At 69.6% G+C, this 104,534-nt stretch carries 96 protein-coding genes and 1 riboswitch; of the genes, 60 read left to right on the plus strand and 36 right to left on the minus strand.

The features are described 5' to 3' along the window. Positions 1-47 precede the first annotated feature (47 nt). Positions 48-1,493, plus strand: a complete 1,446-nt coding sequence (locus tag CQ045_RS16595; protein ID WP_105725899.1) for a Na+/H+ antiporter NhaC family protein — start codon at positions 48-50, stop codon at positions 1,491-1,493. Between the two features lie 29 nt (positions 1,494-1,522). On the opposite strand, the gene CQ045_RS16600 is transcribed toward CQ045_RS16595, so the two are convergent. Together CQ045_RS16600 and CQ045_RS16605 are read right to left on the minus strand one after the other, a co-directional pair. Continuing rightward, positions 1,523-1,819, minus strand: a complete 297-nt coding sequence (locus tag CQ045_RS16600) for a hypothetical protein (protein ID WP_105725741.1) — start codon at positions 1,817-1,819, stop codon at positions 1,523-1,525. A gap of 20 nt (positions 1,820-1,839) precedes the next feature. Next, positions 1,840-3,132 carry an Nramp family divalent metal transporter gene (locus CQ045_RS16605; protein WP_374955033.1) on the minus strand — a complete coding sequence of 431 codons (1,293 nt, stop codon included), beginning with the start codon at positions 3,130-3,132 and terminating at the stop codon, positions 1,840-1,842. A gap of 71 nt (positions 3,133-3,203) precedes the next feature. Between CQ045_RS16605 and CQ045_RS16610 the strand changes: the two genes are divergently transcribed. Both CQ045_RS16610 and CQ045_RS16615 read left to right on the plus strand, forming a co-directional pair. After that, positions 3,204-3,884, plus strand: coding sequence for a TrmH family RNA methyltransferase (locus tag CQ045_RS16610; RefSeq protein ID WP_258131120.1), 681 nt, complete (start codon positions 3,204-3,206; stop codon positions 3,882-3,884). 69 nt (positions 3,885-3,953) lie between these two features. Then, positions 3,954-4,421, plus strand: a complete 468-nt coding sequence (locus CQ045_RS16615; protein ID WP_105725905.1) for a VOC family protein — start codon at positions 3,954-3,956, stop codon at positions 4,419-4,421. Between the two features lie 165 nt (positions 4,422-4,586). Here CQ045_RS16615 and CQ045_RS16620 read toward each other — a convergent pair whose 3' ends face one another. Further along, on the minus strand, positions 4,587-5,909 hold the full coding sequence (locus tag CQ045_RS16620; protein WP_181156618.1) for an MATE family efflux transporter: 1,323 nt from the start codon (positions 5,907-5,909) through the stop codon (positions 4,587-4,589). Between the two features lie 128 nt (positions 5,910-6,037). On the opposite strand from CQ045_RS16620, the gene CQ045_RS16625 reads away from it, so the two are divergent. The 4 genes from CQ045_RS16625 (at position 6,038) to CQ045_RS16640 (ending at position 10,122) form a co-directional block, all read left to right on the plus strand. Next, on the plus strand, positions 6,038-6,586 hold the full coding sequence (locus tag CQ045_RS16625) for a DUF1992 domain-containing protein (RefSeq protein WP_181156619.1): 549 nt from the start codon (positions 6,038-6,040) through the stop codon (positions 6,584-6,586). 67 nt (positions 6,587-6,653) lie between these two features. Further along, positions 6,654-8,618 (plus strand): M13 family metallopeptidase, encoded by a 1,965-nt coding sequence (locus CQ045_RS16630; protein WP_105725745.1) that lies wholly within the window; start codon positions 6,654-6,656, stop codon positions 8,616-8,618. A gap of 110 nt (positions 8,619-8,728) precedes the next feature. Then, on the plus strand, positions 8,729-9,691 hold the full coding sequence (locus CQ045_RS16635) for a serine hydrolase (RefSeq protein WP_105725747.1): 963 nt from the start codon (positions 8,729-8,731) through the stop codon (positions 9,689-9,691). A gap of 29 nt (positions 9,692-9,720) precedes the next feature. Next, entirely contained in the window at positions 9,721-10,122 is a 402-nt protein-coding gene (locus CQ045_RS16640; protein ID WP_105725749.1) for a hypothetical protein, read from the plus strand. A gap of 13 nt (positions 10,123-10,135) precedes the next feature. Here the strand turns inward: CQ045_RS16640 and CQ045_RS16645 are convergent, their stop codons facing one another. Beyond that, positions 10,136-11,578 (minus strand): MFS transporter, encoded by a 1,443-nt coding sequence (locus tag CQ045_RS16645; RefSeq protein ID WP_105725751.1) that lies wholly within the window; start codon positions 11,576-11,578, stop codon positions 10,136-10,138. Positions 11,579-11,639: 61 nt separating this feature from the next. On the opposite strand from CQ045_RS16645, the gene CQ045_RS16650 reads away from it, so the two are divergent. Continuing rightward, positions 11,640-12,965, plus strand: coding sequence for an alpha-hydroxy-acid oxidizing protein (locus CQ045_RS16650; RefSeq protein WP_105725753.1), 1,326 nt, complete (start codon positions 11,640-11,642; stop codon positions 12,963-12,965). A 49-nt stretch (positions 12,966-13,014) separates the two neighbouring features. Then, positions 13,015-13,704 (plus strand): GNAT family N-acetyltransferase, encoded by a 690-nt coding sequence (locus CQ045_RS16655; RefSeq protein WP_105725755.1) that lies wholly within the window; start codon positions 13,015-13,017, stop codon positions 13,702-13,704. Between the two features lie 19 nt (positions 13,705-13,723). On the opposite strand, the gene CQ045_RS16660 is transcribed toward CQ045_RS16655, so the two are convergent. Continuing rightward, positions 13,724-15,193: a peptide MFS transporter gene (locus tag CQ045_RS16660; RefSeq protein WP_105725757.1), complete on the minus strand. Its 1,470-nt coding sequence runs from the start codon at positions 15,191-15,193 to the stop codon at positions 13,724-13,726. Between the two features lie 112 nt (positions 15,194-15,305). Here CQ045_RS16660 and CQ045_RS16665 point away from each other — a divergent pair, with 112 nt between their 5' ends. Further along, positions 15,306-16,691 (plus strand): glycine--tRNA ligase, encoded by a 1,386-nt coding sequence (locus tag CQ045_RS16665; protein ID WP_105725759.1) that lies wholly within the window; start codon positions 15,306-15,308, stop codon positions 16,689-16,691. Positions 16,692-16,997: 306 nt separating this feature from the next. Beyond that, on the plus strand, positions 16,998-19,526 hold the full coding sequence (locus tag CQ045_RS16670) for an NACHT domain-containing NTPase (protein ID WP_105725761.1): 2,529 nt from the start codon (positions 16,998-17,000) through the stop codon (positions 19,524-19,526). A gap of 133 nt (positions 19,527-19,659) precedes the next feature. On the opposite strand, the gene CQ045_RS16675 is transcribed toward CQ045_RS16670, so the two are convergent. Next, positions 19,660-20,619: a YafY family protein gene (locus CQ045_RS16675; protein WP_105725763.1), complete on the minus strand. Its 960-nt coding sequence runs from the start codon at positions 20,617-20,619 to the stop codon at positions 19,660-19,662. A gap of 68 nt (positions 20,620-20,687) precedes the next feature. Between CQ045_RS16675 and CQ045_RS16680 the strand changes: the two genes are divergently transcribed. Further along, the gene (locus tag CQ045_RS16680) at positions 20,688-21,827 is read left to right on the plus strand and encodes an epoxide hydrolase family protein (protein WP_105725765.1); all 1,140 of its coding nucleotides are present in this window, start codon (positions 20,688-20,690) and stop codon (positions 21,825-21,827) included. A gap of 73 nt (positions 21,828-21,900) precedes the next feature. Continuing rightward, entirely contained in the window at positions 21,901-22,383 is a 483-nt protein-coding gene (locus CQ045_RS16685; protein WP_105725767.1) for a hypothetical protein, read from the plus strand. Between the two features lie 28 nt (positions 22,384-22,411). Here the strand turns inward: CQ045_RS16685 and CQ045_RS16690 are convergent, their stop codons facing one another. Genes CQ045_RS16690 through CQ045_RS16705 form a run of 4 tightly spaced genes read right to left on the minus strand, consistent with a single transcriptional unit; the run spans position 22,412 to position 25,425 of the window. Next, positions 22,412-22,837: a DUF1801 domain-containing protein gene (locus tag CQ045_RS16690; RefSeq protein ID WP_105725769.1), complete on the minus strand. Its 426-nt coding sequence runs from the start codon at positions 22,835-22,837 to the stop codon at positions 22,412-22,414. Then, entirely contained in the window at positions 22,834-23,406 is a 573-nt protein-coding gene (locus CQ045_RS16695; RefSeq protein ID WP_105725771.1) for an HhH-GPD-type base excision DNA repair protein, read from the minus strand. Before CQ045_RS16695 ends, CQ045_RS16690 begins: the two co-directional genes overlap by 4 nt. A 41-nt stretch (positions 23,407-23,447) precedes the next feature. Next, positions 23,448-24,098, minus strand: coding sequence for a hypothetical protein (locus CQ045_RS16700; RefSeq protein ID WP_105725773.1), 651 nt, complete (start codon positions 24,096-24,098; stop codon positions 23,448-23,450). Positions 24,099-24,123: 25 nt separating this feature from the next. After that, positions 24,124-25,425: a glutamyl-tRNA reductase gene (locus tag CQ045_RS16705; RefSeq protein ID WP_105725775.1), complete on the minus strand. Its 1,302-nt coding sequence runs from the start codon at positions 25,423-25,425 to the stop codon at positions 24,124-24,126. Positions 25,426-25,512: 87 nt separating this feature from the next. Here CQ045_RS16705 and hemE point away from each other — a divergent pair, with 87 nt between their 5' ends. From hemE to CQ045_RS16760, 11 genes are all read left to right on the plus strand, one after another. Beyond that, the gene (gene hemE, locus CQ045_RS16710) at positions 25,513-26,535 is read left to right on the plus strand and encodes a uroporphyrinogen decarboxylase (protein ID WP_105725777.1); all 1,023 of its coding nucleotides are present in this window, start codon (positions 25,513-25,515) and stop codon (positions 26,533-26,535) included. A gap of 50 nt (positions 26,536-26,585) precedes the next feature. After that, positions 26,586-28,160, plus strand: a complete 1,575-nt coding sequence (locus tag CQ045_RS16715) for an NAD(P)/FAD-dependent oxidoreductase (RefSeq protein ID WP_105725779.1) — start codon at positions 26,586-26,588, stop codon at positions 28,158-28,160. 150 nt (positions 28,161-28,310) lie between these two features. Then, positions 28,311-28,745, plus strand: a complete 435-nt coding sequence (locus tag CQ045_RS16720) for a hypothetical protein (protein WP_105725781.1) — start codon at positions 28,311-28,313, stop codon at positions 28,743-28,745. A 1-nt stretch (position 28,746) separates the two neighbouring features. Further along, positions 28,747-29,154 (plus strand): phage holin family protein, encoded by a 408-nt coding sequence (locus tag CQ045_RS16725; RefSeq protein WP_105725783.1) that lies wholly within the window; start codon positions 28,747-28,749, stop codon positions 29,152-29,154. Next, positions 29,141-29,413 carry a hypothetical protein gene (locus CQ045_RS16730; protein ID WP_105725785.1) on the plus strand — a complete coding sequence of 91 codons (273 nt, stop codon included), beginning with the start codon at positions 29,141-29,143 and terminating at the stop codon, positions 29,411-29,413. Before CQ045_RS16725 ends, CQ045_RS16730 begins: the two co-directional genes overlap by 14 nt. Before the next feature lie 78 nt (positions 29,414-29,491). Further along, positions 29,492-30,172: a hydrogen peroxide-dependent heme synthase gene (gene hemQ, locus CQ045_RS16735; protein ID WP_105725787.1), complete on the plus strand. Its 681-nt coding sequence runs from the start codon at positions 29,492-29,494 to the stop codon at positions 30,170-30,172. A gap of 5 nt (positions 30,173-30,177) precedes the next feature. Continuing rightward, positions 30,178-31,167 carry a hydroxymethylbilane synthase gene (gene hemC, locus CQ045_RS16740; protein ID WP_105725789.1) on the plus strand — a complete coding sequence of 330 codons (990 nt, stop codon included), beginning with the start codon at positions 30,178-30,180 and terminating at the stop codon, positions 31,165-31,167. A 6-nt stretch (positions 31,168-31,173) separates the two neighbouring features. Further along, positions 31,174-31,971 carry a uroporphyrinogen-III synthase gene (locus tag CQ045_RS16745; protein ID WP_105725791.1) on the plus strand — a complete coding sequence of 266 codons (798 nt, stop codon included), beginning with the start codon at positions 31,174-31,176 and terminating at the stop codon, positions 31,969-31,971. Beyond that, entirely contained in the window at positions 31,968-32,954 is a 987-nt protein-coding gene (gene hemB / locus CQ045_RS16750; protein ID WP_105725793.1) for a porphobilinogen synthase, read from the plus strand. The genes CQ045_RS16745 and hemB overlap by 4 nt, the downstream gene beginning before the upstream one ends. 11 nt (positions 32,955-32,965) lie before the next feature. Beyond that, a complete protein-coding gene (locus CQ045_RS16755) occupies positions 32,966-34,288 on the plus strand; it encodes a glutamate-1-semialdehyde 2,1-aminomutase (RefSeq protein WP_105725795.1) in 1,323 nt (440 codons plus the stop codon). 196 nt (positions 34,289-34,484) lie between these two features. Next, on the plus strand, positions 34,485-34,934 hold the full coding sequence (locus CQ045_RS16760) for a hypothetical protein (RefSeq protein ID WP_105725797.1): 450 nt from the start codon (positions 34,485-34,487) through the stop codon (positions 34,932-34,934). Between the two features lie 87 nt (positions 34,935-35,021). Here CQ045_RS16760 and CQ045_RS18960 read toward each other — a convergent pair whose 3' ends face one another. After that, positions 35,022-37,058, minus strand: coding sequence for an ATP-binding cassette domain-containing protein (locus CQ045_RS18960; RefSeq protein WP_219844448.1), 2,037 nt, complete (start codon positions 37,056-37,058; stop codon positions 35,022-35,024). Positions 37,059-37,170: 112 nt separating this feature from the next. Between CQ045_RS18960 and CQ045_RS16770 the strand changes: the two genes are divergently transcribed. After that, on the plus strand, positions 37,171-38,232 hold the full coding sequence (locus tag CQ045_RS16770) for an enoyl-CoA hydratase/isomerase family protein (RefSeq protein ID WP_105725799.1): 1,062 nt from the start codon (positions 37,171-37,173) through the stop codon (positions 38,230-38,232). A 22-nt stretch (positions 38,233-38,254) separates the two neighbouring features. On the opposite strand, the gene CQ045_RS16775 is transcribed toward CQ045_RS16770, so the two are convergent. Then, the gene (locus CQ045_RS16775) at positions 38,255-38,653 is read right to left on the minus strand and encodes a GntR family transcriptional regulator (RefSeq protein ID WP_091031614.1); all 399 of its coding nucleotides are present in this window, start codon (positions 38,651-38,653) and stop codon (positions 38,255-38,257) included. Beyond that, positions 38,650-39,699 (minus strand): hypothetical protein, encoded by a 1,050-nt coding sequence (locus CQ045_RS16780; protein WP_105725801.1) that lies wholly within the window; start codon positions 39,697-39,699, stop codon positions 38,650-38,652. Before CQ045_RS16780 ends, CQ045_RS16775 begins: the two co-directional genes overlap by 4 nt. Positions 39,700-39,966: 267 nt before the next feature. On the opposite strand from CQ045_RS16780, the gene CQ045_RS16785 reads away from it, so the two are divergent. Both CQ045_RS16785 and CQ045_RS16790 read left to right on the plus strand, forming a co-directional pair. Beyond that, positions 39,967-41,694 carry an ABC transporter ATP-binding protein gene (locus tag CQ045_RS16785; protein ID WP_105725803.1) on the plus strand — a complete coding sequence of 576 codons (1,728 nt, stop codon included), beginning with the start codon at positions 39,967-39,969 and terminating at the stop codon, positions 41,692-41,694. Continuing rightward, on the plus strand, positions 41,691-43,952 hold the full coding sequence (locus tag CQ045_RS16790) for an ABC transporter ATP-binding protein (protein WP_105725805.1): 2,262 nt from the start codon (positions 41,691-41,693) through the stop codon (positions 43,950-43,952). Before CQ045_RS16785 ends, CQ045_RS16790 begins: the two co-directional genes overlap by 4 nt. A 145-nt stretch (positions 43,953-44,097) precedes the next feature. Here the strand turns inward: CQ045_RS16790 and CQ045_RS16795 are convergent, their stop codons facing one another. Beyond that, on the minus strand, positions 44,098-45,771 hold the full coding sequence (locus tag CQ045_RS16795) for a D-alanyl-D-alanine carboxypeptidase family protein (protein ID WP_105725807.1): 1,674 nt from the start codon (positions 45,769-45,771) through the stop codon (positions 44,098-44,100). 82 nt (positions 45,772-45,853) lie between these two features. Then, positions 45,854-45,965, plus strand: a riboswitch (TPP riboswitch). Between CQ045_RS16795 and CQ045_RS16800 the strand changes: the two genes are divergently transcribed. From CQ045_RS16800 to CQ045_RS16815, 4 genes are all read left to right on the plus strand, one after another. Continuing rightward, entirely contained in the window at positions 45,956-46,600 is a 645-nt protein-coding gene (locus tag CQ045_RS16800; RefSeq protein WP_105725909.1) for an ECF transporter S component, read from the plus strand. It overlaps the preceding riboswitch by 10 nt. Further along, positions 46,600-48,057, plus strand: a complete 1,458-nt coding sequence (locus tag CQ045_RS16805) for an ABC transporter ATP-binding protein (protein ID WP_181156620.1) — start codon at positions 46,600-46,602, stop codon at positions 48,055-48,057. The genes CQ045_RS16800 and CQ045_RS16805 overlap by 1 nt, the downstream gene beginning before the upstream one ends. Continuing rightward, positions 48,054-48,845, plus strand: coding sequence for an energy-coupling factor transporter transmembrane protein EcfT (locus CQ045_RS16810; RefSeq protein WP_105725809.1), 792 nt, complete (start codon positions 48,054-48,056; stop codon positions 48,843-48,845). Before CQ045_RS16805 ends, CQ045_RS16810 begins: the two co-directional genes overlap by 4 nt. 118 nt (positions 48,846-48,963) lie before the next feature. Beyond that, positions 48,964-50,334, plus strand: coding sequence for a glutamate decarboxylase (locus CQ045_RS16815; RefSeq protein ID WP_105725811.1), 1,371 nt, complete (start codon positions 48,964-48,966; stop codon positions 50,332-50,334). A 39-nt stretch (positions 50,335-50,373) separates the two neighbouring features. Here CQ045_RS16815 and CQ045_RS16820 read toward each other — a convergent pair whose 3' ends face one another. After that, positions 50,374-51,099 carry an aminoglycoside 3'-phosphotransferase gene (locus CQ045_RS16820; protein WP_181156621.1) on the minus strand — a complete coding sequence of 242 codons (726 nt, stop codon included), beginning with the start codon at positions 51,097-51,099 and terminating at the stop codon, positions 50,374-50,376. A 142-nt stretch (positions 51,100-51,241) separates the two neighbouring features. On the opposite strand from CQ045_RS16820, the gene CQ045_RS16825 reads away from it, so the two are divergent. Next, complete coding sequence (locus CQ045_RS16825) at positions 51,242-52,000, plus strand: SDR family NAD(P)-dependent oxidoreductase (RefSeq protein WP_105725815.1); 759 nt, start codon at positions 51,242-51,244, stop codon at positions 51,998-52,000. A gap of 55 nt (positions 52,001-52,055) precedes the next feature. Further along, positions 52,056-52,886 (plus strand): NAD(P)-dependent oxidoreductase, encoded by an 831-nt coding sequence (locus CQ045_RS16830; protein WP_105725817.1) that lies wholly within the window; start codon positions 52,056-52,058, stop codon positions 52,884-52,886. Positions 52,887-53,050: 164 nt separating this feature from the next. Here the strand turns inward: CQ045_RS16830 and CQ045_RS16835 are convergent, their stop codons facing one another. The 5 genes from CQ045_RS16835 to CQ045_RS16855 form a co-directional block, all read right to left on the minus strand. Then, positions 53,051-53,800, minus strand: a complete 750-nt coding sequence (locus tag CQ045_RS16835) for a sulfite exporter TauE/SafE family protein (RefSeq protein ID WP_105725819.1) — start codon at positions 53,798-53,800, stop codon at positions 53,051-53,053. Next, positions 53,797-54,384: an ankyrin repeat domain-containing protein gene (locus CQ045_RS16840; protein WP_258131131.1), complete on the minus strand. Its 588-nt coding sequence runs from the start codon at positions 54,382-54,384 to the stop codon at positions 53,797-53,799. The genes CQ045_RS16835 and CQ045_RS16840 overlap by 4 nt, the downstream gene beginning before the upstream one ends. A gap of 191 nt (positions 54,385-54,575) precedes the next feature. Continuing rightward, the gene (locus CQ045_RS16845) at positions 54,576-55,214 is read right to left on the minus strand and encodes a bifunctional 4-hydroxy-2-oxoglutarate aldolase/2-dehydro-3-deoxy-phosphogluconate aldolase (RefSeq protein ID WP_105725823.1); all 639 of its coding nucleotides are present in this window, start codon (positions 55,212-55,214) and stop codon (positions 54,576-54,578) included. 89 nt (positions 55,215-55,303) lie between these two features. Beyond that, a complete protein-coding gene (locus CQ045_RS19085) occupies positions 55,304-55,861 on the minus strand; it encodes a ribosomal protein L7/L12 (protein ID WP_258131132.1) in 558 nt (185 codons plus the stop codon). Between the two features lie 47 nt (positions 55,862-55,908). Further along, positions 55,909-56,670, minus strand: a complete 762-nt coding sequence (locus CQ045_RS16855) for a GntR family transcriptional regulator (RefSeq protein ID WP_105725825.1) — start codon at positions 56,668-56,670, stop codon at positions 55,909-55,911. Positions 56,671-56,841: 171 nt separating this feature from the next. On the opposite strand from CQ045_RS16855, the gene CQ045_RS16860 reads away from it, so the two are divergent. From CQ045_RS16860 to rlmN, 15 genes are all read left to right on the plus strand, one after another. Continuing rightward, positions 56,842-57,543 (plus strand): MgtC/SapB family protein, encoded by a 702-nt coding sequence (locus CQ045_RS16860; protein ID WP_105725827.1) that lies wholly within the window; start codon positions 56,842-56,844, stop codon positions 57,541-57,543. Positions 57,544-57,614: 71 nt separating this feature from the next. Next, on the plus strand, positions 57,615-58,523 hold the full coding sequence (locus CQ045_RS16865) for a sugar phosphate isomerase/epimerase (protein ID WP_219844449.1): 909 nt from the start codon (positions 57,615-57,617) through the stop codon (positions 58,521-58,523). After that, entirely contained in the window at positions 58,520-59,683 is a 1,164-nt protein-coding gene (locus CQ045_RS16870) for a Gfo/Idh/MocA family protein (RefSeq protein WP_105725829.1), read from the plus strand. The genes CQ045_RS16865 and CQ045_RS16870 overlap by 4 nt, the downstream gene beginning before the upstream one ends. Before the next feature lie 62 nt (positions 59,684-59,745). Beyond that, positions 59,746-61,155, plus strand: a complete 1,410-nt coding sequence (locus CQ045_RS16875; protein ID WP_105725831.1) for an extracellular solute-binding protein — start codon at positions 59,746-59,748, stop codon at positions 61,153-61,155. A gap of 2 nt (positions 61,156-61,157) precedes the next feature. Further along, on the plus strand, positions 61,158-62,108 hold the full coding sequence (locus tag CQ045_RS16880) for a carbohydrate ABC transporter permease (protein WP_258131133.1): 951 nt from the start codon (positions 61,158-61,160) through the stop codon (positions 62,106-62,108). Further along, positions 62,105-62,959 (plus strand): carbohydrate ABC transporter permease, encoded by an 855-nt coding sequence (locus CQ045_RS16885; RefSeq protein WP_219844450.1) that lies wholly within the window; start codon positions 62,105-62,107, stop codon positions 62,957-62,959. Before CQ045_RS16880 ends, CQ045_RS16885 begins: the two co-directional genes overlap by 4 nt. Then, positions 62,959-64,032 carry an ABC transporter ATP-binding protein gene (locus CQ045_RS16890; RefSeq protein WP_105725836.1) on the plus strand — a complete coding sequence of 358 codons (1,074 nt, stop codon included), beginning with the start codon at positions 62,959-62,961 and terminating at the stop codon, positions 64,030-64,032. Before CQ045_RS16885 ends, CQ045_RS16890 begins: the two co-directional genes overlap by 1 nt. Then, positions 64,032-65,288, plus strand: a complete 1,257-nt coding sequence (locus CQ045_RS16895; protein WP_105725838.1) for a CehA/McbA family metallohydrolase — start codon at positions 64,032-64,034, stop codon at positions 65,286-65,288. The genes CQ045_RS16890 and CQ045_RS16895 overlap by 1 nt, the downstream gene beginning before the upstream one ends. A 46-nt stretch (positions 65,289-65,334) precedes the next feature. Next, positions 65,335-68,022, plus strand: coding sequence for an alpha-mannosidase (locus CQ045_RS16900; RefSeq protein WP_105725840.1), 2,688 nt, complete (start codon positions 65,335-65,337; stop codon positions 68,020-68,022). Between the two features lie 62 nt (positions 68,023-68,084). After that, positions 68,085-69,041 (plus strand): 5-dehydro-2-deoxygluconokinase, encoded by a 957-nt coding sequence (gene iolC, locus CQ045_RS16905; RefSeq protein WP_105725842.1) that lies wholly within the window; start codon positions 68,085-68,087, stop codon positions 69,039-69,041. Between the two features lies 1 nt (position 69,042). After that, positions 69,043-69,942, plus strand: coding sequence for a hypothetical protein (locus CQ045_RS16910; protein ID WP_091031531.1), 900 nt, complete (start codon positions 69,043-69,045; stop codon positions 69,940-69,942). Between the two features lie 25 nt (positions 69,943-69,967). Beyond that, on the plus strand, positions 69,968-71,491 hold the full coding sequence (locus CQ045_RS16915; protein WP_105725844.1) for a CoA-acylating methylmalonate-semialdehyde dehydrogenase: 1,524 nt from the start codon (positions 69,968-69,970) through the stop codon (positions 71,489-71,491). A 22-nt stretch (positions 71,492-71,513) separates the two neighbouring features. Continuing rightward, complete coding sequence (iolB, locus tag CQ045_RS16920; protein WP_105725846.1) at positions 71,514-72,428, plus strand: 5-deoxy-glucuronate isomerase; 915 nt, start codon at positions 71,514-71,516, stop codon at positions 72,426-72,428. Then, the gene (gene iolD, locus CQ045_RS16925) at positions 72,425-74,335 is read left to right on the plus strand and encodes a 3D-(3,5/4)-trihydroxycyclohexane-1,2-dione acylhydrolase (decyclizing) (RefSeq protein ID WP_105725848.1); all 1,911 of its coding nucleotides are present in this window, start codon (positions 72,425-72,427) and stop codon (positions 74,333-74,335) included. The genes iolB and iolD overlap by 4 nt, the downstream gene beginning before the upstream one ends. Before the next feature lie 59 nt (positions 74,336-74,394). Next, positions 74,395-75,684, plus strand: coding sequence for a 23S rRNA (adenine(2503)-C(2))-methyltransferase RlmN (gene rlmN, locus CQ045_RS16930; protein ID WP_181156622.1), 1,290 nt, complete (start codon positions 74,395-74,397; stop codon positions 75,682-75,684). Here rlmN and CQ045_RS16935 read toward each other — a convergent pair. Next, on the minus strand, positions 75,633-76,256 hold the full coding sequence (locus CQ045_RS16935; protein ID WP_105725852.1) for an NAD(P)H-dependent oxidoreductase: 624 nt from the start codon (positions 76,254-76,256) through the stop codon (positions 75,633-75,635). The two genes, rlmN and CQ045_RS16935, sit on opposite strands and share 52 nt — an antisense overlap. A gap of 66 nt (positions 76,257-76,322) precedes the next feature. Here CQ045_RS16935 and CQ045_RS16940 point away from each other — a divergent pair, with 66 nt between their 5' ends. Further along, positions 76,323-76,895 carry a TetR/AcrR family transcriptional regulator gene (locus CQ045_RS16940; protein WP_105725919.1) on the plus strand — a complete coding sequence of 191 codons (573 nt, stop codon included), beginning with the start codon at positions 76,323-76,325 and terminating at the stop codon, positions 76,893-76,895. An 82-nt stretch (positions 76,896-76,977) separates the two neighbouring features. Next, positions 76,978-78,474 carry a DUF4407 domain-containing protein gene (locus tag CQ045_RS16945; RefSeq protein ID WP_105725854.1) on the plus strand — a complete coding sequence of 499 codons (1,497 nt, stop codon included), beginning with the start codon at positions 76,978-76,980 and terminating at the stop codon, positions 78,472-78,474. Between the two features lie 40 nt (positions 78,475-78,514). On the opposite strand, the gene CQ045_RS16950 is transcribed toward CQ045_RS16945, so the two are convergent. Beyond that, positions 78,515-78,799, minus strand: a complete 285-nt coding sequence (locus CQ045_RS16950; RefSeq protein ID WP_105725856.1) for a hypothetical protein — start codon at positions 78,797-78,799, stop codon at positions 78,515-78,517. Positions 78,800-78,890: 91 nt separating this feature from the next. Here CQ045_RS16950 and CQ045_RS16955 point away from each other — a divergent pair, with 91 nt between their 5' ends. From CQ045_RS16955 to CQ045_RS16965, 3 genes are read left to right on the plus strand one after another with little or no spacing between them, the layout of a single operon-like run. Next, positions 78,891-80,318, plus strand: coding sequence for a PLP-dependent aminotransferase family protein (locus CQ045_RS16955; protein ID WP_105725858.1), 1,428 nt, complete (start codon positions 78,891-78,893; stop codon positions 80,316-80,318). Between the two features lie 10 nt (positions 80,319-80,328). Next, positions 80,329-80,835, plus strand: coding sequence for a hypothetical protein (locus CQ045_RS16960; protein ID WP_146115264.1), 507 nt, complete (start codon positions 80,329-80,331; stop codon positions 80,833-80,835). 9 nt (positions 80,836-80,844) lie between these two features. Then, positions 80,845-81,858 (plus strand): aldo/keto reductase family protein, encoded by a 1,014-nt coding sequence (locus tag CQ045_RS16965; protein WP_105725863.1) that lies wholly within the window; start codon positions 80,845-80,847, stop codon positions 81,856-81,858. A gap of 28 nt (positions 81,859-81,886) precedes the next feature. Here the strand turns inward: CQ045_RS16965 and CQ045_RS16970 are convergent, their stop codons facing one another. The 4 genes from CQ045_RS16970 to CQ045_RS16985 form a co-directional block, all read right to left on the minus strand. Then, entirely contained in the window at positions 81,887-82,402 is a 516-nt protein-coding gene (locus CQ045_RS16970) for a glycine cleavage system protein R (protein WP_105725865.1), read from the minus strand. Positions 82,403-82,426: 24 nt separating this feature from the next. Beyond that, positions 82,427-83,485 carry a PLP-dependent cysteine synthase family protein gene (locus CQ045_RS16975; protein WP_105725867.1) on the minus strand — a complete coding sequence of 353 codons (1,059 nt, stop codon included), beginning with the start codon at positions 83,483-83,485 and terminating at the stop codon, positions 82,427-82,429. A 43-nt stretch (positions 83,486-83,528) separates the two neighbouring features. Then, positions 83,529-83,885, minus strand: a complete 357-nt coding sequence (locus CQ045_RS16980) for a cupin domain-containing protein (RefSeq protein ID WP_105725921.1) — start codon at positions 83,883-83,885, stop codon at positions 83,529-83,531. A gap of 64 nt (positions 83,886-83,949) precedes the next feature. Further along, positions 83,950-84,627 (minus strand): FadR/GntR family transcriptional regulator, encoded by a 678-nt coding sequence (locus CQ045_RS16985; protein ID WP_105725869.1) that lies wholly within the window; start codon positions 84,625-84,627, stop codon positions 83,950-83,952. A gap of 46 nt (positions 84,628-84,673) precedes the next feature. Here CQ045_RS16985 and CQ045_RS16990 point away from each other — a divergent pair, with 46 nt between their 5' ends. Next, positions 84,674-85,645 carry an amidohydrolase gene (locus CQ045_RS16990; protein WP_105725871.1) on the plus strand — a complete coding sequence of 324 codons (972 nt, stop codon included), beginning with the start codon at positions 84,674-84,676 and terminating at the stop codon, positions 85,643-85,645. Positions 85,646-85,688: 43 nt separating this feature from the next. On the opposite strand, the gene CQ045_RS16995 is transcribed toward CQ045_RS16990, so the two are convergent. Together CQ045_RS16995 and CQ045_RS17000 are read right to left on the minus strand one after the other, a co-directional pair. Continuing rightward, the gene (locus tag CQ045_RS16995) at positions 85,689-86,453 is read right to left on the minus strand and encodes an SDR family NAD(P)-dependent oxidoreductase (protein WP_181156623.1); all 765 of its coding nucleotides are present in this window, start codon (positions 86,451-86,453) and stop codon (positions 85,689-85,691) included. Continuing rightward, entirely contained in the window at positions 86,435-87,295 is an 861-nt protein-coding gene (locus CQ045_RS17000; RefSeq protein WP_105725875.1) for a fumarylacetoacetate hydrolase family protein, read from the minus strand. The genes CQ045_RS16995 and CQ045_RS17000 overlap by 19 nt, the downstream gene beginning before the upstream one ends. A 124-nt stretch (positions 87,296-87,419) precedes the next feature. On the opposite strand from CQ045_RS17000, the gene CQ045_RS17005 reads away from it, so the two are divergent. From CQ045_RS17005 to CQ045_RS17025, 5 genes are all read left to right on the plus strand, one after another. Beyond that, entirely contained in the window at positions 87,420-88,715 is a 1,296-nt protein-coding gene (locus CQ045_RS17005) for an L-fuconate dehydratase (RefSeq protein WP_105725877.1), read from the plus strand. Beyond that, positions 88,702-89,670 carry an aldo/keto reductase gene (locus CQ045_RS17010; RefSeq protein WP_105725923.1) on the plus strand — a complete coding sequence of 323 codons (969 nt, stop codon included), beginning with the start codon at positions 88,702-88,704 and terminating at the stop codon, positions 89,668-89,670. The genes CQ045_RS17005 and CQ045_RS17010 overlap by 14 nt, the downstream gene beginning before the upstream one ends. A gap of 136 nt (positions 89,671-89,806) precedes the next feature. Continuing rightward, positions 89,807-93,880 carry an Ig-like domain-containing protein gene (locus tag CQ045_RS17015; RefSeq protein WP_105725879.1) on the plus strand — a complete coding sequence of 1,358 codons (4,074 nt, stop codon included), beginning with the start codon at positions 89,807-89,809 and terminating at the stop codon, positions 93,878-93,880. Further along, entirely contained in the window at positions 93,871-94,476 is a 606-nt protein-coding gene (locus CQ045_RS17020; RefSeq protein WP_105725881.1) for an SGNH/GDSL hydrolase family protein, read from the plus strand. Before CQ045_RS17015 ends, CQ045_RS17020 begins: the two co-directional genes overlap by 10 nt. A 19-nt stretch (positions 94,477-94,495) precedes the next feature. Beyond that, positions 94,496-95,155 carry a GntR family transcriptional regulator gene (locus CQ045_RS17025; RefSeq protein WP_105725925.1) on the plus strand — a complete coding sequence of 220 codons (660 nt, stop codon included), beginning with the start codon at positions 94,496-94,498 and terminating at the stop codon, positions 95,153-95,155. A gap of 116 nt (positions 95,156-95,271) precedes the next feature. Here CQ045_RS17025 and CQ045_RS17030 read toward each other — a convergent pair whose 3' ends face one another. The 8 genes from CQ045_RS17030 to CQ045_RS17065 all read right to left on the minus strand — a co-directional run bounded on the left by CQ045_RS17030 (position 95,272) and on the right by CQ045_RS17065 (position 103,526). After that, positions 95,272-96,078, minus strand: a complete 807-nt coding sequence (locus tag CQ045_RS17030) for an amidohydrolase (RefSeq protein ID WP_105725883.1) — start codon at positions 96,076-96,078, stop codon at positions 95,272-95,274. 1 nt (position 96,079) lies between these two features. Then, the gene (locus CQ045_RS17035) at positions 96,080-97,024 is read right to left on the minus strand and encodes an aldo/keto reductase (protein ID WP_105725885.1); all 945 of its coding nucleotides are present in this window, start codon (positions 97,022-97,024) and stop codon (positions 96,080-96,082) included. Then, positions 96,994-97,776: a ribonuclease activity regulator RraA gene (locus tag CQ045_RS17040; RefSeq protein WP_105725887.1), complete on the minus strand. Its 783-nt coding sequence runs from the start codon at positions 97,774-97,776 to the stop codon at positions 96,994-96,996. The genes CQ045_RS17035 and CQ045_RS17040 overlap by 31 nt, the downstream gene beginning before the upstream one ends. Further along, positions 97,773-99,689: a hypothetical protein gene (locus CQ045_RS17045; RefSeq protein ID WP_105725889.1), complete on the minus strand. Its 1,917-nt coding sequence runs from the start codon at positions 99,687-99,689 to the stop codon at positions 97,773-97,775. Before CQ045_RS17045 ends, CQ045_RS17040 begins: the two co-directional genes overlap by 4 nt. Further along, on the minus strand, positions 99,686-100,540 hold the full coding sequence (locus CQ045_RS17050; protein WP_105725891.1) for a carbohydrate ABC transporter permease: 855 nt from the start codon (positions 100,538-100,540) through the stop codon (positions 99,686-99,688). Before CQ045_RS17050 ends, CQ045_RS17045 begins: the two co-directional genes overlap by 4 nt. After that, the gene (locus CQ045_RS17055; protein WP_105725893.1) at positions 100,540-101,454 is read right to left on the minus strand and encodes a carbohydrate ABC transporter permease; all 915 of its coding nucleotides are present in this window, start codon (positions 101,452-101,454) and stop codon (positions 100,540-100,542) included. Before CQ045_RS17055 ends, CQ045_RS17050 begins: the two co-directional genes overlap by 1 nt. A 151-nt stretch (positions 101,455-101,605) precedes the next feature. Next, a complete protein-coding gene (locus tag CQ045_RS17060) occupies positions 101,606-102,874 on the minus strand; it encodes an ABC transporter substrate-binding protein (RefSeq protein ID WP_105725895.1) in 1,269 nt (422 codons plus the stop codon). A gap of 115 nt (positions 102,875-102,989) precedes the next feature. Further along, the gene (locus tag CQ045_RS17065) at positions 102,990-103,526 is read right to left on the minus strand and encodes a CGNR zinc finger domain-containing protein (protein WP_105725897.1); all 537 of its coding nucleotides are present in this window, start codon (positions 103,524-103,526) and stop codon (positions 102,990-102,992) included. A gap of 48 nt (positions 103,527-103,574) precedes the next feature. On the opposite strand from CQ045_RS17065, the gene CQ045_RS17070 reads away from it, so the two are divergent. Then, positions 103,575-104,534, plus strand: a 960-nt coding sequence (locus tag CQ045_RS17070) for a DMT family transporter (RefSeq protein ID WP_105725927.1), incomplete at its 3' end; no start/stop codon positions are given.

Below are 104,534 nucleotides of genomic sequence, written 5' to 3' on the forward strand. Positions count from 1 at the left end.
CCTCCCTCCCCCTTCTCCTTCGCCCCCTTCACACTGAGGTGACCTCCATGCCAGATTTCGGCGCTCTCGCGCTCCTCCCCATCGTGGTGATCCTGATCGTCGCGGTCGCCACCCGACGCACGCTCTTCGCCCTGTTCTGCGGCACCGTCGCCGGTGCACTGATCCTCGGCGGCTGGGGCGGCTTCGACGTCTGGGTCGAGTACACCGGCAAGGCGCTGTCCAACGAGACGGCGCAGTGGCTGCTGCTGATCGTCGCGCTGTTCGGCATGCTGATGATGCTGTTCGAGAAGTCGGGCATCGTCACCGACTTCGCGAACTGGGCCGAGCGGTTCGTCACCTCCCGCCGCAAGTCGATGGTGCTGACCTTCCTGCTTTCGGTCGTGCTGTTCGTCGACGACTATCTGAACGTGCTCACCACCGGCACCTCGATGAAGCAGGTCACCGACCGCTACCGGGTGCCGCGTACGCAGCTCGGCGCGATCATGAAGATGACGGCCGCGCCGATCGCCGTCCTCATCCCGGTGTCGACCTGGGCGCTGTTCTTCTCCGGACTGTTCGAGGCGCAGGGCGTCACGGTCGGCGGCACCGGCTTCGGCGCCTACCTGCAGGCGATCCCGTTCATCTTCTTCGGGTGGGCGGCTCTCGCGGTCGCGCTCCTGATGAGCATCGGCTGGCTGCCGAAGCTCGGCGTGATCAAGCGCGACGCGATCCGCGCGGAGCGGGACGGCGACGTCTTCCCGCTCGGCACCACCGACGACGAGCGGCGAGCCGAGGGTGCGGCGCTGCTGGCCGAGCTCGAGGCCGACGACCCCGACGGGTCGACCGCGCAGCGGGTCGCCACCGCGCTCGCGACCCCGACGGACACCGGGCGGAAGCCGCAGCCCTGGGGCTTCCTGATCGCGATGGCCGTGCTCGTCGGCGTGACGATCGCGACGAACGCCAACGTCGTCGCCGGCACCGCGGCGTCTCTCGCTGTGACGATCGTGATCGTGCTCGTGCAGCGTCGGCTCCGCATCCGCGGGGTGCTGGATGCTGCGCTCGAAGGCATCGAGAGCATGCTGTTCGTGATGATCCTCACGGTGCTGGCGTTCATGGTGCAGGAGATGAACATCACCCTGCAGCTCGCGGAGTTCGTGATCCAGGTCACCGAGCCCGTGCTCACCCCGGCGCTGCTCCCGGCGATCGTGTTCGCGGTGTGCGGCATCTACGCGTACGCCACCGGCTCCTTCTGGGATCTGGCTGCGGTGATCACCCCGGTCGTGCTCCCGCTGGCGCTCGCGCTCGGTGCCGACCCGATCCTCGCCGGTGCCGCCGTGTTCTCGGGCGCAGCGCTCGGCAGCACGACCTGCCTCTACGGCGACGGGATCATCCTCGCGTCGCGGTCGATCGGCATCAAGCCGATCAACCTCATGCTCGCGATCCTGCCGTACGCCGGCATCGCCGCCGGACTGTCGTTCGTGCTCTACCTGGTGACCGGCTTCGTCACGGCGTAGCCGGGGCGGACCCGCGCAGACGGCGCGGGTCAGCCCAGGGTGGTCAGGATGATGAACGCGGCCTGACCCGCGAAGAACAGGACGAGGAATCCGAGGAGGGCGGCGGCCAGCGAGAGTCGGCCGTCGAACCCCTCGATCTCGGCGATCCCGATCTTCCGCGCGCGGAAGGCCAGCACGAGGGTGGCGACGCCGAGCGCGAGTTGCACCCACGGGCTGCCGACGCCGATGACCTTCGGGAACGCGATCAGCAGACCGCCGATCACGCCCGTCGCGATGCCGATCCAGGTGAGGATGCGGACGTTGCGGCGGGCGTTCTCGGCAGACATGCTGTCGAGCCTATCCGGGCTCAGGCACCGGTCAGCACCAGCCAGAGCAGCGCCCCGTTGAGCGCGATCAGCAGGACGGATGCCAGGATGCCGGCCGCCGTCGTCCACCGCCGGTTCACCCAGGCGCCGAGGGTCCGCCGCTGGGCGGTGAGCACGACCAGCGGGATCAGCGCGAAGGGGATGCCGAACGAGAGCACCACCTGGCTGAGCACCAGCGCGAGGGTCGGGTCGATGCCGATCCCGAGGATCAGGAGTGCGGGGATGAGCGTCACCAACCGGCGCGCGAGGAGCGGGATGCGCACATGCAGCAGACCGTGCATGATCTCTGCTCCGGCATAGGCGCCCACCGACGTCGATGCCAGTCCCGAGGCGAGCAGCCCGACGGCGAAGAGCGTCGCGACGACCGGGCCGAGTCCCGCGGAGAGCGCGGCGTGCGCGCCTTCCAGCGAGTCGGTGCCTTCGACGCCCGCGAGGTTCGCGGCGGCGAGCAGCAGGATGCAGAGGTTGACGGAGCCGGCGATCACCATCGCGATCGAGACGTCCCAGCGGGTGGCGGTGAGCAGGCGGCGGATGCGCGAGGTCTCGGTGCGCACGGCCTCGTCGCCGGCGTGGGCGGTCGTGGCGCCGAAGCGGTCGCGGGCGAGGGAGGAGTGCGCGTAGATCGCATGCGGCATGATCGTCGCGCCGAGGATGGATGCTGCCAGCAGCACGGAGCCGGTGCCCTCGAAGCGCGGCACCATTCCGCCGAGCACGCCCGCCGGGTCCGGCGGCGCGACGAAGACGCCCGCGACGAACCCGATCGTGATGATCGCCATCAGTCCGATGATCACGAACTCGAACGGGCGCGCACCGCCGCGGTTCTGCACCGTGAGCAGGATCATCGAGACCGCGCCGGTGATCAGTCCGCCCAGGAGCAGCGGCACGTCGAACAGCAGGTTCAGCGCGACCGCGCCGCCGATGACCTCGGCGAGGTCGGTCGCCATCGCGACGAGCTCGGCCTGCAGCCAGTACGCGCGTCGTGCCCACGGGCGGCGCAGACGCGTGCCCAGCACCTCGGGGAGGCTCTGCCCCGTGACGACGCCCAGCTTGGCCGAGAGGTACTGGATCAGCCACGCCATCACGTTTCCCGCCAGCACGACCCACACCAGCAGGTAGCCGTACTGCGCTCCGGCGGTCATGTTGCTCGCGACGTTGCCCGGGTCGAGGTACGCGACGCCCGCGACGAGGGCGGGTCCGAGCAGCCAGAGGCTGCGAGGTGCACTCGCCGGAGGGGCGGTCAGGGTCGGCAGCGGGAGCGAGGTATTTTTAGGCACACCGAAACCGTAGCGTATTTTTCGGTGGACCTAAATATCTTCGTGCCCTGCCGCGACGATAGCCTGGCGGGATGGATGACGCCGCGCCGAACAGCACGAACCCCGACGGTCCGGCGGACGCGGTGCGCACGGGGTCGATCGCTCAGCCCGGGTACGGCGTCGGTCCCTGGCCCGGCGGGGAGGAGGCGTGGCCCGACGGGGAGCAGTACGACCCCGAGCTCCTCGCGGCCGGCGACACCCGCAACGTGATCGACCGCTATCGCTACTGGCGGATGGAGGCGATCGTCGCCGACCTCGACACGCAGCGGCATCCGTTCCACGTCGCGATCGAGAACTGGCAGCACGACATGAACATCGGGTCGATCGTGCGCAGCGCCAACGCCTTCCTCGCCGACACCGTGCACATCATCGGGCGGCGCCGGTGGAACAAGCGCGGGGCCATGGTCACCGACCGGTACCAGCACGTCGTGCACCACGAAGACGTCGAGACCTTCGCCGCCTGGGCTGCTGCCGAGGGGCTCCCGATCATCGCGGTCGACAACGTCGACGGCGCTGTGCCCGTCGATCGCGCCGAGCTCCCGCAGCGGTGCGTGCTGCTCTTCGGCCAGGAAGGACCGGGGCTCTCCGCCGAAGCGCTCGCCGCGGCATCCGCCCACATCGAGATCACGCAGTACGGCTCGACCCGCTCGATCAACGCCAGCGCCGCGGCCGCGGTGATCATGTACGAGTGGTGCCGGAGATACGCCGGCTGAGGGCTCACCGGAACCCCTCGACAGGCGACATCCGCGGGCGTAGCGTGAGTGCCGATCGAGGAGGTCGACATGGCGGTCGTCACGCCCATCCGTCCCTATCTGTGGTTCGTCGACAGGGCGCAGGAGGCGATGGAGTACTACGTCTCGGTGTTTCCGAACTCGTCGATCGACCGGGTGACCCTGTACCCGGATGAGAACCTCAGCGAGCACTTCGAGGGGATGTCCGGGAAGGTCATCAACGGCGAGTTCACCCTGAACGGCACACGCTTCGGCTGCATCGACGGAGGACCTGAGTTCACCTTCAACGAGGCGATCTCCTTCGTGATCGAGTGCGCCGACCAGGACGAGATCGACCACTACTGGCAGGCTCTCTCCGCGGTTCCGGAGTCGGAGGCCTGCGGGTGGTGCAAGGACCGGTTCGGCGTCAGCTGGCAGGTGGTCCCCGCCGGCCTCGACCTGCTGCAGCAGCGGCCGGAGCAGATCCAGGCGCTGATGCACATGAAGAAGATCGTGATCGCGGAACTCGAGATCGCCTGAGCCCGCGTTCCGCGGCGGGGATGAACAGCGCGGTCAGCCGCGGTCGATGCCGAAGAGGTGGCGGTGGATCGCGTTGACATCGCTATCCAGGTGATCGATGCGCCCGTGCCCCGAGCCGATTCCGGAGGGTGGGGATAAGCCCTTCGAGCCGGTTTCCGTGCAGAGTCAGACGGTGGCGGCGAGCCATCGACCCGAGCGCACGCGCCACCCCAGGGTGGCGAGCCGGGCGAGCAGATACACGCCGAAGAACGCGACCGCGAGCCAGATGAGGCCGGCGGCGCCGTCGACTCCGGTCGCGGCGATGATCCACAGTGCCGGCAGGAACGGCACCAGGTTCAGGCCTCCGGCGATCGCGAGGTACCGGGCATCGTTCGCGCCCATGAGTACCCCGTCGAGGACGAACACGACGCCGGCGATCGGCTGCGCGACCGCGAGCACCAGCAGCGCCGGCTGCACGAGCGCGGCGATCTCGGGGTCGCCCGTGAAGACGATGCCGAGCACCCCGGACAGCGCGGCGATCAGACCGCCGACGATCACGCCGAACCACGCGCCCCAGGCGACGGTGCGGCCCAGCACGCGATGCACCTGCTGCTCGTCTCCGGCGCCGAGCTCCTTGCCGATGAGCGCCTGCGCGGCGATCGCGAGCGCATCGAGCGCGAAGGCCGCGGCCGAGAAGATTGTGAACACGATCTGCCAGCCGGCCAGCTCCTCGGTGCCGACCCCGGTCGCGACGCCCACGGTCGCGAGCAGGGCCACGCGCAGGCTGACGGTGCGCAGGAACAGCCACCCTCCCGACGTCGCCGTGCTGCGGATGCCGGCGCGCTGGGCGCGGAGCGAGGCGCTGTGGCGGGTGGCGAGGCGGCGGACGACCAGCACGTAGGCGGCGACCATGCCCCACTGCGCGGTCACGGTGCCTGCGGCAGAGCCGGCGATGCCCCAGCCGAATCCGTAGATGAACAGCCAGTTCAGCAGGGCGTTGACGCCGAAGCCGAGCCCCGCGATCCACAGCGGAGTCATGGTGTCCTGCATCCCGCGCAGCAGGCCGGTCGCGGCGAACACGATGAGCATGGCCGGCAGACCCCACATCGAGATGACGAGGTATTCGTTGGCCTGCGCCGCGACGGCCTCCCCTGCGCCGAACAGCGACACGAGCCACGGGGAGGAGACCGCGCCGACCACGGCGAGCACGGCGCCGAGGCCGAGCGCGAGCCACATGCCGTTGACGCCGACCGACACGGCCTCACCCGGCTGCCCCGCACCGAAACGACGGGCGACGGCCGGGGTGGTCGAGTAGGCGAGGAAGACCATGAGCCCGACGATGGTCTGCAGCACGGCTCCGGCGATGCCGAGCCCGGCGAGCGGCGTCGTGCCGAGGTGCCCGACCAGTGCCGCATCCACGATCAGGAATGCGGGTTCCGCGATCAGCGCGCCGAGTGCGGGGACGGCGAGGCGCAGGATCTCTCGATTGAGGGAGGCGCGCGCGATCATCCTCCGAGCCTATGACCTGACGCGGACCTCAGCCGCCCGCCTGACGGGTCCCGGAGCCGGGCGGGGTCGGCCGCGGGACGGGTCCCGGTCGTAGGGTGGAAGGGAGCTCGATGCCACGGAGGTGCATCATGACCGACCCCAGGGAAGCGGCGGCCCGGTACCGTGCCGCGCAGCAGCAGGACCGGAACGCAGACGCCGACGCCGAGTCGGGCACGCCGCCCGGGATCGCCGCGGCGGTCGATCGAGCCGCGTTCATCGAGACCGCGATCCAGGTGGCGATCCGTCGCGGCGAGTTCGACGATCTGCCCGGCGCGGGCAAGCCGCTCGAGGGACTCGGCAGCCACCACGACCCGGACTGGTGGATACGCCGCAAGATCGAGACCGAGAACCTCACCGGACTCGGCCCGCCCGCCATCCTGCTGCGCACCGAGGACCGGGAGCTGAACGACCAGCTCGACCTGCTCGGCCGGGAGTCGGACGTGCGGGATGTGGTCGATGACTTCAATCGTCGTGTGCGCGAGGCGCGACGCCAGCTCCAGGGTGGGCCTCCCGTGGTGACCGAGCCGCGCGACGTCGACGCCGAGGTCGTGGCGTGGGCGGAGCGCCGCGCGGCTCGGCCCGCGGCATCCGTTCCGGAGCAGCCGCGTCGGCGGCGCTTCGGGCGCCGCACGCGCTGAGCCCCGTGCCGTCGCCGTGTGACCTCTTCTCGACACCGTGGGGGAGGCGGGCCATAGGCTGGGGCGCATGACTGACGTTCTTCCCGTGGGCCTCGCCCTTGATGAGTTCAGCTCCGACATCCGCCCGCAGGACGACCTCTATCGGCACGTCAACGGCGCCTGGCTCGCCCGCACCGAGATCCCGGGCGACAAGGCGCGCTGGGGCTCGTTCCACCTGCTCGCCGAGCAGGCCGAGAAAGACGTCCGCACGATCATCGAGGAATCGCAGGATGCCGAGGAGGGCACGCTCGCCCGCAAGATCGGCGACCTGTTCGCGAGCTTCATGGACACCGAGCGCATCGATGCCGCCGGAGTCGCTCCGCTGGCCGAGACCCTCGCCGAGATCGACGCGATCGCCGACATCCCGACGTTCCTGCGCACCGTCGGCGCCTACGACCGTGACGGTCGCGCGGCCGTGATCGGCCTCTACGTCGACGGCGACCCCGGCAACCCCGAGCGCTACCTGCCGGTGCTCGTGCAGGCCGGTCTGTCGCTCCCGGACGAGAGCTACTTCCGCCTCGACACGTTCGCCGACACCAGGGCCGCCTACCGCGCGCACCTCGAGCGGCTGCTCGGCCTCGCCGGCGTCGCGGATGCCGCAAAGAACGCCGACCGCGCGATCACGCTCGAGACGGAGCTCGCCGGTCACCACTGGGACAACGTGCGCAGCCGCGACGCGGTGGCGACCTACAACCTCAAGACGTGGGACGAGCTGCAGGCGCTCGCCGGCGTCGACCTCACCCCGTGGCGCGAGGCAGTCTCGCCGTCGAATCCCGCTGCCTTCGACGAGGTCGTCGTCTCGCAGCCGAGCTTCTTCGAGGGCCTCGGCTCTCTGCTGACTCCCGAGCATCTGGACGACTGGAAGGCGTGGCTGCGGGCCAAGGCCGTGCACGCCGCCGCCCCGTACCTGACCGACGATCTGGTGCAGGAGAACTTCTCGTTCTACGGCACCGAGCTCACCGGTGTGCCCACTCTCCGCGAGCGCTGGAAGCGTGGCGTCTCGCTCACCGAGGGCGCCCTCGGCGAAGCCATCGGGAAGGTCTACGTCGAGCGGCACTACCCGCCGACGGCGAAGGCCGCGATGGACGAGCTGGTCGAGAACCTCATCGAGGCGTATCGGCAGAGCATCACCGATCTCGAGTGGATGACGGCCGAGACCCGTGAGCGCGCGCTCGCCAAGCTCGACTCCTTCACGCCGAAGATCGGACACCCCGAGGTGTGGCGCGACTACTCGAGTCTCGAGATCGACCGCGCCGACCTGTTCGGCAACGTGCGGCGCGCATCGATCTTCGAGCACGACCGCAACGTCGACAAGGTCGGCAAGCCCATCGACCGCCTCGAGTGGCACATGCCGCCGCAGATGGTCAACGCGTACTACAACCCGTCGATGAACGAGATCGTCTTCCCCGCGGCGATCCTGCAGTACCCGTTCTTCGACGCCGGACGAGATGCCGCCGCGAACTACGGCGGCATCGGCGCGGTCATCGGCCATGAGATCGGTCACGGCTTCGACGATCAGGGCAGCCGCTACGACGGCGACGGGCGACTCGAGGACTGGTGGACCGATGCCGACCGCTCGGCGTTCGAGGAGCGCACCAAGGCCCTCATCGCGCAGTACGACGCGCTGGTCCCCGAAGGGCTCGACGCCGAGCACCACGTCAACGGAGCCCTCACGATCGGCGAGAACATCGGCGACCTCGGCGGCCTCGGCATCGCGCTCAAGGCCTACGAGCTGTCGCTCGGCGGCGAGGAGGCTCCGGTCATCGACGGCTACACGGGCGTGCAGCGCCTGCTGCTGTCGTGGGCGCAGGTGTGGCAGCAGAAGAGCCGCGACGCCGAGACGCTGCGGCTGCTGACGATCGATCCGCACTCGCCGAACGAGTTCCGGTGCAACCAGATCGTCCGCAACATCGACGCCTTCTATCGGGCCTTCGACGTGGCCGAGTCCGACGCGCTGTGGCTCCCCGAGGCGTCCCGGGTGACCATCTGGTGACCAATCGTCCGACTCTGTGAGGCATCCCCCGGCGGTGGGGTTACGATAGCCCTGCCGCTGGGGAGCGCTTCCCCGCGGTATCCCGCAAATCCCCCTCGTAAGGATCACGTGTGGGCGCTCTCGAGCCTGGTGAAGGGTTCCGCAACTCGGCCCCCGAGTCCCTCGGCGGTGCCCAGGATCCTCCCGACGCGGGGCGCCGCTCCCAGCGCACCAGCCGCAGGCTTCCGCGCCGTGCTGCTCTCGGGCGCCGTTCCTTCACGGCCACGCTGCGTTCCCTCGAGGGGCTGGTCGATTCCGGTGCTCAGGTCTCGGTGCACGTCGTCGACCTCGACAACCACGTGCACGTGCTGGCCGGCGACGACCACGTCACGATGCCGGTCGCGGGTCTCGGCGTCGTCCCGCTGCTGATCGAGGTGGCTGCCGGTTTCCAGAGCGGGGCGCTCGATCCGTTCGAGATCATCGAACGGGACAGCGTCGAGGCCGTGGAGACCTCCGGCCTGTGGCGGCATCTGCACGCGCCGGCTCTGCCCTTGGAGGATCTCGCGGTGATGGCGGCGACCGCGGGCGATCCGATCGCGGTGAACGCCCTGCTGCAGAAGGTCGGACACGACCGGGTGCGCGAGCGCATCGAGTCGTTGGGACTTCGGCGCACGGCGCTGCTCGACCGCTTCCGCGACCGCCGCGGACCGGACGACGCTCCTCAGGTCGCCGTGGGATCCGCTCGGGAGCTCGCAGGTCTCTTCTCGGCCCTGGTGAACTCGCAGGTCGTCGACGCCGCGGTCAGCGCGCAGGTGTCGGAGTGGCTGAGCCTGAACCAGGACCTGAGCCTGGTCGCGGCATCCACCGGGCTCGACCCGTTCTCGCACGATCACGACGCGCACGGTCTGCTGTTCGTGAACAAGACCGGCCGCGATCGTGGTGTCCGTGCCGAGGCGGGAGTGCTGGCCGGACCCCGTGCCGGTGTCGCCTACTCGCTCATCGTCTGCTTCGACGACCTCTCCATCACGCACCGGCTGCGTGCGCACGACGCCTTCCGGGTGCTCGGCGTCGAGCTCATGGAGTACACGCACTGAGAGCGGTTCCGTGTCGTTAGCATCGGAGGATGCCCCGACCTGACTGGACCCCGCACCGCCGCGACGACGGCGAGCTGCTCGGGTGGATCCATCCCGAGGGAGACGACTGGGTCGCCGTGGACGTGCTCGGGCGACCGGCATCCGTCCCGACCGAGTGGCTCGATGCCGAGACCGCGCTGGAGGAGCACGGCATCGCGTGGCTCGCCGATCCGTGGATGCTCGAGGGGGAAGCGGACCGTCCGCTGCGGGTGCGCATCCTCGAGGTGACGCCGGACGAGGAGGGCGTGCCCGGTCGGATCGTCGTGAAGATCGACGACTTCGGCGATATGACCCGTCCGGCGACTGCGCAGTTCACCCTCGCGTGGCCGATCCCGGACCGGCTTCGCCCGCCGCGAGACGGTGACCCGGACCCGCGCACGATCTCCCGCTGACGGCGCGCGGACCTCAGCCGGGCAGCGACGGATGCTGCTCGGTGCTGCGCTGCTTCGGGATGAACAGCGACAGCACGACGGCGACGATCCCGGCGGCGATCGCCAGCCAGAAGCAGACGTCGAAGGCTTCCCTCGTCGGCACGGCGACCCCGTCGACGTCGACGCTCATCGCGGCGAGGATGCCGCCCATCACCGCCGAGGCGCTGGAGGTGCCGACCGAGCGGAACAGGGCGTTCAGCCCGTTGGAGGCGCCGGTCTCGTTCGCCGGGACGGAGCGCATGATGATCATCGGCATGGCGGCGAACGTGAATCCGATCCCGACGCCGATCAGGATGTTCGCGACGAAGATGTGCCACACCTCGCTCGACCAGAGCAGCACGAAGACGTAGGCGAGCACGATCGCCGTGGCGCCGACGGTGAACAGCGGACGCGGACCGACCGTGCGCTCCAGCCAGCCGGACAGCGGCGAGATGACCATCATCACCAGGCCCGCCGGCATGATCACCAGGGAGGCGCCGACCATGTCGAGACCGAAGCCGGAGCCGGAGCTCGCCGGCATCTCGAGAAGCTGCGGGAAGGTCACGTTCGAGGCGAACAGGGCGAAGCCCATGCCGATCGCGGCGATGTTCGTGAAGAGCACGGCGGGCCGGGCGGCGACTCGCAGGTCGAGGAGCGGGTCCTTCGTGCGCAGCTGGTACCAGCCCCACACCAGCAGCACCGCGACGCCGCCGATGATGCAGATGAGCGTGAGCGGAGCGGTCCAGCCCCACTCGGCACCGCGCGAGACGAAGAGCAGGATGCCGGTGAGGCCGACGGCGAGTCCGATGGCGCCGATCACGTCGAGGCGGCCGGGGGAGCGCAGCACGTCCTCGGGGATCACGGCCAGCACGAGCAGCAGCCCGACGACGCCGAGTGCGGCCGCGAGCCAGAACAGCATGTGCCAGTCGGCGTTCTCGGCGAGGAGCGCGGCGACCGGCATCCCGATCGCGCCGCCGACTCCCATGGTCGCGCTCATGAGGGCCACCGCGGTGCCGAGACGCTCGGTCGGCAGGACGTCGCGCATGATGGCGATGCCGAGCGGGACGACGCCGGTCACCGCGCCCTGCAGCGCGCGCCCGATGATGACGCCGACGATCGAGCCCGAGAGCGCGGCGATCAGCGATCCGATGACCAGGAGGATCAGCAGCACGATCACGACGCGGCGTTTGCCGTACATGTCGCCCAGTCGGCCGGAGATCGGCGTGGCGACCGCGGCGACCAGCAGCGTGATCGTGACGACCCAGGTGGTGTCCTCGCGCGACGCGTTCAGCAGCTGCGGCAGCTCGGCCTGCAGCGGCACGACGAGCGTGAACATGAACGACGAGCAGAGTCCGGCGAAGGCGAGGACCGCGACGATCGCCCACTTCGGCGGGGTACGGGAGAGACGCTTCCTCGCTCTGTCGTCGCTCGCACCCACCGGCTCAGGCTATCGGCGATCGGACGATGCGGGGCCGATCGGGCATGGCTAGCATGTGCACATGGTCACGAGCAGCGTCGCTCCGGACGATCCCGCCGCCGGTCGCGGCATCTCCCGGCGCACCCAGTCCGACATCTATCGCGCCGGCATCAGCGGCACGAAGCCCGCGGTGCCGATCGACCCCGCAGCCCTGAAGGCGGCCGCTCGCAAGGCGCTGAGCGCCGAGGCATTCGCCTACATCGCCGGCGGTGCGGGTTCCGAGCGGACCATGACGGCCAACCGCCGGGCGTTCGATCGCTGGCAGGTGTGGCCGCGGCCGCTGCGCGATGTGGCCGAGCGCGACCTCGGCGTGGACTTCCTCGGGAAGAGGCGTCCCACTCCGCTGCTGCTCGCGCCCCTCGGGGTGATGGAGATGGCGCACGGCGATGCCGACCTCGCGGTGGCCCGCGCGGCGGCATCCGTCGGCGTTCCCTACACGCTGTCGAACCAGGCGTCGTTCGCGATGGAGCAGGTGGCGGATGCCGCGCCGCACGGCTCCCGGCTGTTCCAGCTCTACTGGTCGGCGTCGGACGACCTCAACCGCTCGCTGCTCGCCCGCGCCGAGGCATCCGGATGCGAGGCGATCGTCATCACGCTCGACACGCACCTGCTCGGCTGGCGCACGCGAGACCTCGATCTCGCCTACCTGCCGTTCACCCGCGGGATGGGCATCGCGCAGTACACGAGCGACCCGGTCTTCCAGCAACTGGTGAGGGAGCGCGCGGCTGCGCCGAAAGGCGAGGCGCCCGGGGTCAAGGTCACCCCGAAGGCGGTCGCCGCCGCCCTCACGATCGCCCGGAAGGGAGCGCCGCTCACCGGCGGCGGCTCCCTGCGCGACAACCTGCGCTCGCCGTTGCCCCGTGCCGCGGTCGAGACCTTCCTCGACGTGTTCTCCACCCCGGCGCTCACCTGGGGCGACCTGGCGAAGGCGCGGGAATGGACCACCCTGCCGATCATCCTGAAGGGGATCGTGCACCCCGACGACGCGCAGGCCGCGCTGGATGCGGGGATGGACGGCATCTGGATCTCGAACCACGGCGGCCGTCAGATCGACCAGTCGGTGCCGACGCTCGACGTGCTGCCCGAGATCGCCGAGCGCGTCGCGGGGCGGGTGCCCATCGTCTTCGACTCCGGGGTGCGCGGCGGGGCGGATGCCGTGATCGCCCTCGCGCTCGGTGCGACCGTCGTCGCGCTCGGCAGGCCCTACGCCTACGGACTCGGCATCGCCGGGGAGGCAGGGGTGCGCGAGGTGGTACGGAACGTGCTCGCCGAACTCGACATCACTCTCGGCCTCGCGGGGCTGACCGCCGTCTCCGCGCTGGATCGCGACGCGCTGCGGATGGTCTGATCGCGGTTCCGAATTCCTCGAACGGGCCGAGGAGGGGCAGACTGGTCCCGTGCGAACCATCCGCGATCTCGACACCGTTGAACTCATCCTCGACGCGCAGGGCCTGCTCGACTCCATCCGGGGTCCGCAGCGCGTGGTGGATGCCGGCACCCTGCGCGCCCTGCAGCAGTCGGGCAACTACGTCGTCGGCTTCTTCGACGGCGAGGGCGACGAGGAGCGCATGGTCGGCGCCTCCATCGCCTTCTTCGGCGAACCCGCCCGGCGTGCGATGCACTCGCACATCACCGCGCTGCTGCCCGAGTACCGCGGGCGCGGCTGGGGCCGCGAGCTCAAGGAGCACCAGCGCCAGTGGGCGTTCTCGCGCGACGTCGGCCGCATCACGTGGGTGTTCGATCCGCTCGTGGCCCGTAACGCGCACTTCTTCTTCTCGGTTCTCGGTGCCAGGGCGACCGGCTACTCGGTGAACCGCTACGGCATCTTCGGCGGCGGCGACGCGGGCGACGAGAGCGACCGGCTCGACGTCGAGTGGGCGCTCGCCGACATCGCGAAGCCCCCGGCCGACGACGCGGTCGTGGAGACCCTGGAGATCCCGGCCGACATCGAGGCGCTGCGCGTCTCCGACCCGGAGGCCGCCCATGAATGGCGACTCCGGCTGCGGGCGCAGATGGAGGGCCTGCTCGGCAGCGGTCTGACCATCGCCGGCTACGACAACGCGCGCGGCTACCTCTTCACCGCGTGAGAAAACGGCGCGGGGGTGCTCAGCGCACCCCGCGCATGAGCTTCAGCACGGGCTTGACGCTCAGCAGCAGTCCGATGCCGACGACGATGGCGATCCCACCGAGGATCGAGAAGAAGGGCACCTCGTCGGTCGGGTCGTAGAACCGCACGAGCTCACCCGAGATCGCGGTGCCGAGCGCGATCGACAGGAAGAACAGCGCGACCATCTGGGTGCGGAAGACGGTCGGCGCGAGCTTGGTGGCAGCCGACAGGCCGACCGGTGAGATGAGCAGCTCCGCCACCGTGAACACGAAGAGGATCCCGACGATCGCGAGCAGCGGCGTGGAGTTCTTCCCGCCGCCGGCGAACGGGAGGAAGAGCAGGAACGCCGATCCCATGATGATCGCCGCGAGCGCGAACTTCACCGGTGTCGAGGGCTGCCGCGTTCCGAGCTTGGTCCAGATCGCGGCGAAGACACCGGACAGGATGATGATGAAGACCGGGTTGATCGACTGCACCCACGACACCGGCATCTCCCAGCCGAACAGGTTCCGGTCCAGGCGCTGGTCGGAGTAGATCGTCAGCACCGTGAACTGCTGCTGATACAGCGACCAGAACGCGACGCTGGTGATGAAGAGCGGCAGGAAGGCCCACACCCGGGAGCGTTCGGTGGCGTCGATGCGGCGGCTGCCGAGGATCACCGAGAAATAGGCGACCGCGGCGACGATCGTGACGCCGATCACCAGGGCGGCCAGGTTGTCGGGCCTGATCACGCCGGTGAGCACCAGGACGGCGATGAGCGCGATCGCGCCGCCGGCGATGAGCCCGACCAGCAGATAGCGGGACTGGGGAAGCGGGTTCGGGACCTCCCGCGCCGAGGCGGGCAGCGCTTTGCGGCCGAACGAGTACTGGATGAGTCCCAGCGTCATCCCGATGGCCGCGAGGCCGAAGCCGTAGTGGAAGCCGAGCGAGGACTGCAGGATGCCGGTGAGGATCGGCCCCAGGAACGCGCCGAGGTTGATGCCGAGGTAGAAGAGCGAGAAGCCGGCGTCCCGGCGCGGGTCGTCGGCGCTGTAGAGGCTGCCGACGACTGATGTGGCGTTCGCCTTGAGACCGCCGGACCCCAGTGCCACGAGCACGAGGCCGACGCCGACGCCGACCGCGCCGGGGAGCAGGGCGAGGGCGAGGTGTCCCGCCACGATCACCATCGCGCTGACGAACAGCACGCGCTCCGCGCCGAACAGGCGGTCGGCGAGCCAGGCCCCGAGAATCGTGGACAGGTAGACCGACCCTCCGTACGCGCCCACGATGCCGCCCGCGACGGCCTTGGGGATGCCGAGGCCGCCCTCGGTCACCTCGAAGTACAGATAGATGAGCAGGATGCCCTGCATGCCGTAGAAGCTGAAGCGCTCCCACATCTCCACGCCGAAGATGTGCACGAGAGCCCAGGGTTGTCCGAAGAAGCGGGTGTCTTCGTTGCGAGTCCGCCGGGTGCGCGCAGGAGTGCTCATGCCAGGACCGTACTCCGCGGCGGGCTCAGGGGCCAGGCCGCGCGCGGGACGACGGATAGAATGAGGTGCCCGTGTTCACGGGTTCCTCCCGCATCCGACCATTGGAGCCACCATGGCCGAACAGTCCCGCCTCGACAAGGTCATCGCCCTCGCCCGCCACCGCGGGTTCGTGTTCCAAGCGGGTGAGATCTACGGCGGTTCTCGGTCGGCCTGGGACTACGGGCCCCTCGGTACGGAGCTCAAGGAGAACATCCGCCGGCAGTGGTGGCAGACGTTCGTGCGCGGCCGTGGCGACATGGTCGGCCTCGACTCCAGCATCATCCTTCCCAAGCGCGTGTGGGAGGCCTCGGGTCACGTCGCCACCTTCACCGACCCGCTGGTCGAGTGCCTGCAGTGCCACAAGCGCTTCCGTGCCGACAACCTCATCGAGGACTTCGAGGCGCGCAAGGGCCGCAAGGCCGAGAACGGCCTCGCCGACATCCCCTGCCCCAACTGCGGCACCAAGGGCCAGTACACCGAGCCGAAGGCCTTCTCCGGTCTGGTCAAGACCTACCTCGGCGTCGTGGACGACGAGTCGGGCCTCTACTTCCTCCGCCCCGAGACGGCGCAGGGCATCTTCGTGAACTTCTCGAACGTGCTCACCGCGAGCCGCAAGAAGCCGCCGTTCGGCATCGGCCAGGTCGGCAAGGCGTTCCGCAACGAGATCACGCCCGGCAACTTCATCTTCCGCACCCGCGAGTTCGAGCAGATGGAGATCGAGTTCTTCACGCCGCCGGCGGAGGCGCAGGAGTGGTTCGAGCACTGGGTCGAGGCCTGCTGGAACTGGTTCATCGATCTCGGCATCGACCCGGAGAACATGCGTCAGTTCGACGTGCCGGAAGACGACCGCGCGCACTACTCGGCCGGCACGATCGACGTCGAGTACAAGTTCGGCTTCGCGGGCAAGGAGTGGGGCGAGCTGATGGGCGTCGCCAACCGCACCGACTACGACCTCTCCAGCCACAGCGAGGCGTCCGGCCAGAGCCTGACGTACTTCGACCAGGCCACGGGCGAGCGGTACACCCCGTACGTGATCGAGCCCTCGTTCGGTCTCACCCGTGCCATGATGGCGTTCCTCGTCGACGCCTACCGCGAGGAAGAGGTTCCGAACGCCAAGGGCGGCACCGACGTGCGCACGGTGCTCAAGCTCGACCCGCGCCTCGCCCCGGTCAAGGCCGCGGTGCTGCCGCTGAGTCGCAACGAGAAGCTGTCGCCGCTCGCGCGCGAGGTCGCAGACACGCTCCGCAGCTCCTGGGCCGTCGACTTCGACGACGCGGGTGCGATCGGTCGCCGCTACCGCCGCCAGGACGAGATCGGCACCCCCTTCTGCGTCACGGTCGACTTCGACTCGCTCGACGACCGTGCCGTCACGGTGCGCGACCGCGACACCATGGCGCAGGAGCGCGTCTCGATCGACGGCCTGCACGCCTACCTCGCGGAGCGCCTGCGCGGCGCCTGAGCACGCGGCATCCGGCCCCCGTCGGCCTCAGCTATGGCAACGGGTTCACGAGCGGAAACTGCCGGAGAACGCTGCCGAGGGTGAGTGATTCGTGTGTCGGACGCGGCCGCTGGGACGTGCGGACTGCATCGAGAGGTCGTCCCGTTAGATTGATCGCTATCCAGTCCGCGGGTGGACACCAATCAGGTTGGCGGCGACCCACGCTCAGTCGCTTGAACGGGTGGCGACACAGCGGCCCGGCCTTGCGGCTTTCACGAAAGCCGTCGTACGCTTTCGCGACCGCGACCCGCATGACAGAATCCGTGCATGGATCAATTTACGCCGACTTCGTTGCCCTCAGCTGTGGCGAAGGTGTTCGAGCTCAACCATCACTCTGTTGAGGGACCGATTAAGATCCACGGCGCGGAGATCGATCTCGTCGCAACACCAGTCGGGAATCCGTTCGCTCCGAAGGTCTACATCGAAGTCACTGTCGAGTACGTCAACACGGCGAAATATGGTAAAGATCTTACGAAGCTGGCGATGATTCATGTGAAGGATCCAGGCGCAACGTGTCTCATCGTCAGTTCGACCGGTTTTACGGCTGATGTACGTGAGCGAGCGGCTGAAGCACGCATTCAGACACTAACGTATGACGAGCTGTTCGAGAGATTTGAGAAGTTTCAGCCATATGTGGAGATGTATCTTGGTGAATCATCTCGTGCAAATGAAATTCGCGAACTTGTAGACGTATATGAACGCCCTACGTTCTCGGATTCTCATGGCGAGCACGATGCTTTAGATTGGATGAACGAATGGGTATCCGATTCAAGTGCTGAAAACTCGTGGCTACTCATCGTCGGTGAATATGGGACGGGAAAATCCGCGCTCACCAAAATGCTCCAGCATGGGTGGCTTCGTAAATATCGAGAGAATCCTGTAGCTCCCATTCCAGTCCGGATTGAGCTGGGCGACTTCACCAAGCAACTAGACGCGCAGGGCCTTCTCCACCATTTCCTGGATCATAATGGACTGGGGCACGTTCCTATTGAGTTCTTTTGGTCTTTGATACGGGCCGGACGAGTGGTGCTGATCCTAGACGGCTATGACGAGATGGCGCAATATCTTTCGCAGCGTGAACGTCGGAGCACACTGAGGGCTCTTGCCGAGCTGTCCAGTGATGGGGTGCGAGGCATCCTCACGAGTCGGCCGAACTATTTCTCCGAGTCGGAAGAGTTGTCCCTCTTTGACCATCTGTACCGGGAAATATCGATCCGATCTAAGTACGCCGCCGAGGCAAGGGATGAGATCGCCGAACGCGAGAATGAGATTGACTCATTGATACAACGGAGCATACTTGATCGCTTCGAGCGAGCACTTCAGGATCTGTCTCCGGACCAGTCAAGAGCACTAGTTGATAGCATTCTGCGGGAAAAGGTCGACGCTGCCAATATTGTCAAAAAGGTTCTCGATCGCGTCTTCCGATCGACGGGCGAAGGCGCCGAGATTGCACTTTCCGGGAAGCCTGTGATTATCAGCTACTTGATTGAGGTCGCTACGAGCCTCCACGACAGCGATGTTGTGAGGTTGACGGAGTGGGATGTTTACACTCTGATCGTCGACAAACTAGGTTTGCGGGACCTCGAGCAGACGACTCGAGTCGGGATGGATGAGCGGCGTCAATTTCTTCAGAGATTGGCAGTGCACATGGCAACCAATGGGCGAAGAGAGGTCGATGAGGAGAGTTTTCGAGATTTGGTCGAGACGGTTTTTGCGCGCCAAGTCAAGAAGTACACGGGAAACGCGCGGGTCGTTGAGGTGGACGGCCTGTTTGAAGATCTTCGACGGTCGGGAACGCTCACTAGGAGCGAAGACCGCAGCGGCCTCGGTTGGAGGTTCTCTCATAACTCGCTCAAAGAGTTCTTGGTGGCGGAATCTCTGATTGATGATCTTAAGAAGGGAAATGCACTAGTTTCGACACCTCCTGTCTCCGATGCAATGCGCGCTTTTGCAGCATCTAGCGATGTCAGTAGTGATGTTCTTCTGCGAAGTTTGTCTGCGGCATGGGCGGACATCGCGTCCAACCCCGCGGTTGGTACCTATGTAAGCCTCGTTTGGGATGTTCTGCCGACTCAATCTGGGTCGGAGTCGCGGCTGTCGAGCATCGCTGGTTCCCCTGTGCGGGTACAGGGTGTGCAGTTGGCATCGATTGCACTGTCCACGGCGGAGCGGCCAAGCTCCTTCCCGTCGGGCAACTTCCGTAACTGCGTGCTGCTTGATGTCACACTCCAGGCGGCGCACCTTGGCGGGGCCGACTTCAGTGGGTCATTGCTCGAGGCTGTTGTCTTTGATGACGCTGAACTAACGGGGGTGACGTTCGACGAAGCGGTCCTCGTTGATGTCAGCATCTCAAGAGCGATGCTCGATGGAGCGAGCTTCCTCGGCGTGAACAGTGACCTCTCGCTTCTTGTGGACACTCGTGATGGCATCCGACGAGTGGAAGGGAAGTCCGCTATCGGGCTCTTGGCGTACTTGGGGGCGCGCACCGACGAGATCGAACCGTACTTCGTATGGATGCACCATCCGAAGTTCTCAATCGTGGAAAAGATCTCGAGCAAGATCCTTGAGGGCGGCCTTCGTCAGCGACGCGGGCTTGAGCAGCGCGGAGCCGCAGCGGCCGACACTAAGTATGCCCGGGCCTTTGTCAGGCACCTGGAAACGACAGGCTTGATCGCGACTCCGTTGGGGCGCACGGATCTTGTAGAGATCACTTCTGAGGGTCGAACTCAGCTCGCTCTCATCCAAAGTGGACGGGGGCTCCCTGAGGCAGTGTTGAACTTCCTCAACGAAGCGTGAAGGGTCTTTTTGTGCTGGTGCGCTGATGCGCCGCAGGGGCCAAAGGGATGTGGCATTACTGCAGAGCGTTGCTGTCAGCAGCGATGCGTGTGATCGGATGGATGCACTGTCCTCCTGCGAGTTTGTAACCCGATCACGCGCTCCCGGCCACGGCACGCGCGTAGCGCTCCGAGAGCAGCTGCAGCCGCGGGATCAGCTCGGGCGGGCTCTCGACCGTGAAGTCCATCATCAGCATCCCGATGTAGGCGGCGACGGTGTCGAGACTGTCGGCGCCGGTGACGAGGATGCAGTGCTCGTCGTCGACCGGTTCGACCACGCCGACCGCGGCGTGGATCCGGTCGAGCACGGCCGCGGCGGGGGCGTCGATCCGCAGCCGGGCGTGCACGGCCCATCCGCTCACCGCGATCGTCCGCATCGCGAAGGCCGTGTAGTCGCCGCCCGGCAGCGGCTGCGGATCGAAGCGTCGACGCGTCGGCATCCGCAGCGCCATCCAGTCGACCCGATACGTGCTCCATTCCCCGCTCTGCGGGTCTCGCGCCACGAGATGCCACCGCCGCACCCAGGTGAGCAGTCGGTACGGCTCCACCAGCACGGGCGCGCCCTCGTAGTCGAAGCGCAGCCATTCCTCGTTGCGGATCGCGTTCGCGATGGCCTGCAGCGCGGCGGCGTCGACCTCGGGGTCGGGGGCATCGGTGTCGTTGTTCTCCGGAGCGCGGTCGACGCTCGAGCGGAGCGCATCGACCGTCGGGCGCAGATGCGACGGCAGCACCTGCTCCAGCTTCGCCAAGGCTCTCGCGCCGGACTCCGCGATTCCCGCGATACCGGCCGCGGCGCGCAGCCCGACGGTGACGGCCACGGCCTCCTCGTCGTCGAGCAGCAGCGGGGGCAGCTTTCCGCCGGCTCCGAGACGGTATCCACCGACGGATCCTCGCGTGGCGTCGACCGGGTAGCCGAGGTCGCGCAGGCGCTTGACGTCGTGCCGGACGGTGCGCGACGAGACGCCGAGCCGCGACGCGAGTTCGCTGCCCGAGCGTTCCGGGCCGGTCTGCAGCAGAGCCAGCAGCGCGAGCAGTCGTGCGGTGGGATCAGCCATCGGAACTCCTCGAAAGTCATTCATCCATTAGGAACACATCCAACCTAATGCGCTTCTACCTTCGAGATATGGAAAACACGACGCTCGCCTTCCGCCCTTTCACCGTCTCGGTCTCCGCAGCCGAGGTCGCCGATCTCCACGATCGTCTCGCCCGCACCCGCCTTCCGCAGCCGTCGCCCACGGATGACTGGGATGCCGGCACCCCCAACTCGTACCTTCGCGAGGCTGTCGCGGCCTGGCGCGACTTCGACTGGGCGGCCGCCCAGGAGCGGATCAACGCCGTTCCGCACTTCACGACCGAGGTCGACGGCCAGACCATCCACTTCCTCCATGTGCGGTCGGCGCACGAAGACGCGACGCCGCTGCTGCTCGCGCACACGTATCCCGGGTCGTCCGTCGACTACCTCGACCTGATCGACCAGCTCGTCGACCCGGTGGCGCACGGGGGGCGCGCCGAAGACGCCTTCGACGTGGTGATCCCGGATGCACCGGGCTACGGCTTCTCGCAGCCGCTCTCCTCCGCGGGGTGGACGACGGCTCGCGTGGCCGGCGCCTACGACCGCCTCATGCGCGGCCTCGGGTACGACAGCTACGGCATCCACGGCTCCGACAACGGCGCGATGGTCGCCCGTGAGTTGGGGCTGCTCGAGCCCGAAGGCTTCCTCGGACTCCACGTGCTGCAGCTGTTCTCCTTTCCCTCGGGAGACCCGGCGGAGTTCGAGAAGCTGGAGCCGGCGGACTATGCGGGTCTCGAACACATGCAGTGGTTCCAGTCGGTCGGCGGATACAACGCGATGAACTCGTCCCGTCCGCAGACCGTGTCGGTGGGGATCAGCGACTCCCCGGTCGGGCTGCTGGCGTACAGCGAGCTGTTCAACTCCTTCGGCAACGGCACCTCGCTCGTGCCGCTGGAGTCGATCCTGCTCGAGGTCAGCGTGAACTGGTTCGCCAACGCCGCCTCCGGGATGAGCCGCAGCTACCTGGAGAATGCCAGGGCGGATGCCGCGGACGGGGAGGCTGCGCCACCGGTCAATGCCGCGCGGACCGGGGTCGCCGTGTTCGCGGACGACTTCCAGACGATCCGGGTCTTCGCCGAGCGCGACAACTCGAACATCGTGCACTGGAGCCGTTTCGATGAGGGAGGCCACTTCGCCGCCCTGGAGCGCCCCGAGGTGCTCGCCGCCGACATCCGCACGTTCTTCGCCTGATCGCACGAGTCACCGACCCACCCCTCTCGGCGCGAGAGGGGCGGGTCGGCGGGTCGAGGGATAGCATGTCGGCATGGTCGAGGGGTGGAGCGAGTTCAATGTCGCGATGGCGGGCGCGACCGCTGCTCTCGCCGGACTCGTGATCGTGGCGGCGAGCGTGAACATCTCCGAGATCGTGAAGTCGCGGACGCTCACCGCGCGGCTGCTCGCCGGCATCGCCGCGCTGCTCCTCGCGCTGGCCGTGTCCGCGCTCGGACTCGTGCCCGGCATCGACGAGGCATGGTTCGGCGCGGTGACCGTCGTGGTCGCACTGCTGGCGTCGGTGTTCCAGGTGCATGCGACGCGTCTCATCGCGACCGACCCCAACCCCGAGGATCGCGCTCGTCCGCTCAAGTACCTGATCGGGTTCCTGCCGATCCTCGCGTACCTCGTCGCGGGCGCGCTGGTCTGGCTCGGCCACCCGGCCGGGTTCTACGCCGCTGCCGCCGGGTGCCTGCTCGCGATCCTCTCGGCCGTCGTGGTGTCGTGGGTCGCGCTGGTCGAGGTCCTGCGCTGAGAAGCGCCGCGGCCGGGTCGGAGGCTCCTCAGCCGGTGACGGTCAGCTGCACCTCGGGAGTGCCGCCGGCCTCGACCCAGGCGAGTGAGCGTTCCAGGATCCCGCGCAGCACATCGAGGTCGATCTGCTCGAGGTCTTTGATGTACAGGCATCCGACGCCCGTGGTGTGCGGTCCGAGCTCCGCCAGGGCCTCGGCATGTGCGCCGACCCCGTCGAACAGGTAGATCGTCGTCGCCGCCTTGCGCGGGGCGAAGCCGAGCAGCCCGCTGTCGCCCTCGGTTCCGGTCGGATAGCGGTAGTGGCAGGAGCCGAACCCGATGATCGTGCCCCACGTCTGCGGTTCGCGTCCGGTGATCTCCTGCATGAGCGCGGTCAGCGTCTCGGCATCGCGGCGGCGCACGGCGGGGGAGGAGCGGGCGATGAGTCCCGCGACGTCGTCGCCGGTCGGCTTCACTTCTTCTCCTTGGCCGCGGCCTTCATGGCCTTCTTGTGCTCGCGGACCTTCACGAGCGAGTCGGGCGAGACGATGTCGGCCACGCTGCGGTAGGAGCCCTCGTCACCGTAGGGAGCGGAAGCCTCGCGCCAGCCCTCGCCCGTGAAGCCGTACTGCTTGCCGAGGAGGGCGAGGAAGATCTTCGCCTTCTGCTCGCCGAATCCGGGAAGAGCCTTCAGTCGCTTCAGTACGTCGGCCCCGGAGGGTTCGCCCTCGGTCCACAGGGCTGCGGCGTCACCGCCCCAGTCGTCGACCAGCGTCTGGCAGAGCGTCTGCACGCGCGTCGCCATGGACCCTGGGAACCGATGGACGGCGGGCGTCTGCCGGAAAGCCTCGAGGAACTCGTCGGGAGCCATGCCGGCGATCGCGGCCGCATCCGATGCGCCGGTGCGCTGCTCGATCTTGAGCGGACCCGCGAACGCGGTCTCCATCGGAACCTGCTGATCCAGCAGCATCCCCACCAGGAGGGCAAGAGGATTGTCGGTCAGCAGCTCGTCGGCGGCGGTGTCTCCGGTGATGTGAAGGGCCATGCCTCCAGTGTCCCACCGGATGAAGGAGAGGATGTCGGCACCTAGAGGAAGTAGTAATAGCTGCTGCTCCGGAAGTCGCGGTCGAACCGCTCCTTGCTGTCGAGTTCGAACACCGGCGGCAGGCGCGGCACCAGATCGAACTCGTCGCGGGACCGGACGGCGGAGCGGAACGCGGTCGTCCATCTGTCGAACTCTGGCCCCTCCCGGAACGCGGCGGCCTCGGCATCCGTGTGGACGAAGAACACCACCCGTCCCCACGCGACCATGATGCGCCACAGCGCCGGCGAACGGAGTCCGTCTCGCAGTGTCTCCAGCTCGGCCGGCGTCAGGTCGATGGCGCGATTGCGAGCTTCCGGTTCGAAGGCCCGGAAGACGACGAAGGCCTCAGAGTCGGAACTCGATCGGGGTCCGGTCGGAATCGCCTGTGCATACCGCCGTGAGACGGCGGTCTGTTTCGTCCGGTCGTAGTTTCCGCCGTCATCGTCGTTGCGGAAGGCCCGGGCCTGGGCGGCGGAACGGAGCCAGACGTTCACGCGCGGGGTCGTGTCGTGGAGGGCGTCCACGATGATGTTGACCACCTCGGTGCCGAAGGTCTCGGAGATCCATCGACCCAGCTCCTGCAGTTCGTCGCCGAGCTCGCGGTCGCCACGCAGCACCGCAGCTGTGGCCTCGAACTGCTCGCGATCCTGCATGGCGCCACCCTAAGGCAGGGAGACGTCAGGCGGTCGCGGCGTCTTCGTCTGCGGAGGCATCGACCTCGGGCGCGATGCCGTACAGCGCGGCCAGCGCCGCGGTGAACTCGTCGGCCCGGCCCGCGGCGGCGAGCTCGTGGGCACGGACGGTCGGGGTGTGCAGGAGCACGCCCGAGAGGTGACGCAGGGCCTGCTCGACCCTGCCGTCCTCGTCGCCGCGCGCGCGGGCTCGGTCGATCTCGCGCTCGAGCAGCTCGAAGATGTGGGAGCGGAGTGCGACGACCGACGGGGTCACGCTCTGACGGGCGCCCACCACGTGGAAGGTCTCCGCGGCCTCACGGACGACGCTGCGCGCGGCATCCGTCGCCTGCAGCTCTTCGAGCGGCGCGTGCAGGCGGATGGTCTCCAGGTCGAGGAGCGCGACGCCTTCGAGGGCCGCGACCGCCGGGTCGACGTTGCGCGGCATGCCGAGGTCGACCACGAGCCGGCTGTGCGCGCCGACCGGGCAGCCCGCGGCGGCGACGCCGGTCGGGAGCTGCAGGTGCTCGGGTCCGAGCACGGGCTCGGTGGCGGTGGTGCAGGTGATGAGCAGACTCGATCGGGCGGCCGTGCGGGCGTACTCGTCGCCGGAGATCGGACGGATGCCGTGCTTCGCGGCGAAGACCTCGGCGCGGCCGGAAGGCGAGTACACGGAGATGTTCACGGCGCCGCGCTCGCGGAGCGTGGCGAGGGTGACCGCGGCGTAGGCGCCCGTGCCCACCAGCAGCACGCGTTCGGCGGACCAGTCGGCGATGCGGCTGTCGGCGAGTTCGAGGGCGAGGCGCACGAGCGAGCGACCGGCGCGGCCGAGGGCGGTGACGTTCTTGACCTTGCGCTGCGCCTGACTCGCGCGCTGGAACAGGCGCTCGAGCTCGGGCGAGGTCGTGCCGTCCTTGCGGGCGGACTTCAGTGCGCGGCGGACCTGACCGGCGATCTCACCCTCGCCGGAGACGACGGATTCGAGGCCGGAGGCGACGGAGAACAGGTGCTCGGCGACCCGGCGACCGGAGTGCACGGTGTAGGCGCCGTCGAGATCGGCGGCGGGGATGCCGGTCGCGGATTCGACGGCTTCGATGACCGCTTCGACGCCGATGGCACCGGCGGCGGTGACCGGTTCGTCCATTTCCACGTACGCCTCGAACCGGTTGCACGTCGCGAGGACCACTGCACCCTGCACGCACGGCGTCATTCCCACGATGGTGGGAGCGACGTCGTCGGGGGTGCGGCTCAGGCGTTCGAGCAGTTCGAAGGAGGCGGTCTTGTGACTCGCCGTCACACACAGCAGCACGGATCGATTGTACCGGAGTGTTCGCGTGCGGGGATTCGCACGGCTCGACACGGCGGCTCCACAAGAGCGGAATGGGAGGATGGAGGCATGGCCCTCTCCGACGCCCCGCTTCTGCGCGCCCTCGCCGGCGACCGTCCCACCCACGCCCCGGTGTGGTTCATGCGCCAGGCCGGCAGGTCGCTCCCCGAGTATCGGGACCTGCGCGTGGGGACGCGGATGCTCGACGCCTGCCTCACGCCCGATCTCGCCGCCGAGATCACCCTGCAGCCGGTGCGCCGCCACGGCGTGGATGCGGCCGTGTTCTTCAGCGACATCGTCATCCCGCTGCGCCTCGCGGGCGTCGACGTCGAGATCGAGCCCGGTCGCGGACCCGTCTTCGCGAACCCGGTGCGGACGGCATCCGACGTCGACCGCCTCACCGCGATCGACCCGGAGAGCCTGGACGGCACGGCGATCGCGGAAGCCGTCGGCATCGTCACGGGGGAGCTGGGCGACACCCCGCTGATCGGATTCGCCGGCGCCCCGTTCACCCTCGCCGCCTACCTCGTCGAGGGCGGCCCCTCCAAGGAGCACCTCCGCGCCAGGGCCATGATGCACTCCGATCCGGCTTCGTGGAACCGTCTCGCCGGCTGGCTCGCGAAGGTCTCGCGCCGTTTCCTGGAGACGCAGCGCGACGCCGGAGCATCCGTCGTGCAGCTCTTCGACAGCTGGGCCGGATCCCTCAGCACCGCCGACTACCGCGCCTTCGTCGCCCCGCACTCCCGCGCTGCGCTCGAGGGCATCGGCCTGCCCGCCATCCACTTCGGCGTCGGCACCGGCCCGTTCCTCGCCGACATGCGTCTCGACGGCGTCGCCGACGGCGTCGGGGTCGACTGGCGGCAGCCGCTCGACGACGCAGCCGCGATCCTCGGACCCGACGTCACGGTCCAGGGCAACATCGATCCGGCGCTGCTCTCCGCTCCCTGGCCGGTGCTGGAGGCGCACGTCCGCGACGTGCTGGAGCGCGGCCGTGCAGCCCGCGCGCACATCCTGAACCTCGGTCACGGCGTCCCGCCGGAGACCGATCCCGACCAGCTCACCCGCATCGTCGAGCTGGCGCACACGATCTGAGGCCGGCCTTCGCCGATGGCCGCGCCGACCCGCGATGCGAGAATTGCCGTATGACCTCTGAGCCCTCTCCCGCCGAGCCGTCCGACCTCGCCGCCCGTGCGGCGGAGAAGCACGTGGTGGTCGTCGGCGGCGGCATCGGCGGCCTGATAGCGGCGCGCGAGTGCGCGAAGGTCGGCATGCGGGTCACCGTGCTCGAAGAGGCGGATGCTCTCGGCGGCGCGATCCGTCGGGTCGAGCTCGACGGGGTCGTCGTCGATGCCGGCGCCGAGAGCTATGCGACCAGGGGCGGGACGGTGCGCGCGCTCGTCGAGGAGCTCGGCCTGGCCGACCGCATCGTGGCACCCCGCGCCGGAGGGGCCTGGCTCGCCGGCATCCCCGGTGTCGGCGCGGCTCCGCTGCCGGTCGGGGGCATCCTCGGCATCCCGGCGAATCCGTTCCAGGAAGACGTCCGTCGCATCATCGGCTGGTCGGGTGTCTGGCGGGCCTACCTCGACCGCGTCCGTCCGCCGCTGACGATCGGGCACCAGCTCAGTCTCGGTCGGCTGGTCGCTTCGCGGATGGGCGCCAAGGTGCGCGATCGCCTCGTCGCGCCCGTGACGACCGGCGTCTACTCGGCCTCGCCCGACGACGTCGACGTCGATGTCGCCGCGCCCGGACTGAATGCCGCGCTCACCCGCGTCGGCTCCCTCTCCGGCGCCGTGCAGGCGCTCCGCGAGGACGCGGCGGCGAAGGCCACCGGCGTGCAGGCGGCCGCGCACGCACCCGGCGCTGCGGTCGAAGGGCTGTCCGGCGGGATGAGCGTCCTCGTCGATGCGCTCGCCGACGACCTGACCGGTTTCGACGCCGCGGTGCGCACCGGCGTGCGGGTGCGGAGCGTGCGGAAGGCGGGCGAGATCTGGACGGTCGAGGCCGAGGTCTCCTCCGTCGCCCCGGTCGCAGAGGGCATTGCCGAGACGGATGCGCTCGTCGCGGAGCTGCAGACCGCCGAGATCGCTGAGGCGGAGCCCGTGATCGAGGAGCTCGTCGCCGATGCCGTCATCATCGCGACGCCCGAGTCCGCCGCGCGAGAACTTCTCGCGGTCGCGGTGCCGGCCCTGACGAAGACCGAGGCCGCGTCGTCCCCCGAGATCGAGATCGTGACGCTGCTGATCGACGAGCCCGGACTGGATGACGCACCGCGCGGCACCGGTGTCCTGACGGTTCCGGGGAGCCACACGGCCAAGGCGCTCACGCACTCCACCGCGAAATGGGCCTGGGTGCGCGAAGCCGCGGGCGCACGCCACCTCGTGCGCGTCTCGTTCGGGGCTCAGGGGGAGCCCGCGGCGACCACGGAGCTGAGCGACGCGGCCGCCGCAGACCTCGCGCGGTCCGAGGCCGCAGCGATGCTCGGGGTCGCGCTGGCGCCGGAGTCCGTGGTCGCGGCGCATCGCGGCAGCTTCGTGCAGTCCCAGCCTGCGTCGATCATCGGCTCGGGCGAGCGCCGCACGGCGGCGCGAGCGGCGATCCACGCGGTGCCGGGCGTGGCCGCGGTCGGCGCCTGGCTGGCCGGTACCGGTCTCGCCCAGGTGATCCCCGATGCGCGTGATGAGGCGGATCGTCTGCGACGTGCCCTGTTGTGGGAGTGAGAGAGCACTCCGTGTCAACCCTCTGACCCATAGATGCCGAAATCGGCATACGGGGTTACGCTGGGTACCTGGTCGCGGGGCGCGAAAGCCTGCGGTCGGTCCCAACCGGGCGAATCTGGCCGGGCTACCGGAACAAGGTGAGGAGACCCCATGAAGGGGAAGATCGGACTCGTCGTCGGACTCGGCGTGGGCTACGTCCTCGGCACCCGTGCCGGACGTGAGCGCTACGAGCAGATCAAGACGCAGTGGCTGAAGGTGTGGGAACTCGATCCCGTCCAGGAGCAGGTCTCCAAGGTCAAGGGCTTCGTCGGTGACAAGGCCGCGGCCGTTCCCGGAGCGCTCTGGACCGGTGTGGTGAAGGTGGCCAAGTCGGTCTCCGGCAACGGCACCCCGGGGCAGCGCCTCGACTCCGCCATCGCCACCGGCCGCGAGGCGGCGGAAGATCTCGCCGAGGCCACCGAGGAAGCGGTCGAGGCGGCGAAGGCCACGGCCAAGACGTCCACGGCCGCGAAGCCCGCCGCGAAGAAGCCGGCCGCCAAGAAGCCCGCGGCCGCGAAGCCCGCAGCGAAGAAGTCCGGCGACTGACATGCCCCGCGGTTACCGAGATCGTGCCGACGACAGCCTGCTGACTCTCCTCGGGGATCTTCCGGAGCTCGTCACGAATCTGGTCAAGGCCGAGATCGACGCCGCCAAGGCGTGGGTCTCGCGCACCTCGAAGGACGCCGGCATCGGATCCGTGTGGTTCGTCGTGGCGCTGTTCTTCCTGTTCTGGGCCGTGCCGGTGATCCTGGTCTTCGCGATCGCCGGGCTCTCGTCCTGGTGGCCGGTGTGGCTGTCGGCGATCGTCGTGTTCGGCATCCTGATCCTCGCCGTGCTGCTGTTCGCGCTGCTCGGCATCCTGAAGTTCCGCAAGGTCCTCCGCCGTCAGAACCCGGCTCAGGCCGTGGCGGAGGACATCCGACTCGTGAAGGAGGCCGGCGATGACGACTTCTGAGCCGTTGCCGCGCACCGTCGTCCCGGGTGGGATCCTCGACCCGGTCGCCTCGGCCCGCGCCGAACTCAAGGCCGCCCTCGCCGCGATCGAGGTGAAGGGCAACATCCCGCGCCGCGTCGAGAAGGCGTCGACGCGCGCCGCCGCGAAGGCCCGTGTCTTCGCCGATCGCAATCCGATCGGCGCGATCGCGGCAGCCGTCGGCATCGCCGCGGTCGTGGGGGGCGCGGTCTGGGGGATCGCGCGCGCGATCGCACGCTGAGAGGCATCATTCGGGGATGCCGTCGGTCGCCCTCCGGGTGATTAGCGGCTCCTGCGCAAACGAGGCAGACTGGGGAGCATGATGTCCGAAGAGCGCGATGAGAACCCGTCCGGCTTCACCCTCTGGGCCGTCTGGCGACGAAACCCCGAGGTCCCCGTGACGGAGACCGAGTCGACCGAGCTCGAGACGATCGTCTCCTACATCGAGGACTCGGGCGTGACCGTCCGCGGCTTCTACGACGTCTCCGGCCTCAAGGCCGACGCCGACCTCATGGTGTGGCTGCACGGCGAGACCGCCGAAGAGCTGCAGAAGGCGCTGCGCCGCCTCCGTCGCACCGAGCTGCTGCGTCCGCTCCTGCCCGTGTGGAACGTCATGGGCGTGCACCGGGACGCCGAGTTCAACCGGGCGCACGTCCCCGGCTTCCTGCGGGGCGTCGAGCCCAAGGACTGGCTGTGCCTGTACCCGTTCGTGCGCACCCCGGAGTGGTATCTCGCCCCCGAGGAGGAGCGTCGCAAGATGCTCGCCGACCACGGGCGCAAGGGTGCCGCGTTCACCGGCGTCCTCGCCAACACCGTCGCCTCCTTCGCCCTCGGCGACTACGAGTGGCTGCTGCCCCTCGAGGCGGATGAGCTCACCGACCTGGTCGATCTGATGCGCGACCTCCGCTACACGGACGCACGTCTGTACGTGAAGGAGGAGGTGCCCTTCTACACCGGGCGCAGGCTCCGGTTCGACGAGATCGCGGACGTCCTGCAGTAAGCGCCATGAGCACCCCCATCCGTCTGGGTACCCGCCGCAGCGCGCTCGCGCAGGCGCAGTCCGGTCATGTCGCCACGGCTCTCGAGAAGATCGCGGGACGCCGGGTCGAACTCGTCCCCATCACCAGCGAGGGCGACACCAATCGCGCATCCCTCTCGGAGATCGGCGGCCAGGGCATCTTCGCCACGCGGCTCCGCGAGGCGCTGTTCGCCGGGGAGTGCGACTTCCTCGTGCATTCGCTGAAGGATCTGCCGACGGCCGTCCCCGAGGGGCTCGTGATCGCCGCGACCCCCGAGCGGGAGGATCCTCGCGACGTCGTCCTCACTCGCGCCGGCATCCCGCTGCATGAGCTGCGCTCCGGCAGCACGGTCGGCACCGGCTCCCCGCGCCGGATCGCCCAGGTGCATCGACGCGCACCGGGCGCGGAGGTCGTCGACATCCGCGGCAACGTCGACTCGCGTCTCGCCCGCGTCTCATCCGGTGAGCTGGACGCCGTGATCCTCGCCGCAGCCGGTCTGTCGCGGTTGGGGGCGAACACGTCGCTGCACCGGGAAGAGCTCGGTCTCGCCGAGTGGCCCACCGCGCCGGGTCAGGGTTCGCTCGCCGTCGAGACCCGCGCGGACGCGCCGGCCGAGCTGCTCACGGCGCTCGCCGGCCTCGATGACATCGACACCCGTCTGGCCATCACGGTGGAGCGCGCGATCCTCGAGGGATTGGACGCGGGATGCCAGGCGCCGATGGCCGCGCACGCGGTGGTCGACGGCTCCTCGATCCGGGTCAGGACGGTCGTCTACGCCCCGGACGGCGGGCGCCGGATCGGGCTCGACGTCACCGAAGACCTGAACGGGGAGTATATTCATCGGAACGGCAGTGGCAATGGAGCGGATGCTGCCGATGGTGCAGACCCGATGCACGCAGCGCGCGAGCTCGGGTTCACTGTTGCCCGTCGGCTGCTCGATCAAGGGGCGGCCGGCCTCGTACCCCGAGAGCAATAAACCCTCATGACCACTTCCGAAATCAAGCAGGACCGACCGCTGGACGGCTGGCGCATCCTCGTGCCCCGTGGCGGGCCGTGGGGCGACAGCGTCGCCGCGAGTCTGCGTGCGCTGGGCGCGGTGCCCGTCGTCGCGCCACTCATCAACTTCGCGCCGACGACCGACCAGGCGACTCTCGACACTGCGCTGGCGCAGCTGGCCGCGGGGGAGTTCGACTGGCTGACCGTCACGAGCGCCACCACCGTCGATGTGCTCTTCGCCCACCGGGCCGTCATCCCTCGGTCGACGAAGATCGCCGCCGTGGGAGAGACGACCGCAACGGCTCTGCAGGCCGTCGGCTACGAGGTCACGCTGGTGCCCGAGCAGGACAACTCCGCCGAAGGCATGGCCCAGCAGCTCATCGCTCTCGAGCAGGAGCCGCGCCGCATCCTCGCTCTCCGCAGCGAGATCGCCAAGCCCGTGCTCAGTCGGCTCCTCTCGGAGGCAGGACACGATGTGCACGGCGTCGTCGCCTACCGCACGGTCGGCGTCCCGGTGACCGAGCGCATCCGTCGCGATGTCGAGAACGGCCGGATCAACGCGATCCTGATCACCAGCGGCTCCGTCGCCGAGCAGGTGCGCGAGCAGTTCCCGGAGATCCCCGACGAGACGCTGCTCGCCGCCATCGGTCCGAGGACGGCGAAGGATGCGCAGCGCGCGGGCCTGCCCGTCTCGGTCGTCGCCGACCGGCAGACCGTCGACGCCCTGATCGACGCCGTCTCGCACTTCACGCTTCCGCACGCGGCCGACGAGTTCGCACCGTGAGCTTCCCGGATGTCCGACTGAGGAGGCTGCGTCAGTCGCGAGCTGTGCGCGATCTCGTTCGCGAGACCTCCCTGCAGCCCCGGCAGCTCGTGCTGCCGCTCTTCGTCCGCGAAGGTCTCGCGGAGTCGGTCGAGATCGGATCGATGCCCGGTGTCGCCCAGCATTCGCTCGACTCGCTGCGTGCGGCAGCCGTCGCGGCGGCCGAAGCCGGTGTCGGCGGTGTGATGCTGTTCGGCGTGCCGGCGGTGCGCGACGCCCGCGGCTCCGGAGCCGACGATCCGCGCGGCATCCTGAACGTCGCGACGGAGGCGCTGGCCGCCGAGGTCGGCGATGCGCTCGTGGTGCAGACCGACCTGTGCCTGGACGAGTTCACCGACCACGGTCACTGCGGAGTGCTCGCGGCCGACGGCTCGGTCGACAACGACGCGACGCTGGAGCGGTACGCCGCGATGGCTCTCGCCCAGGCTCGTGCCGGCTCGCAGCTGCTGGGTCTGTCGGGCATGATGGACGGTCAGGTCGCGGTCATCCGCAGGGCGCTCGACGCTGAGGGGTTCACCGACACGCTGCTGCTGGCGTACGCCGCGAAGTACGCGAGCGCCTTCTACGGCCCGTTCCGTGAGGCCGTCGACTCGCAGCTGAAGGGCGACCGCCGCACGTATCAGCTCGACCCCGGCAACCGCCGCGAAGGTGTCCGCGAGGCGGTCGTCGATGAGGCCGAGGGCGCGGACATCGTCATGGTGAAGCCGGCGATGGCCTTCCTCGACGTGCTGCGCGAGGTGCGCGACACCGTGAGTATTCCGGTGTGGGCATACCAGGTGTCCGGCGAGTACGCGATGATCGAGGCCGCCGGCGCGAACGGCTGGATCGACCGCCGCGCGGCCGTGCTCGAGTCTCTGCTGTCCATCCGCCGCGCCGGTGCCGACGCGGTTCTGACCTACTGGGCGACCGAAGCCGCCGGCTGGCTGCGCGACGGAGATCGCTGAGGAGCCTCTTCATGACCGACCGCAATGACGACCTGTTCTCCGCTGCCCGCGCGGTGATCCCCGGCGGGGTCAACTCGCCGGTGCGCGCCTACGGCTCGGTCGGCGGCACGCCGCGGTTCCTCGCTTCCGCGAAGGGCGCGACGGTGACCGATGCCACCGGTCGGGAGTACGTCGACCTCGTCGCGTCCTGGGGGCCGGCTCTGCTGGGGCACGCGCATCCGGAGATCGTGGCCGCGGTGCAGGAGGCCGCGTCCCGCGGGCTGTCCTTCGGCGCTCCGACCGAGGGCGAGGTCGAGCTCGCGGCTCTGATCGCCGATCGCGTGCGGTTCGCGGAGATCCGTCCGATCGAGCGCGTGCGCCTGGTGTCCACCGGGACCGAGGCGACGATGACGGCGATCCGCCTCGCGCGCGGCGCCACCGGTCGCGACCTGCTCGTGAAGTTCGCCGGGCATTACCACGGTCACTCGGACGGTCTGCTGGCGGAGGCGGGGTCGGGTGTCGCGACGCTGGCACTTCCCGGTTCGGCGGGGGTTCCGGCCCCGATCGCCGCGCAGACCCTCGTGATCGGGTACAACGACCCGGATGCTCTCGCCGCGGTGTTCGCCGAGCACGGTGACCGCATCGCGGCCGTGATCGTCGAGGCCTCGGCGGCGAACATGGGCGTCGTCGCCCCCCTCCCCGGCTTCAACCGTCTGATCGCCGAGACCGCGCACGCTCACGGCGCGCTGATGATCCTCGACGAGGTCCTCACCGGCTTCCGGGTGCACCCCGCCGGATTCTGGGGGCTGCAGGCCGCGGCCGGCGAGGACTACCTGCCCGACATCTTCACCTTCGGCAAGGTCGTCGGCGGCGGGATGCCGCTGGCGGCGCTGGGCGGTCGCGCCGAGGTCATGGACCTCCTCGCCCCCCTCGGGCCGGTGTATCAGGCCGGCACGCTGTCGGGGAATCCGCTCTCGGTCGCGGCGGGCCTCGCGACGCTGCGGCTCGCGACGCCGGAGGTGTACGCGACGGTGGATGCCGCAGCCGCCCGGGTGTCCACCGCGCTCGATGCCGCGCTGACCGCTGCCGGCGTCACGCACGCGGTGGCGCGGGCGGGCAACCTGTTCAACGCGTCGTTCCGCGCCTCGGCGCCGAGGGACTACGCCGAGGCTCAGGCGCAGGAATCGTTCCGCTACGCGCCGTTCTTCCACTCCCTGCGCGAGCAGGGCGTGGCCCTTCCGCCGAGCGTGTTCGAGGCCTGGTTCCTCACGGCCGCGCACGGCGAGGCGGAACTGGCGCAGATCGAGGCGGCTCTTCCCGCTGCGGCCGCGGCAGCGGCATCCGCTCGCCCGTAATCCCAGGCCCACAGGTCCGTCTTCGGCCGTCACCACCGTCACGGCGCCCACTCTCACGTGCGAAATCGAGTATGGTACATATATTCGAAAGCGGAGCGGGAGAACATGACCACTGGTGCCAGCCCACAAGGGATCGTTGCGTTCCTGTGAACAACTTCCAGACAACTGGCAGGGCGGCGCTGGCAGACTGGGTGACATGGTGACGTTGCTGCTGGACCAGACGCAACTCGAGGTCGTGCTCTCTCCGATCGAACGCGCCGCCACCTTCCACCGGGACAACCTCCGGATCGCACGCGACACCATCACCAAGGTCCAGCTCACGGAAGACGCCTGGACCTGGCTCCGGGGCGTTCCGAATCCCGGCACGCACATCCCCGGCATCCTCGCCGCCGGCAGCTGGAAGGCGGCGGGCAGCCTGGACTTCGTGCTGATCCGCAAGCGTCGTCCGAGCGTCGTGATCGACCTCGAGGGCGACGAGCAGTACCGCCGGCTGATCCTCACCACGCGGCACGGGCTCGCGCTCACCCAGGCGCTGCGACTCGACGTGTCGACCGAGCCGGCGAGCGTCGAGGAGATCGTGGCCACCGCGCCCACGCCCGTCTCGAAGGGCAGCCGTCGCCCCGTCATCCGTCCGCGCCCGGCCTGATCCACGGCCGACGGGGCCCACACGACCGAACGCAGAACGCCCTCCGCGACCCGAAGGTCCGGAGGGCGTCCTCGTCAGCGCGATCGCTCAGCCGTGGTGGTTCTCACCATCGGTCGGCTGCGCGTCGGTGCTGTCGCCGTCGTGCTGTTCGGTGTCGTCGTCGCCTGATTCGGCGTCGGACTCGCCGACGTCCTCGCCGTCGGTCGGCTCACCCTCGTTCTCGCCCGCAGCATCTGCGTCGCTCTCCTCGGATGCCGAGTCTTCCGCGTCGGCATCGTCGGATGCCGACAGCGGCACGGTGTCGATGACGCCGGTCGCTGCGACGCTCCAGTGCGCTCCCTCGTCGGACGAATCGGCTTCCGCAGCGGTCTCGTCCGCGGACAGCGGGTAGTCCTTCGGCTCATCCTCGTAGTACGCGCGGGCGGCTGCGGCGAGCATCGAGGTGACGGCTGCCGAGCGGGGATCCACCTCGTCGGCCTCCGCACCCTCGCTGTGCTCGGCCTCGGAGCTCTCGGCACCCTCGTCGGCGGAGGTCGCCGCGTCGAGGTCGGCGAAGATCTCGACACCGGCGTGGTCCTCGTCGGACGCGGCGTCGGACGCGACATCGGGATCGGCGGCGTCCTCAGCGGAGGGCGCCGGCGTCTCCGCGTGCTCGTCGGTTTCCGCGTCGTCGTTCACAGGGTTCGTCGACTCGGCGGCCGCGACGGGTGCTGCCGATCCGAACAGGATCTCGTCGAAGGAGCGGGCCGGGGGCTCCTCGGCAGAGACCTCGTCCGCCTGCGGTTCGGTGGCGGGGGCTTCCTCCGTCTGAGCATCCTCGGCGGGGGCTTCCTCGGCGGGCGCTTCTTCGGCGGGGGTTTCCTCGGCGGGGGTCTCCTCGGCGGGGGCTTCCTCGGCCTCGATCTCCTCGGCGTCGATCTCCTCGGCCGCGGTTCCCTCGGTGGGAGCGTCTTCGGCGGTGGCGTCCTCGGCGGAGGTGTCAGCGGTCACCGACTCGGCGAGGTCGTCGGCGAGGGCCTCGTCCGCGGGAGCGGCGGCTGCCTCGGCTGCCCAGGCCGCTGCCGCGGCGACCGGGATGGCCACGACGGACTCGACCGGCGCCGGCGGGCTGGTGACCTCGGCGGCGTCGCTGGTGTCGTCGCTGGTGTCCGTGTCATCGGCGGTGCTGTCGGCGACGGCCGCCACAGCGGCGATCGGCTGCGCCGGGCCCGAGTCGGCGCGCGTGCTGAGTCGGCCGCCGCGCATCAGGTCGATGAAGACGTCTTCGAGGGTCGGTCCGCGCTGCACGAGCGTGCTGAGGGCGATGCCGGCGTCGGCGGCGACGGCGCCCACCGTGCCGGCGTCTCCGCCGCGGACGGTCAGGCCGGAGCGCAGCACCTCGACGTCGAAGCCCGCCGCGGACAGTGCGGTGGTGAGGGCGCCGCGGTCGGCGGCATCCACGACCACGGACCCGCCCTTCGGGTCGGCGAGCGTCTCGATCCCGCTGGCGAGGATCAGCTGGCCCTTGGACAGGACGAGCACGTTGTCGGCGACCTGCTCCACCTCGCTGAGAACGTGCGACGACACGAGCACCGTGCGCCCTTCGTCGGCGAGGCGACGCATCAGCAAGCGCATCCAGCGGATCCCCTCGGGGTCCAGCCCGTTCGCCGGCTCGTCGAAGACGAGCGCACCGGGGTCGCCGAGGAGAGCGTGCGCGACGCTCAGGCGCTGGCGCATGCCCAGCGAGAATCCGCCGATCCGGGAATCGCCCTCGCCCTCGAGTCCGACCAGGGAGAGGACCTCGCCGACGCGCGCCAGCGGGATGCCGTTCGCCTTGGCGGCGATCGTCAGCTGGCGTTCGGCGGTGCGACGGGGCCGGTAGACGGTCTCCTCGAGCACTGCGCCGATGGTGCGCAGCGGCTGCCGCAGCTCCGCGTAGGCCGTGCCCCCGATCGTGGCTGTGCCGGATGTGGCCCGCACCTGACCGAGCAGGATGCGCAGCGTCGTCGTCTTGCCGGCTCCGTTCGGGCCGAGGAAGGCGGTGACGGCGCCGGGCTCGACGCGCGCGGAGAAGTCCGAGACGGCGGTCACCTCATTGAAGCGCTTCGTCACGTGCGTGAACTCGAGCACCTGTCCTTCAGGCATCCGTGACCTCTCGTCGCATTTGAACAGTTCCTCCCTATCCTGCCGGAAAAGCCTGTCGGATCCCGCATTTCGTGCGGAATACCGCCGTTGGCGAGAGGGTAGCCTGGCACGCGTGACCGATTCTCGCGCTGCATCCCGCGTCCTCGTCCGCACCGAAGGGGCGCTCGGGCGGCTCACGCTCGATCGCCCGGAGGCGATCAACGCCCTCGACATCGGGATGATCGAGATCCTCACGGAGACCCTGAACGCCTGGCGCGACGACACCGATGTGCAGATCGTCCTCCTGGACGGCGCGGGGGAACGCGGCATGTGCGCCGGCGGTGACGTGCGCGCCCTGCACGCGCAGATCGTCGCGGGGCAGGCCGAGCGGACGGCGGAGTTCTTCCGCGCCGAGTACGCGTTGAACGCGATGATCGCGGAATATCCGAAGCCGGTGGTCGCCTTCGCCGACGGGATCACGATGGGCGGCGGCATCGGTCTCGCCGGCCATGCGGCCATCCGCATCGTCACGGAGCGATCGAAGCTCGCGATGCCGGAGACCCGCATCGGCTTCACTCCCGACGTCGGCGGCACCTGGCTGCTCGGGCGGGCCCCCGGTCGCTTCGGCGAGTACTTCGGGCTGACCGGGGCGACCATGAGCGGAGCGGATGCCGTCTACCTGGGCTTCGCCGACCATTTCGTGCCGTCCGATCGTCTCGACGCGCTCAGCGAGGCCCTCGCCTTCCGCGCGGATCCGACCGGCCCGAGCGAGATCGTGCTGCTCTTCGACGAGACGCCGGAGCCCACGCAGCTGCCCGCATCGAAGGAGTGGATCGACGAGGCCTTCTCGGCGCCGACCGTGAGTGCGATCATCGAGCGCCTGCACGCGCAGGGGACGCCGGATGCCGCCGCCACCGCCGACCTCCTCGAGGGGCTCGCGCCCACCGGGCTCACCGTCACGCTCGACGCCGTGCGCGAGGCGCGTGACCTTCCGGGGCTGCGCGCCGCGCTGGAGGGCGAGTACCGCCGGGTGCTGTGGTTCGTGAACGAGCACCCCGACCTGGTCGAGGGCATCAGGGCGCAGCTGGTCGACAAGGACCGCAACCCGAAGTGGGACCCGCCGACGCTGGCCGAGCTCGCCCCGGACGCCGGTGCCCCCGCCCGGGACTACGTGCCGCAGCCGGCCCTGTTCTGAGGTCGCGGCGCGCGATCCGGGCCTACGCGCCCTCGTCGGCCACGGACGGATCCGGGGTGCGCGTCTGCCAGATCGTCCGGAGCACGTCGACCACGTCATCCGGATCGGCATCGACGGATGCGGCCTCCTCGACCAGTTCGCGGATGCGACGGATGACGGATGCCGGAAGCACACCCGCGGTCTCCGCCACCCGTGTGCCCGCTGCGGTGCGCGAGATCACGAGCCCCTCACCCTCGAGCATCTTGTATGCGCGTGCGGCCGTGCCGGGAGCGACGCCCAGATCGCTCGCGGTCTGGCGCACCGTCGGCAGCCGTTCGCCGGCGCCGAGCTGTCCCGAGACGATCAGGCCACGCAGCTGTCGGTAGATGTCGAGAGCCGGATTCGCCTCGTCGGCCGGCGACAGCTTCGGGTTCGGGCTCACTGTGCGGCCCTCGACTCGGCGGTGCGCGGGGCCGGAGCGGTGGACTCGGAGCCCTGCGCCAGCTGCGCGGTCACGAGGAACAGGATCACGAACCCCGTGATCTCGAGCGCCGGAGCAACCCAACCGCCGATGGCGGCGAGCTCTCCGTATCGCCAGAACGCGTCGTAGGTGTCGCTGCGGCCGTCGCTCCCGACCGTGAGGCCGGCGATCGATCCCCCCTCGGCGATGAACCGGAGTGCGCCCGCCAGAGCGAGCAGGGCCGCAGATGCCGCGAGCCGGCTGATCCCGCTCGCGATGTCGCGACGCTCGCGCTGTTCGGCGACGACCGTCTCCGGGCGGAGGAACGCGCGAGCAGAGTTGGCCTGCAGTGCCGCCACGACGACGGCGATGAGGGCGGCGGTGCAGATGAGCACGGGGATGCCGTACGCCCATCCGTAGAACCAGGGCCGGATCGGATCGATGGTCTCGTTGGGGACGTCGATCTCGAGGTAGACGTACGGACCGCCGTTGAGGTTCGACGATGCGAGTCCGGCGAGCAGCGTGGTCGTCGTGAGGGCGAGAAGGGCGAGGGCGGTGCCCACCGACCCCACGCGGGAGCTGAAGGTCAGCCAGGTCCGGCGCGCGGAGACGACGGGTCGCTCCGGAGGGGTGCTGCCTCGTGTCGCGATCATCGCCAGCAGGATGGCCACGCCGACGGATGCCGTGAAGACGGGTGTCGCGTACCGCCACCAGCCGACGACGCCGTTGAGGCTCACGCCGAACATCCCCAGGACGTACCCCGTGATCAGGTTCTCGGCGGCGAAGATCACGATCACGGCGATCGCCGCGATGCCGAGGGCGCGGTGCTCCGGCGTATAGCGGGCGGACACGGCGGTGGACGCCGAGGGCGTGAGCCGGACGCGGCTCCGTCGCCGTGCCGCCCCTCGGGGCGAGACGGCGATCCCCACCGCGATGATCGCCGCGAGGATCAGGGAGACCAGCGGCAACGACAGGAGCGCGCCCAGCAGCTGGATCGGGTCGAGCAGAGATGCGATGTGCGGAAGCATTGGGGGTCCGTTCTCGGTTGTGTCATATGCCTATCACAAGTTGTATCAACGAGTAAACACAAGAGATGCCCCGTCCGGGTCGTTCACTTTTTCGCCGGCGTGCAGAAACCGATGATCTCCGGGTGGAGGGGTTCGCTGTCAGCGAAGGTCAGCCCCGAGGGGGATACGAATGTCCGCGGTTCGTGGCACTCTGTCTTGTGGCCGGTTGTCGGTCGGCGTCCGTCTGCCGAGAAACCCGCCGCTCCATCCTTCCTAGAAAGTCCGCCTGTGCTGGGAAAAATCCTCCTCCGTTATCTCTCTCGATACAGATGGCTCCTGCTCGCCGTGCTGGTCTTCCAGCTCGCCAGCGTGGCAGCGACCCTCTACCTCCCGCGCCTGAACGCCGACATCATCGACAAGGGCGTCGCCCAGGGCGACACCGGTTACATCTGGAGCACCGGGCTGTTCATGCTCGCCGTGTCCCTCGGCCAGATCCTCGCCTCGGTCACCGCGACCTTCTTCGCCGCGCGTGCCGCGATGGGTGCCGGCCGTGACATCCGCGCCGACGTCTTCGGCAAGGTCAGCGGCTTCTCCGAGCGCGAGGTCTCGCAGTTCGGCGCCGGCTCGCTCATCACCCGCAACACGAACGACGTGCAGCAGGTGCAGATGCTCGCGATGATGGGCGCGACCATGCTGGTCACGGCGCCGCTGCTCGCGATCGGCGGCATCATCTTCGCCGTCCAGACCAACGTCGGCCTGAGCTGGCTCATCGCGGTCTCGGTGCCGCTGCTGCTGATCCTCGCCGCACTGGTCATCGGGCGCATGGTGCCGCTGTTCCGCAGCTACCAGGGCAAGCTCGACAACGTGAACCGCATCATGCGCGAGCAGCTCACCGGAGTCCGCGTCGTGCGGGCCTTCGTGCGCGAGCGCATCGAGGAAGAGCGGTTCCGCGGGGCCAACACCGACATCATGGTCGTCGGTCGCAAGGTCGGCTCGCTGTTCGTGCTGCTGTTCCCGCTGTTCATGCTGATCCTCAACGTCACCGTCGTCTCGGTCATCTGGTTCGGCGGCATCGAGGTCAACAGCGGCACGGTGCAGGTCGGCACGCTGTTCGCGTTCATGCAGTACATCGGCCAGATCATGGGCGGCGTCATCATGGCGAGCTTCATGGCGATGATGATCCCTCGTGCCGCGGTCTCGGCCGAGCGCATCGGCGAGGTCCTCGACTCCGAGTCCACGCTGGTCCGCCCGGAGAACGGCGTCACCGAGTTCCCCGTTCCCGGGTCCGTGGCGCTCGACGACGTCGAGTTCACCTACCCCGGTGCCGACGCCCCCGTGCTCACCGGCATCAGCTTCGCGGCGCAGCCCGGGGAGACGGTCGCGATCGTGGGATCCACCGGATCGGGCAAGACCACTCTGGTGTCGCTCATCCCGCGGCTCTTCGACGTCTCCGGTGGTGCCGTCCACGTGGGCGGCACGGATGTGCGCGAGGCTGACGTCGAGTCGCTGTGGGACAGCATCGGCCTGGTGCCGCAGCGTCCCTTCCTCTTCACCGGCACCGTCGCGTCGAACCTGCGCTACGGCCGCGAGGAGGCCACCGACGAAGAGCTGTGGCACGCGCTCGACATCGCGCAGGGGCGCGACTTCGTCGAGGAGATGCCCGACGGCCTCGATTCGCGTATCGCCCAGGGCGGCACGAACGTCTCCGGCGGTCAGCGTCAGCGTCTCGCGATCGCGCGTGCGATCGTGCACCAGCCGCAGATCCTCGTCTTCGACGACTCGTTCTCGGCCCTCGACCTGACGACGGATGCCCGACTGCGCCAGGCATTGTGGCGGGAACTCCCGCACGTCACGAAGATCGTCGTGGCGCAGCGCATCTCGACCATCACCGATGCCGACCGCATCGTCGTCCTCGACGGCGGCACCATGGTCGGCGTCGGAACACACGAGGAGCTGCTCGAGACGAGCGACACCTACCGAGAGATCGTCGAGTCGCAGCTGGGGGTGGACGCATGAGCGAGCAGAACGACGAAAAAGGCGCGGTCAAGCGCGGCCGCGGCAAGGCGGCGGCATCCGTCGCCGAGGTCGAGCTGACCGCCGAGGAGAAGTACGAGGCCGAGCTCGCGGAACAGGCTCGTCAGAACTCCGGAGACTGGGACAGCGTCGCGCCCGGAAAGGCCGACAACTTCGGTCCCAGCTTCGCGCGCATGATCGGGCTGCTGAAGCCGTCGGCCATCTGGTTCGTCTTCGTGTCGATCCTCGGCGCGATCGGCGTGGTGCTGACGGTCGCGGCCCCCAAGGTGCTCGCCGAGGCCACGAACCTGGTCTACAAGGGGTTCATCTCGATCCAGCTCGGCCAGCCGAACGGCGACTTCCCCGGCTTCCCGGCCGGCACGTCGCAGGACGTCGTGGTCGACGCGCTGCGCGGCGCGGGTCAGGACGACTTCGCCAATCAGGTCGGGGCACTGGGCGACTTCACGGTCGGACAGGGCGTCGACTTCGATGCGCTGCGGCTGGTCATCGCCGCCGTGCTCGGGATCTACGTGGCGGCCGCCTTCCTCACCTGGATCCAGGGCTACGTCATCAACGTGATCATGGTGCGCACCATGTGGCGCCTGCGCGAGTCCGTCGAAGCGAAGATCAACCGCCTGCCGCTGGCGTACTTCGACAAGGTGCAGCGCGGTGAGCTGATCTCGCGCGTCACGAACGACATCGACAACATCACGCAGACGATGCAGCAGTCGCTCTCCGGTGCTCTCACCTCGGTGCTCACCGTGATCGGCGTGCTCGTCATGATGTTCTCGATCTCGTGGCAGCTCGCGCTCGTCGCGCTCGTCACGCTGCCGCTCATGGGCGTGATCTTCGGCATCATCGGACCGCGTTCGCAGAAGGCCTTCGGCACCCAATGGCGCAAGGTCGGTCGACTGAACGCCCGCGTCGAGGAGGCGTTCTCCGGCCACGCGCTGGTGAAGGTCTTCGGACGCGAGAAGGACGCGCTGGACAAGTTCCAGGTCGAGAACGAAGAGCTGTTCCAGGCGAGCTTCAAGGCGCAGTTCCTCTCCGGCATCATCATGCCGGCGATGATGTTCGTCGGAAACCTCAGCTACGTGGGCATCGCGGTGCTCGGTGGTCTGATGGTCGCCAACGGGCAGCTCCGGCTCGGCGACGTGCAGGCGTTCATCCAGTACTCGCAGCAGTTCACGCAGCCGCTGTCCGAGCTGGGTGGCATGGCCGCCGTGGTCCAGTCCGGCACCGCATCCGCCGAGCGCGTCTTCGAGCTGCTCGACGCGGACGAGCAGGAGGCGGACGACGCCGATGCTCCGGCACTCGCCGAGGGCAAGGGCGTCATCGAGTTCGAGAACGTGGCGTTCTCGTACACGCCCGAGCGCCCGCTCATCCGGGACCTCTCGTTCCGGGTGGAGCCGGGCCAGACCGTCGCGATCGTCGGTCCGACCGGTGCGGGCAAGACCACGCTGGTCAACCTGATCATGCGCTTCTACGAGCTCAGCGGCGGGCGGATCATGCTCGACGGCCAGGACATCGCCGAGGTCACCCGCGATGAGCTGCGGTCGCGCACCGGCATGGTGCTGCAGGACCCGTGGCTGTTCGCCGGCAGCATCCGGGAGAACATCCGCTACGGCCGCTCCACGGCGACCGATGAAGAGGTTCTCGCGGCCGCCAGGGCGACGTACGTCGACCGCTTCGTGCACGCCCTCCCCGAGGGTTACGACACGGTGCTCGACGAAGACGCGGCGAACGTGTCGGCGGGTGAGCGCCAGCTCATCACCATCGCGCGGGCGTTCGTGGCGCAGCCGTCGATCCTCATCCTCGATGAGGCCACGTCGGCGGTCGACACGCGCACCGAGCTGCTGCTGCAGCACGCGATGGCCGCGCTCCGCGAAGGACGCACCTCGTTCGTGATCGCACACCGCCTGTCGACCATCCGCGACGCCGACCTCATCCTGGTGATGGAGCACGGCGACATCGTGGAGAAGGGCACGCACGACGAGCTCATCGCCGCGCAGGGCGCCTACTGGCGCCTGTATCAGTCGCAGTTCGAGCAGGCGGCGACCGACATCGACGCCGAGGACGCGCTCACCGGGACGACGCCGGTCGTCGTCACCGGCGAGGCGAACGACACCGAGGGCACCGAGGCGGAGGCTGCTGCCGCCGTCGCCGGAGCATCGGTCGGTGCGCAGGTGCCCGCCGCGGAGATCGCCGAGGCACAGGCGCTGCTCGACGACGGAGCGGACGGCTCCGGCCACCGCGCCTGACGCGCATCACGCAGACGCCCCATCCCGCTCACGCGGGGTGGGGCGTCGTGCTGTGTGCCGGTGGTCGGCCCGGCTGACATCGACCGCCTGCCTCGTACACAAAGGGGTGGCTCGGCCGACTCGGTGCGGGTGGGCCAGGAGGGGGTCAGGAGCGGTCGGCGGTGATGCCGAGGAGCTCCAGCGGGTGGGTCAGGCGCCACCAGGGGCTCGGCCCCTCGATGTCCTCTGCGAGGACGGCAGGGGTCGTCGTGGTGTTGATCGGCCCGGCGGTGGTCAGCGTGCCGACGGCGTCGCCTTCCTCCCGCTCGTCGCCGAGAGCGAAGGCCGCCGTCGCCTGGGCGAGGGTGCCGTTCCACAGCACCACGTCGGCGTCGGCGTCGGAGATGACGTCGACCTCCTCGCCCCAGGGGGTGGTGACCTGGCCGATGACCGTGCCCTGGGGGACCGCCGGATCCTGTGCCTGCAGCGCGGCCTCGGTCTCGGCGAACAGACCGCGGGTGACCGCGAGACGCTGCTCGTCGTCCGCCTGGTTCAGTGCGGTGGCGAAGAGGCGCACGGTCGTGTCGCCGACGGTCACGTCCTTCGCGGCGAGCAGGTTCCAGCCGACGAGCGTGCCGGTCTTGATGCCGACGACACCCGGGTCGGTGAGCATGCCGTTGGTGTTGACCACGGTGCCGGCGCCCGGGAGGTCGACCGAGACGGTGCCGACGATCTCCGCGAACACCGGATTCTGCATCGCCCGCTCGCCCAGCGCGACCAGCGCCTCCGGGGTGGCGACGTTGCGCTCGTCGAAACCGGACGGCGTCACCACGGTGATGCCGGTCAGTCCGCGCTCGCGCAGCCACACCTCGGCGGCCTTCGCGAACTCCCGGTCGGAACCCCAGATCTCGGACGACAGCCGATCGATGTAGTTGTTCGCCGAGCCCATGAGCGTGCCCTGCAGCAGCTGATATTCGGTCAGCACCCCGCCGACCGGGACATCGAGAGCGGACTGGTCACTTCGCCGGTAGTCCCAGTACTTCACGCTGTCGCGGCGGGTGAACTCGAACTCGGGGCCCTGCTCGCCGAGTGCCAGCGGCATCCGATCGAGCACCATCAGGGTGCTCACGACCTTGGTGATGCTGGCGATGCTCACCGCATCGGGAATGGATGCGGCGGTGCTGAGGCCGGCGATGCCGACGGCCGCGCTGCCCTGAGCGGGCCAGGTGACTGTCGCGGCGGGCGCGGCGACGGTCTCGAACTCGACGGCCTGCACCGTCGGCGGGACCTCGTGCAGTGGCCAGAGCAGAGTCGTGCCGGTGTACACGGCGACGAGGCCGGCGAGCGTGGCCAACGGCACCAGAATGCCGGGACGGGCGATCGCCGGGCGCAGCCGCGCCCCGCGCATCAGTCCGGCGCCGGACTCGGGCTCGGCCGTCTCGTCGAGAGTCGCGGCGGGAGAGTGCGCTGCGACGGCGGCGGTATCGACCCAGGTCAGAGCGGTGGCCGGTGCCACGTCATCCGCCCACTGCGCCGCCGCCGGATCGAGGAGCGCGGACGCGTCGTCGGGGTCGTCTTCGATGACGCGGCGCTCCCTCGGGCGGAACGGAGGCTTGGTCAGGGCAGGCGTCGGCGCGTCCGGCGCTGCGGGGACGACGGGCTCCGCTGCGACGGGCTCCGCTGCGAGGACAGGTTCCGGTGCGACGCCGTGCGGTTCCGGGCTGACGAGGGTCGGTGTGAGGACCGGCGACCCGTCGACAGGTCCGGAAGGGGAGGCAGTCGCCGGGCTGTCGTCACGGACGACGCCCGTCGCCTCGTCGGCGGGGTCTGAAGCGGTCACTCGTTTACGGTACCCAATCCCGGGCGTGTTCCGCGGCGCACGACCCCATCGACGCGCGGGTGTCGCGAGCCGGTAGGATCGTCAGCACAACCACGGGAGTCCGGCGAGCCGGGCTGAGAGGGAGCGAATCGCGCTTCGACCGTCGAACCTGATCTGGGTCATGCCAGCGCAGGGAGGAGTTCAGATGAGCACGTCCACATCCACGTCCGCATCCGCGAAGAGCCAGGGAGCAGTCCCGACTCGGAGCTTCCTGCGCTGGCGCATCGTCGACATCGTCGTCGCCAGCGTGATCGGTGTCGCCGCCGGGCTGATCTTCCTCGCCTGGAACGTCGGCTACCTCGGCCCGAAGGCCCTGCTCGAACCGCTGCTGCCCGGCATCCAGGGGCTCCTCGACGGCCCCTGGCTGTTCGCCGGCGTGCTCGGCGGACTCATCATCCGCAAGGCGGGCGCGGCGATCTACGTCGAACTGCTCGCCGCGGTGGTCTCCGCTCTCATCGGCAACCAGTGGGGCGGGTTCCTCACGCTCGAGGCCGGTCTCGTGCAGGGCCTCGGCGCCGAGCTGATCTTCCTGCTCTTCTTCTACCGCCGCTGGTCGCTGCCGGTCGCGATCCTCGCGGGCGCGGGTGCGGCTCTGGCCGGGGGGATCAACAACCTCGTGCTCTGGTACGCCGGCTCCGGTCCCGCGTTCACGATCATCTACCTGATCAGCACGGTCATCTCGGGGGCGGTCATCGCCGGCGCCCTGTCCTGGGTGCTGGCACGCGGCATCGCGGCCACGGGCGCCCTCGACCGGTTCGGTTCCGGGCGCGAGGCGCGCGTCCGCGTCTGATGGGTGCGGATCAGGCCACCCCGGCCGCCGTCGAGGCGCGCGGCTGGGGGTGGCGTCATGCCAGTCGCATCGCCTGGGCGCTGCGCGACGTCTCGTTCCGCATCGAACCCGGCGAGCGGGTCCTGGTGCTCGGAGCATCCGGCGCCGGCAAGTCCACGCTGCTGCACGGACTCGCGGGCGTGCTCGGGGGTGACGAGGAGGGTGAGAGCACGGGGGAGCTGCTCGTCGACGGCGCCCCCGCCGTCGCGACCCGCGGCCGAGCCGGGCTCGTGCTGCAGGACCCCGACTCGCAGGTGATCCTCGCCAGGGCCGGAGACGATGTCGCGTTCGGCTGCGAGAACCTCGGAGTGCCCAGAGCGGAGATCTGGCCCCGCGTGGAGTCGGCGCTGGATGCCGTCGGCCTCGACGTTCCGCTCGACCATCCGACGAAGGCGCTTTCCGGCGGGCAGAAGCAGCGGCTCGCGCTCGCCGGCATGCTCGCGATGCGCCCCGGTCTCGTGCTGCTCGATGAGCCGACCGCGAACCTCGACCCCGCCGGGGTGATCGAGGTGCGCGACGCGGTGGATCGGATGCTGCAGGCGCAGCCCGCGACGCTCGTCGTGGTCGAGCACCGTCTCGACGTGTGGCTGCCGCTCATCACGCGCGTGATCGTGATCGGCGCCGGGGGTGTGGTGGCCGACGGTCCGCCGCGGGAGGTGCTCGTCAGCGAAGGCGCCAGGCTCTCGGCCGACGGCGTGTGGGTGCCGGGGTGGCCGCCCCGCGTGCCGCCGGCGCCGTCGGCCGGACCGGGCGAGACGCTGCTCTCCGCCCGCGGGCTCGCGGTCGCCCGGGTGAAGGGTCATCCGGTCGCCACGGGCATCGACCTCGATGTGCGCGCGGGCGAGGCTCTCGCGATCACCGGTCCCAACGGAGCGGGCAAGTCCACACTCGGCCTCACCCTCGCGGGGCTTCTGCCCCCGGCATCCGGCGTCGTCACGGCATCCGCCGACCTCGCCGACGGCGCCGACGCCGCCCCCATCCGCTGGGCGTCGCGCGATCTGCTGACCCGGATCGGCATGGTGTTCCAGGAGCCCGAGCACCAGCTGCTCGCCAAGACCGTGCGCGACGAGCTCGCCGTCGGGCCCCGAGCGCTCGGCATGGGCGAGGACGAGATCGCCGCCTGCAGCGAGGAGCTCCTCGCCCGACTGCGCCTCGCCCCCCTCGCCGCCGCGAATCCGTACACGCTCTCCGGTGGCGAGAAGCGTCGGCTCACGGTCGCGGCCGCCATCGCGACCCGGCCGCGGGTGCTGGTGCTGGACGAGCCGACGTTCGGCCAGGACGCCCGCACCTGGGCCGAGCTCGTGGCCATGCTCGCCGCGCTCCGCGACGAGGGGTCCGCGATCGTCACGATCACCCACGACCACGAGGTCGCGCGCGCCCTGCACGCCGTCCGGTTCGATCTCGGCGGTGCGTCATGACCGTGCTCGAGACCCGCGGCCGCACCGGTGCGATCGCCCGGGTGAATCCCGTCGCGAAACTCGGGGTGAGCGCCCTCATCGCAGTTCCCCTCATCCTCACGCTCGATGCGGTGTCGGCATCCGTCGCCCTCGTCCTCGAGTTCGTGCTGTTCCTGTTCGCCGGGATCGGCTGGCGCGAGTTCTGGCTGCGCACCTGGCCGGTGTGGCTCGCGGCGCCGTTGACGGGACTGACCATCGCCCTCTACGGCGAGACGAGTGGCGTCGTGTACGTCGACTGGTTCGTGCTGCGCATCAGCGAGGGGTCGCTGGCGCTCGCCCTGGCCACGATGCTGCGCGTGCTCGCGATCGCCCTGCCGTCGGTGGTCCTCTTCATCACGGTCGACCCGACCGACCTCGCCGACGGCCTCGGGCAGGTGCTGCGGCTGCCTGCACGGTTCGTGCTCGGCGCACTGGCCGGGCTGCGCATGGTGGGTCTGTTCCTCGACGACTGGCGGGCGCTCGAGCTCGCGCGGCGGGCCAGGGGCGTCGCCGATCGCGGACGCATCCGACGCTTCCTCGGCATGGCGTTCGCCCTGCTGGTGCTGTCGATCCGCCGCGGCGCCAAGCTCGCCACGGCGATGGAGGCGCGGGGCTTCGGGGCACCGGGTCCGCGCACCTGGGCGCGCGAGTCCCGATTCGGCGCCGCGGAGTGGGGCCTTCTGGCCGTCGGAGCCGCGATCTCCGCCATCGCGATCACCGCGGCCGTCGTCACCGGCGCGTGGAACTTCATCCTGGGACCCGCGGTCTGACGCGGGCTCAGGTCTCGTTCCAGAGCCGCGGTCTCGGGGCGGCGGTCGATACGTCGGGGCGGCCGCGCTACGGTGGGCGGCACGGCAGCGAGGCCGCATCCGTGGAAAGGTCCCGAGCATGAGCACACCCTCTTCCGACTACGAGCCGATGTTCACCAGGCCCGGTGAGGCGACGGTCGCTCCCCGCCACGCCATCCCGCCGCAGGGGACGCTGCCCGCGACGGCGAAGCAGATCGTCGAGGACGAGACGATCCTCGACGGCAATGCGCGGCTGAACCTCGCGACGTTCGTCAGCACCTGGATGGATGACGAGGCCAAGCAGGTGTACACCGCGTCGTTCGACAAGAACATGATCGACAAGGACGAGTATCCGCAGACCGCCGCGATCGAGGACAACTGCTGGCACATGCTGGCGAACCTCTGGAACGCCCCGGATGCCGCGAACAGCATCGGCACCTCGACGATCGGCTCCTCGGAGGCGTGCATGCTGGGTGGCCTCGCGTTCAAGCGGCGGTGGCAGCAGGCGAGACGTGCCGCGGGGAAGGAAGCCGCCACGCCGAACCTCGTGATGTCCGCCGCGGTCCAGGTCTGCTGGGAGAAGTTCTGCAACTACTTCGACGTCGAGCCCCGCTACGTGCCCATCAGTGCGGACCACAAGACGCTCGACGGGCACGACCTGGCGAAGTACGTCGACGAGAACACGATCGGGGTCGTCGCGATCATGGGTGTGACGTACACGGGGATGTACGAGCCGGTAGAGGCGATCGCCGCGGCCCTCGACGAGATCCAGAAGAGCACCGGTCTCGACATCCCGATCCATATCGACGGAGCGTCTGGAGCGATGATCGCGCCATTCCTGCAGCCCGACCTCGTCTGGGACTTCCGCCTCGAGCGGGTGCACTCGATCAGCACCTCCGGGCACAAATACGGTCTCGTGTACCCCGGGCTCGGCTGGATCGTCTGGCGGGACGCGCAGTGGCTGCCGGAGGACCTGGTGTTCAAGGTCAGCTACCTCGGCGGCGAGATGCCCACGTTCGCCCTGAACTTCTCGCGCCCGGGAGCGCAGGTGCTGCTCCAGTACTACCTGTTCCTGCGGCTGGGATTCGAGGGGTACCGGGCCGTGCAGCAGGCTTCACAGGACGTCGCGAAGTTCCTCTCGGCCGGCATCGCGAAGCTCGACGCGTTCGAGCTCTGGAACGACGGCAGCGACATCCCCGTCTTCGCCTGGCGACTCAAGGACGGTCATACGAAGAACTGGACGCTCTACCATCTGCAGGATCGTCTGCGGATGCGCGGCTGGCTCGTTCCGGCGTATCCGATGCCGGCCGACCTCGAGCAGATCACCGTGCAGCGGATCGTCGTGCGCAACGGACTGAGCATGGATCTGGCGTCGGAGCTTTTGGATGCGATCGCGGCGGAGGTCGCACACCTCGACGCGCTCACCGCACCTATGCCGGACGACCACCCCGACTCCGCCTTCCACCACTAGGAGCGTTGCGACGTCCGTACCCGGATCGGATCGGCTCGCTCAGGTCTCGTTCCAGAGCCTCCGGTAGTACTCGAGGCGTTCCCGGTCGGGCTCGATGCCGTAGGCGGCGATGAGGGTGTCCTCCCACCCGGGCCCGAAGTTCCACAGCGTGCTCATCGAGGCCACGGCGATGTCGGCCCACCGGTCGGCGACGCCGAGGGCCGCGAGATCGACGAACCCGACCGGTCGTCCGTCGTCGTCGAGCAGCGTGTTCGGCATGCAGGCGTCACCGTGGCAGACGACGAGACGGTCGGTCGGCGGAGCCTCGTGCAGTTCGTCCGGTACCCGCGTCCCGCGCTCCGCCGCGTTCGCGATCCGCCAGGCGGTGCTCCATTCCCAGGGGCACTCCGCCACGGGCAGGGCGTCGTGCAGCGTGCGCAGCGCCTGTCCCACCGCACGCACGGCCAGCTCCGGCTCGTCCGCCCAGCGAGGATCGACCGCGCTCCGGGCATCGAGCGCCACCGTCACGAGCCATTCGTGCGCGGCATCCTGTCCCTGTTCGAGCACTTCGGGAACCGTGATCCACTGGTGCGCCCAGCGCATCCGCTCCGCCTCGTCGCGCATGTTCGCCTCGTCGTCGAGCGGTCCCCATTTGATGTAGCGCCGGTCGTCGGTGCGGAACGTCAAGCCGCCGAGGCCGTTGCGCCAGACCGGGGTCAGGGCGGCGCCGCGTGCGAGCTCCCGCACCCGCGCAGGAACGTCGATGGACAGGTCGGGGATGCTCACGCCTCCATCCTGCCCGACGAGCGCAGCCCCAGGGCCGGACCGCTCGGACCCGCGCGCGTCATCCGCAGGGACGGTGTCACGTAGGCTGAGACTGCGTTCCATCACAGCATGCCGCACGACGACGTTCGAAGGAGAACATCAGATGCAGATCAGCGGACAGGGTGCACTCATCACCGGAGGCGCCTCGGGCCTCGGACTCGCCACCGCGCGCCGACTCGTCGCCGCGGGAGCCCACGTCACGATCATCGACCTCGCCTCGTCGAAGGGAGCGGACGTCGCCACCGAGCTCGGCGGACTCTTCGTCGCCGCCGACGTCACGAGCGCCGAAGAGGTGCAGGCCGCCGTCGCCGCGGCCCAGTCCGCCGCGCCGCTGCGCGTGGTCGTGAACTGCGCCGGCATCGCACCGCCCGCCAAGGTGCTCGACCGCGAGGGCAATCCCGCCGTGCTCGCGGACTTCGAGCGGGTGGTGCGCATCAACCTCGTCGGCACCTTCAACGTCATCTCGCAGGCCTCGGCCGCGATCGCCAAGAACGAGCCCCACGACGAAGAGCGCGGCGTCATCGTGAACACCGCGAGCGTCGCCGCGTTCGACGGGCAGATCGGCCAGCCCGCCTACGCCGCGTCCAAGGGCGGCGTGCACGCCATGACGCTTCCCGTGGCCCGCGAGCTCGCCCGCTACGGCATCCGGGTCTGCACGATCGCACCCGGGATCATGGAGACCCCGATGCTGATGGGGCTTCCGCAGGAGGCGCAGGACTCGCTCGGCCAGCAGGTGCCGTTCCCTGCGCGCCTGGGCCGCCCCGACGAGTACGCCGCCCTCGTGCAGCAGATCGTCGAGAACGGCTATCTCAACGGCGAGACGATCCGCCTCGACGGCGCGATCCGCATGGCCCCGCGCTGAGCCCACAGCGACCCGAACCGGCGAACAGACTCGCGAACGGAACCAAGGAGAACCCATGTCACTGGCAGGAAAGACCATCCTGATGTCGGGCGGCAGCCGCGGCATCGGCCTCGCGATCGCGCTGCGGGCGGCCGCGGACGGTGCGAACATCGCGATGCTCGCGAAGACGGACACCCCGCATCCCAAGCTCGAGGGCACGATCCACACCGCCGCCGAGCAGATCCGCGCCGCCGGCGGACAGGCGCTGCCGATCGTCGGCGACGTGCGTGAAGACGACGACATCACCGAAGCGGTCATGAAGACGCAGGGCGAGTTCGGCGGCATCGACATCGTCATCAACAACGCCAGCGTGATCGACCTGTCGCGCTCGCTCGATCTGGGTGCGAAGAAGTACGACCTGATGCAGGACGTGAACGTGCGCGGCACCTTCATGCTGTCGCGTGCGGCGGTGCCGATCCTCAAGGATGCCGAGAACCCGCACATCCTCTCGCTCTCGCCGCCTCTCAACCCGACGCCGAAATGGCTCGGCGCGCACACCGGCTACACGCTCGCCAAGTTCGGCATGACCCTCGCGACGCTCGGTCTCGCGGCGGAGTTCGCACGCGACGGGATCGCCGCGAACACGCTGTGGCCGCGCACCACGATCGCGACCGCGGCCGTGCAGAACCTCCTCGGCGGCGACAAGGTCATGGCCGCGAGCCGCACGCCCGACATCTACGCGGACGCCGCCTACGCGGTGCTCCTCAAGCCCGCGGCGTCGTACACGGGGCAGAGCCTGATCGTGGAAGACGTGCTCGAGGCCGACGGAGTGACCGACTTCTCGGGCTACGCCGCGATTCCCGGCACCCCCGACAGCGCGCTGTTCCCGGACATCTTCCTCGACTGAGGGCGCGGGTTGTCCACGCCGTCCGCACCGGCGGCTTGGCTGAGGGGTCACGACACGCCCTATCGCGCGAGCCGCGTGCGGCGTGTTTTGACCCCTCAGCGTAGGGTGTGTGCGCGGGTACGGGAGGTGGGCGCGGGCGTGGGTGGGAGAGGGATCGGGGGAGCTCAGAACAGCAGGTACACCGCGCCGAGGATCGTGAGCCCGATCACGACGCGGTCGAACACGCGCTGGTTCATCCGCCGGGCGACCCGCATCCCCGTGAGCGCCCCGATCACCACGAGGGGGGCGAGCACGGCATCCATCAGCAGCACCGGCGCCTGGAACAGCCCGAGGCCGGCGAGGAACGGCACCTTCACCACGTTGATGATCGCGAAGAACCATGCGGAGGTGCCGAGGAACACCTGCACCGGAGTGCGGGTGGCCAGGAAGTACATCGAAATGACCGGGCCGCCCGCATTGGCCACCATGGTCGTGAACCCGCCGAGCGTACCGTAGGTGCCCGCGAGCACGATGCCGCCGGATGCCGGGGGCGCGGCATCCGCTCTGCTCTGCCGCCACCGCCGCCACAGTGTCACGGCGATCATCAGCAGCAGGATCACGCCGATCGCGCGGCGCACCGTTCCGTCACCGGCGAGCGCGAGGAACGCGAACCCGACGAGGAGCCCCGCGATGACCGCCGGTGCGAGGCGCAGCAGCGTCGGCCAGTGCGCGTGGCGTCGGTAGGCGATCAGCGCGAACACGTCGCCGACCATCAGCAGCAGCAGGGTCGCGGCCGTGGAGGTGCGCGCCGGCAGGACCGCCGCGAACAGGGCGATCGCGAGGATGCTGCCGCCGGGCAGCGCCGTCTTCGAGATCCCGATCGCCACCGCCGCGACGGCGAGTGCCGTCCAGGCCCAGGGGTCGAGCGCGATCACCGTCGCAGCTCGGCGACGACGGCGTCGTATCCGCGACCCGCTGCGAGGTCGACCGGAAGCACGCCGTCGCCGTCGGGGATGCGGATGTCCGCCCCACCGTCGATGAGCGCCCTGACCACGTCGACGTAGCGGGAGGAGCCGTCGCCGAGCACGATCGCCTCGTGCAGCGCCGTCCAGCCCAGGTTGTTGACGTGGTCGGGGTCGACGCCCGCCTCGAGCAGGATCCCGACGGTCGAGAGGAGTCCGCGTTCGGCGGCGGGGATCAGCGCCGTGCCGCCGAAGCGATTCGTGCTCGCGAGGTCGGCGCCGTGCTCGAGCGTCAGGCGCAGGATCTCGTCGTGCCCGCGCGCACCCGCGTACAGGTAGGCGGAGTCCTGGATATCGTCCTTCGCGTTCACGTCCGCGCCGGCCTCGATCAGGGTCCGCGCCGCATCGACGTGGTTCGCCTTGGTCGCGGCGACCAGGGCGGTCATGCCGCCGCTGCCCCGCGCGTCGATCTCCGCGCCGGCGTCGAGCGCGGCCGCCACTCCCTCGGCGTCGCCGGACTCCGCGGCGGCGATCAGGTTCCGGGTGGCCTCGGTCATGGCGACCTCCTGTGTCTGTGCGGTGGATGTCTGTGCGGGCGATGAAGGGGCGTGCGAGGAGGGTCGTGCGGCGCAGCCCGCCGCGGTCAGCAAGGCTGCCGTGAGGGCGGCGGTGATCAGCATCCCTCGCGTGCGCATGCGTCTGGTATACCAAACGACGCTGGGTGCCGCGCCCGATCAGGAGCGCTCGATCAGCTCCGGGTCGCGGCGAGGGCCTGGGTGAACCGCGCGGCGCGCTGCTCGAGGTCGGCCCAGTCGGAGGCCTTGATCGAGGCGCCGTTCGCGAGGTCTCCGCCGGCTCCGACCGCGACGGCGCCGGCCGCGAACCAGGCGGACAGGTTCTCAGGGCTCACACCGCCGGTGGGCATCAGCGGTGCGTCCGGGAAGGGGCCCCGCAGCGCGCCGAGGTAGGACGGGCCGCCGAGCGACGCCGGGAAGATCTTGACGACGTCGACGCCGAGCTCGAGCGCGCTCATCACCTCGGTCGGGGTCATCGCGCCGGTCATCACCACGCGGCCGGTGTCGAGCATGGTGCGGGTGAGGTCGGGGAGGGTGCCGGGGCTGACGAGGAACTCCGCCCCCGCATCCGCTGCCTGTGCCGCCTGCGCCGCGTTCGTCACGGTGCCGGCGCCGATGTACGCGGCATCCCCGTGGCGTGCGATGAGTTCCCGGATCACGGCGGGGGCGTCGGGAGTGGAGAAGGTCACTTCGATGCCGGTGACCCCGCCGCGGATGATGGCCTCGGAGGCCTCCAATGCCAGCTCGGGGGAGGGGGCGCGCAGGACGGCGAGGATGCCGGTTGTGCGGGCGCGGTCGAGACGGTCGGGCATGGGGCTCCTTTGAACGAGGGACGCTCCCATTCTCCCCCGGGCGCAGCTCTGCCGACGTGCGGGGCTGTCCGGATGCGCGAGCCGGAGGTTCAGCGCCGGCCGGGAACCCAGGCCTCGATCAGGTCCTTCGACTCCTTCAGTCCGAGACCGGTGTGCTCGCGGAGCTGCTTGATGGCGACGATCTTCGCGCCGTCGGCGACGAGCTTGTCGATGTCGGAGGCCACGGATGCCGGCAGCGACGCGCGGACCGAGGAGAGGGTCGGCGCGGACGGCGTGATCGAGGAATGCACGGCCGTGGCGTTCGACACGGCTGCGAGGTGCGGTGCGGTCGTGCTCACCGACCAGTGGTCGATGCGGTCCTTCGCCTCCTTCAGCCCGACCCGGGTGCGATCGCGGTAGAGCTTGATGGCGTGGATCTTCTGTCCTGCTCCGACGAGCCGGTCGATCTCGGCGACGACGTCGGGGGTCAGCCCGGAGGCCGGCGTCGACGCCGAGGAGGCGGGCGCCGAGCGCGGTGTCGCGGCCGTCGGTACGAAGACCTGCGGCTCCGGCAGCTTCGGCCGCATTCCGCGCAGTGCGACGGCCAGGATCGCGACGACGACGATCAGGCCGACGACGATCCCGATGATCCACAGCACGTCATCCATGGGGTCAGTCTACGGAGGCGGCATCCGCCGCCCCAGGGGTTTCAGGGCTACTTGGCGACGAGCGTGGTCTCGAAGCGATAGAGATCGGGCCGGTAGCAGTGATGTCCGTACTCGATCGCCGCGCCGGACTGATCGAACGAGATGCGCTCCATCGTCAGCAGCGGTCCGCCGGCTTCGATCTCGAGCAGCCCCGGCTCGTCGGCCTCCGCGCGCCGGGCGCCGATCTTCTGCTTGGCGACCCGGATGGCGACGCCTCGCGCACGCAGCACCTGATAGAGGCCGCGCGACTCGAGCTGCTCCGAGGAGATGTCCGCGAACTCGCGCGGCAGGTAGTTCTCCAGCACGGCGACAGGGACGCCGTCGGTGCTCCGGCGGCGCCGCAGATGCAGGACATCGGTGCCGGGGGAGAGGGCCAGGGCCGCCGCAACCTCTTCCGAGGCCGGGATGACCTCGTGGGTGAGCACCTGCGTGCCCGGCTCGTGGTGGGCGCTCTGCAGGTCTTCGAACAGGCTGGTGAGCTCGACCTGGCGGGTGACGGAGCCCTGCACGACCTGGGTGCCGATGCCTCGGCGTCGCACGAGGAGTCCCTTGTCGACGAGCTCCTGGATCGCGCGCCGGATGGTGGGCCGCGAGAGACCCAGCTGCTCGGCGATCGACACCTCGTTCTCGAGGCGGGCGCCGGCCGGGATGGCGCCGGATTGGATCGCGCTCTGCAGGCGGGTGGAGACCTGGAAGTACAGCGGAACCGGGCCCGTGCGGTCGATGTCCGCGAAGAGATCGTTCGGCCATGGGGTGACGAGATCGGCCATGGTGCTCCGCTTTCTGTGAGGGAGTCATATTGTAGCGACAATCATACGATCGCCTCCATCCCCCTCTTTTCGGGGGATCTCGCCCGGCGAGGCGCGGCAAGGCGGGTCTCGGATGCGGTCTCCCCGCCGCGGATGCTTAAAGTGCTATTGTGCTGACATGAGGGACGAGGCGTGAGCTACGTGTGGGATCCGCACCTGCTCGTCGAGCTCGGGCTGCTCGCACTGGCGTTCGTCTTGTCCCTGGCCGTCGGCGTCGAGCGCTCCCGCAAGCTCAAGAGCGCAGGTCTGCGCACGCACGTCCTCGTCGGGATCGGCTCCGCGATCTTCACGCTGATCTCGGCGTACGGGTTCGAGGGGGTGCTGGGTCCGGACGTGGCGGTCGACCCCTCCCGCATCGCGGCGCAGGTGGTGTCCGGGATCGGGTTCCTCGGCGCCGGCGTGATCTTCGTGCGGAACAACGCCGTGTCGGGTCTGACGTCGGCGGCGACGATCTGGGTGGTGGCCGCCATCGGCATGGCGTGCGGGGCGAACATGCCCCTCCTGGCGATCGCCGGCACCGGGCTGCACCTGCTCACGGTGGGCCCCCTGTCCCGCGTGCGCGACCGTCTGCGCCCGGAGCCCGAGCGCCTGCGGGTGACCCTGCAGTACGAGGCCGATCGCGGCGCTCTCCGGGAGGTCCTCGCCGCGGCGGAGCGACGCGGCCTTCCCGCCACGCTCCTCGGCGCTGCGCGCATCCACGGCGACTCGGACATGCGCGCGACCCTCGAGTTCGCGGAGGCCTCGCCCGACATGCGCACGGAGCTGATCGACGTGATCGCGCGCCTCGAGGGTGTGAGATCGGTGGTCGTCCAGGGGTCGTCGGACGACGATTGATGCATATGTAATTACCTGCTAACATTTCCACGGGCCTCCGGTCCGACCGTTCAATGGAGAAAGGAAATCGAGTGATCCGTATCGCGAATGCGCCGGTGAGCTACGGAGTCTTCGAGCTGGCACGGCCGGATCTCGTCGCTCTCCCCGAGGGGGAGGAACTCGCGCGCTGGATCAGCGAGGCCGGGTACCAGGGCATCGACCTCGGTCCGGTCGGACTCCTCGGCCGCGGCGACGAGCTCACGGATCGCCTGCAGCGTCACGGCCTCGAGCTCGCAGGCGGGTGGGTGGATCTGCCCTTCGCCGGTGACGACGACGACTTCGCCCGTGCGCTGGCCGACCTCGACGGCATCCTCGACGTGTTCGTCGCAGCTGCGGACACCGGCCCCGCCCTGGCTCCACTGCCCACGCTCGCCGACTCCGGCAGCGCCGAGCGCAAGGCGCGACCCGGCGGCGCTCCCGAGCTCACGCTCCGCGGCGACGACTGGGCCCGGTTCGCCGACCGCGTGAACATCGCGACCGCCCGCGTGCGTGCCCGCGGTCTCGAGCCCACGTTCCACCACCACGCGTGCACCTACGTCGAGACCCCCGACGAGGTCGATGCGCTGCTCACGTCGACCGATGTCGGACTCACCTTCGACTCCGGGCACCTCCTCATCGGAGGCGGCGACCCGCTGCCCGACTTCCGCCGGTGGCGCGACCGCATCAACCACCTGCACCTGAAGGATGCGCGCACCCAGATCCTGCGCGAGGCGCTGCAGACCGACGACCCGATGCGCTCGGTGTGGGAGAAGCGCGTCTTCGTGCCCCTGGGCGAGGGCGATCTCGCCGTCGCCGAGCTCGTCGACGAGATCATCGGCAGCGGATACGACGGCTGGCTCATCGTCGAGCAGGATGTGGTGCCCCGCTCCACCGACGAGGTCGAGCAGGCGAAGACCGAGCAGATCGCCAACCGCGAGGCCCTCCGGACGTGGTTCGCATGAGCGTCACACGCGTCGCCGTCATCGGACTGGGAGCCATCAGCCAGAGCGTGCACCTGCCGCTGCTGCGCAGGAACGCCGAGAGCTTCGAGATCGCCGCCCTCGTCGACCTCTCCGCCGAGCGCACCGCCGACATGGCCGCTCGCTACGGTGTCGCCGACGAGCGCCGGTTCTCCTCGGTCGACGCCCTCGTCGCCGCGAAGGACGAGGGGGCGCTCGCGATCGACGCCGCCATCCTCGCCACCACGGGCTCCCACGCCGGCGACACGCTGCGCCTGGTGCGGGCCGGCATCAGGGTCCTCGCCGAGAAGCCCCTCGCCTACTCGCTCGCCGAGCTCGACGCGCTCACCGCCCATGCCGCAGAGGCGGGGATCGATCTGCGCGACTGGGTGCGCGTCGGCTACATGAAGGAGTACGACCTCGCGTCCCGGCACGCGAAGCAGCTCCTCGCCGACGTCGACCTTCGCGCGGTCAGCGTGCAGGTGATGCATCCCCTGGACGGCTCCCAGCTGGAGTACGCCCGTCTCGCCGCGCGCACCGACGACGTCTCCCGCGACACCCTCGCGCCGCTCATCGACGCCACCGCCGCGATCGTCGACTCCGCCGTCGGCTCCGACCTCCCCGCGGACCTGCGCACGCTCTACACGAACGTCGTGCTGGGATCGATCGTCCACGACGTCGGACTGCTCCGCATGCTGGTCGGCGGTCTGGGCGAGGTCGACTTCGCCCAGCACTGGGGACCGAAGATGCCGGGCTCGGTGCACCTGCGCGGCGCCCTCGCGCGCGACGAGACACCGTGGACCCTCGACTGGCACTACATCGACGGGTACCCCGACTACCAGGAGACCGTCACCTTCCATCACGAGACCGGATCGATCGAGCTCGTCTTCGGAGTGCCGTACGTGACGAATCTCCCCACGATCCTCCGCGTGACCGAGAGTCACCCGGAGCTGGGCATCCGCGTGAGCGAATCGCGATGGATGCAGCAAGAGGCTTTCGAGAACGAACTGTTCGCGCTGGCGGCACTGGTCCGCGGCGAGCGTCCCGAAGGGGCGAGCGTCGAGGAATCGATCGCCGACGTGCGCGTCGGGCAGCGGATGATCCGCTCGCTCGCGCTCTCGAAGGGCTTCACGCTCGACCCGAGCGTCGAAGCCGCGCAGTAGTTCACCCACACCGAGACCGGGCGGCATCCGCTCGGCGATCAGCGACACAGAAAGGTCCAGAAATGGTCACGAATGGAAAGCGCCGCCTGCTTGCGGCGTTCGCCCTCACCACTGTCGGTGCGGTCGTCCTGGCCGGCTGCTCCGGAGGATCGGAGCCGGAGGCCGAGGAGGAGACCGGGCCGGTCACCCTCACCCTGACGACCAACTCCATCACCGGCGGCAAGAACAGCGCCGAGGCGGACTGGATCGCCGACTGGGTCATCCCCGAGTTCGAGAAGGCCATGGACGCGGACGGCAAGGACGTCACCGTGGAGTTCCAGCCGCAGGGCGTGGACGACGAGGACTACAAGACGAAGATCGCCCTCGACCTGCAGTCCGGCAAGGGTGCCGACATCATCGGCATGGACGGCATCTGGGTCGGCGAGTTCGCCGAGGCGGGCTACATCAAGCCGCTCGCCGAGGTCGGCGGCAAGGCCGTCGACGACTGGGACGGCTGGGCGCAGATCCCGGATGCCGTGCAGAACGCCCTCTCGTTCGACGGCGACCGCTACGGGGTGCCGCAGGGCGCCGACGGCCGGGTGCTCTACTACAACAAGGATCTCTTCGCTCAGGCGGGGCTCGACGAGGACTGGGCTCCGGAGAGCTGGGACGACATCCTCGACGCGTCGCGCGACCTGAAGAAGCTCGACGGCGTCACCCCGATCCAGCTCAACGCCGGCACGGCGATGGGCGAGGCGACCACCATGCAGGGGCTGCTGCCCGTGCTGGTCGGCACCGGCGAGCAGGTCTACGAGGACGGCAAGTGGATCGGCGCCACCGACGGCATGGAGAAGGCGCTCGACCTGTACGAGACCATCTACGTCGACGAGGGCCTCGGCGACCCGGTCCTGCAGCAGGAGGCCTCGGGACGCGACACCTCGTTCCAGCTCTTCGCAGAGGGCAAGATCGGCATCCTCCTCGAGGGCGACTACTTCTGGCGCTCGGTGATCAACCCCGCCGAGGGTGTCGGAACGGCTCCCATGGCCGACCGCGACACCACCGTCGGCTACGCCAAGATCCCGGCGATCGAGCCGGGCAAGGGCATCAACGACCAGGACTACGTCTCGATGTCGGGCGGCACCGGTCGTGTGCTCAACCCCAACTCGAAGCACGCCGAGATGGCGTGGGAGCTGCTCGCGTTCATGAACTCGCCCGAGGCGTACGAGGCGCGTGCCGCAGGCACACTCTCGATCTCGCCGCGCAACGACGTGAACGAGAAGCTGCTCTCCTCCGACCCGATGCTGACCTTCGTCAGCGAAGAGGTGCTGCCGATCACGGCCTACCGTCCGGGACTCGCGGCCTACCCGCAGGTGTCGGTGCTGCTCCAGCAGGCCACGCTCGATGTCGCCACCGGAACCTCGGTCGATGACGCACTGAAGACCTACGTCCGTGGTCTCGAAGGCGTCGTGGGTCCGGACGCGATCTCCGAGTGACCATGACGCAAGCAACGATGCCGGCGGGGAGCACCACCGCTCCCCGCCGGCGCCGCGCGGAGGATGTCGCGGGTCTCGGTCGGGCCAGGGCCACGCTCTTCGCGGCGCCCGGTCTGCTGCTGATCGGCCTGTTCCTCCTCTTCCCGGCGATCTGGACCGTCTACCTCGGGATGACCAACTACCGGCTGACCGGCTTCGCCGCCGCCAACCCGGAGTTCGTCGGCCTGGACAACTTCGCCACCGCTCTCAACGATCCGCGGTTCTGGAACTCGCTGTGGCTCACGCTCGTCTTCGTCCTCGTCTCGGGGATCATCGGGCAGACGATCCTCGGCTTCGCCCTCGCCTGGATGCTGCGCAACGTCCGTGCCGGGGTGAAGACCTTCGTCGAGACGCTCGTGCTCGCCGCCTGGGTCATCCCCGCCTCGGTCGCCTCGTTCCTCTGGCTCGCGCTCCTGGATCGGCGCACCGGCACCCTGAACTCCCTCCTCGGCACCGAGGGCGCGGCGTGGCTGATCGAGCACCCGATGGAGTGCATCATCATCTTCAACATCTGGGTCGGGACCGCGTTCTCGATGCAGCTGTTCTCGTCGGCGATCAGCGCCGTGCCCCCGTCGCAGCTCGAGAGCGCCCGCATGGTCGGAGCCAACACGTGGCAGCAGCTGCGCGACGTCATCCTGCCCAACATCAAGGGCCACCTGCTGACCAACACCCTGCTGATCACGCTGTGGACGTTCAACACCTTCACGCCCTACCTGCTCACCGCGGGCGGGCCGAACGGTCAGACCGACATCCTGTCGGTGTACATCTACCAGACCGCCATCCCCGGCGGGCAGCTGGGCCTCGGTGCGGCGATCTCGCTCATCATGCTCCTCATCAACCTCGTGATCGCGCTCATGTACACGCGCGTCTCGCGAGGGAAGAGCACCAAGAAGAAGAAGAAGGTGACCTCATGATGGCCACCATCAAGACGGTCGTGCGCGACCGCTCGGTGACCCACTTCGTCTCGCGGATCCTGTTCACGGTCGTGCTCGTCATCGTGTCGCTGTTCTTCGCGCTGCCGATGGTGTGGCTGATCCTGGCCCCGTTCGATGCGACGCCGTCGCTGACGGTGTCGTGGCCGGACTGGACGCTGGACAACTTCGCGCGGCTGGTCGAGAACCCCTACGCGATGAAGTCGATCCTCAACTCGCTCATCCTCGGCGTCGGAACCATGGCGCTCGTGATCGTCCTCGGCGCCCTCGCGTCGTATGCGATGAGCCGGATCAGCATCCCCGGCCGCGACGGCATCCTCTACGGCCTGCTGCTGCTCTCGTCTATCGTCACGGGGACGGCGGCCATGGTGCCGACGTTCCAGCTGATCAACCAGCTGCAGCTGATCAACACGCATGTCGGCGTCATCCTGGTGCTGGCGGGCGGGATCCTGCCGACGGTGATCTTCATCCTCAAGGACTTCATGGACTCGATCCCGAAGTCCTACGAGGAGTCCGCGCGGCTGTACGGCGCCGGCCCGTTCCGCATCCTCAAGGACATCGTGGTGCCGATCGCCCGCCCGGGTCTCGCATTCATCGCGATCTGGACGATCGTGCAGGTCTGGGGCAACTTCCTCGTTCCGTTCCTGCTGCTGCGGACGCCCGACATGCAGCCGGCCGCCGTGCTCATGTACACCTTCTACACCGAGAGCGGCCAGGCCGACCTCCGGCTGATCTCGGCGTTCTCGCTGGTGTTCTCGGTGCCCGTCCTTCTCATCTACTTCTTTGTGAACCGTCGCTACGGTTTCCGCTTCCACGGAGGGATCAAGTCCTGATGGCCGCCATCATTGCAACAGAACTCGTCAAGGAGTACCCCGGCGGGGTGCGAGGCGTCGACAGCGTCGACGTCGAGATCGCGGACGGCGAGTTCTTCGCGCTCCTCGGTCCGTCCGGCTGCGGGAAGACCACGCTGCTGCGGTCGATCGCAGGGCTGGAGAGCATCACCTCCGGCAAGCTCACGATCGGCGAGAAGGACGTCACGAACGCCGAGCCGGGTGAGCGCGGTGTGGCGATGGTCTTCCAGGACTACGCCCTGTTCCCGCACATGGACGTGGGCGACAACATCGCCTACCCGCTGCGGATCCGGCGCGTGGGGAAGACCGAGCGTCGCACCACGGCCGAGTCGGTCGCGAACGGGCTGTCGCTGAACGGACTCATCGAGCGCCGTCCGGGTCAGCTCTCCGGCGGTCAGCAGCAGCGCGTGGCCCTCGCCCGCGCCGTCGCGACCCGTCCCGACGTGCTGCTGCTCGACGAGCCGCTGTCGAACCTCGACGCCCGCCTGCGTCTCGAGGCGCGGACGTTCCTCAAGGAGCTGCAGCGCGACCTCGGCGTCACGACGGTGTTCGTCACCCACGACCAGGCCGAGGCGCTCGCGCTCGCCGACCGGATCGCGGTCATGAAGTCCGGCAAGCTCCAGCAGATCGGCTCGCCGCGCGAGATCTTCCACCGCCCGAACAACACGTTCGTCGCGGGGTTCATCGGCTCGGTGCCGATGAACCTGCTGGAGACCGCGGTATCGGCAGGAAGCGTCCGGATCGGCGAGGGCGACGTGCCCGTCCCGGCCGAGGCCGCCTCCTCGGTGCGCGAGGGGCAGACCGTGATCTGGGGCATCCGTCCCGAGTACCTGCGCTGGTCGACCGAGCCGGTCGAGGGTGGCATCGCGGCCGAGGTCGTCGTGACCGAGACTCTGGGTGCCACGAGCCTGGTGCTCGTGAGCACCGGAGAGCACAAGCTGCAGGTCGTCGTCCCCGAAGAGCAGGAGCCGGCGCCGGGCGACCGCGGCTGGATCGTCCCGCAGCTCAACCGCGTCCTGCTGTTCGACGCCGAGAGCACCGAGCGGATCGGCTGATGAGCACCATCCGCACCACCCTGCACCTCACGCACGAGATCCAGAACGCCGACCGCTACGTGCGGGTGCCGTTCGACGTGCCGGCGGGCACCGACTCGCTCGAGGTGCGCATCTCCTACGACGGCGAGGCGGCGGTGATCGACCTCGGCTGCGAGGGCGCCGCAGGGTGGCGCGGATGGTCCGGCGGTGCGCGGACCGCCTACGTGATCCGCACCGACGACGCCACGCCCGGGTACCTGCCCGGCCGCCCCGAGGAGGGCGAGTGGTACGTGATCCTGGGCGTGCACCGGCTGAGCGCCGGGGGTGCGGACGTCACGATCGAGATCCTCCTCCCTGCGGAGTCCGGGATCGACCACGGTCCGGTCGCCGCCCCCGTGACCGGGGTCCCTCGGGGGAGCACGAGGAACCTGCCGGCGCCCGCGGGCCTGCGCTGGTTCGCCGGCGACTTCCACGCGCACACCCTCCACTCGGACGGCCGCGAGAGCATCTCGGGCCTGGCCGCACTGGGCGCGAGAGCGGGGCTCGACTTCCTCGCCGTCACCGACCACAACACCACCAGCCACCACGCGCACCTCCCCGGGGTCGGAGCGCAGCACGCCATCACGCTGCTCCCCGGGCAGGAGGTGACCACGCACCGCGGTCACGCCAACGCCTTCGGCGACATCGGCTGGATCGACTTCCGCCGCCCCGCCCAGGAGTGGGTGGACGAGGTCGAGCGCCGCGGCGGCGTCCTCAGCGTGAACCACCCGATCTCGGGCGACTGCTCGTGGCTGCATCCGCTGGAGCGCACCCCTCGGGCGATCGAACTGTGGCACTCGACCTGGTACCGCGAGCTCATCGCGACGTCGCCGCTCGCCTTCCACGAGCGGTGGGACAAGGATGCCGTGCTCCTCGGCGGCGCCGACTTCCACATGCAGAGCCAGGGCATCGGCCCGGGCACCCCGACCACCTGGGTCGCGGCGGAGGATGACTCTCCCGAGGCGCTCCTCGCCGGAGTCGCCGCCGGACGCACCGCCATCATGGGCGGGGTGACCGTTCGCGACGGCCTCAGCACGCCGGATCTCTTCACCGCTCCCGTGCTCCTGCGCATCGACGACGAGCTGCTCGCCATCGATGCCGACGGCCTGATCCTCGTCGACGGCGCCGGCGAGCGCCGTTCGGTGCACGGCGATCGCGTCGCGTTCCCGGCCGAGCGCTCCGCCGGCCCCCACTACCTGCTGCACCCCGACCGCAGCATCGCCGCCCTGTGCGCCTGAGCGGCCGCATCCCCCACCTTCCCCAGAGAATCAGGAGTCCCCGCCCGTGACCAGTGAGATCGTCGTCGTCCCCCACACCCACTGGGACCGCGAATGGTACGAGCCGCACGATGTCTTCCGCCTGCGCCTGGTGCACATGCTCGACCGGCTGATCGGCATCCTCGAGGCGGAGCCGGAGTACCGGTTCACGCTCGACGGGCAGGCCGCGGCGATCGAGGACTACCTCGAGATGCGCCCGGACATGCGCGACCGGGTCGTGGCGCTGGTCGAGCGGGAGCAGCTCAGCGTGGGCCCGTTCCTCATCCTCCTCGACGAGTTCGGCTGCGACGGCGAGACGATCATCCGCAACCTCGAGCTCGGCCGCGCCGCGAGCGCACGTCTCGGACGGACCATGCCCGTCGGCTACCTGCCCGACATGTTCGGCCACGCGGCCCAGATGCCGCAGATCCTGGCCGGCTTCGGCATCCGCCACAGCGCCCTCTGGCGCGGCGTCCCGGCCGACGTCGCCGAGCACGCCTTCGCCTGGGTCGCCCCCAACGGCGATGCCGTGCGGTGCGAGTACCTCTTCGACGGCTACGGCAACGGCCTCGACATGTTCGCCCTGCCGGGACAGCTTCCCGAGCTCGCCCCCGACTACGCCGCCCGCACTGCCTCCTGGTACGGCGACGACCCGGTGCTCGCGATGCTGGGCACCGACCACTCCGCACCGCCCGAGGACCTCGCCGAGGTCATCCGCGACTATGACGCGGGAGGGCGCGAGCCGCACCTGTCGATCGCGACGCTCGACGGGCACCTCTCCCGCTATGCGACGGATGCCCCAGCGCTCGCCGCCCTCCCGCAGGTGCGCGGAGAGATGCGCTCGCACGCCCGCGGCAACCTCCTCCCCGGGGTCTTCTCGATCCGCACGAACCTCAAGCGCGAGATGGCCCGCTCCGAGCAGGCGCTCACCGCTGCGGAGCGCCTCGACCTGATGTACGGCACCCGCGACCACCGGTCCTTCTTCGACACCGCCTGGTACCGCATCGTGGAGAGCACCGCGCACGACTCCGTGACCGGATGCGGCGTCGACGCGACGGCCGAGCAGGTCGGCACGCGCATCCACACCGCGGGGCACATCGCCCGCGGCGTGATCGACACCGTGCTCCGCGACGTCTCGGCGGCGGTCTCGCCCGCGCAGCACCTCGTGTTCAACCCGTCGGGCTTCGCACGGCGCGCACAGGTCGAGGTGACCCTGCACGGTGTCGACGCCGGCGCCCTCTCCGCGGGCGTGCAGCTGCTCGACCCGCTGACGACCGTTCTCGGCGACGAGCGGATGCGCACGGCAGACCTGCCGAAGATCCTCCGCCGCATCCACGGTCGCGAGCTCTTCGGTCAGCAGATCAACGGATACGAGTGGGGCGAGCGGTCGCTGCGCTTCCAGGTCGCCGAGAGCCCCGAGGGCGTGTGGGACCTGGCGGCCTTCACCGTGGAGCTCGAGGAGCGCGTCGCCGCCGATGCCGCGGGCGACGACGTCTGGCACGTCGAGACCATCGCCGACCCCCGGCACCGGGCGCTCCTGGCCGTCGACGTCGACGGGCTCGCGCTCGCCGCGGTCGGCGAGACCACGGCACCGGCATCCGCCGACCCGGTCACCGTGACGACCGGCTCGCTGTCCAACCGGGCGCTGACCGCGACCGTGAACGCCGACGGCACCGTCCGCATCGACGGCGCGGACGGCTCGTCGGTCGACGGCGCGCTCGCTCTCGTCGACGACGGCGACTGCGGCGACTCGTACAACTACGGCCCGGTCGATGCGGCATCCGCCGTCTCCGCGCCGTCGTCGGTCGAGGTGACCGTGCTCGAGGAGGGTCCGCTGCGCGGCCGCATCCGCATCCGCCGGGTCTACGACCTGCCGGAGCGCCTGGACGCGGACCGTCGGCGCTCGACCGCGACGGTGCCGCTGGTGACCGAGACCACGATCGAGCTGCGCGAGGGCGAGGGCTTCCTGCGCGTCGGGATCGACTACGTGAACACCGCCTCCGACCACCGGCTCCGGGTGCTGGTGCCCACAGGCGGGACGGGGCTCGACTCCTCCCGCAGCGCCGGGCAGTACGGCACGACCGTGCGCGGACGCGAGGCCGAGGGCGGCTGGGGCGAGTTCCCGCTTCCCACGTACCCGGCGTACCGCTTCGCCGCCGCGGGCTCGACGGCGGTGCTGGTGCAGAAGCTGTCCGAGTACGAGCTGGTGTCGACGGCGGACGCTCCGGATGCTCTCGCGGTCACGCTGTCGCGGTCGGTCGGGATGATGAGCGTGAACGTGCACCCGCTGCGCGACGAGCCGGCCGGCTCCGAGATCCCCGTCCCCGGTGCGCAGTACCTGGGAGTCGCCGTGCACACCGACCTGGCGGTCCTGGTCGGCGCGGACGATGCGACCGCGGTGCGCGCCGCCGACCTCTTCCGGCACGACCCGCTCGTGGTCCGGGGTTCGGGCGAGGCCGACGGTCCGCTGCCCGAGGCCGCGTTCCCCGTCCGGCTCTCGGGCGATGTCGTGCTGGAGTCGGCTCGACGCGTCGGGACCGCCGCGGAGCTCCGGTTCGTCAACTACCTGGCCGAGGAGCGCGATCTGGAGTTCGCGTCGCCCGGCGACTGGACGCGGGTCGACCTGGCGGGCGAGGCGCAGGACGGCGCCTTCGACGCGGCGGCTGCCGGCGTGGTCGGCGGCGGGATGCTCAGCATCCGGCGTGCGATCGACTGATCTCGGCAAGAAGGCTACTAAGTGCTAATGTTAAGACAAATGACCGAGCGAGAGGAGGCACGATGACCGAGGAACGATCAGTCCCGGAGATCCTGACCGTCGGACGTCTGGGCGTCGACCTGTATCCGCTGCAGGACGGCGTCGGCCTCGGCGAGGTCAGCAGCTTCGGCAAGTACCTCGGCGGCAGTGCCGCCAACGTCTCCGTCGCCGCCGCGCGCTACGGCCATGACACCGCTCTGCTCTCCCGCGTCGGAGACGACCCCTTCGGGCGGTACCTGCGCGCCGAGCTGGAGCGCCTCGGGGTGCACAACCGGTACGTCGCGATCGACCCGACGTACAAGACGCCGATCACGTTCTGCGAGATCTTCCCGCCGGACGACTTCCCGCTGTACTTCTACCGCGAACCGTCCGCTCCCGACCTGCAGATCCGGCCGGAGGACGTCGACGAGGCCGCGGTGCGGCAGGCCGCGCTCGTCTGGTTCACCGCGACCGGTCTGAGCGAGGAGCCGAGCAGGCAGACGCACTTCGACCTCCTCCGGGCGCGCGGGCGCCGTGCGCACACGGTGTTCGATCTGGATTACCGGCCCATGTTCTGGGAGACGCCGGCCGAGGCCCGCACGCAGATCCAGCAGGCGCTGGGCTTCGCCACGGTCGCCGTGGGCAACCTCGAGGAGTGCGAGGTCGCTGTCGGCGAGACCGACCCGCAGCGGGCCGCGGATGCGCTCCTCGAGCGCGGTGTGGAATTGGCGATCGTGAAGCAGGGCCCCCGCGGCGTCCTCGCCAAGACGCGCTCGCGCCAGGTCGAGATCCCCGCGACCGCGGTCGAGGTCGTGAACGGACTCGGTGCCGGCGACGCGTTCGGCGGTGCGCTCTGCCACGGGCTGCTCGCGGAGTGGGAGCTGGAGAAGACGTTGACCTATGCGAACGCAGCGGGCGGCATCGTCGCCGGCCGCAGGGAATGCTCGACGGCGATGCCGACCGAGCGCGAGGTCGCCGAGGTCGTGAACGGAGATGCGTGAGATGACAGCCCTGACCGAAGAGGACTTCCACCGGCTCCGGACGGTGCGCGCGGAGTCGCCGCACACGATCCGCGAGACGCTGGCCGGACGCCGCCGCCGTGACATCATCCGCGGGGACGGACGGCTGTTCATCATCGCCGCCGACCACCCGGCGCGCGGTGCGCTCGCGGTCGGCGGATCCCCCTTCGCCATGGCCGACCGCTACGAGCTGCTCGATCGGCTCGCGATCGCCCTGCGGCATCCGGGGGTGGACGGCGTGCTCGGCACCCCCGACATCATCGACGACCTGGCGATGCTCGGCCTGCTCGACGACAAGATCGTCGTCGGGTCGATGAACCGCGGCGGCCTGCGCGGGGCCACGTTCGAGATGGACGACCGCTACACCGGGTACGACGTGCCCGCGATGGTGGACTCGGGCATCGACTTCGCCAAGGCTCTGCTGCGGGTGAACCTCGACGACGACGGGACGGCGCCCACGCTGGCCTCGACGGCCGACGCGGTGACCGCAGCCGCCCGGGCAGACCTTCCGATCATGCTCGAGCCGTTCCTCAGCCGCCGCGTCGACGGCCGGGTCGTCAACGACCTGAGCCCGGATGCCGTGATGCTGTCGATCGCGATCGCCAGCGGTCTCGGTGCGAGCAGTGCGAGCACGTGGCTGAAGCTCCCGGTCGTCGACGACATGGAGCGCGTGCTCGCGGCGACGACGCTGCCCGTGCTGCTGCTCGGCGGCGACGCGGGTGCCGATCCCGACGACACGTTCTCGTCCTGGGAGGACGCGCTGTCGCTCCCCGGCGTGCGCGGCCTGACCGTCGGCCGCACGCTCCTGTACTCGTCCGACATCGACGTGGCATCCGCCATCGATGTCGCCGCCTCCCTCGTCCACCCCGGGCTGACCGCCTGACCGCCCTCTCCGCAGAAGGACACGCATGACCTCCGCATCCGACGTCCCCGTCATCGGCCACTGGATCGACGGCGCCGCCCGCGCCTCCGCGAGCGGCCGCACCGCTCCCGTCCACAACCCCGCGACGGGGGCCGTGACCGGGCACGTCGCCCTGGCCGACGACTCCGAGATCGCGGATGCCATCGCCTCCGCGCAGCGTGGATTCCAGGTGTGGAGCGGCTACTCGATCGCGCGTCGTCAGGCGGTGATGTTCGCGTTCCGCGAGCTGCTGAACGCGCGCAAGGGTGAGCTGGCAGCGATCATCACGGCCGAGCACGGCAAGGTCCGCTCCGATGCGATGGGCGAGATCCTGCGCGGCCAGGAGGTCGTCGAGCTCGCGACGGGCTTCCCGCACCTGATCAAGGGCGCGTACTCGGAGAACGTCTCGACCGGCATCGACGTGTACTCGCTCAAGCAGCCGCTCGGCGTCGTCGGCATCATCTCGCCGTTCAACTTCCCCGCGATGGTGCCGATGTGGTTCTTCCCGGTCGCGATCGCCGCGGGCAACGCCGTGGTGCTCAAGCCCAGCGAGAAGGACCCGTCCGCCGCGCTGTGGCTCGCCGCCCTCTGGGCCGAGGCGGGTCTGCCCGACGGTGTGTTCACCGTGCTGCAGGGAGACAAGCAGGCGGTGGACGGACTGCTGGAGAGTCCGGATGTCGCCTCGATCTCGTTCGTCGGCTCGACGCCCATCGCCCAGTACATCTACGAGACCGCGTCGCGCCACGGCAAGCGGGTGCAGGCCCTCGGGGGCGCGAAGAACCACATGCTCGTCCTGCCGGACGCCGATCTCGACCTCGTCGCGGACCAGGCCGTGAACGCGGGATTCGGCGCGGCGGGGGAGCGGTGCATGGCCGTCTCCGTCGTGCTCGCGGTCGAGCCGGTGGCCGACGAGCTGATCGCGCGCATCTCGCAGCGCATCGCGGGGCTGCGCATCGGCGACGGTGCGGGAGGCGCTGACGGCGAGCCCGACATGGGGCCGCTGATCACCGCGGAGCACCGCGCGAAGGTGTCGGGCTACGTCGACATCGCCGAGGCCGACGGGGCGCGGGTCGTGGTCGACGGCCGAGGACTGACGGTCGACGGGAACGAAGACGGCTTCTGGTTCGGGCCGACGCTCATCGACGAGATCCCGACCTCCTCGCGGGCCTACCAGGAGGAGATCTTCGGGCCGGTGCTGTCGGTGGTGCGCGTGCAGACCTTCCAGGAGGGGGTCGACCTGATCAACTCCGGCCGGTTCGGCAACGGCACCGCGATCTTCACCAACGACGGCGGGGCGGCCCGCCGCTTCCAGCACGAGGTCCAGGTCGGGATGATCGGCATCAACGTTCCCATCCCGGTCCCCGTCGCGTACCACTCGTTCGGCGGGTGGAAGGCGTCGCTGTTCGGCGACGCGAAGGCGTACGGTGTCCATGGCTTCGACTTCTTCACCCGCGAGAAGGCGATCACCAGCCGGTGGCTCGACCCCGCCCTCCACGGCGGCATCGACCTCGGCTTCCCCCAGAACAGCTGAGCGGATGCGGGCAGGAGGCGCCATGACCGAAGACGGGAACTGGTTCCACCGTCGCGGCACGATCGGCCGCGACGGCTGGGAGAGCGTGGTCGACGACGCGACGCCCGGCTGGGCGCACACCGGCATCCGCATCGGCGTGCTCGGCGCAGGGGAGAGCCTCGCGCTCGCCGACACCGGGGTGGAGCGGATCATCGTGCCGCTCTCCGGATCGTTCTCCGTCGAGCACATCGAGGAGGGCGCGACCTCTGAGACGCAGCTCACCGGTCGCCGCTCCGTGTTCGACGGCCCGAGCGACGTGCTCTACCTCTCGGCGGCTGCCTCCGCCGTCGTCACGGGGACCGGTCGGGTGGCCGTGGCCTCGGCACCCACCTCGGTCGTGCATCCCACGCGGCACATCCTCGCGGCCGAGACCCCGGTCGAACTCCGCGGCGCCGGCGCCTCCAGTCGGCAGGTGCACAACTTCGGCACACCGGAGGCGCTCGACGCCGAGCGCCTCATCGTGTGCGAGGTCATCACGCCCGCCGAGAACTGGTCGTCGTACCCGCCGCACAAGCACGACGAGCACGTGCCTGGGCGGGAGTCGCGGCTCGAGGAGATCTACTACTTCGAGGCGGCGCCCACGCGTACCGGCGGAGACGCCGCAGCCGCCGACGCGGCATTCGGGATGTTCGCGACCTACTCCTCGGCCGTCGGCGAGATCGACGTCGCCGAGCGGGTCCGCACCGGCGACATCGCGCTCGTGCCCTTCGGGTTCCACGGTCCCGCCGTCGCCGCGCCCGGCTACGACCTCTACTACCTCAACGTCATGGCCGGCCCCGACCGGGAGCGGGCCTGGCTCATCACCGACGACCCCGCGCACGCGTGGGTGCGCGACAGCTGGAGCGGGCAGGACATCGATCCGCGGCTTCCCTACCGAGCAGACGGAGAACACCGATGAAGACGCGACGGATGACGGTCGGCCAGGCCCTGGTCGAGTTCCTCTCCCGGCAGTGGACGGTCGACGGCGACCTCCGCGAACGGACCGTACCCGGCATGTTCGGCATCTTCGGCCACGGGAACGTCGCCGGTCTCGGTCAGGCGCTGCAGCAGTACAACCTCGAGCAGCCCGACCTGATGCCCTACCACCAAGCCCGCAACGAGCAGGCGATGGTGCATCAGGCGGTGGGATTCGCCCGGATGCATCGCCGCAGGGCGACCTTCGCGAGCACCGCCTCGGTCGGACCCGGCGCCACGAACATGCTGACCGGCGCCGCACTCGCGACCACCAACCGGCTGCCGGCGCTGCTGCTGCCGAGCGACACCTTCGCCACGCGCGTCGCCGACCCCGTGCTGCAGCAGCTGGAGCGCCCGCACGACATCGGGCTCACCGTGAACGACGCGTTCCGCCCGCTCTCGGTGTTCTTCGACCGGGTGCAGCGCCCGGAGCAGCTGTTCTCGATCGCGCTGGCCGCGATGCGCGTCCTCACCGATCCCGCGGAGACGGGTGCGGTGACGATCGCCCTGCCGGAAGACGTGCAGGCCGAAGCGCTGGACGTCCCGCTCGAGTTCCTCCAGGACAGGGAATGGCACATCCGCCGCCCGCTTCCGGAGCGCGGACCGCTGGCCCGGGCCGTCGCGGCGATTCGTGGCGCGAAGCAGCCGCTCCTCGTCGCGGGCGGCGGCGTCATCTACTCCGAGGCGGAGCAGGCGCTGCGCGCGTTCGTCGAGGCCACCGGCATCCCGGTCGGCACGACGCAGGCGGGCGGCGGCGCGCTGCCGTGGGATCACCCCCGGTACCTGGGCGGGATCGGCGCGACCGGCACCACCGCGGCGAACCGCATCGCCGCGGAGGCCGACGTCATCATCGGCGTGGGCACCCGGTACAGCGACTTCACGACGGCCTCCCGCACGGCCTTCCAGAACCCCGATGCGGTGTTCGTCAACATCAACGTCGCGGCCTTCGACGCCTACAAGCACGGCTCGCAGCTTCCGGTCATCGCGGATGCCCGGGAGGCACTGGTCGCGTTGAACGACGAGCTCGGCGACTTCCGGGTCGCGCCGGGCCTGAGCACGCGGATCGCCGACGAGAAGCGGGAGTGGGATGCGCTGGTCGACCGGGCCCTCGCCCCCACGGGCCGCGAGCTGCCGGGCCAGCCCGAGATCATCGGCGCCGTGCGCGGGGCCGTGGCCGACGAAGACGTGATCGTGCAGGCGGCCGGCTCGCTCCCGGGCGACCTGCACAAGCTGTGGCGCGTCAGCGATCCGCTGGGCTATCACGTCGAGTACGCCTACTCCTGCATGGGGTATGAGATCGCGGGAGGCCTCGGCGTCAAGCGCGGACTCACGGCATCCGGCGACGAGCGCGACGTCGTCGTCATGGTCGGCGACGGCTCCTACCTGATGCTGAGCTCCGAGCTCGCGACCGCCGTGGCCGAGGGGATCAAGCTCATCGTCGTGCTCATCCAGAATCAGGGCTACGCCTCGATCGGGCACCTCTCGGAGACGGTCGGCTCGGAGCGCTTCGGCACGAAGTACCGCCGCTACGACGACGAGGCGCGCAACTTCCAGCACGGCGAGGTGCTGCCGGTCGACCTCGCCATGAACGCGCGCAGTTACGGCGTCGACGTCATCGAGATCGCGAAGGGCCCTGCGGCGATCGACGATCTGCGCGCCGCGGTCGCCGCCGCGAAGGCCGCCGAGCGGACCACGCTCATCCACGTCGAGAGCGATCCGACGGTCTACGGTCCCGACGGCGAGGGCTGGTGGGACGTGCCGGTGGCCGAGGTCTCGAGCACCGAGACCGCTCAGCGCGCCCGCGAGGAATACGAGGGTCAGCGCGCCGCACAGCGCCCCCTGCTGGGGTGAGGATGCCGGACGCGCCCGTTCCAGGCGCTTCCCATCCGTCACCGCGTACCCTGGAGGGTATGACTGAGACTCCCCGCACGCGCGAGACGCGCCCACAGGCAGCGCCCGCGTCGTCCCGCTCGGGGGCTGTCCGCGAGACCAAGAAGCCACAGGTGCGCCCTGCGACCGAGGGGTGGACCCAGCAGAAGGATGCCGAGGGGCGTCCGCTCCTGCAGTTCGCGAGCCCGAAGCGCGGCAAGCCGCCGGTGCACCTGGCCGACCTCACGCCGGCCGAGCGCGTCGAGAAGGTGAAAGAGCTCGGCCTGCCGGGCTTCCGCGCGAAGCAGCTGTCGACGCACTACTTCCGTCACTACACGTCCGACCCCGAGCAGATGACTGATCTCCCGGCCGACACCCGGGAGCAGCTCGTGGCCGGGATGCTGCCGCCGCTGCTCACCGAGGTCCGCCGCCTCGAGACCGACCGCGGCGACACGATCAAGTTCCTGTGGCGCCTGCACGACGGCGCCCTGGTCGAGTCGGTGCTCATGCGCTACCCCGGCCGCATCACACTGTGCGTGTCGAGCCAGGCCGGCTGCGGCATGAACTGCCCGTTCTGCGCGACCGGACAGGCGGGTCTGACCCGCAACATGTCCACCGCCGAGATCATCGAGCAGATCGTCCGCGCCAACCGGCTCATCGCCGAGGGCGGCCTGGGCGGCAAGAAGTCCGACGACCACAGCATGGAGCGCGTCTCGAACATCGTCTTCATGGGGATGGGTGAGCCGCTCGCCAACTACAAGCGCGTGATGGATGCGGTGCGGTCGATGGTCGCGCCGCAGCCCGACGGCCTCGGCATGAGCGCCCGCGGCATCACGGTGTCGACCGTGGGCCTGGTGCCGGCGATCAAGAAGCTCGCCGACGAGGGCATCCCGGTCACCTTCGCGCTGTCGCTGCACGCGCCCGACGACCACCTGCGCGACGAGCTGATCCCGGTCAACTCCCGCTGGAAGGTCGATGAGGCACTGGACGCCGCCTACGACTACTACGCCAAGACCGGCCGTCGCGTGTCGATCGAGTACGCGCTCATCAAGGACATGAACGACCACGCCTGGCGTGCCGACCTGCTGGCCGAGAAGCTCAACCAGCGCGGACGCGGCTGGGTGCACGTGAACCCGATCCCGCTGAACCCGACGCCCGGCTCGATCTGGACGGCATCCGAGAAGGACGTCACGAACGAGTTCGTGCGCCGCCTGAACGATGCCGGCATCCCGACCACCCTCCGCGACACCCGCGGCAAGGAGATCGACGGCGCCTGCGGTCAGCTCGTCGCCACCACCGAAGACGAGGCGGCCTCCGCCGCGATGGCCTGAGGCCGGCCCGCGCGGCGGGCGTCGACGGTGCCGAGATGCTCGGCGCGGTCGAGCCAGCGGGTGATGGTGACGGCATCCGCGTCCTTCACCCCGAGCATGCGGTGCGTGCGCACCGAGCGGATGCCGCAGAAGCGCATCGTGCCCCGGGCGACGTGGGTCTGGGCGGGCAGCCCTGTGAACGGCGCGAAGTACCAGGGCGTGTCCGCGAGCAGCAGCAGCCTGCCGTTGCGGACCGGCAGCAGTCCCTCGACGAGACCGAGCTTCGTGTAGCGATACTCCTGCTGGGGCAGCAGGGCGCGATCGAAGAAGCCCTTGAGGAGTGCGGGCACCGACCCCCACCACAGCGGCGTGGCCACGACGATCGTGTCGGCCTCGTGCAGGGCCTGCTTCGCCTCGATGAGGTCGGGCTCGAGAGTCATGCGCTCCCGGTAGCCGAAGCGCAGATTCGGATCGAAGTCGAGATCGCGCAGGGCGAGCACGCGGGCGTCGCCGTGCCCGGCGGCGTAGCGCTGGACGAGTGAAGCGGTCAGGGAGCGGCCGTCGGGGTGGCCGTCGATCACGAGAGCGGACATGACTGGGTTCCTATCTGGACAGTGTCAAGCTGGTGGACAGTGTCAAGATAGGAGACAATGTTGCTCATGTCAAGTTCGAAGGACGGCTACCACCACGGCGACCTCGCCCGTGCTCTGGAGGATGCCGCGATGCAGCTGCTGGAGCGGATGCCGGCGGCCGAGATCAGCCTGCGCGAGGTCGCGCGCGCCGCGAACGTCAGCCACAACGCGCCGTACCACCACTTCTCCGATCGGCTCGGGCTGCTCAAGGTGATCGCCGAGCGCAGCATGGCCGACCTCCTCGATCAGGTCCGCACCGCCGCCGAGAGGGCCACGACGCCACGGGCGGCGCTCACCGACGGCGGCTCGGCGTACATCCGCTTCGCCGTCGATCATCCGCATGCGTTCGATGCCGTGTACGACCCGACCGTCTGCGTTCCCGGATCCCCCACTGCCACGATGGCGCCGCTGATCGACGGGCTCGAGGCCGTGCTCGCCGAGGGGGCGGCCGCTGCCGGGCTCGACCGGCCGACCGACGTCGTCGCGCTGTGGGGTCTGATCCACGGTCTCGGCACGCTCGCCGCTGCCGGACACTTCACGCTCGACGACGGGCTGTCCGCCTACGCCGCCGCGCTCGAGCGGCTGCTCCCGGCCGACTGACCCCGGCTCGGAGCCGCAACCTGTGAGTCGCTCCGAGCACTCTTCCACGTTATCCACAGGCGATCTTTCGTAGATTGTCGGGATGCCCTATTCCGCCCATCGACCGGGTCGCTACGACTCGCAGGGTCGGATCATCCTCGACAGCGACTCGAACGCCGTCACCGATGACCTCGACTTCCTGCGCGAGTTCGAGCCCACCGGCACCGACGACGCCACCCGCGAGGTGCCCGTCGCAGCTCCCGCCGAGGCGACCCCGATCGCCGACGCTATCGCTGCGGACGAACCCGCTCCCGTCACGCCGCCGCGCGAGCCCCGTGTCCGCAAGCCCCGCCGGAAACGCGCACCGCGCACGCCCGGTTCGTCCGCGCGGACGCTGGCCATCCTCGGCGGAGCGGAGGGCGAGATCCTCGACCGCGTGCCCGGAGAGACACCGCGCTTCGTGCAGATGTTCTTCGTCCTCGCCGGCACCGCGCTGGTCTCGGCGATCTCGATGCTCTTCGCCCTCACCACCGGCGTGCGGGCGGCGATGTGGCTGGCCGTGCCGCTGGCTCTCGTGTGGGCGCTCATCATCTTCAACCTCGATCGCTTCCTCACCTTGACCATGAGCTCGACGAGGAACGTCTGGCGACTCATCGGCCTGGCGATCCCGCGAGTGATCATGGCCGCGATCATCGGCTTCGTCGTCGCCGAGCCGTTGGTGCTGCAGATCTTCCACAACGACATCGCCCGCGAGGTCGCGTCGACCAACATCACGCAGTCCCAGTCCGACCAGGAGGCGCTCAAGACGGGGCCGGAGAAGATCGCCCTGGATGCGGCATCCGCCAAGGTCGCCGAACTCGAGAACCAGGCCGCGACCGGCATCGTGGCCGGTACCGACTCGTCATCGGCCACCGAGTCGGCCGCCCAGGCCACGGTCGACGACGTGACCGCGAAGATGACCGCCCAGCAGGCCGTGATCGACCAGGCTCGCGTGCTCTACCAGTGCGAGCTCACCGGCGAGGGCGCCGGTACGGTTCCCGGCTGCACCGGTGTCAACGGCGAGGGCGCGAGTTCGAACGCCGCCAAGGCGCAGCTCGCCGAAGCCCAGCAGACCTACGACGCGCTCGCCGCGCAGCTGCGCACCGCCAACGAGGAGCTCGCCGCCGCCGGCACCGCCGCGAAGGAGAACACCTCCTCGTCCGAGGCGCAGAACCGGGAGCAGGCGAAATCGCAGCTGCCGACCGCGCGGGACTCCTACGACCAGGCCCTTGCCGCGTACAACGCGCGGGCGGATGCCGTGGCGCAGGGCAACGCCGGGGCAGTGGGCCTGCTCAGTCAGATCAGCGGGCTGAACCGCCTGAGCGAGAAGGAGCCGTCGATCCTGTGGGCGCATCTCCTGATCGCCGCGCTGTTCTTCATGATCGAGCTGCTGCCCGTGCTGGTGAAGGTGCTCACGAGCTACGGCGATCCGAGCCTGTACGAGAAGGCCGCCGCGATCCGCAAGCAGGTCGCGCTGGACCGCGTGACCGCCGAGGGCTTCCGCGACCGCGCCGAGATCGTGACCACGCCTGCTCCGTCTCCTTCGGCGCACGCGACCTGACCCTGCGACATCCGCTCCCGTCGCACTCTCCGTCGTCCGCCTAGGCGACCAGCGACAGATTCTGCGACGGGAGCAGCAGGTCGGCGATCACGGACGAGGCATGGTCGCGGCCGGCCGCGGCAAGGGAGCGGATCAGGGCGACCGTCGACGGAGGGCGGGGCCACTGCTCGCCCGTCAGCGCCGCCTCGATCAGGGCGAGCGGCTGCTGCAGTGCCGGGTCGTGCTGACGGGAGTCCTCGCTCAACCAGGCGATGAGCTCGGTGATGGTCCAATCGGGGCTGATTGGTCCAAGGATCTGCGCGTGGGTGGTCAATGGCTTGTCCATTGGTCCAGAATCGGGTCTCATGAGTGCAGAAGACAGGGCCAATGAACGGCCAGTGGACCATCGATCGGCTGGGAGTGGAGCCGTCGCGCTGGTGCAGGCCGGCGATGTGTCGTCGGAAGGCCTCTCGGCCCGGCTCGGCCGCTGGACGCACGGCGACGGCACGCTCGCGACCCGGCTCGCGCGCGGAGTCGAGGCTCTGATCGAGAGCGGCGAGCTGCGACCCGGGGACCGGCTCCCGGCCGAGCGGGCTTTCGCCGCCGCGAGCTCCGTGTCGCGCGGCACGGTGGTCGCCGCCTACGCGGACCTCGCCGAGCGCGGCCTCGTCGACCGGCGGCAGGGGAGCGGCACGCGCATCGCCGGCTCCGCGGCATCCGTCGCCCCGGTGCAGCGACCGGGACGAGGCGAGGCACTGTTCTCGGCGCTCCCGAACGCGATCGACCTGCTGCGCACCGTGCCGCAGATCTCCGAGCTGGGCGTGCAGCTCATCCGCGACCACAAGCCGCAGCTCGACCTGGCCCTGCTGCCCGAGACCGATCCCGCCGGCCTACCCGCGCTGCGGACTCTCATCGCCGACATGTACGCCGCCGAGGGCACGCCGACCACGCCGGAGCAGATCCTCGTGACGCACGGCGCGCAGCAGGCCATCAGCCTCGTCGTCAACGCACTCGTCGGCCCGGGCGATATCGTGCTCGCCGAGGAGATCACCTGGCCGGGGGTCACCGATTCCGTGGGTCTCCGCGGCGGCTCGGTGCACGGCATCCCGATGGGGCCCGACGGACTCGATGTCGAGGCGCTCGAACAGGCACTGGCGCGACTGCGGCCCGTGCTCGTCGCGCTGAACCCGCACCACCAGAACCCGACGGGGTCGCGCCTTCCCGCCGCCGCTCGGCATCGTGTGGCCGAGCTCGCCGCGCAGTACGGCGTCCCGGTCATCGAAGACCGCGTGCTCGCCGGCATCTCCTTCGACGGGGTGGTGCCGCCCACGCTCGCGGCCGAGCGCGCCGACGCCCCGATCATCGTCGTCGAGTCGGTGTCGAAGTGGGTGTGGGCGGGACTGCGGATCGGCTGGCTGCGCGCCGACCCCGTGCTCGTCCGCCGCCTGCGCGGTGCCCGACAGCTCGCCGACCAGTCCACGAGCGTGCCGGGACAGCTGCTCGCCCTCGACCTGATCGCTCGCGCCGACGACCTCCGTCGAGCGAACAGCCGCATCCACCAGGACAGGCTGCGGCTCCTGCAGGACCTGATGGCCGAACACCTGCCGGAGTGGGCGTGCGAGCCGCCGCGCGGCGGGCTGTCGCTGTGGGTCCGGGTTCCCGCGGGCTCCGCCGCCGCGCTGGCCAGGGTCGCCGCGGCGCACGGAGTCTCGATCGCGGGGAGCGCGGCGTTCGCGGTCGCGGTCTCGCCCGACGACCACATCCGCATCCCGTTCACGGCGCCGGACGAGGTGCTCACGGAGGGCATCCGCCGGCTCGGCGCGGCCTGGCGCGAATATCGGGAGACTCTCGGGATGCCTTCCTAGGATGACGCGCATGACTCGGATGCAGCGCCGGACCCTGTGGATCTCGATCGTCGGCGTGCTCGCGGTCACGGTCTATGCGACGTTGGCGGCGCTGCAGATCCTGGTGTGGACGCCCCTCGCGGCAGTCCCCGGGCTCACGCTCGATCAGATCCGAGGGGAGCTGAGCGAGGCAGGCGAGTCGCTGAACGAGGCCATGACCATCGTGATCCTCGGTGTCGGGGTCGTCCTCGCCCTGGCCGTCGCCGTGGTCTCCGTGAGGGCGCGGGTCCATCCCGTGGTTCCGGCGATGAGCCTTCTGAGCGTCCTCATGCTCGGAGGCCCCGGCTTCTTCATCGCCTCCTTCGGGCCGGGTATGTCGCTGGCCGACACCTTCATGATCTCGGCGGGGGTCACCCTGCCCGGGGTGCGGCCGTTCTACGCGGTCAGCGCGCTCGCCGCTGCCGCCCTGGTGATCGGCGGGATCGTCGTCGTCGTGCGGCGTTCAGGGTCCGCTCCCGCACCGGCGGCGAGCCAGTAACGTTGGTCCATGGTCAACTATCGCTACCTCGGCAACAGCGGTCTCAAGGTCTCCGAGATCACCTACGGCAACTGGGTCACCCACGCCTCGCAGGTCGGCGACGACGCCGCGATCAAGACGGTGCACGCCGCGCTGGACGCCGGCATCACCACCTTCGACACCGCCGACACCTACGCCAACACGGCCGCCGAGGTCGTGCTCGGCAAGGCCCTCGAAGGGCAGCGCCGTGCGGGCCTGGAGATCTTCACGAAGGTCTACTTCCCGACCGGTCCGAAGGGCCCGAACGACACCGGGCTGAGTCGCAAGCACATCTTCGAGTCGATCGACGGCTCGCTGCAGCGCCTGGGCACCGACTACGTCGACCTGTACCAGGCGCACCGTTTCGACCACGAGACTCCGCTCGAGGAGACGTTCCAGGCCTTCGCTGACGTCGTCCGTCAGGGCAAGGCGCTCTACATCGGCGTCTCGGAGTGGACGGCCGAGCAGCTGCGCGAGGGGCACGCGCTGGCTGCGCAGCTCGGCATCCAGCTCATCTCGAACCAGCCGCAGTACTCCATGCTGTGGCGCGTGATCGAGGGCAAGGTCGTGCCGGCATCCGAAGAACTCGGCATCTCGCAGATCGTCTGGTCGCCGATGGCGCAGGGCGTGCTCAGCGGCAAGTACCTGCCGGGTCAGCCGGTGCCGGAGGGGTCGCGCGCGACCGACCCGCACAGCGGCGCCGACTTCATCAAGCGCCTCCTGCAGGACGACATCCTCACCGCCGTGCAGCGGCTGAAGCCGATCGCCGAGCAGGCGGGCCTGTCGATGCCGCAGCTCGCGATCGCGTGGGTGCTGCAGAACCCGAACGTCGCGGCGGCCCTGGTCGGGGCGTCGCGCCCGGAGCAGCTCGCCGAGACGGTCAAGGCCTCGGGCGTGAAGCTCGACGCCGACACGCTCGCCGCGATCGACACCGCCCTGGGCGACACGGTCAACCGCGACCCCGAGAGCACCTACTCGTCCTCGCCGAAGACGCGGCTCGTCTGAGGCGCGTCCGCGGCGAAGGGAGAAGCGGTCAGCCGAGCGTGATGTCGACCTGGATCTCGGCCGCCAGGCGCTCGAGGTCGGCGCGCAGCGCGTCCAGGTCGACGGATGCCGGAACCTTCGCGGTCACCGATGCCTCGAACAGGCGGCCGCCGGCCATCGCGGCATCCCTGGTCTCGGTCGCGAGCTCCTCGATGCTCAGGGCATGCGCGCTCAGCACGCCGGATACCTCGCGCACGATGCCGGGGCGGTCGTTGCCGAGCACCTGGATCTCGAGCAGCCGATCGTCGGCGGCAGCCGCATCGGGCGTCCCGGTGAGCACGGCGAGAGTCAGCAGTCCCTGGCCCTGGAGGCCCCGCAGCGCGGACTGCAGGTCGGCGGCGCGCTCCTCGGCGACCGAGACCTCGATCACTCCTGCGAACGTCCCGGCGAGTTCGGCCAGCGAGCTGTTCTCCCAGTTGCCGCCGTGCGCATCGACGACGTCGGCGACAGCGGCCACGAGGCCAGGACGGTCTGCACCCGCGACGGTGAGGATCAGAGTAGTCATGCGGCCAGCGTAGCCCGCAGCACTTCACTCCACCCAGACGCCCGTCTCGAGGAAACGGTCCAGCCGCGCGCGGTGCGGAGCGAGGTCCCAGCCCTGCGCCGCGACCCACTCGTCGGAGTAGTACGTGCCGGCGTAGCGGACCCCGCTGTCGCAGATCAGGGTCACGACGCTGCCGGTCTCGCCCGCGGCCCGCATCCGGGCGATGAGCTGGAACGCGCCGTAGAGGTTCGTGCCGGTCGAGCCGCCCGCCCAGTGCAGGGTGCGGTCGCGCAGCATCCGGATCGCGGCGATCGAGCCGGCGTCGGGCACCCGGATCATCTCGTCGATCACGGTCGGCACGAACGACGCCTCGACGCGCGGTCGTCCGATGCCCTCGATGCGGCTGGGGCGACCGGCGGGAGGGTCGACCGTTCCTGCCCAGCCGTCGTAGAACGCGGAGCCCTCGGGGTCGACGACGGCGATCCGCGTCTCGTGCCTGCGGTACTTCACGTACCTGCCGAAGGTCGCGCTCGTGCCGCCCGTGCCGGCCCCGACGACGATCCACGACGGGATCGGATGCCGTTCCTGCGCGAGCTGGCTGAACACGCTCTCCGCGATGTTGTTGTTGCCGCGCCAGTCGGTCGCGCGCTCCGCGAACGTGAACTGGTCGAGGTAGTGGCCGCGGCAGTCGGATGCCAGGCGCTGCGCCTCGGGCGACATGTCCTCCGCGCGGTCCACGAAGTGGCAGGTGCCACCGTAGAACTCGATCAGGTCGATCTTCTCCTGCACGGTCGACCGCGGCACGACCGTGATGAACGGCAGCCCCAGCATCCGAGCGAAGTAGGCCTCCGAGACGGCGGTGGATCCGCTCGAGGACTCCACGAGCGTCGAGTCCTCGCGGATGCGGCCGTTGACCAGGCCGTAGAGGATCAGGGAGCGCGCGAGGCGGTGCTTGAGGGAGCCGGTCGGATGAACGGACTCGTCCTTCAGGTACAGGTCGATGCCCCATTCGGGCGGCAGCGGGAACAGGTGCAGGTGCGTGTCGGCGCTGCGGTTCGCGTCGGCTTCCAGCAGGGCGATCGCGGTGCTGGTCCAGTCGCTCATGCTCTCGAGACTACCGGCCGGTTCGCAGCCACTCCCGGTCCGCTCACGCCGCGGCAGAGCTCTCGGGGCCGAGGTGGGCTGCGCTCGGCTCGCCGGCCGCATCGCCCTTGAGCTCGATGAGGATGGTGTGCGTGGGCGTCGTCCCGGTGTTCTCGCCGGAGTGGCGCTGCGCCGGTATCCAGACGGCCTGCCCGGTGGTGAGCGCGGTGTCGAATGTGCGCTCTCCGGCGCTGAGGCGGCGGGAGAAGTCGCTGAGGGTGACCATGACGCTGTTGGGATGGTCGTGCGGAGTCGTCCGGTCGCCCGGCACGTCGGTGTACTCGAGCACGCGGACGTGCTCGTTCTCCCAGAGCGTGCGGTAGTGGTCGGGGTTGGTCAGGGTGGGATCGTCGGTGATCATGCGGTGACCGTACACCCCGTCGAGGGCTCGCGTCAGTCCCATCCGACGACGTCTGCGGAGGCGCTCAGGCGGATGCCGCGTGGCGCAGCCAGCGCTCGATCCCGGCGATGTGCGCGGTGGTCAGCGAGGTCGCCAGTGCGGGGTCGCGCTGCGCGACGGCCTCGGCGATCGCGCGGTGCTCCGACAGGGTGCGCTCGACGGCGCCGCTCTCGGTGAGGCCCCGCCACGCACGGGCACGCACCGTCTGACTGCTCAGATGCTCGATCAGGCTGGCCAGGTAGGCGTTGCCCGCCATCTCCACGATGTCGCGGTGGAATCGGATGTCGTGATCGACGAGCTCCTCGATGCTGACGGAGGCGTCGATGCTCTCGACCTCGCGCTGCAGCTCCGCGATCTGCTCATCGGTGCCGAGCGTGGCGGCCAGGCCGGTCGCCTGCGACTCCAGCATCCGGCGCACGGCGAAGATCTCGAGCATCGAGTCGTCGTCGTGCATGTCGACGACGAAGGAGATCGCCTCCAGCAGCAGGTGCGGCTCGAGGCTGGTCACATACGTGCCGTCGCCCCGGCGCACGTCGAGGACCCGGATGACCTCGAGCGCCTTCACGGCTTCGCGCATGGAGCTGCGGGAGAGGCCCAGACGTTCGGAGAGCTCCTTCTCCGGGGGGAGGCGGTCACCGGGGGCGAGCTCCCCCGCCACGATCATCGCCTTGATCTTCTCGATCGCCTCGTCCGTCACTGCCATGGCGTCATCCTAGCGATTGATCGGATGTCTGCGGCAGGATGGTGCCATGCGCGTCCTCGATTCACACCTGCACCTCTGGGATCCGGAGATTCTGACGTACACCTGGCTCGAAGGCCCGATGGCATATCGGTTCGCCGGCCTCGAGCTCGAGCGCGCTCGCCTGGAGCGCGCCGAGACGGAGAAGTCCGTGTTCGTGCAGGCCGAGACCGTCGAAGACGACTTCCTCGACGAGGTGCGCTGGGTCGCGGGCCTGGCGCCCGCGATCGGGATCGTGGGCATCGTCGCGGGCATCCGCCTCGACCGGGGGACGGACACCGTCGCGCACCTCGAAGGCCTCGTGGCGGAGCCTCTCGTGGTCGGTGTGCGGCACAACCTGCAGGGGGAGCCCGACGGGCTGGCCGTCTCCGCGGCGTTCGTGACCGGCGCGCGCGAGGTCGCTGCCCGCGATCTGAGCTTCGACGCGTGCGTGCGGGCGGGTCAGCTGCCCGACGTCGCCCGGCTCGCCGGAGCCATCCCGGAGCTGCGGATCGTGCTCGACCATCTCGGGAAGCCCGCCGTGGGCACGTCTGCCGCTCCGCTCGCGCCGTCCGCGGAGTGGGTGCGCGATCTCGCCGAGTTCGCCCGGCATCCGAACGCGTTCTGCAAGCTCTCGGGACTGCCGGGAGAGGCCGGCGGCGACTGGAGTGCGGAGCAGCTCGAGCCGTTCCTCGACGTCGCGGCCGATGCGTTCGGCGCGGAGCGGCTGATGTGGGGGAGCGACTGGCCCGTCTCGGCGATCGGCCCGGCGGAGGCCGGAGACCCGCACGCTCCGGAAGACGGCTCCGCCACGTACCAGCCCACGGCCCGCTCGCGCTGGGCCGACGCGGTGATCGCGTGGGCGGAGTCACGGGGACACGACGTCGACACGATCCTCTGGGCCACCGCCGAGCAGTTCTATCGCACCGACGCGCGACCGCAGCCCCCGTCCGGAGATGCGCCGCGCACCGGCATCCGAGGCTGGCTTCGCGGCAGAGGCTGACCCCGGCGTCGACTCCGCCGGCGCGAAGCGGCCCCGCCTGACCTCACTCCGGACGCAGGCGGAGCTGTGCCATACCGCCGTCGACCTCGATGAAGGTGCCGGTGGTCGATCCGGCGGCAGGACTCACGAGGTAGGCGACCGCGGCGGCGACCTCGTCGGGGCGGACGAGGCGTCCGTGCGGCTGGCGGGCTTCGAGGGCGGCGCGCTCGGCGGCGGGGTCGGCCGCCGAATCGAGCAGTCGCCCGACCCACGGGGTGTCGGCGGTGCCGGGGTTGACCGCGTTCACACGGATGCCCTCGCGGAGGTGGTCTGCCGCCATGGCGCGGGTGAGGGCGGCGACGGCACCCTTCGACGCGCTGTAGAGAGCGCGCTGCGGCAGTCCGGTGGTCGAGGCGATGGAGGCCGTGTTGCAGACCGCGGCCGACGGGGACTCCCGCAGCCAGGGCAGCGCCGCCGAGGTGACGCGGGCGATTCCGGTGACGTTGACCGAGAGCACGCGAGCCCACTCGTCGTCGTCGTTCGCGGCGATGTCGCCCTGGGCGCCGATCCCGGCGTTGTTGACGACGATGTCGATGCGCCCGAACCTCTCGGCCACGCCGGCGACGGCGGCGTCGACGCTCGCGCGGTCGGACACGTCGGCCGTGAAGGCCGCGAATGAGGGGTCGGCCGTGGCGGTGTCGCGGTCGAGGACCGCGATGGTCGCCCCGTCCGCGTGCAGACGCTGCGCGATCGCCGCGCCGATTCCGGATGCTCCGCCGGTGACGATCGCCACCAGCCCGTTCAGTGTGCTCACTTCTCTGCCTCCCATGCGACGAAGTCCTGTCGCTGACGACCGAGGCCGTCGATCTCGATCTCCACCACGTCGCCGGCGGCGAGGTAGGGGTACTTGCCCGACAGGGCGACGCCCTGCGGGGTGCCGGTGAGGATGAGGTCACCGGGCTCGAGCGTCACGTACTGCGACAGGTGATGCACGATGTGCTCGACCGTGAAGATCATGTCGCTCGTGTTCGAGTCCTGCCGCGGCTCGCCGTTCACGAAGCTCCGAAGGCCCAGCGCCTGATGGTCGACCTCGTCGGGGGTGACCAGCCAGGGTCCGGTCGGGTTGAATCCGGGTGCGATCTTGCCCTTGGACCACTGTCCGCCGGAGACCTCGATCTGGAAGGCGCGCTCGGAGACGTCGTTCGCGGCGACGAAGCCGGCGACGTGCGCGAGCGACTCGGCGGGGGAGTCGAGGTAGGAGGCGCGGGCGCCGATGACGATGCCGAGCTCGACCTCCCAGTCGGTCTTCTCGCTGCCGCGCGGGATCGTGACGGCGTCGTTCGGGCCGACGACCGTGTTCGGCGTCTTGAGGAAGAGGATCGGGATCGTCGGGGGCTCCGACCCGGACTCGGCCGCGTGGGCGGCGTAGTTCATGCCGATGCAGATCACGGCGCTCGGGCGGGCGATCGGCGCACCGATGCGCATCGCCGCGGCATCCGCGAGTTCGGGCAGTTCTCCGGCCTCGCGGGCGGCCGTGACACGGGCGACGAAGTCGCTCTCGAGGAAGTCGCCGTTCACATCGGATGTTACGGAGCGGAGGTCGAGGTAGCGGTCGCCCTCGACGAGGACGGGGATCTCAGTCCCAGGGGTGCCGAGCCGCGCGAACTTCATGTTTCTCCTGATCGGTCGGGAGGCCGCGACGCAGCGGCCCGTCTCTTTGACAGTATAGACATCCGATGTTTACACTCCAAGGGATCCGCACGGAAGAAACAGGCCGTGCATGGAGAGGAATCCCGTGAGCCGTATCGTCGCCCTCGACACCACCGACATCCGCTTCCCCACGTCTCTGAGCCTGGACGGTTCGGATGCGATGAACCCCGACCCCGACTACTCCGCCGCGTACGTGATCGTCCGCACGGATGCCGGGGACGGCGTCGAGGGGCACGCGTTCGTCTTCACGATCGGCCGCGGCAACGACGTGCAGGTCGCGGCGATCGACGCGCTCGCCGGGCACCTGGTCGGTCGCGAGCTCGAGCCGCTGCTCGACGACATGGGCGGAACGTTCCGGGAGATCATCGGCGACTCGCAGCTGCGCTGGCTGGGCCCCGAGAAGGGTGTCATGCACATGGCCATCGGCGCGGTCGTCAACGCGCTGTGGGACATCAAGGCCAAGCGCGCCGGCCTGCCGCTGTGGCAGCTGCTGGCCAGGATGACGCCGGAGGAGCTCGTCGACCTCGTCGACTTCCGCTACCTGACCAACGCCCTCACCCGGGAGGACGCCCTCGAGATCCTGCGCACGGCCGAGCCCGGCCGCGCCGAGAGGGAGCAGCAGCTTCTCGCCACCGGCTACCCCGGATACACCACGAGCCCGGGCTGGCTCGGCTACTCCGACGAGAAGCTCGAGCGCCTGGCCCGCGAGGCCATGGCCGACGGCTTCACCCAGATCAAGCTCAAGGTGGGCGCCGACCTCGACGACGACATCCGCCGCTTCCGCAAGGCGCGCGAGGTGTGCGGACCCGACTTCCCGATCGCGATCGACGCCAACCAGCGCTGGGAGGTGTCGGAGGCGATCGAATGGGTGAACGCGCTCGCCGAGTTCCACCCGGCCTGGATCGAGGAGCCCACGAGCCCCGACGACGTGCTGGGTCATGCCGAGATCGCCCGGGGTGTCGCGCCCATCCGCGTCGGCACCGGTGAGCACGCCCAGAACCGGGTCATCTTCAAGCAGCTGCTGCAGGCCGACGCCATCGGGGTCATGCAGATCGACGCCGTGCGCGTCGCGGGCGTGAACGAGAACATCGCGAATCTGCTGCTGGCCGCCAAGTTCGGCGTGCCGGTGTGCCCGCACGCGGGCGGAGTCGGCCTGTGCGAGGCCGTGCAGCACCTGTCGATGTTCGACTTCGTCGCGGTCACCGGCACTCGTGAGGGCCGCATGATCGAGTTCGTCGACCACCTGCACGAGCACTTCGTCGTGCCGACGGACATCCGCGGAGGCTCCTACATGGCGCCGACCGCGCCGGGCAGCGGCATGGAGATGAAGGCCGACAGCATCGCGACCTACACCTGGACGGGTGCTCATGTCCGCGCCTGACCGCCTCGCCGTCCCCGCGCTCGGCTACGGCGCCGCGAACGTCGGCAACCTGTTCCGGCCGCTCACCGACGACGAGGCCTGGGCCGTGCTGGATGCGGCGTGGGAGAGCGGCATCCGCTTCTACGACACGGCGCCGCACTACGGGCTCGGGCTGTCGGAGCGCAGGCTCGGGGCCTTCCTGCAGACCAAGCCGCGGGAGGAGTACGTGCTCTCGACCAAGGCCGGGCGGCTGCTGCGGCCGAATCCCGACCATGCCGGCGGCCTCGACACCGCGAACGACTTCCACGTTCCGGACGACCTGAAGCGCGTGTGGGACTTCTCGGAAGCGGGCATCCGCGCGAGCGTGGAGGAGTCCCGCGAGCGGCTCGGCATCGAGCGCATCGACCTGCTCTATCTGCACGACCCCGAGCGGCATGACCTCGACCTCGCGCTCGCGGAAGCCCTGCCCGCCATGGAGCAGCTGCGCGCCGACGGCGAGGTGACCGCGATCGGCATCGGCTCGATGGTGTCGGACGCCCTCGCCGCAGCCGTGCGCTCGGCCGATCTCGACCTGATCATGGTGGCCGGCCGCTACACGCTGCTCGAACAGCCGGCCGCGGCCGACGTGCTGCCCGCCTGCCGGGAGACCGGGACCGGGATCGTGGCGGCATCCGTCTTCAACTCCGGGCTGCTCGCATCGAGCGAGCCGCGTCGTGACGGGCGTTACGAGTACGGTCAGCTTCCGGACGAGCTGTGGAACCGGCTCGTGCGCATCGCCGCCGTGTGCGCCGATCATGGTGTGCCGCTGCCCGCCGCCGCGATCCAGTTCCCGCTGCAGGCCGCCGAGGTGCGGTCGGTGGTGGTGGGCGGGAGTCGACCGGCGCAGCTGCACCAGAACGCCGAGTGCGCGGCGCTCGAGATTCCGGCGGTGCTGTGGGAGGACCTGGCCGCGGAGGGGCTCATCCCGGCGTCCTGAAGCGGGTGCTCGTCGGCATGCCGAATAAAATCGATGCTTGATACTCGATTATCGATTGACTAGTCTCCTCAGGAGCCGCTCGATGCGGCATGATGCGCGGCGTCCTGTCGCGCAGCCCGAAGAGTTCGGAGACGCAATGAAGCGTGTGCTCGCAGCCCTCGCCCTCGCGGCGGTGTTCGGTTCCACCCTCGGCGGGCAGGTGCCCCCGGCCGCAGCGACAGTGAACGATGATGCTCTGTACATCGCCCCCGGAGGTGACGACTCGGCCTCCGGCGCCATCGGAGCGCCCTTGGCCAGCCTCGAGGGAGCGCGTGACCGCATCCGGCAGCTGAAAGACGGCGTCGGTCTGCCGGAGGGCGGCCTCACGGTATATCTGCGCGAGGGCGAGTACCTCCGCGACGCATCGTTCGAGATCGGCGAAGTCGACTCCGGGACGGCGGATGCGCCGATCACCTACCGCTCCTATCCGGGCGAGACCGCGACGCTCACCGGCGGCCGCGACCTGTCACGCGACGACTTCGCGCCGGTCGACGATGCGGCCGTCACCGACCGCATCGTCGACGCCGCGGCACGCGGACGTGTACTCGAGATCGATCTGCAGGCGCAGGGAATCACCGACTACGGCCAGCTCAGTCGACACGGCTACTGGAAGGCGAACGACGTCAGCACCACCCCTCCGATGGAGCTCTTCATCGACGGACAGGGCATGACTCTCGCCCGCTGGCCCAATGCCGACGCGGCCACACCCACGGTGCAGATGGGGGACATCATCGACGCCGGCCCCGATCGCGAGGACCCCGACCTGCAGGACCGTGGGGGCACGTTCACCTACGGCTACGACCGTCCGCAGTACTGGACGCAAGCCGAGGACGCCTGGCTCGACGGCATCTTCGGCTACAGCTGGGAATGGTCGTACAACAAGATCGAGAGCATCGACACCCAGGCGAAGACGATCACCCTCCGCTACGGCGAGATGTCCGGGATCATGAAGAGCTGGTTCCCTGACTTCCACTTCGCGCAGAACCTGCTCGAAGAGCTCGACGCCCCGGGCGAGTATTACGTCGATCGCGACGCCGGGAAGCTGTACGTGATCCCGAACGCCGCCTTCTCGAGCGGACGCGGCGACGTGACCGTCACGACCCTCGACGAGCCCATGCTGCGCGCAGATGGCGCCTCGTACGTGAACTTCGACGATCTCGTCCTCGAATACGGGCGCGCCACTGCCGCCGTCATCCTCGGCGGATCCCACGTGAACATCTCGCACAGCGACATCCGCAACTTCACGGACGGCGGTGTGCTGATCAATTCGCCCGGCCGGTACACGTACGACGGCATCCCCGTGAACCGCGGCGGCCGCGACCACGCCGTCACCGACACCCGACTCGCGCACGTGGGTGGCGTCGGCGTCGTGCTTCAGGGTGGTGACAAGACGACGCTCGAGCCGGGCCGCAACCGCGTGGAGAACTCCGAGATCGCCGACTTCGCTTACTACCACAAGGCCTACAACCCCGGCGTGATGTTCGACGGCGTCGGCAACGTGGCGAAGGACAACGAGATCCATGACGCCCCGCACCCCGGCATCATCGTGCACGGCAACGACCACCTGTTCGAGCGCAACGAGGTGTACGACGTCTGCAAGCAGTTCCACGACCTCGGTGCCGTCTACATGAACTCCGGCAAGACCCCTCAGCAGCGCGGCCACGTCTTCCGGGAGAACTACTTCCACGACATCGGCGTCGGCATGGCGGGTGTCGAGGGCATCTACGCCGACAACTTCACCTGGGATCTGCTCATCGAGAAGAACGTGTTCGTGAACATGGGCAACGGCGCCATCAAGAGCGGATCCGCCGACTACATCGAGGCGCGCAACAACGTCTTCGTCGACGCCCACGTCCCCTATGACAACTACGAGCAGTGGATGGGGGAGCAGGAGGGCAACGTCGTCGACAGCGAGTACATGCCCGCGTGGCAGCAGGTGTTCGAGGACAACGACGACTTCGCGGGGACGCCGTACCTCGAGAAGTACCCCGAGCTCGCGCACTTCTTCGAGGACGATCACCACTTCCCGAATCACAGCACGTTCGCGCAGAACGTGGTCTGGAATCCGAACCGCGCTCCGATCGCCGGCCTCAACGAGCACGGTGCGAAGGACGGAAAGAACCTGCTGAACTACGAGGACAACTGGGTGGCGGATGTCGATCCCGGCTTCGTGGACGCGGCGAGCGGCGACTACACGCTGAAGGCCGATGCTGCGGTGTTCGACCAGGTCGCGGGCTTCGAGTCCATCGCGTTCGGCGAGATCGGGGTGGACGGGGAGATCGGCCAGTCGCAGCAGCCGCGCACCGTGCCTCTGGAGGCGATCGCCTTCGACAGCGATTCCGTCACGATCGACGCGGGCGACGAGGTGCGCCTGCGCGCCGTGCCGCTCCCGTGGAACGCCGACGGCGCCGCCGTGACCTACGCCTCGGACGACACCGCCGTGGCCACCGTGACCGAGGCGGGGGTGGTGCTCGGCATGGCGCCGGGGACGACCACGATCACCGCCACGGCGAAGGCCGACGCCGCGAAGACCGCCACGATCGAGGTGGTCGTGGAGGAAGGCGACGGGGTGCTGCACTTCACCGACTTCGAGTCCGGGGCGAACGGCTGGCCGACGGATCCGAACCGCAGCATCCAGGCCGATGCCTCCGGCGACAAGGTCTACCGGATCGTCAAGGGCGCCAACAGCCTCCTGCCACGTGACTTCACCGAGTTCATCCTCGACTTCGACGTGACCGCGCCCGCTACCACCCCGGCTGACGCAGGACTCGTCATCTACGACCGCAACGGCAAGGGCGGCGGGTACATCCGCTTCCGTCAGGCCGCGGCCGGTCCGACCTGGACGATCTTCGACGACGCGTGGAATGTCGTCGCGGAGCAGGTCGTCCCTGCCGAGCAGGGGCTCACCCCGGGTGCCGTCTCGCACGTGCGCATCGCCGTGCAGGACGGCCGGATCCGCATCGCGGTGAACGGAGCGGAGGCGCTCGAGGGAGCGGACCCCGGGCCGGGGGCAGCCGGACGCATGGGCTTCTACGTGGAGAACTACCCGTCGCTCGACTTCGATGACATCGGGTTCTCGCTCTCGGGTGTGCCGGTGACGGATGTGGACATCGACGGCGACGCCGTGTCCTTGAACGTGGGTGAGCGTCGGGGGCTGTCCGCGACCGTGACCCCGCAGGACGCGAGCGACGCCCGGGTCTCCTGGACCAGCGACACTCCGGGTGTGGCGGTCGTGGCCGAAGGCCGCATCACCGGCGTCGGGGCGGGCACCGCCACGGTCACCGCCACCTCGATCGCCGACCCGAGCCTCAGCGATACCGTGACCGTCACCGTCACGGATGCGGAGTACCCGGTCGCGCGCCTCGACGCGCAACTGAAGGACGTGGCGAACTGGAGCCGAACCGACGTGATCGTCGTCGACGACAGCGGCGTCCGCATCAGCGGGGAGGGCGTGCACGGATACGGGGGAGAGCGCTTCGGGGACGCGCTCCTGCAATTCGATGCCGACTTCGGGGCCTTCGACGGTGGCTGGTACGGCTTCCAGGCGCGGTCCGCGCAGACGGGCGTTCCCGCATGGCAGAACTCCAACACCGGCTACCTGGTCGTGATCAAGGAAGACGTCATCGAGTTCCAGAGTTGGAGCCCGGGGCAGACCATGCTCGACACCATCCCCAATACGGTGATCGCCCCGAACAGCACACACCGGATCGCGTTCGGTGCGGTCGCGGAGGACAGCGGCACGCGCGTCGTGCTCCGCGTCGACGGGGTGACCGTGTGGAGCGTGCTCGACGCCAGACCGAACCTGCCCATCGGCGCAGACGGGTTCCTCAACGTCTACCACTACGGGAGGACGAACACTCTCGCGGTGCGCCCGACCCCCGCGCCCGCCAGTGTGACCGGCATCTGCTGGGCACCGGAGGCCGACCCGAAGACACGGTACGTGCGCGGCGAAGAACTCGACGTGACGGGCATGATCCTCGGGGTGCGATGGAGCGACGGCAGCGCGACGACGCAGCAGGTGACGGTCGATATGGTGAGCGGGTTCGACAGCAGCAAGGTGCATCCGCACCAGACGCTGACCGTCACCCACGCGGGCGCGACGGTCGAACTGCAGATCTCGGTGAAGCCGAAGATCAAGGACGATGAGGAGGAGGTACCCCGATGCGCGTGACCTTCATCGGCGACTCCATCACGGACGCGGGCCGTGACCGTGCCGACCCCGGCTCGTTCGGAGACGGATACGTGTCGCTTCTCGCGCCGGATCTGATCGCCGCGGGGGCGAGCGTGCGCAACCTCGGCATCGCCGGAGACCGCGCACGCGACCTCGCCGCCCGGTGGGAGTCCGAGCTGTTGCCGACCGCGCCCGACGTCCTCACCGTGTACGTGGGGGTGAACGACATGTGGCGCCGGTTCGACAGCGACGACCCGACGACCGCGGACGAGTTCGCGGCCACTCTCGGACCGCTGCTCGAACGTGCCGTCGCGGCGCACGCGCCACGGCTGATCCTCATGGAACCGTACTTCCTTCCCACGAACGACGAGCAGCGCTCCTGGCTCGATGACCTCGACGGCAAGCGGAAGGTGGTGCGTTCGCTGGCGGTCGCCCACGGAGCCGCGCTCGTGCCGCTGCATGAGGTGTTCACGGCCGCTGCGGCGGAGCATCCGGTCGCCGCCCTCACGCCGGACGGGGTGCATCCGACGCCCCGGGGGTCCCGCCTCATCGCGGATGCCTGGCGTACCGCCGCGTTCATTAGCGATAGTCGATAATGGACGTAGACTGATGCTCATGACGGATGCTCTGGGTACGACCGGTCTGCAGCGGGGACTGCTGTCGGATCAGATCTACGCGATGATCAAGGCGATGATCAAGGAGTCGACGCTGGCTCCCGGCGAGCAGCTGGTCGAGTCGCAGCTCGCTCGTCAGCTCCAGGTCAGTCAGGCCCCGGTGCGCGACGCCCTCAAGCGACTGGCGCACGAAGGCCTCGTCTCGCACGTGCGACATCAGGGCAACTTCGTCGCGAGCTACTCAGCCGAGGAGGCGGAGCACGCGAAGATGGCGCGCGTCGAGCTCGAAGGCCTGGCAGGACGCCTGGCCTGCGGTTCGCTCGACGCGGACCGCCGCTCGGAGCTCGCCTCGTTGATCGCGCAGATGCACGAGGCGGCGGCCGCGGCCGACCTCGCCCGGTTCCGTGAGCTGGACTTCGCGTTCCACCGCGCCGTGATCGAGGCCAGCGGCAATGCCTACCTGCCCCGGATGTGGGATCTGCTCGAGCCCAGCCTGCGGGTCATGCACGTGCTCGGCGACCCCACGTTCACCGGGGACTGGCACGAGGTGGCTGACTGGCACAAGAGCCTTCTCGATCTGTTGGACGCCGGTGATCCGGAAGCCGCCTCGGCGTTGTTCCGCCGTCATGCCGCCGGCACCCTCCTCGACGACCCCGCCTGACGCAGAAGGTCTCCCCGCCGGCCCCTGGCCGAGCAGAGCGAGACGAAGAGTCCCTCCCGGCCTGCGGGCGGCATGATTCCGTCGGGCATCGGCGCGGATCGAGGAGGCCTTCCGGCTCAGGGGGCGCCAGGCATCAGGCGCTCGGCCGTGCCTGACCAGAAGGCGCGGGCATCGGCATCCGACAGCGCGGGCAGCGCGGCCCGGGTCGCTTCGAGCACGCCGGCGTAGGTCGTGGTCCTCGTCGACATCGGCCAATCGCTGCCGTATGCGAGCCGTTCCGCGCCGAAGACGTCGAACGCCAGCCGCAGCAGCCCCCGCGATTCCTCCGCGCCGCGCGCGGTCAGGTCGAGTCCGGACACCTTGGCCGTCACTCCCGGCGCTGATGCGGCCTCTGCCACGCCCTCGCGCCACCCGGCGTCAGCCGCTCGTGCACCGAGGCCGAGGTGGCAGATGACGATCGCGGTGCCCGGGTGTCGACGCGACAGTGCGGCGGCGGCCGGCAACTGCTCCGGGCGGATCAGCAGCTCGAGGGTTCGCGCCGTCGCGCCCAATTGCTCGGCGAGCGCGTCGAGACCGGCGACGTCGGACAGGTCGGCGGCGAACTGGGGCACGGCCGCACGCATCCCGACCACGCTGGGAGAGGTTGCCGCGGACGCCGCGGCTGCCGCGCCCCGTTCCGGGGAGTACTGCAGCACGACGCGGCGCACCCGTGGCTCGCGGCATGCGATCGCCGTGAGCCACCGGGCCTCGGCGATCGTGTCCGCGGCCTGCACGACGATGGCCGAACGGACTCCCGCCGCATCGAGCTCGCGTCCCAGATCCGTGGCGGCTGCGTGTCGGGGGAGACCGAGGTCGTCGCGGAACCAGGGGATCGGCACGGCATCGACGTTCCAGACGTGGACGTGCGCATCGACGATCCGCACGTCAGTCGGCCTGGGCGTCGAGCGTCGCCCACAGCGCCTCGGGCAACGCGGCGTCCAGCCCGTCGACGAACGCGTCGACCTCGGCCGGAGTGCGCGCTCCCACGACGACCGCGTCGGCCCCCTGCCTCAGTGGGAACTGCACAGCGGCGTCGGCGAGGCGGACACCGTGCGCCCCGCAGGCGGCCTGCAGGCGCAGCGCCCGCTCGCGCAGCTCGTCCGGTGCCGGCTTGTATTCGAAGAAGGGGGAGCCGATCGGGTCGACGAGGATGCCGGAGTTGAACACGGCGGCCGCGAGCACCCCGATTCCCCTCGCGGCGGCGATGGGAATCAGGCGGTCCGAGGCCGATCGATCCAGCAGGGTCAGGCGCCCCGCTTCCATCACCACGTCGAGCGGTGCTTCGGCAGCGTAGCGCTCGAGCGGGTCGAGCCGGCCGAGTCCTACGCTGATCGCCCTCACCACCCCCTGCGCGCGCAGTTCCACGAGCGCGGGAAGGGCGCCGGAGAAAGCCCCGGCCACGTCGAGCGGATCGTGCAGGTGCAGCACGTCCACGCGATCGACGCCGAGCCTGGAGAGGCTTCCCTCGAGGCTGCGCAGCACACCGTCCCTGCTGAGATCGGCGACGGAGTCGTGCCCGCGGCCGCCACCGCGGACCGGCATCCCCTCGGCATCCACGAGGATTCGGCCGACCTTCGTCGCGAGGACATAGTCGTCACGGGGAACACCCTGCAGGGCGATGCCCAGCTTTCGTTCGCTTTCGCCCGAGCCGTACAGCGGTGCCGTGTCGAAGAACCGCACCTCACGGGCGAGCGCCGCATGCACGGTGGCGACGGCATCATCATCGGTGACGGGCGAGAACAGGTTGCCGATCGGCGCGCATCCGAGGCCGGCGTCGTCGCGGGCGGCGACGCCGGTGTTCAGCGGACGGAGTTCTGGACGGAACGCCATGCCTCGTACTCCTCGCGGCTGTCGGGGGTGAGGGGGTAATAGTCGCTCAGCCGTGCACCCTCGTCGAGACGACGGCGGCTGAAGACCTCCCACTCCTCATGATCGCGCGCGGAGTCCACGACTTTCGGTGCCATTCCCTGCGGCACGACGACCGGACCGTCGTCGTCGGCCACGACGAGGTCGCCGGGCATGCACAGGGCGCCGCCGACGGCCACTGGCACGTCGTACGCCCAGGGCACGAGCTCCGACTGCGACGCGTAGTGAGGAGTGGTCCCGGTGGACCACACCGGGATGCCGAGCTCGCGGATGCGGCCGGCGTCGCGGATGCGGCCGTCGACGACGATGCCCGCGCCGCCCTTGCGTGCGAAGTATCGGGCGAGGATGTCGCCGACGCATCCGGAGAACCGGCTCCCGTAGGCCTGGATCACGAGTACATCGCCCGGTTGCACGGCTTCGAGCACGTGCCACAGTGCAGTGTGGCGTTCGGCGTACTCCTGGTCGGCGCCCGAGGCCATGTCCTCGCGCTGCGGCATGAACTGCAGCGTGAGAGCCGAGCCGACGACGCGCTGGCCGAGGCTCAGCGGTTCGGGACCGTCGATGTAGCTGCGGCGGATACCGAGTCCGTGCAGCGTGGCGCAGGCGGTGGCGGACGAGATCATGTCGAAGGAATCGAGTACGTCGCGGGCGGGGCGCTCGTAAGCCGCTCCTCGCACCGGGAGGGCGAAGTCGGGTCGGATCAGGTCGGTGCTCATGCGGCTCCTCCGGGGAAGTGATGGCGCGGCGAGCCGGTCGCACGCGCGATGGTCAGGTCGAGTTCGGCGACGTGCGCCGGGGGAAGCAAGACCACGAGCTCGTCGTCGCAGTCGAAGGAGCGGGTGATGCGAGGGCGCTCCGGCGCGGCGTAGGTGCCGGAGGGGCCCGGCCAGCCGCCGGGCTCCTCTGCAGTCGCATCGACGCGCACGATCCTGTCGAGGCCGAAGCGTCCGCCGCGCAGGCGCACGGTGCGGGTGTGCACGGACGAGGTGTTGACGAGCTGCACGCCGATGCCGGCCGCGTCGAGGCGGTGCACGAGCGCGGCGACGTCGTCCGGGAGACCGGGGCGGCCGCGGTCGACGTCCTCGTACCGCAGGGCGGTGAATCCGAGGCCGCCGTTGTACAGCACCTGCGGGGCGCCGGCGACGAGCTGGGTCAGCACCTCGGTCACGACGGGGTTCACGCGCTGCCAGAAGTGCAGATGCGCGGCGTCGGGGTCGCGATCGTCGGCGAGCATCATCGCGGTGCGACGCGCAACCTGCCCGAGCGCCATCTCGAGCGCCCGCACCGGGTACTCCGGCAGGGAGCCGCGAAGGTAGGCGTACCATCCGGCTTCGTGGCCGGCCTCCTCCTTGTCGCGGAACGGCGCCACCGGGTCGGCGGTCGGCGGGATCCCGGCGATCGCCCGCTCCAGCCGTTCGCGGTCGGCGGTCGCGCGCGACCACCACCACAGCCACAGGGGCAGATCGAGCTGCAGTGGACCGTAGTCGAACCATCCGTCGGCGCCGTGCCGATAGGGGACGAGCAGCCCGGGCCGGCCTGAGGCGTCCCCGAACCGCGCCATCCAGCCGCCGCGCAGGCTGTACGTCGAGTCGGCGACCGTGCCGGTCCTGCCCTCCGCCAGCACGGTGTCGAGCATGGTGCGCACGACGTCGAGGGCGGCGTCGTCCTTCGTCACGAGCGCCGCGTTGAGCGCGCCGATGAGGGCGCTCATCCCGACGGAATGCAGACCGTGCGGCCACGCCCAGCCATAGTGCCCACCCCACCAGCGCCCGTCGTGGAGGGACCCGACGGCGCCGTCGGGTCCGACGTTGTCGGGGAGCAGCCCGTCGGCGGCGCGCTCGCGCCAGCCGTGGACGTAGCGCTCTATCCAGGCGGCGGATGCGGGATCGCCGTCGTAGAGCCAGTGGTTCGCGGCGAGCGAGGTGGCGGCGAGATTCACGGCGATGTCTCCCGCGGCGCGGTGTTGCATCTCCTCGGCCATCCGCAGGGCGTTGTCCTCGTCGGCGAGGTCGTCCCAGGTGCGGATGCCGTCGAGTCCGTGCAGCGGCAGTCCGTAGGGGCGCATCTCGGCGCGATCGGCCGAGTACGGCACGATGTGGTCGTCGAGTCCGGTGCGGGCACCGAGAGCGCCGTTATGGGGGGCGCGGATGATGTTGTGCTCCGGGTCGTAGTTGCCCTTCGCCGGCTCGGTGAACAGCACGGCGAAGCGGGCGGCCCGGTCGGCGAAGGCGGTGTCCGCGGGGTCGGCGGCGCAGATCCCGGCGAGCAGCAGCAACGACTCTCCCTGATGGAACCAGTCGTAGCCGTTGTCGTATTCGTCGGTGAGCATGTCCGCCTCGGCGAGCTGCACGGTCACACCTTCCCAGTGCCGCTTCGCGTCGGCGAGGACCTCATCGGGGCCGCCGAGCGCGTAGAAGGCCGGCCAGTTGAAGAACGGCTCGTAGAGGTCGTCGACGCCGTCGCGGTCGATGAACTCCGCCACACCGCGCAGGCGCCCGTCGGAGAGGGTGTAGCGGTCGCGGAAGAGGAGGCGGGCCTCCTCGATCTCGGCGAACAGCCGACGCTGCAGCACGGCCCAGGCGGGGATCGTCCGCAGCGGGCTGGTGATCGGGTGCTCGGGCACGGTCATCCTTTCGTCGCGCCGGCCACGAGGCCGCCGATGATGTGGCGCTGCATGACGATGAAGAACACCATCGCCGGCAGCACGGCGAGCAGGAGCGTCGGGAACACCTGCGTGTAGTCCGTGGAGAACTGCCCGACCGCGGCGTAGACGCCCGTGGTCACGGTGTAGATGCCCGAGCTGGGCCCGAGGATGATCTGCGGACTCACGAAGTCGTTCCACACGCCGATGGAGTTGAGCACGACCACGGTCGCGACGACGGGCTTCATGATCGGGAAGATGCAGGCCCAGAACGCGCGGATCGGACCGGCGCCGTCGAGTGAGGCGGCCTCGTCGATGTCGCGGGGCACGCTGCGCAGATACGCCGTGAACAGGAAGATCGTCACCGGGAGCGTGGCCGCCGTCTCGAAGAGGATGAACCCGGGGATGGTATTGATCAGCCCCAGCACACGCAGGACGAACACGACGGGGATGAGCGTCACCTGGCCGGGGATGAACAGCCCCGACACGAACAGCAGCAGCAGCCCGAGGTGCCACTTCGAGCGTCCGCGGGCGATCACGTAGGCCACGGGTGCCGCGAGGGCGATGCAGCACAGATTGACGAGCACGACGAACAGCAGAGTGATGCCGTACGCGGCGATGACGTTGAACTTGCTGCTGGTGATCGCCGCCCACAGGTGGTCGAGCGTGAACATCTGCGGAGTGATGAGCAGCGGGTTCTCGATGATGTCCGCCTGCGGCTTGAAGGCGTTGATGAACATCGTGTACATCGGGATCAGCATGGTGACCGCGACGACGGAGAGGACGATCCAGCGGATCGCGCGGACGATCAGGGCAGGGCGGTTGCGGGTCTGGTTCATCAGTCGGTCGCCTTCTGCTCGGAGCGGCGCCGCAGCAGGGTGACGGCGAGGCCGACGACCGCGGTGACGATCAGGAGAATCATGGATTGCGCCGCACCGAAGCCGAGGGCCGAGTTCGCGAACGAGTCCTTGAGGATCTGGTAGACGATCGTCTGAGTCGATCCGGCAGGCCCGCCGTCGGTGAGGGAGAGCACCACGTCGTACGCCTTGAGCAGCCCGACGAGCGTGAGCACGAGGTTCACTGTGAACACGGGTGCGATGAGGGGCAGTGTGATGGAGCGGAACTGCTGCCAGCGCGAGGCGCCGTCGACGGTGGCCGCCTCGTAGTACTCGGCGGGAACCGACTTGATGCCGGCGAGGAAGAGGATCATGTTGAAGCCGAAGTGCGACCACACGATCGTGAAGATCACGCTCGCCTTCGCGAAGGTCGGGTCGGTGAGGAATGGCATGGCCGGAAGGCCGAGCGTGCTGAGCAGGCCGTTCACGGCCCCGGTGGGCGAGAGCATCGCCGACCACAGGAAGCCGATGATCAGCGCGCTGATCACGTAGGGGTAGAAGAAGATCGTGCGAAGGATGGTGTTCGATCGTCCCGGCCCTGAGATGAGAGCGGCGATCGCCAGACCGATCGCGTTGCAGAGGATCGTGCCGACCACGGCGATGACGCCGGTGAAGATCGCGGCCTGGATGGAACGGGGGCTGCGGAACGCCTTGACGTAGTTCTCCCAGCCGACGAACGTGAAGTTCAGGCTGTACCCGTTCCAGTCTGTGAAGCTGAGCACAGCCGCGAGGATCATCGGGACGACGAACATGGCCAGGAAGACCGCCACGGCCGGTCCTCCCATGAGGATGCCGGGGAGGCGATGCCGCCACTGCTGCAGCGCGCCGCGCCGGCGGGGGGCGGGGGTCGAACTCATCGGCTTCGATGCTCCTGTCGTGAGGGAGGGCGCTGTCGGAGGCAGGGGTGTGGTGGTGGGTGTGAAGGTCATGGCGGGCGGCTCATGCGGCGGCGTTCTCGAGAGGCGCCCGGGACGGCGCGGAGGTGCTCGTCCCGGACGCCTCCGAGGGTCAGCCGGCGTTCGCGGCGAACCAGTCGTCCATGGCGCGGAGCACCTGGTCGGCGGGTGCTCCGCCGAGAAGGGCTTGGGTCTGGGTGTTGATCTCACCGGCATAGCCGTCCGGCAGGGTGCGCTCGCCGTAGCCGCCGCCGGTGGGTGTGTAGGCCTCGGCGGGGGTGTCGGCGACGATCTGCAGCAGCTCCTCGCCGAGCGGCGTCATCTCGTACTCGTAGCCGTCGCGGAAGTTGCCGTCGACAGCGAGCTGGTCGCTGACGGCGGTCTGGTCGGTCACCAGGAACTCGACCAGCTTCGCGGCGGCCTCCTGGTTCTTGCTCGCCTTGAGGATCGAGTACGGGCTGGCGATGTTGGCACCCATCGCGGGCTGCTCGTCCGCGTCGGAGGCGGGGGCGCGGAAGACGCCGATGTCAGCCGACTCGGGGGCCTTCGCCTGCGTTCCGGCGAACCAGCTGCCCATCGAGTACACCGCGGTCTTACCGGAGAGGAACGCCTGTTCCGCGTCGGGGTATTTGATGCCGAGTGCGTCGGTGGGGACGTATCCCTCCGCGACCCAGTCGGCATAGGTCTCGACCGCGTCGCCGTAGGTTTCGCTGAAGGTGACCTCGCCCGACGAGATGTGCTGGAACCACTCCGGGTCCTCGCTGATAATGCTCGGCAGTCCGATGGCCTGCAGGGTGTGGCTCGTCATCCAGTCCCCGCCGGTCTGGATCGGCGTCCAGCCGGCGTCCTGGAGCTTGCCGAGGGCTTCGGTGAGTTCGTCCACGGTCTTGGGGACCTCGGTGATGCCGGCTTCCTCGAATGCCGTCTTGTTGTAGAAGAAGAGGCTCTGCAGCTGCACACCGATGCCGGCCATGTAGTTCTTGCCGTCGATGGAGTACTGATCGGCGAGCGGGCCGGACGCGGCCCAGTCGTAGGAGGAGAGGTCGAGGAGTTCGGACGCGAGCTTGGTCGTCGGCGCGATCGACTGCACGATGTCGGGGGCATCGCCGGCGGCGAGCAGGCGCGGCACGGCGGCTTCGACTCCCTCGGCGCCGGGATTCTGGATGACGACGTCGATCTCCGGGTTCGCCTCTTCGAAGGGTACGACCAGGTCGTTCCAGAACTCCTCGGTGAGATTCGGGGTGACGTTCACGAGAACCCGGAGCGTTATGTCACCGGAGGAGGCGTCGCCGTCGCCCGCCGAAGCAGTGGAGCAGCCGGCGAGGGCGAGCGCGGAGACCGCGGCGATGCCGACGAGAGGGACAACACGGGCCTTGATCATCGTTGATCCTTTCCTGAAGCACGGGGAGGAGGGCCATTGGGGACATTACACTAATCGATAATCGTTTGTGAAGTCCGAACAGTGATCCTCGTGAGGATCCTCGTGGGGCGTCGGGTCAGCTCTCGGCGCGACGCGCGCGGTATGCGGCGACGGCGTTGCGGTTCGCGCAGGTGGTCGAGCAGTAGCGCTTGGAGCGATTGCGGGAGAGGTCGAGAGCGAGTGCCAGGCACGTGTCGTCTTCGCAGACCGAGAGGCGGGAGCCCTCGTCGGCGCGGATCACGTCGATGAGGGCCATCGCGGTCTCGATGAGGATCCGCTCCGAGAGGGGCCGCTCGTCGGCGAGCGCATGCAGGTGCCAATCGGTGTCGTCGTGCCGGACCAGGCGCGGCGTGAGTCGTGCGTCGGCGAGGGCGTCGTTCACGTGCTCGACCATCGCGTCGCGCGGTGCGAGGAGCATCGCGCGCAGCCGCGGACGCAGGTCCCGGAGGGCGGCGAGCTCGGCGGCGTCGCGGTCGATCCGTCCGGTGTACGGGAATGCCTGCAGGAAGGCCTCCTCGTCCGCCCGGTCGACCAGCGTGTCCGGGTCCTCCGCGGTGTTCGTGAGCCAGACGGCAGCGCGGAGGGCATCCTCGGTGTCATCGGTGAAGATCATGTTGACACCTTACATCCGCGCGGAGTAGCGTCATCGACCATGGGCAAGATGGGCGATGACACCGCCGTGGCAAGGGTGCGCGGAGTACGCCTCGGTCTGCCCCTGGCCATCGCCGCCGCCTTCGCCTTCGGCATGTCCGGCGCCTGGGCGCGCGGGCTGATCGACGCCGGGTGGACGCCCGGCGCCGCCGTCACGGCTCGCATCTGGGTCGCCGCGCTCGTGCTCCTCATCCCCACGCTCCTGTCGCTGCGGGGCCGCTGGGGGCTCCTCCGACGCAATGCGGGCATGATCGTCGCCTACGGCCTGCTCGCGGTCACGGCGACCCAGTTGTTCTACTTCCAGGCCGTCGCGGTCATGGACGTCGGTCTCGCGCTCCTCATCGAGTACACGGCGCCGGTCGCGGTGCTGCTGTGGCTGTGGGTGCGGCGGGGTGAACGGCCGAGCCGCCGGAGCATCCTCGGTGCGGCCATCGCGTTCGTCGGCCTGGTGCTCATGCTCGACATCCTGACCGGTGCGGCCGTGAACATCGCCGGCATCCTGTGGGCTCTCGGGGCCATGGTCGGTGCGGCGACCTACTTCGTGCTCTCGGCGAAGGCCGACACGGGACTTCCGCCGATCGCGCTCGCCGGCAGTGGTCTGCTGCTCGGCGCGATCGGGCTCACGGTCGCCGGCGCGGTCGGCGTGCTGCCGATCTCCTGGACGACCGACGACATCGCGTACCGGTTCGGAACTGTGCCGTGGTTCGTCCCGGTCCTGGCAATGGGGGTCCTCGCCACGGCCCTCGCCTATCTGCTCGGCATCGCCTCGACGCGGATGCTGGGGTCGCGACTCGCGTCGTTCGTCGCGCTGGCCGAGGTCGTCGCCGCGCTCCTGTTCGGCTGGCTGCTGCTCGGCCAGCTGCCCGATCTGCTGCAGGCCCTCGGCGGGGTGCTCGTGCTGGCGGGGGTCGTCGTGGTCAAACTCGGAGAACCCGCGGTCCCGGAGTTCGTCGAGCCCGTCCCCGCCACC

The organism is Microbacterium sp. MYb66 (assembly GCF_002979435.1).
Lineage (GTDB): Bacteria > Actinomycetota > Actinomycetes > Actinomycetales > Microbacteriaceae > Microbacterium.

Bases quoted from the DNA above. Each gene is read 5' to 3' on its own strand.
- CQ045_RS16595 (WP_105725899.1), top strand. From the start codon at position 48: ATGCCAGATTTCGGCGCTCTCGCGCTCCTCCCCATCGTGGTGATCCTG.
- CQ045_RS16600 (WP_105725741.1), bottom strand. From the start codon at position 1,819: ATGTCTGCCGAGAACGCCCGCCGCAACGTCCGCATCCTCACCTGGATC.
- CQ045_RS16610 (WP_258131120.1), top strand. From the start codon at position 3,204: ATGGATGACGCCGCGCCGAACAGCACGAACCCCGACGGTCCGGCGGAC.
- CQ045_RS16615 (WP_105725905.1), top strand. From the start codon at position 3,954: ATGGCGGTCGTCACGCCCATCCGTCCCTATCTGTGGTTCGTCGACAGG.
- CQ045_RS16620 (WP_181156618.1), bottom strand. From the start codon at position 5,909: ATGATCGCGCGCGCCTCCCTCAATCGAGAGATCCTGCGCCTCGCCGTC.
- CQ045_RS16625 (WP_181156619.1), top strand. From the start codon at position 6,038: ATGACCGACCCCAGGGAAGCGGCGGCCCGGTACCGTGCCGCGCAGCAG.
- CQ045_RS16630 (WP_105725745.1), top strand. From the start codon at position 6,654: ATGACTGACGTTCTTCCCGTGGGCCTCGCCCTTGATGAGTTCAGCTCC.
- CQ045_RS16640 (WP_105725749.1), top strand. From the start codon at position 9,721: ATGCCCCGACCTGACTGGACCCCGCACCGCCGCGACGACGGCGAGCTG.
- CQ045_RS16650 (WP_105725753.1), top strand. From the start codon at position 11,640: ATGGTCACGAGCAGCGTCGCTCCGGACGATCCCGCCGCCGGTCGCGGC.
- CQ045_RS16660 (WP_105725757.1), bottom strand. From the start codon at position 15,193: ATGAGCACTCCTGCGCGCACCCGGCGGACTCGCAACGAAGACACCCGC.
- CQ045_RS16665 (WP_105725759.1), top strand. From the start codon at position 15,306: ATGGCCGAACAGTCCCGCCTCGACAAGGTCATCGCCCTCGCCCGCCAC.
- CQ045_RS16670 (WP_105725761.1), top strand. From the start codon at position 16,998: ATGGATCAATTTACGCCGACTTCGTTGCCCTCAGCTGTGGCGAAGGTG.
- CQ045_RS16675 (WP_105725763.1), bottom strand. From the start codon at position 20,619: ATGGCTGATCCCACCGCACGACTGCTCGCGCTGCTGGCTCTGCTGCAG.
- CQ045_RS16680 (WP_105725765.1), top strand. From the start codon at position 20,688: ATGGAAAACACGACGCTCGCCTTCCGCCCTTTCACCGTCTCGGTCTCC.
- CQ045_RS16685 (WP_105725767.1), top strand. From the start codon at position 21,901: ATGGTCGAGGGGTGGAGCGAGTTCAATGTCGCGATGGCGGGCGCGACC.
- CQ045_RS16695 (WP_105725771.1), bottom strand. From the start codon at position 23,406: ATGGCCCTTCACATCACCGGAGACACCGCCGCCGACGAGCTGCTGACC.
- CQ045_RS16700 (WP_105725773.1), bottom strand. From the start codon at position 24,098: ATGCAGGATCGCGAGCAGTTCGAGGCCACAGCTGCGGTGCTGCGTGGC.
- hemE (WP_105725777.1), top strand. From the start codon at position 25,513: ATGGCCCTCTCCGACGCCCCGCTTCTGCGCGCCCTCGCCGGCGACCGT.
- CQ045_RS16715 (WP_105725779.1), top strand. From the start codon at position 26,586: ATGACCTCTGAGCCCTCTCCCGCCGAGCCGTCCGACCTCGCCGCCCGT.
- CQ045_RS16720 (WP_105725781.1), top strand. From the start codon at position 28,311: ATGAAGGGGAAGATCGGACTCGTCGTCGGACTCGGCGTGGGCTACGTC.
- CQ045_RS16725 (WP_105725783.1), top strand. From the start codon at position 28,747: ATGCCCCGCGGTTACCGAGATCGTGCCGACGACAGCCTGCTGACTCTC.
- CQ045_RS16730 (WP_105725785.1), top strand. From the start codon at position 29,141: ATGACGACTTCTGAGCCGTTGCCGCGCACCGTCGTCCCGGGTGGGATC.
- hemQ (WP_105725787.1), top strand. From the start codon at position 29,492: ATGATGTCCGAAGAGCGCGATGAGAACCCGTCCGGCTTCACCCTCTGG.
- hemC (WP_105725789.1), top strand. From the start codon at position 30,178: ATGAGCACCCCCATCCGTCTGGGTACCCGCCGCAGCGCGCTCGCGCAG.
- CQ045_RS16745 (WP_105725791.1), top strand. From the start codon at position 31,174: ATGACCACTTCCGAAATCAAGCAGGACCGACCGCTGGACGGCTGGCGC.
- CQ045_RS16755 (WP_105725795.1), top strand. From the start codon at position 32,966: ATGACCGACCGCAATGACGACCTGTTCTCCGCTGCCCGCGCGGTGATC.
- CQ045_RS16760 (WP_105725797.1), top strand. From the start codon at position 34,485: ATGGTGACGTTGCTGCTGGACCAGACGCAACTCGAGGTCGTGCTCTCT.
- CQ045_RS18960 (WP_219844448.1), bottom strand. From the start codon at position 37,058: ATGCCTGAAGGACAGGTGCTCGAGTTCACGCACGTGACGAAGCGCTTC.
- CQ045_RS16780 (WP_105725801.1), bottom strand. From the start codon at position 39,699: ATGCTTCCGCACATCGCATCTCTGCTCGACCCGATCCAGCTGCTGGGC.
- CQ045_RS16790 (WP_105725805.1), top strand. From the start codon at position 41,691: ATGAGCGAGCAGAACGACGAAAAAGGCGCGGTCAAGCGCGGCCGCGGC.
- CQ045_RS16800 (WP_105725909.1), top strand. From the start codon at position 45,956: ATGAGCACGTCCACATCCACGTCCGCATCCGCGAAGAGCCAGGGAGCA.
- CQ045_RS16805 (WP_181156620.1), top strand. From the start codon at position 46,600: ATGGGTGCGGATCAGGCCACCCCGGCCGCCGTCGAGGCGCGCGGCTGG.
- CQ045_RS16810 (WP_105725809.1), top strand. From the start codon at position 48,054: ATGACCGTGCTCGAGACCCGCGGCCGCACCGGTGCGATCGCCCGGGTG.
- CQ045_RS16815 (WP_105725811.1), top strand. From the start codon at position 48,964: ATGAGCACACCCTCTTCCGACTACGAGCCGATGTTCACCAGGCCCGGT.
- CQ045_RS16825 (WP_105725815.1), top strand. From the start codon at position 51,242: ATGCAGATCAGCGGACAGGGTGCACTCATCACCGGAGGCGCCTCGGGC.
- CQ045_RS16830 (WP_105725817.1), top strand. From the start codon at position 52,056: ATGTCACTGGCAGGAAAGACCATCCTGATGTCGGGCGGCAGCCGCGGC.
- CQ045_RS16840 (WP_258131131.1), bottom strand. From the start codon at position 54,384: ATGACCGAGGCCACCCGGAACCTGATCGCCGCCGCGGAGTCCGGCGAC.
- CQ045_RS16845 (WP_105725823.1), bottom strand. From the start codon at position 55,214: ATGCCCGACCGTCTCGACCGCGCCCGCACAACCGGCATCCTCGCCGTC.
- CQ045_RS19085 (WP_258131132.1), bottom strand. From the start codon at position 55,861: ATGGATGACGTGCTGTGGATCATCGGGATCGTCGTCGGCCTGATCGTC.
- CQ045_RS16855 (WP_105725825.1), bottom strand. From the start codon at position 56,670: ATGGCCGATCTCGTCACCCCATGGCCGAACGATCTCTTCGCGGACATC.
- CQ045_RS16870 (WP_105725829.1), top strand. From the start codon at position 58,520: ATGAGCGTCACACGCGTCGCCGTCATCGGACTGGGAGCCATCAGCCAG.
- CQ045_RS16875 (WP_105725831.1), top strand. From the start codon at position 59,746: ATGGTCACGAATGGAAAGCGCCGCCTGCTTGCGGCGTTCGCCCTCACC.
- CQ045_RS16880 (WP_258131133.1), top strand. From the start codon at position 61,158: ATGACGCAAGCAACGATGCCGGCGGGGAGCACCACCGCTCCCCGCCGG.
- CQ045_RS16885 (WP_219844450.1), top strand. From the start codon at position 62,105: ATGATGGCCACCATCAAGACGGTCGTGCGCGACCGCTCGGTGACCCAC.
- CQ045_RS16890 (WP_105725836.1), top strand. From the start codon at position 62,959: ATGGCCGCCATCATTGCAACAGAACTCGTCAAGGAGTACCCCGGCGGG.
- CQ045_RS16895 (WP_105725838.1), top strand. From the start codon at position 64,032: ATGAGCACCATCCGCACCACCCTGCACCTCACGCACGAGATCCAGAAC.
- iolC (WP_105725842.1), top strand. From the start codon at position 68,085: ATGACCGAGGAACGATCAGTCCCGGAGATCCTGACCGTCGGACGTCTG.
- CQ045_RS16910 (WP_091031531.1), top strand. From the start codon at position 69,043: ATGACAGCCCTGACCGAAGAGGACTTCCACCGGCTCCGGACGGTGCGC.
- CQ045_RS16915 (WP_105725844.1), top strand. From the start codon at position 69,968: ATGACCTCCGCATCCGACGTCCCCGTCATCGGCCACTGGATCGACGGC.
- iolB (WP_105725846.1), top strand. From the start codon at position 71,514: ATGACCGAAGACGGGAACTGGTTCCACCGTCGCGGCACGATCGGCCGC.
- iolD (WP_105725848.1), top strand. From the start codon at position 72,425: ATGAAGACGCGACGGATGACGGTCGGCCAGGCCCTGGTCGAGTTCCTC.
- rlmN (WP_181156622.1), top strand. From the start codon at position 74,395: ATGACTGAGACTCCCCGCACGCGCGAGACGCGCCCACAGGCAGCGCCC.
- CQ045_RS16935 (WP_105725852.1), bottom strand. From the start codon at position 76,256: ATGTCCGCTCTCGTGATCGACGGCCACCCCGACGGCCGCTCCCTGACC.
- CQ045_RS16940 (WP_105725919.1), top strand. From the start codon at position 76,323: ATGTCAAGTTCGAAGGACGGCTACCACCACGGCGACCTCGCCCGTGCT.
- CQ045_RS16945 (WP_105725854.1), top strand. From the start codon at position 76,978: ATGCCCTATTCCGCCCATCGACCGGGTCGCTACGACTCGCAGGGTCGG.
- CQ045_RS16950 (WP_105725856.1), bottom strand. From the start codon at position 78,799: ATGGACAAGCCATTGACCACCCACGCGCAGATCCTTGGACCAATCAGC.
- CQ045_RS16960 (WP_146115264.1), top strand. From the start codon at position 80,329: ATGACTCGGATGCAGCGCCGGACCCTGTGGATCTCGATCGTCGGCGTG.
- CQ045_RS16965 (WP_105725863.1), top strand. From the start codon at position 80,845: ATGGTCAACTATCGCTACCTCGGCAACAGCGGTCTCAAGGTCTCCGAG.
- CQ045_RS16970 (WP_105725865.1), bottom strand. From the start codon at position 82,402: ATGACTACTCTGATCCTCACCGTCGCGGGTGCAGACCGTCCTGGCCTC.
- CQ045_RS16975 (WP_105725867.1), bottom strand. From the start codon at position 83,485: ATGAGCGACTGGACCAGCACCGCGATCGCCCTGCTGGAAGCCGACGCG.
- CQ045_RS16980 (WP_105725921.1), bottom strand. From the start codon at position 83,885: ATGATCACCGACGATCCCACCCTGACCAACCCCGACCACTACCGCACG.
- CQ045_RS16985 (WP_105725869.1), bottom strand. From the start codon at position 84,627: ATGGCAGTGACGGACGAGGCGATCGAGAAGATCAAGGCGATGATCGTG.
- CQ045_RS16990 (WP_105725871.1), top strand. From the start codon at position 84,674: ATGCGCGTCCTCGATTCACACCTGCACCTCTGGGATCCGGAGATTCTG.
- CQ045_RS16995 (WP_181156623.1), bottom strand. From the start codon at position 86,453: ATGGGAGGCAGAGAAGTGAGCACACTGAACGGGCTGGTGGCGATCGTC.
- CQ045_RS17000 (WP_105725875.1), bottom strand. From the start codon at position 87,295: ATGAAGTTCGCGCGGCTCGGCACCCCTGGGACTGAGATCCCCGTCCTC.
- CQ045_RS17010 (WP_105725923.1), top strand. From the start codon at position 88,702: ATGTCCGCGCCTGACCGCCTCGCCGTCCCCGCGCTCGGCTACGGCGCC.
- CQ045_RS17015 (WP_105725879.1), top strand. From the start codon at position 89,807: ATGAAGCGTGTGCTCGCAGCCCTCGCCCTCGCGGCGGTGTTCGGTTCC.
- CQ045_RS17020 (WP_105725881.1), top strand. From the start codon at position 93,871: ATGCGCGTGACCTTCATCGGCGACTCCATCACGGACGCGGGCCGTGAC.
- CQ045_RS17025 (WP_105725925.1), top strand. From the start codon at position 94,496: ATGACGGATGCTCTGGGTACGACCGGTCTGCAGCGGGGACTGCTGTCG.
- CQ045_RS17035 (WP_105725885.1), bottom strand. From the start codon at position 97,024: ATGGCGTTCCGTCCAGAACTCCGTCCGCTGAACACCGGCGTCGCCGCC.
- CQ045_RS17040 (WP_105725887.1), bottom strand. From the start codon at position 97,776: ATGAGCACCGACCTGATCCGACCCGACTTCGCCCTCCCGGTGCGAGGA.
- CQ045_RS17045 (WP_105725889.1), bottom strand. From the start codon at position 99,689: ATGACCGTGCCCGAGCACCCGATCACCAGCCCGCTGCGGACGATCCCC.
- CQ045_RS17050 (WP_105725891.1), bottom strand. From the start codon at position 100,540: ATGAACCAGACCCGCAACCGCCCTGCCCTGATCGTCCGCGCGATCCGC.
- CQ045_RS17055 (WP_105725893.1), bottom strand. From the start codon at position 101,454: ATGAGTTCGACCCCCGCCCCCCGCCGGCGCGGCGCGCTGCAGCAGTGG.
- CQ045_RS17060 (WP_105725895.1), bottom strand. From the start codon at position 102,874: ATGATCAAGGCCCGTGTTGTCCCTCTCGTCGGCATCGCCGCGGTCTCC.
- CQ045_RS17065 (WP_105725897.1), bottom strand. From the start codon at position 103,526: ATGATCTTCACCGATGACACCGAGGATGCCCTCCGCGCTGCCGTCTGG.